119 protein-coding genes, 5 tRNA genes and 1 riboswitch (1 of these 125 cut by a window edge) are annotated in these 110830 nt (G+C 71.4%); of the genes, 98 read left to right on the plus strand and 26 right to left on the minus strand.

What is annotated here, in order from left to right; all coding sequences use genetic code 11:
* Positions 1–198: 198 nt before the first annotated feature.
* Positions 199–900: a DUF8453 domain-containing protein gene (locus NYZ95_RS19065; protein WP_262852931.1), complete on the minus strand. Its 702-nt coding sequence runs from the start codon at positions 898–900 to the stop codon at positions 199–201.
* A gap of 175 nt (positions 901–1075) precedes the next feature.
* Here NYZ95_RS19065 and NYZ95_RS19070 point away from each other — a divergent pair, with 175 nt between their 5' ends.
* On the plus strand, positions 1076–1369 hold the full coding sequence (locus NYZ95_RS19070) for a helix-turn-helix transcriptional regulator (protein WP_262852932.1): 294 nt from the start codon (positions 1076–1078) through the stop codon (positions 1367–1369).
* A complete protein-coding gene (locus NYZ95_RS19075) occupies positions 1359–2594 on the plus strand; it encodes a type II toxin-antitoxin system HipA family toxin (RefSeq protein ID WP_262852933.1) in 1236 nt (411 codons plus the stop codon). Before NYZ95_RS19070 ends, NYZ95_RS19075 begins: the two co-directional genes overlap by 11 nt.
* Positions 2595–2636: 42 nt before the next feature.
* Here the strand turns inward: NYZ95_RS19075 and NYZ95_RS19080 are convergent.
* Positions 2637–3865, minus strand: a protein-coding gene (locus NYZ95_RS19080) for an IS3 family transposase (RefSeq protein ID WP_262852934.1) whose coding sequence is annotated in 2 segments (ribosomal slippage) — positions 2637–3569 and positions 3572–3865 — 1227 coding nt in all. Because the reading frame shifts where the segments join, the coding sequence is not laid out codon by codon here.
* Positions 3866–4014: 149 nt separating this feature from the next.
* Positions 4015–4087, minus strand: a tRNA-Gln gene (locus tag NYZ95_RS19085).
* Positions 4088–4221: 134 nt separating this feature from the next.
* Between NYZ95_RS19085 and NYZ95_RS19090 the strand changes: the two genes are divergently transcribed.
* Genes NYZ95_RS19090 through NYZ95_RS19100 form a run of 3 tightly spaced genes read left to right on the plus strand, consistent with a single transcriptional unit; the run spans position 4222 to position 5380 of the window.
* The gene (locus tag NYZ95_RS19090; protein WP_262852935.1) at positions 4222–4419 is read left to right on the plus strand and encodes a helix-turn-helix domain-containing protein; all 198 of its coding nucleotides are present in this window, start codon (positions 4222–4224) and stop codon (positions 4417–4419) included.
* Between the two features lie 56 nt (positions 4420–4475).
* The gene (locus tag NYZ95_RS19095; RefSeq protein ID WP_262852936.1) at positions 4476–5096 is read left to right on the plus strand and encodes a hypothetical protein; all 621 of its coding nucleotides are present in this window, start codon (positions 4476–4478) and stop codon (positions 5094–5096) included.
* Positions 5093–5380: an immunity protein Imm33 domain-containing protein gene (locus tag NYZ95_RS19100; RefSeq protein WP_262852937.1), complete on the plus strand. Its 288-nt coding sequence runs from the start codon at positions 5093–5095 to the stop codon at positions 5378–5380. Before NYZ95_RS19095 ends, NYZ95_RS19100 begins: the two co-directional genes overlap by 4 nt.
* Positions 5381–5408: 28 nt before the next feature.
* On the opposite strand, the gene NYZ95_RS19105 is transcribed toward NYZ95_RS19100, so the two are convergent.
* The 4 genes from NYZ95_RS19105 to NYZ95_RS19120 form a co-directional block, all read right to left on the minus strand.
* Positions 5409–5828, minus strand: coding sequence for a hypothetical protein (locus NYZ95_RS19105; RefSeq protein ID WP_262852938.1), 420 nt, complete (start codon positions 5826–5828; stop codon positions 5409–5411).
* 354 nt (positions 5829–6182) lie between these two features.
* Positions 6183–6257, minus strand: a tRNA-Val gene (locus tag NYZ95_RS19110).
* A 40-nt stretch (positions 6258–6297) separates the two neighbouring features.
* Positions 6298–6368: transfer RNA gene (locus NYZ95_RS19115), tRNA-Cys, on the minus strand.
* A gap of 43 nt (positions 6369–6411) precedes the next feature.
* Positions 6412–6483, minus strand: a tRNA-Gly gene (locus NYZ95_RS19120).
* A gap of 93 nt (positions 6484–6576) precedes the next feature.
* Here NYZ95_RS19120 and NYZ95_RS19125 point away from each other — a divergent pair.
* On the plus strand, positions 6577–7410 hold the full coding sequence (locus NYZ95_RS19125; RefSeq protein ID WP_262852939.1) for an aminotransferase class IV: 834 nt from the start codon (positions 6577–6579) through the stop codon (positions 7408–7410).
* On the opposite strand, the gene NYZ95_RS19130 is transcribed toward NYZ95_RS19125, so the two are convergent.
* Positions 7352–8023, minus strand: coding sequence for a DUF2238 domain-containing protein (locus NYZ95_RS19130; RefSeq protein ID WP_262852940.1), 672 nt, complete (start codon positions 8021–8023; stop codon positions 7352–7354). The genes NYZ95_RS19125 and NYZ95_RS19130 overlap by 59 nt on opposite strands.
* A 46-nt stretch (positions 8024–8069) precedes the next feature.
* Here NYZ95_RS19130 and NYZ95_RS19135 point away from each other — a divergent pair.
* Together NYZ95_RS19135 and NYZ95_RS19140 are read left to right on the plus strand one after the other, a co-directional pair.
* Positions 8070–8144 (plus strand) — tRNA-Val (locus tag NYZ95_RS19135).
* Between the two features lie 160 nt (positions 8145–8304).
* Positions 8305–8790: a hypothetical protein gene (locus NYZ95_RS19140; protein WP_262852941.1), complete on the plus strand. Its 486-nt coding sequence runs from the start codon at positions 8305–8307 to the stop codon at positions 8788–8790.
* 231 nt (positions 8791–9021) lie between these two features.
* Here the strand turns inward: NYZ95_RS19140 and NYZ95_RS19145 are convergent, their stop codons facing one another.
* The 3 genes from NYZ95_RS19145 to NYZ95_RS19155 are packed head-to-tail and all read right to left on the minus strand — an operon-like array spanning position 9022 to position 12430.
* Positions 9022–9786, minus strand: coding sequence for a DUF4184 family protein (locus NYZ95_RS19145; RefSeq protein WP_262852942.1), 765 nt, complete (start codon positions 9784–9786; stop codon positions 9022–9024).
* Positions 9787–9821: 35 nt separating this feature from the next.
* Positions 9822–11681 (minus strand): ABC transporter permease, encoded by a 1860-nt coding sequence (locus NYZ95_RS19150; protein ID WP_262852943.1) that lies wholly within the window; start codon positions 11679–11681, stop codon positions 9822–9824.
* Positions 11681–12430, minus strand: coding sequence for an ABC transporter ATP-binding protein (locus NYZ95_RS19155; protein ID WP_262852944.1), 750 nt, complete (start codon positions 12428–12430; stop codon positions 11681–11683). The genes NYZ95_RS19150 and NYZ95_RS19155 overlap by 1 nt, the downstream gene beginning before the upstream one ends.
* A gap of 107 nt (positions 12431–12537) precedes the next feature.
* Here NYZ95_RS19155 and NYZ95_RS19160 point away from each other — a divergent pair, with 107 nt between their 5' ends.
* Together NYZ95_RS19160 and NYZ95_RS19165 are read left to right on the plus strand one after the other, a co-directional pair.
* On the plus strand, positions 12538–13812 hold the full coding sequence (locus tag NYZ95_RS19160; protein WP_262852945.1) for a sensor histidine kinase: 1275 nt from the start codon (positions 12538–12540) through the stop codon (positions 13810–13812).
* Positions 13809–14456: a response regulator gene (locus NYZ95_RS19165; RefSeq protein WP_262853045.1), complete on the plus strand. Its 648-nt coding sequence runs from the start codon at positions 13809–13811 to the stop codon at positions 14454–14456. Before NYZ95_RS19160 ends, NYZ95_RS19165 begins: the two co-directional genes overlap by 4 nt.
* Before the next feature lie 10 nt (positions 14457–14466).
* On the opposite strand, the gene NYZ95_RS19170 is transcribed toward NYZ95_RS19165, so the two are convergent.
* From NYZ95_RS19170 to NYZ95_RS19185, 4 genes are read right to left on the minus strand one after another with little or no spacing between them, the layout of a single operon-like run.
* Positions 14467–15207 carry an energy-coupling factor ABC transporter ATP-binding protein gene (locus NYZ95_RS19170; protein WP_262852946.1) on the minus strand — a complete coding sequence of 247 codons (741 nt, stop codon included), beginning with the start codon at positions 15205–15207 and terminating at the stop codon, positions 14467–14469.
* A complete protein-coding gene (cbiQ, locus tag NYZ95_RS19175; protein WP_262852947.1) occupies positions 15204–15878 on the minus strand; it encodes a cobalt ECF transporter T component CbiQ in 675 nt (224 codons plus the stop codon). Before cbiQ ends, NYZ95_RS19170 begins: the two co-directional genes overlap by 4 nt.
* A 9-nt stretch (positions 15879–15887) precedes the next feature.
* Positions 15888–16214, minus strand: coding sequence for a PDGLE domain-containing protein (locus NYZ95_RS19180; RefSeq protein ID WP_262852948.1), 327 nt, complete (start codon positions 16212–16214; stop codon positions 15888–15890).
* Complete coding sequence (locus tag NYZ95_RS19185) at positions 16211–16906, minus strand: energy-coupling factor ABC transporter permease (RefSeq protein WP_262852949.1); 696 nt, start codon at positions 16904–16906, stop codon at positions 16211–16213. The genes NYZ95_RS19180 and NYZ95_RS19185 overlap by 4 nt, the downstream gene beginning before the upstream one ends.
* Before the next feature lie 148 nt (positions 16907–17054).
* Between NYZ95_RS19185 and NYZ95_RS19190 the strand changes: the two genes are divergently transcribed.
* Positions 17055–17591 (plus strand): DUF937 domain-containing protein, encoded by a 537-nt coding sequence (locus NYZ95_RS19190; RefSeq protein WP_262852950.1) that lies wholly within the window; start codon positions 17055–17057, stop codon positions 17589–17591.
* Between the two features lie 45 nt (positions 17592–17636).
* On the opposite strand, the gene NYZ95_RS19195 is transcribed toward NYZ95_RS19190, so the two are convergent.
* Complete coding sequence (locus NYZ95_RS19195) at positions 17637–18119, minus strand: pyridoxamine 5'-phosphate oxidase family protein (protein ID WP_262852951.1); 483 nt, start codon at positions 18117–18119, stop codon at positions 17637–17639.
* 141 nt (positions 18120–18260) lie between these two features.
* Here NYZ95_RS19195 and thrS point away from each other — a divergent pair, with 141 nt between their 5' ends.
* The 20 genes from thrS to NYZ95_RS19295 all read left to right on the plus strand — a co-directional run bounded on the left by thrS (position 18261) and on the right by NYZ95_RS19295 (position 34558).
* A complete protein-coding gene (gene thrS / locus NYZ95_RS19200) occupies positions 18261–20258 on the plus strand; it encodes a threonine--tRNA ligase (RefSeq protein WP_262852952.1) in 1998 nt (665 codons plus the stop codon).
* A complete protein-coding gene (locus NYZ95_RS19205; protein WP_262852953.1) occupies positions 20255–20812 on the plus strand; it encodes an HIT family protein in 558 nt (185 codons plus the stop codon). Before thrS ends, NYZ95_RS19205 begins: the two co-directional genes overlap by 4 nt.
* Positions 20800–21420 (plus strand): phosphatidylinositol phosphate synthase, encoded by a 621-nt coding sequence (pgsA, locus tag NYZ95_RS19210; protein ID WP_262852954.1) that lies wholly within the window; start codon positions 20800–20802, stop codon positions 21418–21420. The genes NYZ95_RS19205 and pgsA overlap by 13 nt, the downstream gene beginning before the upstream one ends.
* On the plus strand, positions 21417–22364 hold the full coding sequence (locus NYZ95_RS19215) for a phosphatidylinositol mannoside acyltransferase (protein WP_262852955.1): 948 nt from the start codon (positions 21417–21419) through the stop codon (positions 22362–22364). The genes pgsA and NYZ95_RS19215 overlap by 4 nt, the downstream gene beginning before the upstream one ends.
* A complete protein-coding gene (locus NYZ95_RS19220; RefSeq protein WP_262852956.1) occupies positions 22361–23473 on the plus strand; it encodes a glycosyltransferase family 4 protein in 1113 nt (370 codons plus the stop codon). The genes NYZ95_RS19215 and NYZ95_RS19220 overlap by 4 nt, the downstream gene beginning before the upstream one ends.
* Positions 23470–24072 (plus strand): hypothetical protein, encoded by a 603-nt coding sequence (locus NYZ95_RS19225; protein ID WP_262852957.1) that lies wholly within the window; start codon positions 23470–23472, stop codon positions 24070–24072. The genes NYZ95_RS19220 and NYZ95_RS19225 overlap by 4 nt, the downstream gene beginning before the upstream one ends.
* A 34-nt stretch (positions 24073–24106) precedes the next feature.
* Entirely contained in the window at positions 24107–25024 is a 918-nt protein-coding gene (gene pdxS / locus NYZ95_RS19230) for a pyridoxal 5'-phosphate synthase lyase subunit PdxS (protein WP_262852958.1), read from the plus strand.
* 4 nt (positions 25025–25028) lie between these two features.
* Positions 25029–25613, plus strand: coding sequence for a DUF6891 domain-containing protein (locus NYZ95_RS19235; RefSeq protein WP_262852959.1), 585 nt, complete (start codon positions 25029–25031; stop codon positions 25611–25613).
* Positions 25610–26215, plus strand: coding sequence for a pyridoxal 5'-phosphate synthase glutaminase subunit PdxT (gene pdxT / locus NYZ95_RS19240; RefSeq protein WP_262852960.1), 606 nt, complete (start codon positions 25610–25612; stop codon positions 26213–26215). The genes NYZ95_RS19235 and pdxT overlap by 4 nt, the downstream gene beginning before the upstream one ends.
* A gap of 73 nt (positions 26216–26288) precedes the next feature.
* Positions 26289–27050: a YebC/PmpR family DNA-binding transcriptional regulator gene (locus NYZ95_RS19245; RefSeq protein WP_262852961.1), complete on the plus strand. Its 762-nt coding sequence runs from the start codon at positions 26289–26291 to the stop codon at positions 27048–27050.
* A gap of 25 nt (positions 27051–27075) precedes the next feature.
* Positions 27076–27510, plus strand: coding sequence for a hypothetical protein (locus tag NYZ95_RS19250; protein ID WP_262852962.1), 435 nt, complete (start codon positions 27076–27078; stop codon positions 27508–27510).
* Positions 27511–27549: 39 nt separating this feature from the next.
* On the plus strand, positions 27550–27900 hold the full coding sequence (locus NYZ95_RS19255; protein ID WP_262852963.1) for a hypothetical protein: 351 nt from the start codon (positions 27550–27552) through the stop codon (positions 27898–27900).
* Between the two features lie 54 nt (positions 27901–27954).
* On the plus strand, positions 27955–28350 hold the full coding sequence (locus NYZ95_RS19260) for a hypothetical protein (RefSeq protein WP_262852964.1): 396 nt from the start codon (positions 27955–27957) through the stop codon (positions 28348–28350).
* Between the two features lie 74 nt (positions 28351–28424).
* A complete protein-coding gene (locus NYZ95_RS19265) occupies positions 28425–28607 on the plus strand; it encodes a CsbD family protein (RefSeq protein WP_308212267.1) in 183 nt (60 codons plus the stop codon).
* A gap of 154 nt (positions 28608–28761) precedes the next feature.
* Positions 28762–29364, plus strand: a complete 603-nt coding sequence (gene ruvC / locus NYZ95_RS19270) for a crossover junction endodeoxyribonuclease RuvC (protein WP_262852965.1) — start codon at positions 28762–28764, stop codon at positions 29362–29364.
* Positions 29361–29987, plus strand: a complete 627-nt coding sequence (gene ruvA / locus NYZ95_RS19275) for a Holliday junction branch migration protein RuvA (RefSeq protein ID WP_262852966.1) — start codon at positions 29361–29363, stop codon at positions 29985–29987. Before ruvC ends, ruvA begins: the two co-directional genes overlap by 4 nt.
* Positions 29984–31087, plus strand: a complete 1104-nt coding sequence (ruvB, locus tag NYZ95_RS19280; RefSeq protein ID WP_262852967.1) for a Holliday junction branch migration DNA helicase RuvB — start codon at positions 29984–29986, stop codon at positions 31085–31087. Before ruvA ends, ruvB begins: the two co-directional genes overlap by 4 nt.
* Positions 31088–31148: 61 nt before the next feature.
* A complete protein-coding gene (gene yajC / locus NYZ95_RS19285) occupies positions 31149–31472 on the plus strand; it encodes a preprotein translocase subunit YajC (RefSeq protein WP_262852968.1) in 324 nt (107 codons plus the stop codon).
* Entirely contained in the window at positions 31472–32011 is a 540-nt protein-coding gene (locus NYZ95_RS19290; RefSeq protein WP_262852969.1) for an adenine phosphoribosyltransferase, read from the plus strand. Before yajC ends, NYZ95_RS19290 begins: the two co-directional genes overlap by 1 nt.
* 204 nt (positions 32012–32215) lie before the next feature.
* Positions 32216–34558 (plus strand): RelA/SpoT family protein, encoded by a 2343-nt coding sequence (locus NYZ95_RS19295; protein WP_279307996.1) that lies wholly within the window; start codon positions 32216–32218, stop codon positions 34556–34558.
* Between the two features lie 79 nt (positions 34559–34637).
* Here NYZ95_RS19295 and NYZ95_RS19300 read toward each other — a convergent pair whose 3' ends face one another.
* A complete protein-coding gene (locus tag NYZ95_RS19300; RefSeq protein ID WP_262852971.1) occupies positions 34638–35552 on the minus strand; it encodes a type IV toxin-antitoxin system AbiEi family antitoxin in 915 nt (304 codons plus the stop codon).
* Positions 35553–35652: 100 nt separating this feature from the next.
* Entirely contained in the window at positions 35653–36897 is a 1245-nt protein-coding gene (locus NYZ95_RS19305) for a DUF349 domain-containing protein (protein ID WP_262852972.1), read from the minus strand.
* Between the two features lie 155 nt (positions 36898–37052).
* Between NYZ95_RS19305 and NYZ95_RS19310 the strand changes: the two genes are divergently transcribed.
* The 11 genes from NYZ95_RS19310 to NYZ95_RS19360 all read left to right on the plus strand — a co-directional run bounded on the left by NYZ95_RS19310 (position 37053) and on the right by NYZ95_RS19360 (position 50244).
* The gene (locus NYZ95_RS19310; RefSeq protein WP_262852973.1) at positions 37053–37763 is read left to right on the plus strand and encodes an MBL fold metallo-hydrolase; all 711 of its coding nucleotides are present in this window, start codon (positions 37053–37055) and stop codon (positions 37761–37763) included.
* 1 nt (position 37764) lies between these two features.
* Positions 37765–39132: a histidine--tRNA ligase gene (gene hisS / locus NYZ95_RS19315; protein WP_262852974.1), complete on the plus strand. Its 1368-nt coding sequence runs from the start codon at positions 37765–37767 to the stop codon at positions 39130–39132.
* Positions 39129–40895 (plus strand): aspartate--tRNA ligase, encoded by a 1767-nt coding sequence (gene aspS, locus NYZ95_RS19320; protein WP_262852975.1) that lies wholly within the window; start codon positions 39129–39131, stop codon positions 40893–40895. Before hisS ends, aspS begins: the two co-directional genes overlap by 4 nt.
* A 133-nt stretch (positions 40896–41028) precedes the next feature.
* Positions 41029–42849: an ABC transporter substrate-binding protein gene (locus tag NYZ95_RS19325; protein ID WP_262852976.1), complete on the plus strand. Its 1821-nt coding sequence runs from the start codon at positions 41029–41031 to the stop codon at positions 42847–42849.
* A 22-nt stretch (positions 42850–42871) separates the two neighbouring features.
* The gene (locus NYZ95_RS19330; RefSeq protein ID WP_262852977.1) at positions 42872–44251 is read left to right on the plus strand and encodes a replication-associated recombination protein A; all 1380 of its coding nucleotides are present in this window, start codon (positions 42872–42874) and stop codon (positions 44249–44251) included.
* A 28-nt stretch (positions 44252–44279) separates the two neighbouring features.
* On the plus strand, positions 44280–44864 hold the full coding sequence (locus NYZ95_RS19335; protein WP_262852978.1) for a hypothetical protein: 585 nt from the start codon (positions 44280–44282) through the stop codon (positions 44862–44864).
* Positions 44861–45148 carry a DUF6167 family protein gene (locus NYZ95_RS19340; RefSeq protein WP_262852979.1) on the plus strand — a complete coding sequence of 96 codons (288 nt, stop codon included), beginning with the start codon at positions 44861–44863 and terminating at the stop codon, positions 45146–45148. The genes NYZ95_RS19335 and NYZ95_RS19340 overlap by 4 nt, the downstream gene beginning before the upstream one ends.
* Positions 45149–45163: 15 nt before the next feature.
* Positions 45164–47830, plus strand: coding sequence for an alanine--tRNA ligase (gene alaS, locus NYZ95_RS19345; protein WP_262852980.1), 2667 nt, complete (start codon positions 45164–45166; stop codon positions 47828–47830).
* A 1-nt stretch (position 47831) separates the two neighbouring features.
* Complete coding sequence (ruvX, locus tag NYZ95_RS19350; protein WP_262852981.1) at positions 47832–48290, plus strand: Holliday junction resolvase RuvX; 459 nt, start codon at positions 47832–47834, stop codon at positions 48288–48290.
* Positions 48287–49420, plus strand: coding sequence for an endolytic transglycosylase MltG (gene mltG / locus NYZ95_RS19355; protein ID WP_262852982.1), 1134 nt, complete (start codon positions 48287–48289; stop codon positions 49418–49420). Before ruvX ends, mltG begins: the two co-directional genes overlap by 4 nt.
* On the plus strand, positions 49420–50244 hold the full coding sequence (locus tag NYZ95_RS19360; protein WP_262852983.1) for a shikimate dehydrogenase: 825 nt from the start codon (positions 49420–49422) through the stop codon (positions 50242–50244). The genes mltG and NYZ95_RS19360 overlap by 1 nt, the downstream gene beginning before the upstream one ends.
* Before the next feature lie 53 nt (positions 50245–50297).
* On the opposite strand, the gene NYZ95_RS19365 is transcribed toward NYZ95_RS19360, so the two are convergent.
* The gene (locus tag NYZ95_RS19365; RefSeq protein WP_262852984.1) at positions 50298–51719 is read right to left on the minus strand and encodes an HNH endonuclease; all 1422 of its coding nucleotides are present in this window, start codon (positions 51717–51719) and stop codon (positions 50298–50300) included.
* A gap of 127 nt (positions 51720–51846) precedes the next feature.
* Here NYZ95_RS19365 and NYZ95_RS19370 point away from each other — a divergent pair, with 127 nt between their 5' ends.
* From NYZ95_RS19370 to nusB, 7 genes are read left to right on the plus strand one after another with little or no spacing between them, the layout of a single operon-like run.
* A complete protein-coding gene (locus NYZ95_RS19370) occupies positions 51847–52605 on the plus strand; it encodes a prepilin peptidase (RefSeq protein ID WP_262852985.1) in 759 nt (252 codons plus the stop codon).
* 55 nt (positions 52606–52660) lie between these two features.
* Positions 52661–53839 (plus strand): chorismate synthase, encoded by a 1179-nt coding sequence (gene aroC, locus NYZ95_RS19375; protein ID WP_262852986.1) that lies wholly within the window; start codon positions 52661–52663, stop codon positions 53837–53839.
* Complete coding sequence (locus NYZ95_RS19380; RefSeq protein WP_262852987.1) at positions 53836–54348, plus strand: shikimate kinase; 513 nt, start codon at positions 53836–53838, stop codon at positions 54346–54348. Before aroC ends, NYZ95_RS19380 begins: the two co-directional genes overlap by 4 nt.
* A 37-nt stretch (positions 54349–54385) precedes the next feature.
* Complete coding sequence (gene aroB, locus NYZ95_RS19385; protein WP_262852988.1) at positions 54386–55480, plus strand: 3-dehydroquinate synthase; 1095 nt, start codon at positions 54386–54388, stop codon at positions 55478–55480.
* A 24-nt stretch (positions 55481–55504) separates the two neighbouring features.
* Positions 55505–56581 carry a M24 family metallopeptidase gene (locus tag NYZ95_RS19390; protein WP_262852989.1) on the plus strand — a complete coding sequence of 359 codons (1077 nt, stop codon included), beginning with the start codon at positions 55505–55507 and terminating at the stop codon, positions 56579–56581.
* On the plus strand, positions 56578–57144 hold the full coding sequence (efp, locus tag NYZ95_RS19395) for an elongation factor P (protein ID WP_262853047.1): 567 nt from the start codon (positions 56578–56580) through the stop codon (positions 57142–57144). Before NYZ95_RS19390 ends, efp begins: the two co-directional genes overlap by 4 nt.
* Positions 57144–57557, plus strand: a complete 414-nt coding sequence (gene nusB / locus NYZ95_RS19400) for a transcription antitermination factor NusB (RefSeq protein ID WP_262852990.1) — start codon at positions 57144–57146, stop codon at positions 57555–57557. Before efp ends, nusB begins: the two co-directional genes overlap by 1 nt.
* A 15-nt stretch (positions 57558–57572) precedes the next feature.
* Here the strand turns inward: nusB and NYZ95_RS19405 are convergent, their stop codons facing one another.
* The gene (locus NYZ95_RS19405) at positions 57573–58211 is read right to left on the minus strand and encodes an SRPBCC family protein (protein ID WP_262852991.1); all 639 of its coding nucleotides are present in this window, start codon (positions 58209–58211) and stop codon (positions 57573–57575) included.
* Positions 58208–58582 (minus strand): ArsR/SmtB family transcription factor, encoded by a 375-nt coding sequence (locus tag NYZ95_RS19410; protein ID WP_262852992.1) that lies wholly within the window; start codon positions 58580–58582, stop codon positions 58208–58210. The genes NYZ95_RS19405 and NYZ95_RS19410 overlap by 4 nt, the downstream gene beginning before the upstream one ends.
* A gap of 170 nt (positions 58583–58752) precedes the next feature.
* Here NYZ95_RS19410 and NYZ95_RS19415 point away from each other — a divergent pair, with 170 nt between their 5' ends.
* The 19 genes from NYZ95_RS19415 to NYZ95_RS19505 all read left to right on the plus strand — a co-directional run bounded on the left by NYZ95_RS19415 (position 58753) and on the right by NYZ95_RS19505 (position 78935).
* Complete coding sequence (locus tag NYZ95_RS19415; RefSeq protein WP_262852993.1) at positions 58753–59400, plus strand: ABC transporter permease; 648 nt, start codon at positions 58753–58755, stop codon at positions 59398–59400.
* The gene (locus tag NYZ95_RS19420; RefSeq protein WP_308212268.1) at positions 59393–60601 is read left to right on the plus strand and encodes an ABC transporter ATP-binding protein; all 1209 of its coding nucleotides are present in this window, start codon (positions 59393–59395) and stop codon (positions 60599–60601) included. The genes NYZ95_RS19415 and NYZ95_RS19420 overlap by 8 nt, the downstream gene beginning before the upstream one ends.
* Positions 60598–61407 carry an ABC transporter permease gene (locus NYZ95_RS19425; protein ID WP_262852994.1) on the plus strand — a complete coding sequence of 270 codons (810 nt, stop codon included), beginning with the start codon at positions 60598–60600 and terminating at the stop codon, positions 61405–61407. The genes NYZ95_RS19420 and NYZ95_RS19425 overlap by 4 nt, the downstream gene beginning before the upstream one ends.
* Positions 61407–62390 (plus strand): glycine betaine ABC transporter substrate-binding protein, encoded by a 984-nt coding sequence (locus tag NYZ95_RS19430; RefSeq protein WP_262852995.1) that lies wholly within the window; start codon positions 61407–61409, stop codon positions 62388–62390. Before NYZ95_RS19425 ends, NYZ95_RS19430 begins: the two co-directional genes overlap by 1 nt.
* Before the next feature lie 95 nt (positions 62391–62485).
* Positions 62486–63049: a bifunctional pyr operon transcriptional regulator/uracil phosphoribosyltransferase PyrR gene (pyrR, locus tag NYZ95_RS19435; RefSeq protein ID WP_262852996.1), complete on the plus strand. Its 564-nt coding sequence runs from the start codon at positions 62486–62488 to the stop codon at positions 63047–63049.
* On the plus strand, positions 63046–64020 hold the full coding sequence (locus tag NYZ95_RS19440; RefSeq protein ID WP_262852997.1) for an aspartate carbamoyltransferase catalytic subunit: 975 nt from the start codon (positions 63046–63048) through the stop codon (positions 64018–64020). The genes pyrR and NYZ95_RS19440 overlap by 4 nt, the downstream gene beginning before the upstream one ends.
* Positions 64017–65318: a dihydroorotase gene (locus NYZ95_RS19445; protein WP_262852998.1), complete on the plus strand. Its 1302-nt coding sequence runs from the start codon at positions 64017–64019 to the stop codon at positions 65316–65318. The genes NYZ95_RS19440 and NYZ95_RS19445 overlap by 4 nt, the downstream gene beginning before the upstream one ends.
* Positions 65315–66484, plus strand: coding sequence for a glutamine-hydrolyzing carbamoyl-phosphate synthase small subunit (carA, locus tag NYZ95_RS19450; protein WP_262852999.1), 1170 nt, complete (start codon positions 65315–65317; stop codon positions 66482–66484). The genes NYZ95_RS19445 and carA overlap by 4 nt, the downstream gene beginning before the upstream one ends.
* Positions 66484–69807 (plus strand): carbamoyl-phosphate synthase large subunit, encoded by a 3324-nt coding sequence (gene carB, locus NYZ95_RS19455; protein WP_262853000.1) that lies wholly within the window; start codon positions 66484–66486, stop codon positions 69805–69807. Before carA ends, carB begins: the two co-directional genes overlap by 1 nt.
* Positions 69804–70649, plus strand: a complete 846-nt coding sequence (locus NYZ95_RS19460; RefSeq protein ID WP_262853001.1) for a dihydroorotate dehydrogenase electron transfer subunit — start codon at positions 69804–69806, stop codon at positions 70647–70649. The genes carB and NYZ95_RS19460 overlap by 4 nt, the downstream gene beginning before the upstream one ends.
* Positions 70646–71602 carry a dihydroorotate dehydrogenase gene (locus NYZ95_RS19465; RefSeq protein WP_262853002.1) on the plus strand — a complete coding sequence of 319 codons (957 nt, stop codon included), beginning with the start codon at positions 70646–70648 and terminating at the stop codon, positions 71600–71602. The genes NYZ95_RS19460 and NYZ95_RS19465 overlap by 4 nt, the downstream gene beginning before the upstream one ends.
* Positions 71595–72410: an orotidine-5'-phosphate decarboxylase gene (pyrF, locus tag NYZ95_RS19470; RefSeq protein ID WP_262853003.1), complete on the plus strand. Its 816-nt coding sequence runs from the start codon at positions 71595–71597 to the stop codon at positions 72408–72410. The genes NYZ95_RS19465 and pyrF overlap by 8 nt, the downstream gene beginning before the upstream one ends.
* Positions 72411–72559: 149 nt before the next feature.
* On the plus strand, positions 72560–72922 hold the full coding sequence (locus NYZ95_RS19475) for a hypothetical protein (RefSeq protein ID WP_262853004.1): 363 nt from the start codon (positions 72560–72562) through the stop codon (positions 72920–72922).
* A 194-nt stretch (positions 72923–73116) separates the two neighbouring features.
* Positions 73117–73437, plus strand: coding sequence for an integration host factor, actinobacterial type (gene mihF / locus NYZ95_RS19480; RefSeq protein WP_262853005.1), 321 nt, complete (start codon positions 73117–73119; stop codon positions 73435–73437).
* Positions 73430–74053 carry a guanylate kinase gene (gene gmk / locus NYZ95_RS19485; RefSeq protein ID WP_262853006.1) on the plus strand — a complete coding sequence of 208 codons (624 nt, stop codon included), beginning with the start codon at positions 73430–73432 and terminating at the stop codon, positions 74051–74053. The genes mihF and gmk overlap by 8 nt, the downstream gene beginning before the upstream one ends.
* A gap of 9 nt (positions 74054–74062) precedes the next feature.
* Entirely contained in the window at positions 74063–74341 is a 279-nt protein-coding gene (gene rpoZ, locus NYZ95_RS19490) for a DNA-directed RNA polymerase subunit omega (RefSeq protein WP_308212269.1), read from the plus strand.
* Between the two features lie 41 nt (positions 74342–74382).
* Positions 74383–75603, plus strand: a complete 1221-nt coding sequence (coaBC, locus tag NYZ95_RS19495; RefSeq protein WP_262853007.1) for a bifunctional phosphopantothenoylcysteine decarboxylase/phosphopantothenate--cysteine ligase CoaBC — start codon at positions 74383–74385, stop codon at positions 75601–75603.
* 62 nt (positions 75604–75665) lie between these two features.
* Positions 75666–76859 carry a methionine adenosyltransferase gene (metK, locus tag NYZ95_RS19500; protein WP_262853008.1) on the plus strand — a complete coding sequence of 398 codons (1194 nt, stop codon included), beginning with the start codon at positions 75666–75668 and terminating at the stop codon, positions 76857–76859.
* A gap of 51 nt (positions 76860–76910) precedes the next feature.
* Positions 76911–78935: a primosomal protein N' gene (locus tag NYZ95_RS19505; RefSeq protein ID WP_262853009.1), complete on the plus strand. Its 2025-nt coding sequence runs from the start codon at positions 76911–76913 to the stop codon at positions 78933–78935.
* Here the strand turns inward: NYZ95_RS19505 and NYZ95_RS19510 are convergent.
* The gene (locus NYZ95_RS19510) at positions 78932–79984 is read right to left on the minus strand and encodes a S66 family peptidase (RefSeq protein ID WP_262853010.1); all 1053 of its coding nucleotides are present in this window, start codon (positions 79982–79984) and stop codon (positions 78932–78934) included. The two genes, NYZ95_RS19505 and NYZ95_RS19510, sit on opposite strands and share 4 nt — an antisense overlap.
* Before the next feature lie 72 nt (positions 79985–80056).
* Here NYZ95_RS19510 and fmt point away from each other — a divergent pair, with 72 nt between their 5' ends.
* The 11 genes from fmt (at position 80057) to NYZ95_RS20520 (ending at position 89215) form a co-directional block, all read left to right on the plus strand.
* Positions 80057–80992, plus strand: coding sequence for a methionyl-tRNA formyltransferase (fmt, locus tag NYZ95_RS19515; protein WP_262853011.1), 936 nt, complete (start codon positions 80057–80059; stop codon positions 80990–80992).
* Complete coding sequence (locus NYZ95_RS19520; protein WP_262853012.1) at positions 80985–82358, plus strand: RsmB/NOP family class I SAM-dependent RNA methyltransferase; 1374 nt, start codon at positions 80985–80987, stop codon at positions 82356–82358. Before fmt ends, NYZ95_RS19520 begins: the two co-directional genes overlap by 8 nt.
* 115 nt (positions 82359–82473) lie before the next feature.
* Complete coding sequence (rpe, locus tag NYZ95_RS19525) at positions 82474–83145, plus strand: ribulose-phosphate 3-epimerase (protein WP_262853013.1); 672 nt, start codon at positions 82474–82476, stop codon at positions 83143–83145.
* A gap of 83 nt (positions 83146–83228) precedes the next feature.
* A riboswitch (FMN riboswitch) is annotated at positions 83229–83357 on the plus strand.
* Between the two features lie 122 nt (positions 83358–83479).
* Positions 83480–84484, plus strand: a complete 1005-nt coding sequence (gene ribD / locus NYZ95_RS19530; protein ID WP_262853049.1) for a bifunctional diaminohydroxyphosphoribosylaminopyrimidine deaminase/5-amino-6-(5-phosphoribosylamino)uracil reductase RibD — start codon at positions 83480–83482, stop codon at positions 84482–84484.
* On the plus strand, positions 84484–85071 hold the full coding sequence (locus NYZ95_RS19535) for a riboflavin synthase (protein WP_262853014.1): 588 nt from the start codon (positions 84484–84486) through the stop codon (positions 85069–85071). Before ribD ends, NYZ95_RS19535 begins: the two co-directional genes overlap by 1 nt.
* A complete protein-coding gene (gene pnuC, locus NYZ95_RS19540; protein WP_262853015.1) occupies positions 85068–85766 on the plus strand; it encodes a nicotinamide riboside transporter PnuC in 699 nt (232 codons plus the stop codon). Before NYZ95_RS19535 ends, pnuC begins: the two co-directional genes overlap by 4 nt.
* The gene (locus tag NYZ95_RS19545) at positions 85763–87040 is read left to right on the plus strand and encodes a bifunctional 3,4-dihydroxy-2-butanone-4-phosphate synthase/GTP cyclohydrolase II (protein WP_262853016.1); all 1278 of its coding nucleotides are present in this window, start codon (positions 85763–85765) and stop codon (positions 87038–87040) included. The genes pnuC and NYZ95_RS19545 overlap by 4 nt, the downstream gene beginning before the upstream one ends.
* Positions 87037–87510, plus strand: a complete 474-nt coding sequence (gene ribH, locus NYZ95_RS19550; RefSeq protein ID WP_262853017.1) for a 6,7-dimethyl-8-ribityllumazine synthase — start codon at positions 87037–87039, stop codon at positions 87508–87510. The genes NYZ95_RS19545 and ribH overlap by 4 nt, the downstream gene beginning before the upstream one ends.
* 6 nt (positions 87511–87516) lie before the next feature.
* Positions 87517–87780: a phosphoribosyl-ATP diphosphatase gene (locus NYZ95_RS19555; RefSeq protein ID WP_262853018.1), complete on the plus strand. Its 264-nt coding sequence runs from the start codon at positions 87517–87519 to the stop codon at positions 87778–87780.
* Positions 87781–87884: 104 nt separating this feature from the next.
* Entirely contained in the window at positions 87885–88730 is an 846-nt protein-coding gene (gene hisG / locus NYZ95_RS19560; protein WP_262853019.1) for an ATP phosphoribosyltransferase, read from the plus strand.
* Positions 88727–89215 carry a PH domain-containing protein gene (locus tag NYZ95_RS20520; RefSeq protein ID WP_262853020.1) on the plus strand — a complete coding sequence of 163 codons (489 nt, stop codon included), beginning with the start codon at positions 88727–88729 and terminating at the stop codon, positions 89213–89215. Before hisG ends, NYZ95_RS20520 begins: the two co-directional genes overlap by 4 nt.
* A 9-nt stretch (positions 89216–89224) precedes the next feature.
* Here the strand turns inward: NYZ95_RS20520 and NYZ95_RS19570 are convergent, their stop codons facing one another.
* Positions 89225–89650: a hypothetical protein gene (locus NYZ95_RS19570; protein ID WP_262853021.1), complete on the minus strand. Its 426-nt coding sequence runs from the start codon at positions 89648–89650 to the stop codon at positions 89225–89227.
* Between the two features lie 120 nt (positions 89651–89770).
* Here NYZ95_RS19570 and NYZ95_RS19575 point away from each other — a divergent pair, with 120 nt between their 5' ends.
* On the plus strand, positions 89771–90244 hold the full coding sequence (locus NYZ95_RS19575; RefSeq protein WP_262853022.1) for an SseB family protein: 474 nt from the start codon (positions 89771–89773) through the stop codon (positions 90242–90244).
* Between the two features lie 19 nt (positions 90245–90263).
* Here the strand turns inward: NYZ95_RS19575 and NYZ95_RS19580 are convergent, their stop codons facing one another.
* Together NYZ95_RS19580 and NYZ95_RS19585 are read right to left on the minus strand one after the other, a co-directional pair.
* Positions 90264–90575 carry a DUF4333 domain-containing protein gene (locus tag NYZ95_RS19580; protein ID WP_262853023.1) on the minus strand — a complete coding sequence of 104 codons (312 nt, stop codon included), beginning with the start codon at positions 90573–90575 and terminating at the stop codon, positions 90264–90266.
* A 46-nt stretch (positions 90576–90621) separates the two neighbouring features.
* The gene (locus NYZ95_RS19585) at positions 90622–91656 is read right to left on the minus strand and encodes a GNAT family N-acetyltransferase (protein WP_262853024.1); all 1035 of its coding nucleotides are present in this window, start codon (positions 91654–91656) and stop codon (positions 90622–90624) included.
* A 236-nt stretch (positions 91657–91892) separates the two neighbouring features.
* Here NYZ95_RS19585 and infC point away from each other — a divergent pair, with 236 nt between their 5' ends.
* The 17 genes from infC (at position 91893) to NYZ95_RS19670 (ending at position 108796) form a co-directional block, all read left to right on the plus strand.
* Positions 91893–92648, plus strand: coding sequence for a translation initiation factor IF-3 (gene infC / locus NYZ95_RS19590; RefSeq protein ID WP_279307998.1), 756 nt, complete (start codon positions 91893–91895; stop codon positions 92646–92648).
* A 1-nt stretch (position 92649) separates the two neighbouring features.
* Positions 92650–92847 carry a large ribosomal subunit protein bL35 gene (locus NYZ95_RS19595; protein WP_167009107.1) on the plus strand — a complete coding sequence of 66 codons (198 nt, stop codon included), beginning with the start codon at positions 92650–92652 and terminating at the stop codon, positions 92845–92847.
* Positions 92848–92903: 56 nt separating this feature from the next.
* Entirely contained in the window at positions 92904–93296 is a 393-nt protein-coding gene (rplT, locus tag NYZ95_RS19600; protein ID WP_262853025.1) for a 50S ribosomal protein L20, read from the plus strand.
* A gap of 32 nt (positions 93297–93328) precedes the next feature.
* Positions 93329–94156 (plus strand): TrmH family RNA methyltransferase, encoded by an 828-nt coding sequence (locus NYZ95_RS19605; RefSeq protein WP_262853026.1) that lies wholly within the window; start codon positions 93329–93331, stop codon positions 94154–94156.
* Between the two features lie 10 nt (positions 94157–94166).
* Entirely contained in the window at positions 94167–95216 is a 1050-nt protein-coding gene (locus tag NYZ95_RS19610; protein WP_262853027.1) for a sensor histidine kinase, read from the plus strand.
* Between the two features lie 67 nt (positions 95217–95283).
* Complete coding sequence (gene pheS / locus NYZ95_RS19615) at positions 95284–96387, plus strand: phenylalanine--tRNA ligase subunit alpha (RefSeq protein WP_262853028.1); 1104 nt, start codon at positions 95284–95286, stop codon at positions 96385–96387.
* On the plus strand, positions 96387–98882 hold the full coding sequence (gene pheT, locus NYZ95_RS19620; RefSeq protein WP_262853029.1) for a phenylalanine--tRNA ligase subunit beta: 2496 nt from the start codon (positions 96387–96389) through the stop codon (positions 98880–98882). Before pheS ends, pheT begins: the two co-directional genes overlap by 1 nt.
* Before the next feature lie 122 nt (positions 98883–99004).
* Entirely contained in the window at positions 99005–100036 is a 1032-nt protein-coding gene (gene argC / locus NYZ95_RS19625) for an N-acetyl-gamma-glutamyl-phosphate reductase (RefSeq protein ID WP_262853030.1), read from the plus strand.
* A complete protein-coding gene (gene argJ / locus NYZ95_RS19630; RefSeq protein ID WP_262853031.1) occupies positions 100033–101184 on the plus strand; it encodes a bifunctional glutamate N-acetyltransferase/amino-acid acetyltransferase ArgJ in 1152 nt (383 codons plus the stop codon). The genes argC and argJ overlap by 4 nt, the downstream gene beginning before the upstream one ends.
* A gap of 107 nt (positions 101185–101291) precedes the next feature.
* Positions 101292–102146 carry an acetylglutamate kinase gene (gene argB, locus NYZ95_RS19635; protein ID WP_262853051.1) on the plus strand — a complete coding sequence of 285 codons (855 nt, stop codon included), beginning with the start codon at positions 101292–101294 and terminating at the stop codon, positions 102144–102146.
* A complete protein-coding gene (locus tag NYZ95_RS19640) occupies positions 102143–103354 on the plus strand; it encodes an acetylornithine transaminase (RefSeq protein ID WP_262853032.1) in 1212 nt (403 codons plus the stop codon). The genes argB and NYZ95_RS19640 overlap by 4 nt, the downstream gene beginning before the upstream one ends.
* Positions 103351–104289: an ornithine carbamoyltransferase gene (gene argF, locus NYZ95_RS19645; protein WP_262853033.1), complete on the plus strand. Its 939-nt coding sequence runs from the start codon at positions 103351–103353 to the stop codon at positions 104287–104289. The genes NYZ95_RS19640 and argF overlap by 4 nt, the downstream gene beginning before the upstream one ends.
* Positions 104286–104834 carry an arginine repressor gene (locus NYZ95_RS19650; RefSeq protein ID WP_262853034.1) on the plus strand — a complete coding sequence of 183 codons (549 nt, stop codon included), beginning with the start codon at positions 104286–104288 and terminating at the stop codon, positions 104832–104834. The genes argF and NYZ95_RS19650 overlap by 4 nt, the downstream gene beginning before the upstream one ends.
* Positions 104831–106036 (plus strand): argininosuccinate synthase, encoded by a 1206-nt coding sequence (locus NYZ95_RS19655; protein ID WP_262853035.1) that lies wholly within the window; start codon positions 104831–104833, stop codon positions 106034–106036. The genes NYZ95_RS19650 and NYZ95_RS19655 overlap by 4 nt, the downstream gene beginning before the upstream one ends.
* 2 nt (positions 106037–106038) lie before the next feature.
* Positions 106039–107454, plus strand: a complete 1416-nt coding sequence (gene argH, locus NYZ95_RS19660) for an argininosuccinate lyase (protein ID WP_262853036.1) — start codon at positions 106039–106041, stop codon at positions 107452–107454.
* Between the two features lie 48 nt (positions 107455–107502).
* Positions 107503–108084: a DNA-3-methyladenine glycosylase gene (locus NYZ95_RS19665; RefSeq protein ID WP_372500526.1), complete on the plus strand. Its 582-nt coding sequence runs from the start codon at positions 107503–107505 to the stop codon at positions 108082–108084.
* Between the two features lie 7 nt (positions 108085–108091).
* A complete protein-coding gene (locus NYZ95_RS19670) occupies positions 108092–108796 on the plus strand; it encodes a DsbA family protein (RefSeq protein ID WP_262853038.1) in 705 nt (234 codons plus the stop codon).
* Between the two features lie 18 nt (positions 108797–108814).
* Here the strand turns inward: NYZ95_RS19670 and NYZ95_RS19675 are convergent, their stop codons facing one another.
* The gene (locus NYZ95_RS19675) at positions 108815–109951 is read right to left on the minus strand and encodes an ROK family transcriptional regulator (protein ID WP_262853039.1); all 1137 of its coding nucleotides are present in this window, start codon (positions 109949–109951) and stop codon (positions 108815–108817) included.
* Between the two features lie 174 nt (positions 109952–110125).
* Between NYZ95_RS19675 and NYZ95_RS19680 the strand changes: the two genes are divergently transcribed.
* On the plus strand, positions 110126–110830 hold the 5' portion of the coding sequence (locus NYZ95_RS19680; protein WP_262853040.1) for a sugar ABC transporter substrate-binding protein. It continues 354 nt past the right edge of the window; the window shows 705 of its 1059 coding nt (coding positions 1–705); its start codon is at positions 110126–110128; its stop codon lies beyond the right edge, outside the window.

Raw genomic sequence — 110830 nt, forward strand, 5'->3', positions numbered from 1 at the left:
GACCCTTCGAGTACTGCGACGACCTCACACCCGTCGAAGCCGAGGCCGCTCACTACGCTCACCACCAGACCCCGACAACGGTCGGAGTCTCAAACTAGAAAGTCTCCGGACACGCCGGGGTGGTTCAATGCGTTACCAGCATCCCGCTGCCGATCGCGACGCCGAGATCGCGCGGCGGCTGTCGGACCTGGTAAACGGCTAACTCGGCTGATCGTCGGCATCCTGGGTGACTTCAGCGTCTGGCGATTCGTTCTCGGCATTCATTTCGTCCCAGTACTCCGCGTCGCGCTTGTCGATCTCCGCCTGGGTAACGGAACTCACCCCGAGGCGACCACGCTGTGTCCACTGCTTCATCGCCTGCTCAATGCCCTTCACGCGTTGGGCGATCTGGTGGAGATCGTCGCGATCGACTGAGGTGTGCTTGAACGGTGCGAGGTCGAGGATGTTCGGCGGATCGTTGTACTTGCGGGTTCCAGCAAGATCCGAGTAGCTGACCGTTACCTCGTAGCGCAGTGGCACGCCGCCATCTGTCGGAAAGAAGTCGGGACCCATCCCGAAGTACACACTGATACGTCGGCCAGGGGCCATCATCGCGATCGGCTCGGAGAACACTGCGAAGCGCTGCGGGTTCAGCCCCTTGGTTGGGCTCTCGAGCGGCCTGTCGAACGCGATGCGCACGTTCGCAGCTGGGGTAGCGCCGATGTTTCGGACACTTACGAGCACGAGCATGCCTCGGAACTCGAAGTCGACGATGACGTATGGCCGGGTCTGATCCTCGCGCACTTGGCGTCCCTGGTGGACCTGAAGCCAGACCAGAAGCCCCGCCACGATCGCGACGACAAGGGCGCCGACTTGGCCGAATGCGCCCCACTCTGCCGCATGCCAGTCCGTTGGGTTCACGCTTTGAAGGTAGCGATCGCCTCCGACACGATGCGCCGTGAGAGGCGACGCCGTGGCGGTCTAGTGGTGTTCTGTACATTATTTCGGCCCTAATGCTATGTTAAGTACAAAGTAAGGAGCATCCATGGCACGGATACGCGTATCACCTCGTCGCGGCGCAGCCGACGCTGCGGTCGTGCTCGGCCAGCAGATCAAGGCTGGACGAATTGCGCGCAAGTGGACGGCGGCTGAGCTGGCCGAGCGCATCGGTGTCGACCGCCGTACTGTCGCCGCGATCGAAGCGGGTGACCCGGGTGTGTCACTCGGCAACGCGTTCAACGCTGCCGACATCCTGGGCGTCCCGCTGTTCGGCGCTGAGGACGGCGCGGAGCTTGCACGTCTACGTCGAGAAGGACGAGACCGCCTGGCGCTGCTGCCCACTCGAGTGGGCAAGCCGAGGAAGAGGACAGAGCCCGACGATGACTTCTGACCCGTACCGGGCACGGCGAGTCTTCGTCTGGACCTGGCTGCCCGATGAATCGGCCCCCGTGGTCGCCGGAGCAGTTGACCGTGTGGGCGCCGACCGTCTGGACTTCACCTACGCGCGGTCCTACCTCGAGAACGAAAAGGCGATCAGCCTCTACGCGCCTGAACTCCCGCTGCACCGGGGTGCCCAGGAACCTTTGGACGGCCTGACGATCGCCGCCTGTCTGAAGGACTCAACGCCCGACTCCTGGGGCGAGCGAGTCATCGGCAACCGCCTAGGCTCGGGCGACACCGAGCTCAGCATCGAGACCTACATGCTGGAGTCTGGCTCCAACCGGCTCGGCGCTATCGACTTCCAGGAAGGGCCTGAGGACTACAGCCCACGAGTGGACACGGCCAGCCTCGAGGAACTGTACGACGCGGCCGAAAAGGTCCTAGCGGGCGAGCCATTGAACCCGGCCATCGGCGACGCCCTGATGAACGGGACCGCGATCGGTGGCGCACACCCGAAGGTTCTGATCAGCGACGACGCAGGCATCGAGCACATCGCGAAACTGTCGGTCTCCACCGACGTGCACCCTTGGATCCGGGCTGAGGCCGTCGGGATCGAACTTGCGAGACTGTGCGGCATCGAGGTGCCCAACTCCCGCGTCATCAAGTCGATGGGCCGGGATGTGTTGCTCGTCGAGCGGTTCGACCGCGTCTCAGGTGGTCTGCGTCGACACGTCGTCTCGGGTCTGACGATGCTTGGTTTCGACGCGCTCCTCGGCGCGCGCTACGGGTCGTACCCCGAGATGCTCGATGTCCTGCGCGAGTTGGGGCGCTCCCCACAGGACATCGGTCGCCGGCTCTTCGAGCGAATCGTTTTCAACATCGCGATCGGCAACAACGACGATCATGCACGCAACCACGCAGCGTTCTGGGATGGCACGGGTCTCGAGCTGACTCCGGCGTTCGACCTGACCCCGCAGCCTCGGTCCACCGACACATCGGCGCAGGCGATGGCGATCGGCCGTGACGGAAGTCGAGCCAGCCAGTTCTCGGTCTGCGTGGCCGCTGCAGCTGACTATGGGCTCTCCCGGCCCGAAGCCAGGCAGATTGTCGAGCGCATTGTCTCGACAATCAAGGACCGCTGGTCGGAAGCTGCCGATGCCGCAGGGCTGAGTGAAGTGGACCGCAACTTGCTGTGGGAGCGGTCGATCCTGAACCGTTCGACCTTCTACAACTGAGCCAGCGACCGGGACTGCTGCACGATCGGGTGACAGGTTGGGTCACGCAGCCTGAGTGGCTAGCGTGGTCATGATGGTCTCGTACTCGACCGGAGTCAGACGGCCCAGGGTGTCCTGTCTTCGGCGGCGGTGGTAGGTCCGCTCGGTCCAGGTCACGATCGCGATCCGGAGCTGTTCGCGTGTGGCCCAGGTTCGGCGGTCGAGGACGTTCTTCTGCAGCAGCGCGAAGAAGGACTCCATGGCGGCGTTGTCGCCGGCCGCGCCGACCCGGCCCATCGAGCCGACCAGCTCGTGGCGGTTGAGGGCGTGGACGAACTTCCTCGACCGGAACTGGCTGCCACGGTCGCTGTGGACGACGCAGCCGGCCACCTGGGCTCCCTCGGCCTGACGTCGTGCGACCGCCGAGGCGAGCGCAGCGACAGCGAGTCGGGACTTCATCCGGTCACTGATCGAGTAGCCCACTATCCGGTTGGAGTAGGCATCCTTGATCGCGCACAGGTAGAGCTTGCCCTCACCGGTGCGGTGCTCGGTGATGTCGGTCAGCCACAGTTCGTTCGCGGCGTTGGCGGTGAACTCGTGCCGGACCCTGCCGTTGTCGTCGACCACGGCACACAGGTCGTCGTGCACCGGCGGGCCGGGGCGTTTGCCGTTCTTGCCGCGCTTGGGTTTGCCGAACGCCGACCACCAGCCGTTGCTCGAGCAGATCCGCCACGCGGTCCGAGCGGCCATCGGCTGGCCGGCCTCGGCTGCTTCGTCGAGGAGGAACCGGTAGTCGAACTCCGGGTCGTCGCGGTGGGCGTCGAACAACGCGTCGGCGCGGTAGGCCTCCTCGACGTCGACGTCGACGTCGGCGTCGGTGACCGGTTCCTTTAGCCAGCGGTAGTACGGCTGGCGAGCGATTTTGAGCACCCGGCACGTCACCGTGACGGGAACACCGTCGGCGGCCAGCTCGCGGACGATCGGGTACATCATTTTCCCGGCAGGTTCGCCTGCGACAGGTAGGCCGCCGCTCGGCGCAGCACCTCGTTCTCCTGCTCCAGCAGCCGGATCCGCTTGCGCGCCTCCCGCAGCTCGGCGTTCTCGCTCGCGGTCGTCCCGGGCTTCACACCGTCCTCGACGTCGGCCGCCTTCAGCCAGTTCGTCAGGCACGACTCGCTGATCCCGAAGTCGGCCTCGATCTGTTTCATGTGGACACCCGGCTCACGGTTGCGGGCGACCCGGACGACGTCGTCGCGGAACTCCTTGGGATACGGCTTCGGCGCAGTGCACATCCTTCCAGCAGCACCTCTCGGCACCATCGATCAGATGTCACCTACCCGTGCAGCAGTCCCTCTTCGTGCGTGGTCGCCGTGCGGAACGCCTTGCCCAGTTGCCCGAGCGCATAACCGTTCGTCATCGTCCACCTGTCAGGTTGTGATTGCCGACGTGGCAGGTTCTGCCCCAGCGCCCTCCGGGGTCCAGAGCCCGGTGCTCTGCTGGTGAGCTACACGTCGATTGCCGTCACCCTAATGGCGAGCCGCCGGAACTCGCTCACGAATTGTGGCTACCGGCGACCACTCACCGGAGAAGTTCGGCCTTGAGGGACAGACGCGGACGAACGGCGTCCGCCGCGACCTCGGAGCCCGCCATGCCTGCCACCCTCACCCGACGCCTCGTCTCGCTCAACGACGCTGCCGACACGCTCGCTGTCTCGACCCGCACGGTGCGGCGCTACATCGCAGACGGCCAGCTCGAAGCGGTCCGCCTCGGTAGCAAGACCTTGCGCATCAAGGCCGACTCGATCGAGCGCTTCATCGACGCGAAGCCGGTCGGCAATTGGCGCTGAGATGGCAATACCCGCTGTCGCCACTCCGCTCGATCGTTGTGCGTCAAGATGTCCGCATGACCGGACGGGCTGGACCAGACGCGGCGGACCCGGTGCGCGCGCAACTACTCCGCGCCTTCCCGTCGACCGCGCGGTCCGATGCCCAGCCGGCCGTCGACCTCGTGCCGTCGGCTGACTACTCACCTGTGGGCCGGATCCACGAGAGCAACAACGCCGAATGGCCCGCCGTCACTTTCAACGGCGAGATGCTCGAGATCCCGGACCGGATCTACAACGACTTTCCGGCGGACGCGATCACGACGCTTGCACCGGCGAGCAGGTCGGCCGCGGGGTGCATCTACACCCGTCACCACGACGGCCACACGCGTCAAGAGGCGCTCCGTCTGGCATTGAGCCACGACGTTGGATGGTGTGCGCCCTTCGTCGTTCAACTCCTCGGCGAGTATGTCGTTGAGATCTGCCTGGACATCGAGCGGTTCCTTACCGACAGTCCCTCGACGCATCCCAACGCGGCCCAGGGACTTCAGCACTTCGCCGAGGCCAACCCAGACTTCATGGCGCTCACCCGAGATCGAGCGGCCAGCTATTGGTCGGAGTACTACCGAGCTGACTTCGCATCCGCGGAGGACTACCCGGCCATCCGTGCACTCCAACGCCTCGAGGGCGGACCGCGATGAGCGCACACGGGATCGTGGGGGTGTCCGAGTCGCTGCTGACCGACAGCTGGGACTGGCCGGTCCACGGACTCCGGCATCCACCTCGGAACGGCACGAGCGGGTGGTACCTGTGGACGGGTGACTACGCAGACGCCGACGACTTCTTCGAGCCGTTGCACGCTGCGCACCTCGGCGAGCGTTGTCCGGAGGTCCTGCAGTACCTCGACCTGGCGCCCGGCTCGCGATTCCTCATCGCGCCGGACTACGAGGACATCTGGACTGACGATTCGCTCCTCGATATCTGACCAGGACATCCTCTCGACCGTCCATCCGTCACACCAGTTCCACGTCGACGATGCTCCAGTGCTTGGCGTTCGAGGCCACCAGGGCCTCGGCGAGCTCGCGCCGGAACAGCGAATTCCTCATCGAGCTCCAGCCGGAGCCGAACCACTCGGGCGACGCGGCGACGTCAGACTCGACGTCATCGAGGGCCGCGGAGAAGATGTGCGCATCCCCCTCCGAAACAGGCAACCACCGCCACGTGCTGCACGTGGGACACCGCGAGCCGACCGAATCGTCGAGCGGATGCTTCACCGGGATGATCGACTTGAGGACCGCCTCGTCGTACCAACGTTTCTGGCTCACTTCAGGCATCAGCTGCTTGAAGCCGGTCGGGCCGGACTTCGGCTTGCACACGTCGCGCATTTCGACCCGGAACTTGTCGGCGACCACCTCAGCGACCGCCGCGCTCACGCACACGACGTCGTACGACCAGTTGGGCATCCACACGTCCGACGTCGGGAACTTGCTGCCTTGGATCACGAGCGATCCGGTCTGCTCGTGGAGCGGCGTTCCGCATCCGCGGCACCAACCGTCTGCGCCGAAGCGTGGCTCGAGCCCCCACGAAGACTCGGGCCAGGGCCACCCGGGCGTGAACTTGGTTGCCAGCGCGACCCACTCAGACACAGGGGCAACCTACTGGAGCTCTCGGTACGACTACGGCCCGAAAACAAGGACAGGAGCGGCCAGATCTGGCCGCTCCTTGTTCCCCGTATGTTCCCGATTTCAGATCCGGATCCGAAAACCCTGCTCTGACCTGCGGAAACGTGGTGGGCGATACTGGGTTTGAACCAGTGACCTCTTCCGTGTCAGGGAAGCGCGCTACCGCTGCGCCAATCGCCCGTGAGTCCGAGGGACTCGTCAGGAGCGTGAAGCCCCATCGAGGTGGAGACGGGATTTGAACCCGTGTAAACGGATTTGCAGTCCGTTGCCTCGCCTCTCGGCCACTCCACCGGACATCTACGATGTCTGAGAAGGGGCCCTGGGACCCACTCCGAGCGGACGACGGGATTCGAACCCGCGACCCTCACCTTGGCAAGGTGATGCTCTACCACTGAGCCACGTCCGCGCTTTCCGGGCTTCCCCGGTGCGAGAGAAACATTAGCGGATGGGGTGAGGGCGTCCAAACGGGGGGTACCCCTCGGCGCGTTAACGTGGCCGCATGCGCGCCTGGATCAACGGAAGAACCCTGCAATCACCGGACGAACCCGCCCTCGGCGTCCTCGATCACGGACTCGTCGTCGGCGACGGGGTCTTCGAGACGGTGAAGGTGGTCGACGGCCAGCCGTTCGCCCTCACGCGGCACCTCGAGCGGCTCGCGCGCTCGGCCGCAGGCCTCGGGATCGGCGAGCCCGACCTCGACCTCGTACGTGAGGGGGTGGCCGCGACGGTCGAGGGCCAGGAGCTGCCCTTCGGGCGCATCCGCATCACGGTGACGTCGGGGCCGGGCCCGCTCGGGTCGCCGCGTGGCGACGAGGGTCAGACGCTCGTCGTCGTCACCGAGCCCGCCGTCCGCCCCGAGCCGACGACGGCGATCGCGACCGTGCCGTGGGTGCGCAACGAGCGCGGTGCGCTGAGCGGCCTCAAGACCACCTCGTACGCGGAGAACGCGCTCATGGTCGAGCACGCGCGACGGCAGGGCGCGTCGGAGGCCGTCATGGCGAACACCGCGGGGATGCTGTGCGAGGGGACCGGCTCGTGCGTGTTCTACGTCCTCGACGGTCAGCTCGTGACGCCGACGCTGGAGTCGGGCTGTCTCGCCGGGGTCACCCGTGCCCTCGTGCTCGAGTGGTGCCGCGATGAGATCGACGTCGTGGAGCGTGACGAGCCAATCGAGGTGCTGCAGCGTGCCGAGGAGGTCTTCCTCGCCGGCACCACCCGCGACGTCCAGGGTGTCCACCGGGTCGACGACCGCGAGCTGCCCGCACCCGGCCCGGTCACGGCGCTGGCAGCGGAGCTGTTCGCGAAGCGGGCGAAGGAGCAGGTCGACCCGTGACGGGTTCCTCGCGCAGGCGGCCGCTCCGTGCGGCGGCGTGCACGAGGAGCGCACCGACGACGGCGCCGAGCGAGCCGAGTGCGAGGTCGCCCAGGGTGTCCGTGTAGGCGGTCTCGAGCTCGGGGGAGTGCCGCACGAACGCCACGTACTCGCCCAGCTCCCAGCCGATCGCCGTCACCGGCCCGAAGGCGAGGGCACGCTCGACGACCGCGCCGAGCGGCGCCTCGCGCCCGAGGGTGAGCACGGCGAAGCCGGCGGTCAGCAGCCCCCAATTCATGAAGTGCATCCAGTCGTCGAACCACCACACGGTGTCGAACAGGTCCAGCCGGTTGCCGAGCGTGTCCGTGAGCCAGGGCAGCGTCACGAGCAGGTCGCCGAGCCACGGGTACGCCCGTCCGCGCGGGCGCCACAGCCACCACCACAGGAGCGGGACGATCGCGGCACCGAGCGGGTACGCGACCGCCCGGAAGCCGACGGCCTTGCCGCGGAGGTTCCCCAGATCGGGGTAGACGACGGCGACCGCGAGGAGCACGACGAGGAGGATCTTCGCCGCGATGTCGAGCGCGGCGACGACACGACGCGACGGTGCGGACCCGGTTTGCGGAGCGGTCATGCGCGTACGCTAGTCTCTGTGACGTCCCGCTGAGACGGGATGCAGCGGGCGATTGGCGCAGTGGTAGCGCGCTTCGTTCACACCGAAGAGGTCACTGGTTCGAACCCAGTATCGCCCACCAGCAAGCACCGCAGGTCAGAGGCCGGTTTCGCGAAAGCGCGACCGGCCTCGTGCCATTTCCGTGCCACCATCGTGCCAGGCCATCCGGAGCTGCCGCGGGCCCTCCTGTCTCTCGGTGAAATCTGGTGCGTTCTGCATCGGACACACCTAGCGTTCGATGGATGGGGTTCCTGCAGCGTCGCGCGTTCAAGGTCGGCCGTCGGTCGGCGTTGTTCACCTGGAGATGGATCGGATTGCCGCGCCCATTCGAGACCGGCCTTACTTTCGAGCACCTGCAGCGCTACGACCCGAGCGGACTTCATGTGGTCGGCGCGCTGCTTCTCACGGATCGGCGTGTCGCGTGGCGGGCAGGTCCGAACGGACAGACCGGGTTTGACCTTGAGCACGGGGAGTACTCGATCGAGCGATTCGCGGGCGAACTTGCTGCCTTCGTGCTCACTTCTGATGCGGATGGCGCATGCGCGATCTTCCAGCCAGCTCATCGCGTTCTTGCGGTCGGCCTCGAAGTCGAATACCTGGCTTCGCTCATCGCGAAGGCCACGGGTTCGCCGTGGGAGTTGCACGACACGTTCGTGGACGTCGGCGGCCAGTCACTTGTCGCCGATCCCTCCCCGCGGTGTGTGGGTGTCCTAATGGACGTGCTCTGAACCGCCCCGGCGTGAGCGGAACTCGGGACACACCAAGCTCTCTGGACACGCCGGGGAGGTTCACTTCAACACTCACCACCGCGCCCACTACGCCACCGGCAGGCAAACCACCGATCACCCGACTGACCAACCTCCCCGGACGTCACAACTAGTCGCATGCGTTGATACTGGTTCGAACCCAGTATCGCCCACCGCAAGCAAGTGCCCCTGACCTGCGAGTCCGCGAGGCTGTCAGCGGCCCACGCCTCGTACCGGCCGCAGCCGTCCACCGACGAGGCGCGCGGCCCACCAGAGGAGTGCGAGCAGCGCCGCCATCGCCACGACGCCCGCGACGCCACCCTTGGTCGCGTCGGTGAGGACGCCCTCGAGCACCTGGCCGGTGCCGAGCTCGTCGGACGCCGCGAGCCACGAGCGGCTGGCGAACCCAGCACCGGCGAGCGCGGCGACAACGCAGGCGACAGCGACTGCGAGCAGCCGTCGCCGTACGAGCGGCTCGCCCCAGGCGACAGCGCGACGCCGACGCCACGCGATCACGAGCAGCACCGCGAGACCCAGCGCCGTGCTCGCGTGCTGCAGCACCCGCGACGCCACCCCGCCGCCCTCGGTCAGCGCGTCCCACGCCAGGTGGGTGAGGATCCCGAGGACGAGCGAGACGGCCACCCAGGCCCCGCGGCGCACGAGCGCCCACGGTGCCCGCTCCACCGCCGTACGCGACCCAGCGCCCGCAACCCAGCGCAGCGGCGGGATCACGAGCAGCCCGCCCACGTAGACGACAAGCGCCAGGGGCAGCGTCACCGAGACGAGCTCCGCGAAGGCGTGCGAGGCGGTCGCGTTGACGTACGGCTCGTACCAGGACTCGGCGGTGACGGGGACCGACGCCGCTCGGAGGAAGTACGGCAGGTCCGGTGCGAGCGACCCCGCGACGAGCGCCAACAGGCTCAGCGGACCCCGCGCCAAGGGAAGGACGGCAACCGGGTGGACGAGGGTGAACGGCACCCGCGAAGCCTAAGGAGTCGATGCGAGAGCTCACGCTAGCGCCTCGCCGAGACGCGTGCGGCGAGCAGCGCGAGGGCAGCGCAGACCCCGGCAGTGGTGACGAGCGGCAACCACGGGACGGTCATCGTCAGGAGTTGGTCGCCCACATCGCGCGTGATCGCCGTCCAGACCAGCCAGCCGACGAGCAGCGTGGTGGCACCGCCGAGGACGAGTCCGGTAGCCGTCGTCAGCCCGGCCTGCCACAGCGCGGTGCTGCGTACCTGCCTCGGAGTCGCCCCGAGCAGCGCGAGCAGGCGCCGCTGGCGGGACCGCTGCGCCGCTCCGATGAGGGTGGCGTTGACGATCGCGATGCCCGCGTAGATCCCGGCTGGGCCGAGGAGGACCAGCAGCGCCACGGTGTTCATCCGTCGCGTCGAGGAGGCGATGTCGTCCATCCACTGGTCCGCCGGAACGGCTGCGTCTGCGGCGACGGCACGCGTCGCCGTCAGTAGCTCGCGATCGCTGACACCAGGCGCCGGGCTCACGAAGAGCACGGACGGTTCGCTCGCGCGGCGGCCTGCGAGATCCGCAGGCACCATCAGGTCACCGTAGAGGTCTGCGGCGTCCGGGACGACGGCGACGACCTTCAACCGGAGCGTCCGTCCTTCGTCGAGCCTGGCGTTCACGTGACCACCGAGGCGGACTCCGGAGTCGAACATCCACGACTCCGACGCCGCGAGCGTACGGCCGCGCAGGTCGTCGAGATCTCCCCGGACGGCACGCAGGCGACGCGACTGTGCGGCGCGCTCCACGTCCACCACGTCGACGTCCTGGGGTCCGGTCTCGTCGAACGAGACCGGGACGGTACGCCGCGCGTCGACCGCCCCGACGGCGGGATCGGCCGCGAGGCGTCGAGCCGCACCCGGATCCGTCACGACCACGGGCGCCGCCAGCTGGGTCGCGTTCAGCGCGTGACTCCAGTCGACGGTGAAGCCCATCGTGACGACCAGCGAGCCGGCGATCGCGGCGATCGCCGTCACCGGGGCGGCCACCGCCGAGGTCGTACGGACAGAGGTGCGCAGCTCGTCCGCGGCCAGCCGGGCGGCCACCGAGCGGCGGGCGAACGGGCGGGCGACCACCCCGGCCAGCCAAGGCACCACCACCGGGCCGAGCGCGGTGAGCGCGACCACCACCAGGAGCGGGAGCAGGATTCCGACGAGCATCGCGGCGACGGGCGGCATACGACCGGACAGAAGGACGACCGCCACTACGGCGGCAACAGCGACCGCTCCGGTGAGGACGGCACCCACACCCGGGCGTCGTCGCTCGAGCGCGGCTTCGCGCAGCGCCGCGACGGGCGCGACTTTCGAGGCACGCTTCGCCGCGCGGCGAGAGCCGAGCAGGGCGACGACGAGCCCCGTCGGAGCAGCGACCGCCCACGGCACCCACACGGGCGGCGCGTCGAGGTGCAGGCTCGTCGCGCCGACCATGCGTACGGCCGTGAGCGTGACCGGACCGAGCGCGGTCGCGAGGAGGCCGCCGACCACCGTCGCGCCGATCGCGACCACGACCGCCTCCCCGAGGAGCAGGCGACGGACCTGTTTCGGGGTGGCGCCGACCAGGCGCAGCAGGCCCAGCTCGCGCTGACGGGTGGCGACCACGAAGCCGAACGTGCTGGCGACGACGAACAGGGCCATGAACAGCGAGATCGCCGACATGAACCCGAACATCGCTGAGAGGTCCTCGAGCTGAGCGCGGGCGGCGTCGTCCGCGCCGGCGCGTCGCGCCGTGGTCTCGACCGAGCCGATCATCGTGACCGTGAGGGCGATCAGCACGATGCCGAACGCCAGGGCGGTGAACGCTCCGGCGTACGCCCTCCACGAGCTGCGTACAGTCTTGCGGCTGAGGGTCAGCATCACCGCTCCAGCTCGCTCATCGTGGCGGCGATGACGCCGGCGTCGGCCTCGTACAGGCGTCCGACCACCAGCCCGTCGGCGAGGAACAGCACCTCGTCGGCGTACGAGGCGGCGAGCGGGTCGTGCGTCACCATCACGACGGTCTGGCCGCTGGCGGCGGCATCGCGCAGCAGGTCGAGCACCGTGCGTCCCGTCGCCCGGTCCAGGGCGCCGGTCGGCTCGTCGGCGAAGAGCACACGGGGCCGGCTGTGCAGGGCGCGCGCGACGGCGACCCGTTGCTGCTGTCCGCCGGAGAGCTCGGCGGGACGTCTGCCGGCGAGGTCGCGGAGACCGACGCGGTCGAGCGCGTCGAGGACCTTCGCACGCTCGATGCGCGCGCCGGCGAGCCGTGCGGGGAGAGCGACGTTGTCGTACGCGGTCAGCGCGTCGAGGAGGTTGTACGACTGGAAGACGAATCCCATCGTCGCGCGGCGCAGCTCGGTGAGGGCCGTCTGGTCGAGCCCGGTCAGTGCGACGCCACCCACGCGGACGTGGCCGGAGCTCGGCGAGTCGAGGCCCGCGGCGAGCTGCAGGAGGGTCGACTTGCCGGACCCGCTCGGCCCCATGATCGCGGTGAAGGTGCCGGTGGGGAACGCGTGGGTGACGCCGCGCAGGGCGCGAACGTCCCCCGACGAGGACCGGTAGCTGCGGGTGACGCCGGCGAGCGCCACGGCAGGCCCGGTCGTCGTCTGGTCGTGGAGGGTGGTCATGGCTCCACCTCATCTGTTCAGGCGCGCGGGCACACGGGCCTGCGCGCCCGTACGAGGTAGCGCGTGCGCTACCTCGTACGGGTCCGGGGCCCTCTAGGGTCGAGTGCGTGAGCCGTCCCGACGCCTGGTCCGCCGTCCGAGGTCGGCCGTCGCGCTTCCTGCGCTCGGCCTGGCCCTGGCGTTCGGTGCTGTACGTGGCCACCACCGTCCCGGTCGGGATCGCCGTCCTCGTCGTGCTGTTCCTCGTCGTGGGGATCGGCCTGCTGACCGTGGTGCTCGTCGTCGGGGTCTTGATCCTCGCGAGGGTCCCCGTGATCGCCCGGGTGGTCGCGGGAGGCGAGCGGCGTCGGCTCGGACTGGTCCGGCGACCGACGCGCGGCGACCGTGTGCCCTGGACGGAGCAGCTCCGGGCGGCCCGCGACCTGCCGGTGGCGTGGAGCGAGGTCGGATACGCGGTGCTCCTGGCCACGGTGCTGCCGGTCGTCGACTTCGTCGCTCTCGTCCTCCTCGTCGTGCCGGCGGTCTTCCTGGTCACCCCGCTGCTCCGAGAGCTGACCGGATCCACGGTGGAGTCGGTCGGCTGGTCCATCGACACTGCGGCGGAGGCGTGGGCGGCGGTGCCGCTCGGTCTGGTCCTGCTCGTGGTCGCCCTCTACCTGCTCACCTGGCTGGCGTGCGGGCAGGCGGCGCTGACGCGGATGCTCCTCGACCCGCCTGAGGAGCGTCTCGCCGAGGCGGTCGCCAGGCTGCGCCGCTCGCGGTCGGGCCTCGTCGACGCCTTCGAGGCGGAGCGGCACCGCATCGAGCGCGACCTGCACGACGGGGTCCAGCAGCGGCTGGTGGCGCTGACCATGACCCTCGGCAGCGCAGAGATGGAGCTCGAAGACCGTGCCGCCAACGGTGGTGGTCCCACGCTCGAGCTGGTGCGGACCGCGCACCGTCAGGCCGAGGACGCGCTGGCCGACCTGCGGGCGACGGTCCGGGGGATCCACCCCCGCGTGCTGACCGAGCGCGGACTCCCCGCGGCGATCAACGAGATCGCGGACCGGTCGCCGGTCCCGGTGTCGGTGAACCTTCGGATCACCGAGCGGCTGCCGCCACCGATCGAGAACGCCGCGTACTTCGTGGTGAGCGAGGCGCTGACCAACATCGCCCGGCACGCCCACGCGAGCCGTGCTCAAGTCGCGGCCTGGGTGGAGGAGGGGGAGCGCAGGCACCTGGTGCTGTCGGTGACCGACGACGGGGTCGGTGGCGCCGACCCGGCCAGGGGGAGCGGCCTGGCAGGCTTGGCCGCGCGGATCGACGCGCTCGACGGCGTGCTCGACGTGACCAGCCCCGTGGGCGGGCCGACCGAGGTGAGGGTGAGGTGCGCGCTGCCATGACGCCGTTGCGGGTGGTGCTCGCCGAGGACGCGGTCCTGCTGCGCGAAGGGCTCGTCGGCATCCTCGAGCGAGCAGGCCACGAGATCGTCGCCGCGGTCGGCGATGCCGACGCCCTCCAGGCCTATGTACGGCGCGAACGCCCCGACGTCGTGATCACCGACGTCCGGATGCCGCCGACCTTCACCGACGAGGGCCTGCGTGCCGCGGTCGCGATCCGCGACGAGCAGCCGGGGGTCGCCGTCATGGTCCTCTCCGCCTACGTCGCCGAGGCGTACGTCGCCGAGCTCCTCGACGGCGACGGCGCCGGCGTGGGGTATCTGCTCAAGGACAGGGTCAGCCACGTCCGCGAGTTCCTCGACAGCCTCTCGCGGGTCGCCGACGGCGGCACGGTCGTCGACCCGGAGGTTGTGCGCCTGCTGCTGCGCCGCCGCCGCGAGGACGGCCCGCTGGCGGCCCTGACCGACCGCGAGCGCGAGGTGCTCGCCCTGATGGCCGAGGGCCGCACGAACGGGTCGATCGCGGAGCGGCTCTTCGTCAGCGAGGCGGCGGTGCGCAAGCACGTCGGTGCGATCTTCGCCAAGCTCCCGCTCGACCCCGCGAGCGACCGGCGGGTCAGCGCCGTCCTCGCCTACCTGCGCGGCTGAGCCGCCGGCGTCACACCGTCCGCGGGTCGAACCCGTACGGCAGCTCGAGCCGGTGCGCCCGCATGAAGTCCTCGTCGGAGAGCAGCTTGCGGGTGTCGCTGTCCGCGGCGACGACGCCGTCGCTGAGCACGACCGCGCGCGGGCACAGCTCGAGGGCGTACGGGAGGTCGTGGGTCACCATCAGGACGGTGACATCGAGCGCCCTCACGATGTCGGCGAGCTCACGGCGTGCCATCGGGTCGAGGTTGGACGAGGGCTCGTCCAGGACCAGGATCTGGGGTTCCATCGCCAGCACGGTCGCGACGGCGACCCGGCGTCGCTGGCCGAACGACAGGTGGTGCGGAGGGCGGTCGGCGTACTCGGCCATGCCGACCTGGTCGAGCGCGTGCAGGACGCGGCGCTCGAGGGCGTCGCCGCGCAGCCCGAGGTTCGCCGGGCCGAACGCCACGTCGTCGCGGACGGTCGCGGAGAAGAGCTGGTCGTCGGGGTCCTGGAAGACGATGCCGACCCGTCGGCGGATCTCGGGGAAGTTCTTCTTCACGACCGGCATCCCGGACACCTCCACCGTCCCGGCGCCGGGGAGCAGGATCCCGTTGAGGTGGAGCACGAGCGTCGTCTTGCCCGCGCCGTTCGGGCCGAGGAGGGCGACCCGTTCGCCGGGGTGGATGTGGAGGTCGACCCCGTACAGGACCTGCCGGCCGTCGGGATAGGCGTAGGCGAGGCCTCGGACGTCGATGACGGGGACGCTCACGACCGCCCCCCGCGTGGGTCGTGGCCCCGCGACAGCATCGCGAGGTGCACGCGTTCACCACGCTCGTACGAGCGGATGAAGAGCGCAGACCCGGTACGGGCGAGCGCGCCCCACTGGCGGAACGAGGTGGCGCGGAACCCTCGCGACTCCCGCGCGACCCGCATCCGGTGCATCTCGTCGGTCACGACGTCGAGGTAGCGGATCATGAACGCCATGATCTGGACCATTTCGTACGGCAGGCGCAGGCGGCGCAGGCCGTCGATGAGGGCGTGGGGCTCGGTGGTCGCCGCGAGGGTCAGGCTCGCGGCGACACCAATCGTGGCCTTGATCAGCAGCGACCCCGCCGCTTCCAGCCCGTGCTGGCTGACCGTCATGCCGAGGAACGTGGTCTGCGGCCCGGTCGCGAGGAACGGCAGGAGCAGGGCGAACACCACGAAGGGGATCTCCACCAGCATCCGCGGCAGCAGGTAGCCGAACGGGACCCGTGACACGACCACCACCCCGAGGAGAATCACCGCGTACACCGCGAACACGGGGTACGCCGTCCCGGGCGTGGCGACGACGACGAGCATGAAGCCCAGCAGCGCGAGCAGCTTGAGGTGGGCAGGTGCGCGGTGGACGGGGGAGTCGGCCGCGAAGTACAGCTTGTGCCCGTGAGGCCGTTGCTCCATCCGAGGGTCTCAGTCGGGCGCGTGGGTGCGGCGTCGTACGACGAGCGCGACGCCTCCGGCGATCACGAGGACCAGGACGGTGCCGGTGATCCCGGCGAGCGCGCCGGAGAGGCGTGGGTTGTCGACACCCTTCGTCGTGTAGTCGGCCATCGGGCTGTCGGCCGACGACTTGTGGTCGTCGGCGGTGTCCAGGAACCCCTTGTCACCGGCGACGTACTCCAGGCCGTCGGGGTGGCTCGAGGCGTAGAAGCTGACGAACCCCGCCAGCACGAGTGCGACCACCAGGCCGACGAGCAGCACCGCGCGCCTCGACGGCGACTTCCGGCGCGCGCTCATGCTGGCTCCTCCTGGGTGGTGTGCAGCTCCAGGGTGCGCGCCCGCATCACCGGTCGCGCCCCGTACACGAGGTCCGGACGCACCGCCAGGACCGCGCTCACGACCAGGCCGGTGATGATCGCCTCGCCGATCCCGATGACGGTGTGCCAGCCGACCATCGCCGTTGCGAGCGAGCCCAGCGGGATCGGCGCCTCGCCGCCCAGCGCGTACAGGCCGGTGAAGGCGAGGGCCGCCGCGGGGACGGACACGAGTGCCGCGACCGCCGCTGCGGGAGCGACGGAGCTCAGCCGTGGAGGAAGCACGGCGCGGACCAGACGGAAGACGAGCCAGCCGACGGCGACCGCGACGATGCCCATGAGCGTGATGTTGGTGCCGAGGGCGGTGATGCCGCCGTCGGCGAACAGTAGGCACTGGACCAGCAGCACGGTGCTGAGGCACAGCACCGCCGTCCACGGACCGACCAGCACCGCCGCGAGGACCCCGCCGAGGAGATGGCCGCTGGTGCCCGCTCCGACGGGGAAGTTGATCATCTGCGTGGCGAAGACGAACGCTGCCACGAGCCCCGCCATCGGGGCGGTCCGCTCGTCCAGCTCGCGGCGCGCGCCGCGCAACGCGATCCCGACGCCTGCGACGGCCACGACGCCGGTCGCGACCGAGGTCGGCGCGTCGAGGAAACCGTCAGGAACGTGCATCTGCCGACAGTAAGTCGGGGGTTGCAGGCCCGCCATTCGGCGCCGCGTCGCAGCGCCCAGCACGTACCCGGCGGTCGGGAGCGTTTTGTGCCACGCTCGTACCGATCCGGCGCCGCGGCGGCGCCGACCGTCTCGGGGGAGTACCCACATGGCACGAATCGAAGACCTCTTTGCACAGATCCCGGTCGATCAGATCGCGGGCATGCTCGGGGTCGACGCGGAGCAGGTTCAGCAGGCAGCAGGAAAGGCCGTGCCGGCCCTCGTCGAGGGGATGCAGGCCAACGCGCAGGACCCGGCGGGCGCCGCCTCGCTCGAGAAGGCCCTGAGCCAGCACGGCGGGGAGCTCGACGGCGACCTCGACGCTGCGAAGATCGACACCGACGACGGCGCCAAGATCGTCAAGAACGTCTTCGGCGACAACGTCGACGGGGTTGCTCAGGCGCTGTCCGGGGGAGCGGGGGCAGGTCTGATCCAGAAGATCCTGCCGATGGTTGCCCCCCTCGTCATGGGCTTCCTGAGCAAGCAGGCGTCCGGCAGCGTCGCCAACAGCGCCGCCCCTCAGGCCGGCGGCCAGGTCGACCTGGGCGGTCTGCTCGGTGGCCTGCTCGGCGGCGGAGGTTCGAGCAACGCCGGCGGCGGTCTCGGAGACCTCCTCGGTGGCCTGCTCGGCGCGGGCAAGCGCTAGCCCACGACGCCGGCGACGGGACCGGCGACGGGCCGTGTCGCACCCTCAGGTGAGGTCGACGCGCTCGTTGTCGGCCCCGTCGTAGGGCTTCCCGGTGATCTTCGCCTTCGCGAAGCTCAGCAGCGAGGCGACCCGACCGCCGGGCGTGTCCCAGTACTCGCCGCCCTCGAGATCCACACGGATCAGGACGACGTTCGGGTCCTCGGGGCCCTCGGGCATCCAGGCCTCCGCGAAGGTGTTCCACAGCTCCTCCAGCTTCGCGCGGTCGTCCACGACCGTGGCGGTGCCCTGGAGCGACACCCAGGTGCTGGGCGAGGAGAACGTGATGCCGACGTGCGGCTGGGCGGTGATGTGGGCGACCTGACGCGAGTCGCGGGCCGTGATGAACCACATCTCGGCGGTCGGCTCTACCTCCTGCCGCGCCATCGGCCGGCTCGTGAGCGTCCCGTCGGCGTCCACGGTCGTGAACATCGCGATCGTGAGGTCGTCCAGCAGGTCGAGGAGCTGCTTCTCGTGACCGTCCGTCATGGCTGTCCTTCCGTCGGTGTCACCTCGCGGTACCCCGGGACCCGGACGGTATGCCGCCGCTGAGGCGAATACGGTGCGCGGCGTGACGGCCGGGGCGGATAGCATCGAGCCGACCTGTCTGGAACGTCCTGAAGGAGCACCGTGTCCGAGCTCAACGTCACCGTCGTCGGTCCCGCACATCGACAGGACCGCACCGTGACGCCCGGCACGAAGGCGTGGGAGCTCTTCGCCGAGGACCCCGACGTCATCGCGGTCAAGGTCGACGGCGCCCTGAAGGATCTCGCGTACGAGCTCGCGCCCGGCGACACCGTCGAGCCGGTCGCGATCTCCTCCAAGGACGGTCGCGACATCCTGCGCCACTCGACGGCGCACGTGATGGCGCAGGCCGTCCAGGAGCTGTTCCCCGAGGCCAAGCTGGGCATCGGCCCGCCGGTCCAGGACGGCTTCTACTACGACTTCGACGTCGCCAAGCCGTTCACCCCCGAGGACCTCGACAAGATCGAGTCCCGCATGCGCAAGATCATCAAGGAGAACCAGCGCTTCTCGCGCCGGCCGATCGACGACGACGAGGCGCGTGTCGAGCTCGCCGACGAGCCGTACAAGCTCGAGCTGATCGGGCTCAAGAGCTCGGCGGGAGCGGGCGACCTCGAGGGCGCAGCGGAGGGTGCGAGCGTCGAGGTCGGCGCGGGCGGCCTCACGATGTACGACAACCTCAACCGCAAGGGCGAGGTCGCCTGGACCGACCTGTGCCGCGGCCCCCACCTGCCGACGACCAAGCGCATCCCGGCGTTCAAGCTGATGCGCAGCGCGGCGGCGTACTGGCGGGGCAGCGAGAAGAACAAGCAGCTCCAGCGCATCTACGGCACCGCCTGGGAGAGCAAGGAGGCGCTCGCCGACTACCTCCACCGTCTGGAGGAGGCGCAGCGTCGCGACCACCGCAAGCTCGGCAACGAGCTGGACCTGTTCTCGTTCCCCGACCTCATCGGCCCGGGCCTGCCCGTGTTCCACCCCAAGGGCGGGGTGATCAAGCGGGAGATGGAGGACTACGTCCGCCAGCGGCACATCGAGGAGGGCTTCTCCTACGTCGGCACCCCGCACATCGCCAAGGAGGACCTGTACTTCACCTCCGGGCACCTGCCGTACTACGGCGAGGGCATGTTCCCCCCGATGGACGTCGACGGCCAGAACTACCGCCTCAAGGCGATGAACTGCCCGATGCACAACCTGATCTACTCCTCGCGCGGGCGCTCGTACCGTGAGCTCCCGCTGCGGCTGTTCGAGTTCGGCACGGTCTATCGCGACGAGAAGTCCGGCGTGCTGCAGGGCCTGACCCGCGTACGGATGATCAGCCAGGACGACTCGCACTCCTACGTCACCGAGGAGGGCGCTGCCGACGAGGTCCGGCATCTGCTCGACTTCATCCTGGGGCTGCTGCGCGACTTCGGGCTCGACGACTACTACATCGAGCTCTCGACGCGCGACGACCAGAACCTCGACAAGTTCATCGGGTCCGACGAGGAGTGGGAGGCCGCGACCAAGGTCCTCCACGACGTCGCGGTCGCCAGCGGTCTCGAGCTCGTGCCCGACCCGGGCGGCGCGGCCTTCTACGGCCCGAAGATCTCGGTCCAGACCCGCGACGCCATCGGCCGTACGTGGCAGATGTCGACCATCCAGTACGACTTCAACCAGCCGAAGCGCTTCGGCCTCGAGTACACCGCCGCCGACGGCTCCCGCAAGCAGCCGGTGATGATCCACTCCGCGAAGTTCGGGTCGATCGAGCGCTTCCTCGGCGTGCTGGTCGAGCACTACGCGGGCGCCTTCCCTCCGTGGCTCGCACCTGTGCAGGTCGTCGCGATCCCGGTCGCCGAGCGGCACGTCGACTACCTGCACGAGGTCGCGGCCAAGCTGCGCTCCCACGGGATCCGCGTCGAGGTCGACGAGGCCGACGAGCGCATGCAGAAGAAGATCCGCACCGCGCAGACGCAGAAGGTGCCCTTCATGCTGATCGCAGGCGACGACGACGTCGAGGCGGGCGCCGTGTCCTTCCGCTACCGCAGCGGCAGCCAGGACAACGGCGTGGACGTGGACGAGGCGATCGCGCGGATCGTCAAGGCCGTCGCCGACCGGGTCCAGGTATGACGGAGGACGGCGGCGCGTCCGGTCCCGATCCCCGAGAGGCGTGGGGTCGCACCGGTGACGGGTTCGAAGGGTTCGACCGCCTCTGGACCCCGCACCGGATGGCCTACATCACCGACGAGAGCCCGCGCGAGGACGGCTGCCCGTTCTGCCGCATGCTCGAGCGGCCGGACGAGGAGACGTTGATCGTCGCCCGCGGCGCGCTCGTCTACGCCGTCCTCAACCTGCACCCGTACAACCCCGGCCACCTCATGGTCGTCACCAACCGGCACGTCGGCGAGCTCGAGGACCTCACCGACGACGAGGCCCACGAGCTGACGGCGATGACGCAAGAGGCGGTGCGGGTCCTCAAACGGGTCAGCGGGCCGGCAGCGTTCAACGTCGGGCTCAACCTCGGTTCGGTCGCCGGCGGCTCGCTGTCGGCGCACCTCCATCAGCACGTCGTCCCACGGTGGAGGGGCGACTCCAACTACATCACCGTCACCGGAGGCACCAAGGTGCTGCCACAGCTGCTGGCCGACACCCGCGACCTCCTCTCGAAGGCATGGGGCGGCTGATGCTCGAACGCTTCCGCGCGACGTGGGCCAAGATCATGAGCCCGATCGCCGACCTGTTCCTCAAGCTCGGGATCAGCCCCGACGTCATCACGTTCGTCGGCACGCTGGGAGTCACCGCCGGTGCGCTCTGGTTCTATCCCCGGGGGGAGTTCTTCCTCGGCACCGTCGTGATCACCCTCTTCGTTTTCTCGGACATGGTCGACGGCCTCATGGCGCGCAAGTCCGGTCGCTCGAGCGCGTGGGGCGCGTTCCTCGACTCCACGCTCGACCGCATCGGCGACGCGGCGGTCTTCGGCGGGCTGGTCCTCTGGTACGCGGGCACCGGGGACGATCTCCTGATGACCGGCGTCGCGCTGTGGTGCCTCGTCGGCGGACAGCTCACCTCGTACGCACGGGCGCGCGCCGAGTCGCTCGGCATGGAGGCCAAGGGCGGGATCGCCGAGCGCTCCGACCGGCTCGTCGCCGTCCTGGCGATGACCGGGCTCTCGGGCATCTTCGACCTGCCGGTGCTGCGGACGATCGTGCTGTGGACGCTCGCGGTGGCCAGCACGATCACCGTCGTGCAGCGGATCCTCATGGTCCGCCGCCAGGCCCTGGCGCAGGCATGACCCGACCGGCCCGTGCTGCACGCTCGGCGCTCGGGACCGCCCGTACGTACGTGGAGGCCGCGGCCTACCGCGCGGGCTGGAACCTCGCCGTCCACGTCCCGCAGCCGGTGGTCGACCGCGCGCTGCGGATGACCGCCGACCAGCTGTACGGCCGTGGCGGCAGCGGCATCGCGCGCCTGCGTTCGAACCTCTCGCGCGCGGTCCCGGACGCCGACGACGCGGCGCTCGATGCCCTGACGCGCGACGCGATGCGCTCGTACCTGCGCTACTGGGGCGAGGTGTTCCGCCTGCCGCGGTTCACGACCGACGCCGCCGCCGTGGACGAGGCGATCGTCGTCGACCACGCCGAGCGCGCGTACGCGATGCGCGACGCCGGGCGCGGGATGATCGCGGCGCTGCCGCACATGGGCAACTGGGACCTCATGGGGGCGTGGGCGTGCGCCCACGGTCTTCCTCTGATGACGGTGATGGAGCGGCTGAAGCCCGAGCGCCTGTACGACGAGTTCGTCGCGTTCCGTGAGCGCATCGGGATGACCGTGCTCCCGCTGACCGGCGGCCCGCCGACCCTGCCGCTGCTCGCGGAGCACCTGCGAGGCGGCGGCTTCGTCTGCCTGCTCGCCGACCGGGACATGTCCCGCAGCGGGATCGCGGTGGACCTCCTCGGCGAGAAGGCGCGGATGCCGGTCGGACCGGCGCTGCTGGCCCAGCAGACGGGGGCCACGCTGTTCGTGGCAACCTCGCGCTACGACGACGAGGTGGGCAAGCTCAGGATGACGGTGCACGAGCCGGTCGCGACGCGTCCGGGCGAGGACGGTCTCGTGGCGATGATGCAGGACGTCGCCGACCTGTTCACCGCCGACATCCGCCGCAGCCCTGCCGACTGGCACATGCTGCAACGCGTCTTCGAGGTGGACCGTCGCCCAGGAGAAGGGGGAGCGCGATGAGGATCGGGATGGTGTGCCCGTACTCGTTCGACGTCCCCGGCGGTGTCCAGAACCACGTCCTGGACCTCACGCGCACGATGAGCGAGCTGGGAGTCGAGGTCTCCGTCCTCGCCCCGGCCGCCGACGACGACGACCTTCCCTCGTACGTGACGCCGGCCGGCCGCGCCGTGCCGGTGCGCTACAACGGCGCCGTCGCGCGCGTCTCCTTCGGGCCGATCGCGATGGCGCGGACACGTCGGTGGCTGCGCGACGGCAACTTCGACGTCCTCCACGTGCACGACCCCGCGACACCGAGCGTGTCGCTGATCGCGCTGAGCCTGGCCAGCGGTGTCTCGATCGCCACGATCCACACGTCGATCGGCCGCTCGCGCGCCCTGGCCGCCACCGAGCCGCTGCTGCGTCCGGCGATGGAGAAGCTGAGCGCCCGCATCACCGTCTCCCGCGAGGCGCAGCGGGTCGTCGCGCAGTACCAGGGCGGTGACTCGGTGATCATCCCCAACGGACTGTTCGTCGACGACTTCGCCAGCACCGAGCGCCGGGCCGCGCAGGACCCGAGCACGGCTCCCTCGCTCCTGTTCCTCGGACGTTTCGAGGAGACCCGCAAGGGCCTTCCCGTCCTGCTGGACGCGCTCCCTACGGTCATCGAGCGGTTCCCCGACCTGCGGCTCGTGGTCGCCGGAGCGGGCGATCCGCGCGCCGGCACCGCGATGGTGCCCGAGCGGCTGCGTCGCAACGTCGAGGTGGTCGGCCGGGTCTCCGACGACGAGCGTGCGCGGCTGCTGTCCGAGGCCGACCTCTACGTCGCCCCCAACACCGGCGGCGAGAGCTTCGGGATCGTCCTGATCGAGGCGATGGCAGCGGGAGCCCCGGTGGTCGCCAGCGACATCAGGGCCTTCGCCGACGTGCTCGAGGACGGGCGTCTCGGCGCGCTGTTCGCCAACGAGGACCCGGTCTCGCTCGCCAAGACCCTCGTCGACGCGCTCGACGACCCCGGTCGCGAGGAGCGCGCGGGGGTGGCACGCGAGGCGGTGCGGCGGTACGACTGGAGTGTGGTGGCCCCGCAGGTCATCAGCGTCTACGAGACGGTGCTCGGAGGAGGCGGCGCATGAGCACGCTGGAGTGGGTCCTCGTCATCGGTGCGGTCGTCGCGGCGATCACCGTCGCCCTGTCGACGACGGCAGGCCGGCTCGACCGGCTGCACATCCGCCTGGCCACCGCTCAGGCGTCGCTCGACCGGCAGCTCCTCGACCGCTCGACGTGCCTGCGCAACGTCGCCACGAGCGGCGTGCTGGACCCCGCGAGCGCCCTGGTCGCGGTCGAGGCCGCCGACGCCGCGCGCGCCGCGATCGGCAAGGTCGACCAAGAGGACCGAGAGACCGCGCTGAGCGAGGTCATGCGGACCGTCTTCGGCGACGCCGATGACGTCGACGCCCTGTGGGCGGCAGCCGACGAGCCGCAGCGGGAGATGCTCGCCGACCTCGGTGACGCCTGCGAGCGGGTCCAGCTCGCCCACCGGTTCCACGACGACCTCGTGGCCCGCACCGAACGGATGCGGCGCAAGCGGATCGTCCGCTGGGCGCGCCTCGCAGGACGCGCCCCCTGGCCGTACCGGATGGACTTCGACGACACCCCGCCCCCGCACCTGGTGGTCAAGGAGCGACCGATCGCCGGATCGGGGTCGGACGCGGCCGCGGCGGACGTACGATGAGGCCCGACCGAGCCGTACGACCGAGGTGAGAACGATGAGCGACAGCCCGCAGACCGTAGGCGAGACCGCCGCGGCGACCGGCACCGCGCGCGTCAAGCGCGGGATGGCCGAGATGCTGAAGGGCGGCGTCATCATGGACGTCGTCGACGCCGCGCAGGCCAAGATCGCCGAGGACGCCGGGGCGGTCGCCGTCATGGCGCTCGAACGGGTCCCGGCCGACATCCGGGCGCAGGGCGGTGTGGCGCGGATGAGCGACCCCGACCTCATCGACGGGATCATCGAGGCCGTCTCGATCCCGGTGATGGCCAAGGCGCGGATCGGGCACTTCGTCGAGGCGCAGGTGCTGCAGTCGCTCGGGGTGGACTACATCGACGAGTCGGAGGTGCTGACGCCCGCCGACTACGCCCACCACATCGACAAGTGGGCGTTCACCGTCCCGTTCGTCTGTGGTGCGACGAACCTCGGTGAGGCCCTGCGCCGCATCACCGAGGGGGCGGCGATGATCCGCTCGAAGGGTGAGGCAGGCACGGGGGACGTCTCGAACGCGACGACCCACATGCGGGCGATGCGCGACGAGATCCGCCGCCTCCAGAACCTTCCGCCCGACGAGCTGTACGTGGCGGCCAAGGAGCTCCAGGCCCCGTACGAGCTGGTGCGCGAGGTCGCCGAGAACGGCAGGCTGCCCGTGGTGCTGTTCACCGCCGGCGGCATCGCGACACCCGCGGACGCGGCGATGATGAGGCAGCTCGGCGCCGAGGGCGTGTTCGTGGGTTCGGGCATCTTCAAATCCGGCAACCCAGCCGAGCGCGCCTCGGCGATCGTGAAGGCGACGACCTTCTACGACGACCCCGACGTCATCGCGAAGGTCTCGCGCGGGCTGGGGGAGGCGATGGTCGGCATCAACGTCGCCGACGTCCCGGAGCCGCACCGCCTCGCTGAGCGCGGTTGGTGAGCACGTGCCCTTCTTCTCCGCTCCGAAGCTGACCGACGCCGAGGCGCTGCGCGGCTACGCCCGCGTCCTCGTACGCGCGGGACTGTCCGGACCGGACGCGTGGGTCCGTGAGGTCGCCGTCGCGGCGCGCGACGACGCCGGGCTCGACGACCCCGAGGGCGAGGCGCGCCGGCTGGTCACCGAGGCTCGCGCGGCACTGCTCGCCGAGGAGTCGACGTGGCCGGAGCGCACGGACTACGACGCTCTCCAGGACGCGCTCGCCGGGCTCGAGGCCGAAGGCGTCGTCGTGCTCCAGGGCGTCGACGACCACTGGGCTGCTGCGGCTGCCCTGCGGGAGGCTGCCGCGCGCGGTGAGGCCGTACGCGGGGTGGTGTGGTTCACGCCCTCCGACGTCTGGCACGCCGTCGACCACGGGATGCTGGAGCTGAACGCGTGGCACCCGGACTCGGCGAACATCGCCGACGGCGACGCGCTCTGCACGCTGGTGCTCGAGGCGCTCGACGCGCAGGGTCTGGCCGCGCACTTCGACGAGGGTCGTGTCGAGGTGCGGGCGTTCTGGCACCGGCGTTCCGGCGGCGTCGAGGCGTGAGCGCCGTGCGTGTCGGCGTCCTCGCCCTGCAGGGGGACGTCCGGGAGCACCTGCGCATGCTGGCCGACAGCGGCGCCGAGCCCTCGACCGTACGACGCGCCGACGAGCTGGAGACGGTCGAGGCGCTCGTCGTCCCCGGCGGCGAGTCGACGACGATCGACAAGCTGTCGCGGGCGTTCGACCTGCGCGAGCCGATCCGCGGACGGATCGCGGCCGGGATGCCGGTGCTCGGTACGTGCGCCGGGATGATCATGCTCGCCGACCGCATCGAGGGCGGCATCGCCGGCCAGCAGACGTTCGGTGGCCTCGACGTGACGGTGCGCCGCAACGCGTTCGGGCGGCAGGTGGACTCGTTCGAGGCCGACCTGCGCGTGGAGGGCCTCGACGCACCGATGCGGGCGGCCTTCATCCGCGCTCCCTGGGTCGAGCGGTACGGGCCGGACGTCGAGGTGCTCGCGAGCGTCGACAGGGGAGAGGCCGGTGTGCACCCGGTGGTCGTACGCCAGGGGCCGCTGCTCGCCGCGTCGTTCCACCCCGAGGTCGGACGGGACGACCGGCTGCACCGCCGGTTCGTCGGGATGTGCCGCGAAGCCTTGCGCTGAGGCAACGATAGGATCGAGGGCGGTCGTCTCCGCGGCCGATTCGCAGTCGTAGACCCGAGAGCAGGTGGATGCCGTGTCAGGCCACTCCAAGTGGGCGACCACCAAGCACAAGAAGGCTGTCATCGACGCCAAGCGCGGCAAGATGTTCGCCAAGCTGATCAAGAACATCGAGGTCGCCGCGCGCACCGGCGGCCCCGACCCCGCCGGCAACCCGACGCTCTACGACGCCATCCAGAAGGCCAAGAAGTCGTCGGTCCCCAACGACAACATCGACCGTGCCGTCAAGCGCGGCGGCGGGCTCGACGGAGCGGGCGTCGACTACACGACGATCATGTACGAGGGCTACGCCCCCGGCGGCGTCGCGCTGCTCATCGAGTGCCTCACGGACAACAAGAACCGCGCGGCCATGGAGGTCCGCACGGCGATGACCCGCAACGGCGGCAACATGGCCGACCCGGGGTCGGTGTCGTACATGTTCTCCCGCAAGGGCGTCGTCATCGTCCCCGCCGAGCAGGAGGGCAAGACGCTCACCGAGGACGACGTCCTCGAGGTGGTCCTCGATGCCGGTGCGGAGGACGTCAACGACCTCGACGGCTCGTTCGAGGTCATCAGCGAGGCCGGCGACGTGGTCGCCGTCCGTACGGCGCTGCAGGACGGCGGGATCGACTACGACTCGGCAGAGTCCTCGTTCGTGCCGTCGATGACCGTCGAGGTCGACGCGGACGTCGCCGGCAAGGTGCTGCGTCTCATCGACGCCCTCGAGGACTGCGACGACGTCCAGAACGTCTTCGCCAACTTCGACGCGTCCGACGAGGTCATGGCGCAGGTCGGCTGACCCGGCTGCGTACGGAGACCCCCGGATGAAGCTCCGCGACGCCGACGGCGTCCGCTGGACCGTCCGCCGGCGTTGGCTGCCGTGGCGCGTCCGCTCGAATGGCCTGCTCGACTACCTCCCGACCGGCGGCGGCTCGTCGTACGCCCCGGACGACCCGATCCTGCTGGTGCTCTGGTTGATCCTGGTCGTCCCGGTCGTGGTGGTGGGGACGATCGTCCTCCTGGTGCTCGGTCTCGAGCTGGCGCTCGTGCTGGTGGTTCTGCCCGCCGTGGTGCTCGCCCGGGCGCTGTTCGTCGGCTGGACCGTCGTGGTGCGGCGCAACGGCACGGTGGTCGGCACGGAGCGGGTGAAGGGCTGGCGGGCCTCGCGCGCCCGGATCCGTGCCGTCGCTGAGGAGCTCCGTCGCCGGCCGCCCACGCGGCTCGTCGACACGACGGGAGATCCGTACCAGCTCGGTTGAGCTCTTCCCGGTTCCTCGTCGCGGTGTCACGATGAGTCGATGGACATCCTGCGCGCAGGAGGCACGTTCTGGCGGATCGCCCGCCGACGGCAGCGCGCGGACCCCGGCGAGCCGTTGCCGTGGATGCCGGAGTTCGCCGGTGGTGCCGCCGGGCCGCCGTCGCCGTCGGAGCTGGGCTGGCGCCCGATCGTCGTGACGTGCGACGGGGTCGTGATGCACGTGGAGCCCGCTCCGGGTCGTCGTGACACGCCCCGGCGGATCCAGGAGATCGCCACGGCGCTGTACGGCCTGCCGTGGGCGGCCAGCACCGCCGACGACCCGCCGCACGCGCCGTACCGGCCCCGGCCGGAGGCGCCCGGGCACACGTTCAACGGCTTCGGCCCGCCCTGACACCCTCAGGTGCAACTCCGTTCTCGGTGGCGGTCGTCTGTGCCAGGATCGGCCATGGACATCCTGCGGCCTGGGGGCACGTTCTGGCGGATCGCTCGTCGGCGTCTTCGTGTGGATCGCGGTGAGCCGGTGCCGTGGATGCCGGAGCTCGGCGGTGGTGTCGCTGCGCCGGCGGCGGCGGGGTCGGAGCTGGGGTGGCGGCCGATCGTGGTGTCGCGGAACGGTGCGGTCGTGCACGTGGAGCGTGCCCCGGCCCGTCGGGAGGTGCCTCGTCGGATCAAGGAGATCGCCACGGCGGTGTACGCGCTGCCGTCGACGGCGAGCACCGCGGACGATCCGTCGCACGCGCCGTACAAGCCTGCTCCCGGCCCCGCGACGACGGGCGGGTGGGGCGTCCCGGGGCAGGCGAACAGCGGAGACCTGCCCGGTGGCGGCGGCGGCAGCGCGTGATCTGCGTCGCGCTCGGTGTAGAACGCCCGGCGGCGGGTACCCGTGGGGTCAAGACGAACCCGAATCTCGAGGAGATGACTGCGATGGGTCTCGACGACAAGCTCAGCAACACGGGCGAAGACCTCAAGGGCAAGGCCAAGGAGGCCACCGGCAAGGCTCGCGGCGATGAGTCGCAGGAGGCCGAGGGCAAGACCGACCAGTCGAAGTCGGATCTGAAGCAGGCCGGCGAGAAGGTCAAGGACGCCTTCAAGAAGTAGTCGTCCGCCCACACCGGCTCGGCCCCTCCGCACGTGTGCGGAGGGGCCGTTCCACGTCTCGGCGCGTCGCCGCCGGAGCCGCTCCGGTCACCGTTAGGGTGTCGAACATGTGTTCGCTGGAGTCTGCCCTGCGGGGTCGCCCGTGACAGCGGCGATGAGAGTGCTCGGCGTCGACCCCGGCCTGACCCGCTGTGGCGTCGGTGTCGTCGAGGGCCGCGTGGGCCGTACGCTGCGGGCGGTCGCGGTCGACGTGATCCGCACCCCGGCCGACGACGACGTGGCGCACCGCCTCCTCGCCATCGAGCGGGGTCTCTCTGCCGCGATCGAGGCCTATCAGCCGGACGTCGTCGCCGTCGAGCGGGTCTTCAGCCAGAACAACGTCTCCACCGTCATGGGCACCGCCCAGGCCAGCGGCATCGCCATGGTCGCCGCCGCCCGCCGGGGCCTGCCGGTGGCGCTCCACACGCCGAGCGAGGTCAAGGCCGCCGTGACCGGCAACGGCCGCGCCGACAAGGCCCAGGTGACCGCAATGGTCACGCGGCTGCTCGGCCTCGAGATCGCGCCGAGGCCCGCCGACGCCGCCGACGCCCTCGCGCTCGCGATCTGCCACGTCTGGCGCGGCACCTCGGTCAACCGGCTCGACGCCGCGCTGGCCGCGGCCCGCAAGTCCCAGGCACCTCAGCGCACCGCCGCAGAGCCGATCCGCTCGCGGATCCCCGGCAGCGTCCCGTCCCCCGACAGAAGGAAGGCCCGATGATCGCCTTCGTCCGTGGCACCGTCGCCTCCACCGCGCTGGACTCCGCTGTCCTCGACGTCGGCGGCGTCGGCATGCTCGTCCAGTGCACGCCGGGCACGCTCGCCGGTCTCCGGCACGGGGAGCAGGCGCAGGTCGCCACGAGCCTGGTCGTCCGCGAGGACTCGATGACGCTGTACGGGTTCAGCGATGACGACGAGCGCGACACCTTCGAGCTCGCCCAGACCGCCAGCGGCGTCGGCCCGAAGGTCGCCCAGGCGATCATCGCCGTCCTCGGCCCGGAGGGGCTGCGTCGCGCCGTCGCCGAGGAAGACCTCAAGTCTCTGACCAAGGTCCCCGGGATCGGCACGAAGGGCGCGCAGCGGATCGTCCTCGAGCTGAAGGACCGCATCGGCGCCGTCCGTACCGTGGCCGCTCCGGCGTCTGCCTCGAGCGCGAGTCCGGCCGAGTCCGACTGGCGGCCCCAGGTGCATGCCGCGCTCGTCGGCCTGGGATGGAGCGCCCGCGAGGCCGAGAACGCCGTCGTCGCCGTCGTCCCGGTCGCCGCCGAACAGCTCGAGAGCGCCGGCGCCGTCGACGTGTCGGCGCTGCTGCGCGCGGCCCTCCGTACGCTCTCGAAGGCATGAGGGAGGAGCACGGGTCCATGGACGACCACGATCTCGACACACGTCACCTGGCGGCCGCCGAGGAGGCCGAGCTCGAGTCACGTCTCGTACGCCCCGACGCCGTGTCCGACGAGCAGGCGTACGAGGCGGCGCTGCGCCCTCGTACCCTCGACGAGCTGATCGGGCAGGAGCGCGTCCGCGAGCAGCTCTCGCTCGTGCTGACCGCGGCCCGCGGACGCGGCCGTACGCCCGACCACGTCCTGCTGTCGGGGCCGCCCGGCCTCGGCAAGACGACCCTCGCGATGATCATCGCCGCCGAGCTCGGGACGTCGCTGCGCCTGACCAGCGGGCCCGCGATCCAGCACGCGGGCGACCTCGCTGCGATCCTCTCCGGCATCAACGAGGGCGACGTCCTGTTCGTCGACGAGATCCACCGCATGTCGCGGCCCGCCGAGGAGCTGCTCTACATGGCGATGGAGGACTTCCGCGTCGACGTCGTGATCGGTAAGGGGCCGGGGGCCACGGCCATCCCGCTCCAGATCCCGCAGTTCACGCTCGTGGGCGCGACCACCCGTGCCGGCCTGCTGCCGGGGCCGTTGCGCGACCGGTTCGGGTTCACCGCCCAGCTGGAGTACTACGAGGCGCACGAGCTCCACCGCATCGTCGAGCGGTCCGCGGCGCTCCTCGGGGTGCAGACCACGCCCAACGGCGGGCTCGAGATCGCGTCACGCTCCCGCGGCACCCCACGGATCGCGAACCGGCTCCTGCGCCGCGTCCGTGACTACGCCGAGGTCCGGGGGAGCGGCGTGGTCGACCTCGAGATCGCCCACCGGGCGCTCGACCTGTACGAGGTGGACCGCATCGGCCTCGACCGGCTCGACCGGGCCGTCCTCGACGCGCTCTGCCGCAGCTTCGCCGGGGGACCGGTCGGTGTCTCGACGCTCGCCGTCGCCGTGGGGGAGGAGCGCGAGACGGTCGAGGAGGTCGCCGAGCCCTTCCTCGTGCGCCAGGGATTCTTGGCTCGTACGCCGCGTGGCCGCGTCGCGACCCCTGCGGCGTGGGAGCACCTCGGGCTCAAGGCGCCGAGCCCGTCGTCAGATCCCACGCTGCCGCTGGACTGAGGACTGCCCGCTAGACTCGCCTCGCACGACGTAGCCCCCATCCACCACGCCTGGAGCCACCGTGAACGACGTTGCAGCCCTGCTGCCGATCATCCTGCTCGTCCTCGTCTTCTACTTCTTCATCATGCGTCCGCAGAGCAAGCGGCGCCGCGAGTTCCTCGACATGCAGCAGAAGGTGCAGGTCGGCTCGCGCGTGATGATCACGAGCGGCATCTTCGGCACCGTCGTGGGGCTCGGTGACGACTCGATGACGCTGTCGATCGCACCCGGCGTCGAGATCGAGGTCCACCGCAACGTCGTCGCCAAGATCATCGACGACTCCTCCACGCCCGCCGTCGAGGAGAGCATCGAGCGCCCCCGCGACGACGAGAACGGCACCGCCTGATGCCTTCGAGCCTCACTGAGGCGCTCGACACCCTGGTCCGTGACATCGCGGACTGGCCCGAGCCGGGCGTCGTGTTCCGCGACGTGACTCCGCTGCTGGCGGATCCGGACGGGCTTCGGCTCACGGTCGAGGGCCTGGCCGGCCTCGGCCATGAGATCGCCGGCGGCCCGATCGACAAGGTCGTCGGCATCGAGGCGCGTGGGTTCATCTTCGGGACCCCCGTCGCCGTCGCCCTCGGGGCGGGTTTCGTCCCCGCACGCAAGGCGGGCAAGCTCCCCTCGGCCACTCACGGCGTCGAGTACGACCTCGAGTACGGCGCCGCGACGGTCGAGATCCACCAGGACGGCCTCGCGCCAGGCGACCGGGTCCTCGTCGTCGACGACGTCCTCGCCACGGGCGGGACGATGGCAGCCGTCGACGAGCTGATCGCCCGTACGGGCGCGAACCCGGTCGCCAACGTGGTCGTCCTCGAGATCGGCGCACTCGGTGGCCGCGCCCGGATGGCCGCCGACCGCTTCGGCGCCCTGCGTACGTACTGACCGTCCTGACCGGTCCGTCTCGGGCCTCCCGGTACCATGCATCGCGTGAGCCCTGAGAGCACGAAGCTGGTCGCGATCGTCGTCGTCATCGCCATGGTCCTCGCCGGCGGGGCGACCGTCTTCTCGATGCTGGTCGGCTAGTCCACCGCTCCTGCGGGACCGCTCCCCGATCCTGGCGGTCGCCCCCTAGGATGGCGGCCTACGATGGAGGCGGAGGTGCCTGTGGCCGAGCGTGCGCGGACCGAGTCAGAGCCTCGCAAGGAGTCCGTCCCGACTCCGGCGAGGGTGCGATCGCGCCTGGCCAGGCTCGGGAGCGGGCGGTCGTCGTCCGACGGCCCCGTGGTGCTGGACCCGCTCTTGCGGATCGTCCGCACCAACCACCCGAAGGCTGACACCGCGGTCATCGTCCGCGCGTACAAGATCGCGGCCAAGATGCACCGCGGCCAGAAGCGCAAGAGCGGCGACCCGTACATCACGCACCCGTTGGCGGTCGCGACCATCCTCGCCGAGCTCGGCATGACGCCGCCCACGATCGTCGCCGCCCTCCTCCACGACACCGTCGAGGACACGCCCTACACGCTCGAGCAGCTCACCAAGGACTTCGGCGCCGAGGTCGCACGCCTGGTCGACGGCGTCACCAAGCTCGACAAGGTCCGCTACGGCGAGAACGCCGAGGCCGAGACGATCCGCAAGATGATCGTCGCGATGAGCCGTGACATCCGGGTCCTCATCATCAAGCTGGCCGACCGGCTCCACAACATGCGCACGCTGCGCTACCTGCGCCAGGACAAGCAGCAGCGCAAGGCCCGCGAGACGATCGAGATCTATGCGCCGCTGGCGCACCGCCTCGGCATGAACACCATCAAGTGGGAGCTCGAGGACCTGTCGTTCGCGACGCTCCACCCGAAGGTCTACGACGAGATCGTGCGCCTGGTCGCCGATCGTGCGCCGTCGCGCGAGGACTTCATGTCCCAGGTGATCACCCAGGTCACCGACGACCTCAAGAACGCCAAGATCAAGGCCAAGGTGACCGGCCGGCCCAAGCACTACTACTCGATCTACCAGAAGATGATCGTCCGCGGCCGCGACTTCGCCGACATCTACGACCTGGTCGGCATCCGTGTGCTCGTCGAGACGGTGTCGGAGTGCTACGGCGTCCTCGGTGTCGTCCACGCCCGCTGGAACCCTGTGCCCGGGCGGTTCAAGGACTACATCGCCATGCCGAAGTTCAACATGTACCAGTCGCTTCACACGACGGTCGTGGGCCCGCAAGGCAAGGCGGTAGAGCTGCAGATCCGCACGCAGCAGATGCACCGTCGCGCCGAGTACGGCGTCGCCGCCCACTGGAAGTACAAGGAGGACGGCGGCAAGGACGGCGGGAAGGGTGCCGCCAAGGGTGGAGCGTCGTTGGGTGCCTCCGGCACGGACGACCTCGCCTGGATCCGCCAGCTCCTGGAGTGGCAGCAGGAGAACGAGGAGTCGCAGGACTTCCTCGAGAGCCTGCGGTTCGACCTGTCCGACCAGGTGTACGTCTACACGCCGCGCGGCGACGTCATCGGGCTCCCGGCCGGGTCGACGCCGATCGACTTCGCGTACGCGGTCCACACCGAGGTCGGGCACACGACGATCGGCGCGCGGGTCAACGGCCGCCTCGTGTCGCTGGAGTCCAAGCTCGAGAACGGCGACTCGGTCGAGGTCTTCACCTCGAAGGCGCCCGGCGCCGGGCCGAGCCGCGACTGGCTCGACTTCGTCAAGAGCCCGCGCGCCCGCAACAAGATCAAGCAGTGGTTCACCAAGGAGCGGCGCGACGAGGCGATCGAGCGCGGCAAGGACGCGCTCACCCGCCAGATGCGCAAGGAGGGGCTGCCGCTGCAGCGCCTCCTCAAGCACGAGACGCTGGCGACGGTCGCGAAGGACCTCCACCTCGCCGACGTGTCCTCGCTGTACGCGGCCGTCGGCGAGGGGCGGGTCAGCCCGCAGAACGTCGTCGAGCGCGTGCTCGCCCTCATGGGCGGCGAGGAGGGTGCGAGCGAAGACCTCGCTGAGGCCGTCGTCGTGCCGGACGAGACGTCGCGCCGCCGCCGGGTCCGCCGCGGCGACGCCGGCGTCCTCGTGAAGGGCATGGACGGGTCCGTGGCGATCAAGCTGGCGCGCTGCTGCACCCCGGTGCCCGGCGACGAGATCATCGGATTCGTCACGCGGGCGCAGGGCGTCTCGGTGCACCGGCGCTCGTGCACCAACGCTGCGAGCCTCCTCAAGGAGGAGGAGCGCCTCGTCGACGTCGAGTGGGCGCCGAGCTCGTCGAGCATGTTCCTGGTCGCGATCCAGGTGGAGGCGCTCGACCGGGCGCGGCTGCTGTCGGATCTCACGCGCGTCCTCTCGGACCAGCACGTCAACATCCTGTCGGCGTCGCTGTCGACCGGCCGCGACCGCGTCGCGAAGTCGACCTTCACCTTCGAGATGGGCGACCCGGCGCACCTCGGCCATGTGCTCAAGGCCGTCCGGACCGTCGAGGGCGTCTTCGACGTCTACCGCGTCAACCAGTAACGCTCGCGAGAGACTTCCGGGACCCTCGCGAGAGACCTCCCGCACCCTCGCGAGAGACTTCCGGGACCCTCGCGAGCGATCACCAGAAGCGCGGCTCGGGCTCGATCCCGATGAGCTCGCCTATGCGCAGCTCGAACGCGGGATCGGTACCGAAGATGGTCTCGCGGTCGCCGTTCGCCCACCTCCATCCCCACAGCCGGGAGAGGAGTGCGCGACGCAGCTCGTCGTGCTCGGCATCGGCCGCCATCGTGTGGAACTCTCGCCCGTCGTACTCCGACGCGACCAGCAGGTGGGGGTACGCGAGGTCGAGGTAGCGGAACGACCCATCAGGCATCCGTACGGGGTGCTGCGCCGTCGGGCGTGGGAAGCCCGCGTCGAGGAGCCGAAGCCGCTGCCAGCTCTCGCCCGCCGACTGTGCCAAGGGTTCGATCAGGTGCGCCAGCGACCGTGCCTGGACGATCCCGGGAAAGCCCTTGAGCCTGCCGACTGCCTCGACGACCTCGGGAACCTCGACGAGGCCGGCATGCGCCATCCCGTCGGCGGCTGCCAGAGCGTACGGACGCCACAGCTTGCGGAGCAGGTCGGTGGTCGTACGCAGAGGAGTCGTGACGGCGATGCCGTCGACCTCCATGACGTCGCCGGGCGGGAGGATCGCCTGTCGGCAGTCGACTCCCTCGATCTCGGATCGGGTGGTGCCGTGCGGGACGACGAAGGTGGGCGAGAGGCGGTGTCGTTCGCTCGGCTTGAAGGTGTCGACGTGGAACAGCCATGCGGCGAGGCTGTCGCACACGACCGCCTCGCGTGGTGCGACGAGCTGTGCTGCTTCCAGGCGGAAGGCACGCGTGTCGGCGACGTTGACGTCGGCGTACACATACGTGAGGACCTCGCGCACTCGCTTCTCGTCGAGCGCGCGAGCCAGCTCTCGAGGCGTCAGACCTACGTCGTGGGCGTCGCGGCGGAGGAAAGGGCGTCCGTCGTTGATGAGCTCGGCCATGCGTCCATGGAAGCGACATCGACGGGTCGCGCGCTGATGTTGTCCACAGGCCCGGGGGCCCAAACCTCTCGCGAGGGGGCCCGGGGTCTCTCGCGAGCGGTCAGGTGAGGTCTTGGGCGGACTTGCGGGCCTGGTCGAGCCAGGCCTGTCGCGCCTCCAACGACTCCTGCAGCTCCTTGACCTTGCGGTCGTTGCCGACGTCGCGGGCCGCGGCGACCTGCGCCTCGAGGTCGGCGACCGCCTTCTCGAGCTTGCTCACCGTGTCGTCGACCCGGGCGCGGGTCTCCGGGTTGGAGCGTCGCCACTCGTCGTCGGCGGCCGCGGAGATCGCCTTCTCGACGGCGCGCAGCCTCCCCTCGAGCTCCTTGATCTGGTTGCGCGGGACCTTGCCGGCCGCCTCCCAGCGGTCGGTGATGTCGCGCCACGCCGCGCGCGCGGCGTCGAGATCCTTGATCGGGACCAGCGCCTCGGCCTCCGCGAGGATCTGCAGCTTGACCTCGGCGTTGGCGGCGTACTCGGCGTCGAGCGCGGCGTTCGCCTCGTCACGGGCACCGAAGAACCTGTCCTGCGCTCCCCGGAACTTCTTCCAGAGGCGGTCGTCGATGCCGCGCGGTGCAGGCCCGGCTGCCTTCCACTGCGCCATCAGGTCGCGGAACCTGCCCGCGGTCGGCCCCCAGTCGGTCGAGTCGGCGAGCGCCTCGGCCTCGACGACCAGCCTCTCCTTGACCTTCTGGGCCTGGCCGCGCTTCTCGTTCTGCTCGGCGAAGTGCGCCTTGCGTCGGCGCGTGTACGCGGTGCGGGCGGTGGAGAAGCGGTGCCAGAGCTCGTCGTCGACCGTCTTGTCGAGCCGCGGGAGCGACTTCCACTGCTCGAGCATCTCGCGCAGCCGGTCGGCACCGTTGCGCCAGTCGTCCGACGCGGCGATCTGCTCGGCGGTACGAGCGATCTCCTCCTTGCGGACGGCGGCCTCGGCGGCGCGCTCGGCGCGCTGTGCCTTGCGGCGCTCGCGCTGGGTCTCGATGATCGGCCCGAGCGCATCGAGCCGGTCGATCAGCGCGTCGAGGTCGCCGACAGCGGCGGCGTTCTCGACGGCGTCGCGGACCTGCGTCACCGCTCGGCGGGCGTCGTCGGGGGAGAGGCTGTCGGAGGCGATGCGCTTCTCGAGGAGCTCGACCTCGACCGCCAGACCGTCGTAGCGGCGGGTGAAGAGTGCCATGGCCTCAGCCGGGTCACCGTCAGGCCACTGACCGACGACGCGCTCGCCTTCGCGCGTGCGGACGTAGACCGTCCCCTGGTCGTCGATGCGGCCCCAGGCCTCAGCAGGGTTCGAGGGAATCTCGCTCACGTCTCCACCTTGTCGGTTGTGTCGGGCACAGTCTAGAAGCACATCGGGCCGAGGGCGTCGAAGTCCGGACGATGGTCGCGTACGGGTACGGGGTCGGGCGGCCGCAGGCCTGAGCGATTCGCAGCCGCTTCGGCCGCTCGCGTACGCTGTCCCGTGTGCTGATCGCCGCTTTTCCCGCTGGCCCGCTGGCGGCCAACTGCTACTTCGTGGGGCGCGGACCCGGTGCCGAGTGCGTGATCGTCGATCCCGGCATGGACTCGCTCACGGGCATCCGCAACGTCGTCACCGAGCAGAACCTCACCCCGGTCGCTGTGCTGGTCACCCACGGCCACTTCGACCACATGTGGCAGGCGGCCGACGTCGCCGCGGAGTACGACGTGCCCGTGTGGATCCACCCTGCCGACCGGCATCTCCTCGCCGACCCGATGGCCGCGATCTCGAACGAGTCGGCGTCGATGCTGCGCGCCCAGTTCGGGCTGCAGGACGTGCCCGAGTTCCGTGAGCCGGCCGACGTCCGCGACGCCACCGACGGCACCGTGATCGAGGCCGCCGGACTGCGCTTCACCGTCGACCACGTCCCGGGACACACACCGGGGACGGTGGTGTACCGCGTCGACTACACCGGAGAGGAGCCGATCTCGCAGGTGGCGTTCACCGGTGACTTCCTGTTCGCCGGCTCCATCGGTCGTACGGACCTGGTCGGGGGAGACATGGACGAGATGGCCGCGAGCCTGCGGGCGTTCATGCAGCTGCCGGACGACGTCGCGGTGCTCCCCGGGCACGGCGGCCAGTCGTCGGTCGGACGCGAGCGTGCGACCAACCCCTTCGTCGCGCAGTACGCGGCCGCCGGCGGAGAGGACGCCTGACGTGGCACGTCCGACTCCGCTGTCCGGGTTCCCGGAGTTCCTGCCCGCCGACCGCTTCGCCGAGCAGCACGTGCTCGACCACCTGCGGCGCATCTTCGAGCTGCACGGCTTCGCTCCGGTCGAGACCCGCGCGGTCGAGACGATGGACCAGCTCCTGCGCAAGGGCGAGATCGACAAGGAGGTCTACGTCCTGCGGCGCCTCCAGGCCGCCGAGGGCGAGGGCGACGCCGGGATGGGTCTGCACTACGACCTCACGGTGCCGTTCGCCCGCTACGTCCTGGAGAACGCCGGCAAGCTCGACTTCCCGTTCCGGCGCTACCAGATCCAGAAGGTCTGGCGCGGCGAGCGCCCCCAGGAGGGTCGGTTCCGCGAGTTCACGCAGGCCGACATCGACGTCGTCGCCAAGGACGCGCTGCCGTTCCACTTCGACGTCGAGATCGCGACGGTGATGGCCGAGGCGCTCTCGGGCCTGCCGGTGCCGCCGCTGCGGATCCAGGTCAACAACCGCAAGCTGCTCGAGGGGTTCTACCGCGGACTCGGGGTCGCCGACACCGCGGCGGTCATGCGGGCCATGGACAAGATCGACAAGCTGTCCGAGGAGGCGCTGCGCGAGCTGCTGGCCAAGGAAGGCCTCGACGCCGACCAGGCCTCGAAGTGCCTCGCGCTCGCAGCGATCCGTACGAGCGACTCGTCGTTCGCCGGCGAGGTCCGCGCGATCGGGGTGAGCGACCCGCTGCTCGATGAGGGAATCGAGGAGCTCGCGGCGCTCGTCGACGCGCTCGGGGAGGTCAGGCTGGACGGCGTGAGCGTCACCGCCGACCTGCGGATCGCGCGCGGGCTCGACTACTACACCGGCACGGTCTTCGAGACCGAGCTCGAGGGCTTCGAGCACCTCGGGTCGATCTGCTCCGGCGGCCGGTACGAGAAGCTCGCCGACGACGGCCGCAACGTCTATCCCGGCGTGGGCATCTCGCTCGGCGTGACCCGCCTGCTGGTCCCGCTGGTCTCGCGCGGACACCTCACGACGTCGCGCTCGGTGCCGTCGGCCGTCCTCGTGGCACTCGTCGACGAGGAGTCGCGCCCGCAGAGCAACGCGATCGCCGGGCGCCTGCGTGCGCGTGGCATCCCCGCCGAGGTCGCCGCGGCGCCGCAGAAGTTCGGTAAGCAGATCCGCTACGCCGAGCGGCGCGGCATCCCGTACGTCTGGTTCCCCGCCGTCGGCGACACCGGTGAGCAGGTCAAGGACATCCGCAGCGGCGAGCAGGCCGACGCCGACGCCGACACCTGGACCCCGCCGGCCGAGGACCTCCGTCCCGCCGTCGTCACCACCTTCGACACCCCATTCGAGACCCGAGGAGCAACATCGTGATCCGCACCCACGACGCAGGCAGCCTGCGCGCCACCGACGCCGGGACCCGCGTCACGCTGGCCGGCTGGGTGGCGCGACGCCGCGACCACGGCGGGGTGGCGTTCCTCGACCTGCGCGACGCCTCGGGTGTCGCCCAGGTGGTCATCCGCGACGAGGAGGTCGCCCGCCCGCTGCGCAGCGAGTTCTGCCTCAAGGTCGTCGGCACCGTCGAGCGCCGACCCGAGGGCAACGAGAACCCGAACCTGCCGTCGGGCGAGATCGAGGTGATCGCCGACACCGTGGAGGTGCTCAGCGAGTCGGCCCCGCTGCCGTTCCCGGTCGAGGAGTTCCACGCCAGCCCGGTCAGCGAGGAGGTGCGTCTGAAGTACCGCTACCTCGATCTGCGCCGCGCCGAGATGGCCAAGAACCTGCGTACGCGTGCCGCGGTCACCCGGATCATCCGCGAGGTGATGGCCGAGCGCGGCTTCCTGGAGTTCGAGACGCCGAACCTGACGGCGTCGACGCCGGAGGGCGCACGTGACTTCCTCGTGCCCGCGCGCACGCGCCCCGGCACCTGGTACGCGCTCCCGCAGTCGCCGCAGCTGTTCAAGCAGCTGCTGATGGTCGCCGGGATGGAGCGCTACTACCAGATCGCGCGCTGCTTCCGCGACGAGGACAGCCGCGCCGACCGCCAGCCGGAGTTCACCCAGCTCGACATCGAGATGAGCTTCCTGGACGAGGAGGACGTCTACGCCCTCACCGAGGAGATCCTCGTCCGGATCTGGCGCGAGATCCTCGGGTACGAGATCCCCGTCCCGATCCCGCGGATGTCGTTCCGCGAGGCCGTAGAGCGCTTCGGCATCGACCGCCCGGACATGCGCTTCGGGTGCGAGCTGGTGGACTTCACCGACTACTTCAAGGACACGCCCTTCCGCGTCTTCGCGCCGAAGGGCCGCCACTGGCACGTCGGTGCGGTCGTGATGCCCGGTGGCGCCGACCAGCCCCGTCGCACGCTCGACGCCTGGCAGGAGTTCGCGAGGGCGCGCGGTGCGAAGGGGCTCGCGTACGTGCTGGTGCAGGAGGACGGGACGCTCGGCGGCCCGGTCGCGAAGAACCTGTCCGACGCCGAGCGCGAGGGCCTCGTCGCCCACGCCGGCGCGAAGCCGGGCGACTGCATCTTCTTCGCCGCCGACCAGTACAACGACGCGAAGGCGCTGCTCGCGGCGGTCCGCGTGGAGATCGGGGAGCGCTGCGGCCTGATCGACCACGACCGGTGGGAGTTCCTCTGGGTCAACGACGCGCCGATGTTCGAGTTCGTCGGTGACGACACGCACGACGCGTGGACGTCGATCCACCACCCGTTCACCGCGCCGGCGCCCGAGTACGCCGACACGTTCGACTCCGACCCCGGCGCCGCGCTCAGCCAGGCGTACGACATCACGCTCAACGGCAACGAGCTGGGCGGCGGGTCGATCCGTATCCACCGCTCGGAGATGCAGGAGCGCGTCTTCGAGGTCCTCGGGCTGACCGAGGAGCAGGCGCAGGGCCAGTTCGGGTGGCTGCTCGAGGCGTTCCAGTACGGCCCGCCGCCGCACGGCGGCATCGCCCTCGGCATCGACCGGGTGGTGGCGCTGCTGACCGGCGCGGACACGATCCGCGACGTGATCGCCTTCCCGAAGACGGCGTCGGGCGCCGACCCGCTGACCGGTGCGCCGACGCCGATCACGGCGGCCCAGCGCAAGGAGGCGGGGATCGACGCCCCGCCGCCGGGGAGCGCCGAGTAGCGGCAACCCTCTTGGTGGCGACCATGCGGCGGATCGTTATCGTCGCGTGGTCGCGACCTGTCAGCCCCCTCGCCTAGGCTCCTGTGAGCGCCCCGCGGTCCTCGTCCGGGGGGTGAGCGACGAGGAGGTCAGGGTGGGACGCCGGCTCGGGCGCGTGCTCGCGCTGTGCGGTGTGGCGGCGCTCGTCGTCAGCTGCACCGTCGGTGACGACGCTGGGTCGTCACCGACGACGGCGACCAGGCTTGACCACGTCGCGGCCGGGCGCGAGGGCAGCGCACGCAACCCCGACGCGCAGGCCCCGGCACCGGAGGTCGACGGAGCCACACGCGGCGGCACGCTCACGGTCCTCAGCGCGCAGGTCCCGGAGACGTTGGACCCGGCGCGCTCGTCGTTCACCGACACCCGGGCGATCCTGTCGGGCCTCGTCACACGCTCGCTGACGCAGTTCGCCCGCGACCCCGACACGGGGCGGATGGTGCTCGTCCCCGACCTCGCCACGGACCTCGGCACACCCAACGACGACAACACCGCGTGGACCTTCACCCTGAGGGCCGGCGTGACGTTCGAGGACGGGGTGCCGGTGACCGCGGGCGACGTGGCGTACGGCGTCAAGCGCGCCTTCGCCACCACCGAGCTGCCGGGGGCGCCCGCGTACCTCCGGACGTTCTTCCTCGACGGAGACCGCTACCGCGGCCCGTACGCGACGAAGGCCGAGCTGCGCGGTCGCGAGGGCTACGAGCCGCAGTGGTACGCCGGCGACGACTTCCGCGCGATCGAGGTGCGGGGCCGCACGATCACGTTCCGCATGCGCCGCCCGTTCGCCGACATGCCCTACCTCGCGTCGTTCCCGCAGTTCGCCCCGGTGCCGCGCCGCGCCGACACGGACCCGGGAGCGTACGGCTCCCGCCCGGTCGCCACCGGCCCCTACAAGGTGTCGAGGCTGCGCGACCGTACGACGCTCACGCTGGTCCGCAACCCCCGCTGGGACCCGGCGACCGATCCGGCGCGCCACCAGTACGCCGACGGGTGGACGTTCCTGTGGGGCCAGGACCCCGACCGCATCGACGGTCTGCTGGTCGACGACGCCGGCGACGCGCAGCACGCCCTCTCGTACGACTCCGTCTCGGCGCAGACGCTGCAGCGGATGCGCGACGACGCGCCGGAGCGGCTCGTCGCGTCCGGGACCCCGTGCACCTACCTCTGGTACCTCGACACGCGCAGGATCTCCGACCGGCGGGTCCGTCAGGCGATCGGCTGGGCCTATCCGTACGACGCCGCCTGGAAGGCGGGGCGCGAGGCGGTGGGGACGACACGGCTCCCCGGCACCACGCTGCTGCCACCGGGGACCGCCGGGCGCCGTGCGTACGACGCGCTCGGCAACCGAGGCCGGCGCACCGACCCGCAACGCGCCCGTGCGCTGCTCAGAGAAGCGGGTGAGGTGGGGTTCGCGGTGCGCTGGTACTACGCGAGCGACCTCCCGGAGAAGGTGGCGATCAAGGACGCCGTCGTGACGGCGCTGCGGCGGGCGGGATTCGAGCCGCAGCCGATCGCGACCACCGCGAAGCAGATCCGGGCGATGCAGCTCGACCCCGACGGCCCGCACAACGTCGTCGACTCGGGGTGGTGCTCCGACTGGCCCACCGGGTCGTCGTGGTTCCCTGCCCAGTGGTCGGGCGACATCGTCGACGACCCAGCCCGGCCCAACCCCGCGATGCTGGTCGCGCGCGACGTCGACGTCGCCATCGACAAGATCCTCGACACGCTCAGCGGCGCCGAGGCGGCGCGTGCGTGGGGCGCTCTCGACGAGCGGATCGGACGCAAGCACTACCCGGCGGTCGTTCTTGGCCATGGGGGAGTCGTGCTCGCGCACGGCAGCCGCGTCGGAGGCATGGCGGTCAACCAGCTGCTCGGCATGCCCGTCTTCGCCGACATGTACGTCGACCAGAGCGGGTGACCCGGCCGCGTAGGCTGGGCAGGTGGATTCCGACGGGCTCTTCGACGTCCCCGACGTCGCCCCTGCGCCTTCGGGAGGCGGCAGCCTGACCGATGCGGCACACCGGGCGGCACCCCTGGCCGTCCGGATGCGCCCGCGTACCCTCGACGAGCTGGTGGGTCAGGAGGCGCTGCTGCGCGCCGGCTCGCCCCTGCGGCGGATGGTCCACGGCGACCAGTCGATGTCGCTGATCCTCTGGGGGCCGCCCGGGACCGGCAAGACGACCCTCGCCTCGCTGGTCAGCCAGCAGACCAACCGGCGGTTCGTCGAGGTGTCGGCGGTCTCGGCCGGTGTGAAGGAGGTGCGCGAGACGCTGGCCTCCGCGCGCCGGATGCTCGCGCAGGGCGGTCGGGAGACGGTCCTGTTCGTCGACGAGGTGCACCGCTTCTCCAAGGCGCAGCAGGACGCCCTGCTGCCGGGCGTGGAGAACCGCTGGGTCTCGCTGATCGCCGCCACCACCGAGAACCCCCACTTCTCCGTGATCTCGCCGCTGCTGTCACGGTCGCTGCTGCTCACGCTGGAGCCCCTCAGCGACGACGACGTCGCCACCCTCGTCGAGCGCGCGGTGACCGACGAGCGCGGTCTGGCGGGTGCGGTCGTCCTCGAGGACGAGGCCCGCGACCACCTCGTACGCCTGGCCGGTGGCGACGCGCGGCGTGCCCTGACCTACCTGGAGGCCGCGGCGGGCGCCGCGCAGGCGCAGGACCGCGAGCGCATCACCGTGGACGACGCGGCCAACGCCGTCGACAGGGCGGCGGTCCGTTACGACCGCCAGGGCGACCAGCACTACGACGTCACCAGCGCGCTCATCAAGTCGATCCGAGGCTCTGACGTGGACGCCGCGCTCCACTACCTGGCGCGGATGGTCGAGGCAGGGGAGGACCCCAAGTTCCTCGCGCGTCGCCTGATGATCTCCGCGAGCGAGGACATCGGCCTCGCCGACCCGACGGCCCTGCAGACGGCGGTCGCCGGAGCGCAGGCCGTCCAGATGATCGGGTTCCCCGAGGCGGCGCTCACGCTCTCTCAGGTCGTGATCACGCTCGCGCTGGCGCCGAAGTCGAACGCCGCGTACAAGGCGATCGCGGCGGCCACCGCCGACGTCCGCGCGGGGAAGGCCGGCGCGGTGCCGCCCGCGCTGCGCGACGCCCACTACGCCGGTGCCAAGAAGCTCGGGCACGGCCACGACTACAAGTACGCCCACGACGACCCGCGCGGTGTCGTCGGACAGCAGTACGCGCCGGACGAGATCGACGGCGCGGAGTACTACCGGCCGACGGGCCGCGGCGCCGAGGCGGCGTACGCCGAGCGGGTCGCGCGGCTGCGCGAGATCCTCCGCGACCACGGGGAGCGCTCGGGTGACTGACCCGGACCCGGTCGGTAGGGTCGGCCCCATGCCGATCGAGACCTGGGTGACCGTCGTGGCCTGCGTCGCGGCTGCCGTCGCCACGGTGACCGCGCTGATCGCCTTACGGACGCTGCGCCAGCTGCGCGCCGAGGTGCGGGGGGCGAGGGGTCTCGATACGCCCCCGCCCAGCGGCTCGGGCTACTCGACCAGCGGAGAGGGCGGCTCGGGCTCCTCGACCAGCGATGAGCGGGCGGAGGAGCCGGAGGTGGTCTCGGCGGAGGTCGTCTACGCCCCGACGCCGCTCCCGCAGGCCCGCCAGGTCCTGCCGCACGAGCGTGCGGTGGTCACGCAGGAGGGCACGGTGATCGTCCTTCCTTCGGAGCAGCAGGTGGTGGCGGCTACCATGGGACGTCCGCTGGTCCGTGGCGCAGTGCTGAGTCACGGGCTGATGCACGCGCTACGACCAGAGAGCCGGGACCGGATTCGAGGGATCGTCCGCCGCGAGTTCCGCCGTCGTCGCAAGATCCGCCGGCGTGCTGCGCGTCAGGCGGCCCGTGCGGCGTCGATGTCTCCGGAGGTCACGTCGTGGCCCGGCACCCCGACGACACCCGAGCAGGAGGGCACACGATGAAGGGCCGCGTTCTGTGGTTCGTCGCGGGCACCACCGCCGGGGTGTACGGGACCTTCAAGGCGAAGCGCCTGGCCGACCGGTTCACGCCCACGGGGATCGTCGACCAGGTCGCCGCCTGGCAGGTCGGCCTCCAGGCCTTCACCGAAGAGGTTCGCGCCGGCATGAGCGTGCGCGAGGCCGAGGTCGCCGAGCATCTCGGCCTGCCACCCGAGGCGCTCGCCCGCGCTCTTCCCGCATCGCGTCATCCTGACGCCTCGCGTCAGCTTCCCCCGCACCACGAGTAAGGACTGCTTCTCTCCATGGACACAGCGGAGATCCGCCGCCGGTTTCTCGAGCACTTCGAGTCGAACGGCCACACGGTGGTGCCGTCGGCATCGCTGCTCCTGGACGACCCCAACCTGCTCTTCGTGAACGCGGGCATGGTGCCGTTCAAGCCCTACTTCCTCGGGCAGGAGACGCCGCCGTACAAGCGGGCCACCAGCGTCCAGAAGTGTGTGCGCACCCAGGACATCGAAGAGGTCGGCAAGACGACCCGCCACGGCACGTTCTTCCAGATGAACGGCAACTTCTCGTTCGGCGACTACTTCAAGGAAGGCGCCATCGAGCTGGCATGGAAGCTGGTGACGGGCTCCGTCGCCGACGGTGGACTGGGCTTCGACCCCGACAAGGTGTGGGTCACGGTGCTGCCGACCGACATCGAGGCGCGCAACGCGTGGAAGTCGATCGCGGGGCTGCCCGACGAGCGGATCCAGGACCGCGGGCTCGAGGACAACTACTGGCACATGGGTGTCCCGGGCCCCGGCGGCCCGTGCTCGGAGATCTACATCGACCGCGGCCCGCAGTACGGGCCCGACGGTGGCCCGGTGGTCGACGAGGACCGCTTCCTCGAGATCTGGAACCTCGTGTTCATGCAGGAGGAGCTCAGCCAGGTCCGCAGCAAGGCCGACTTCGACGTTCTCGCGCCGCTGCCGAGCAAGAACATCGACACCGGCATGGGCCTCGAGCGCGTCGCGTACCTGCTGCAGGGCAAGCAGAACATGTACGAGATCGACCAGGTCTTCCCGGTCATCGAGAAGGCGTCCGCCCTCTCGGGCAAGCGCTACGGCGCCGTGCACGAGGACGACGTCCGCTTCCGCGTCATCGCCGACCACGTGCGCAGCGGCCTGATGCTCATCGGCGACGGCGTCACGCCCGGCAACGAGGGCCGCGGGTACGTGCTGCGTCGGCTCCTGCGCCGCGCCGTGCGGTCGATGCGTCTGCTGGGCTACGAGGACCCGGCCCTGCCGGAGCTGCTGCCGGTGAGCCGTGACGAGATGTCGCGCTCGTACCCGGAGATCGCCTCGGACTTCGCCCGCATCTCGCAGGTCGCGTACGCCGAGGAGGAGACGTTCCGCCAGACCCTCGCCAAGGGCACCCAGATCTTCGACCTGGCGGCCGACTCCGCCAAGTCGCAGGGCGCCACGGTCCTCACGGGCGACAAAGCCTTCCAGCTCCACGACACGTACGGCTTCCCGATCGACCTCACGCTCGAGATGGCCGCTGAGCAGGGCCTGGCCGTCGACGAGCAGGGCTTCCGTGCGCTGATGGCCGAGCAGCGTGCCCGCGCGAAGGCGGACGCGAAGTCCAAGAAGGGACGCCACGCCGACACCTCGATCTACCGCGACGCGCTCGACACGTACGGGCCGACCGAGTGGCTGGCCTACGAGCGGCTCAGCACGGAGTCGCAGGTGCGGTCGCTGATCCAGGAGTCCGGGCGGACGCCGGCGGTGGGGGAGTCCCAGATCGCCGAGGTCGTCCTCGACCGCACCCCGTTCTACGCCGAGTCCGGCGGGCAGAACGCCGATGCCGGTGTCCTCGTGTGGGACGGCGGCCGGGCCGAGGTGCTCGACGTCCAGCGTCCGGTGCGTGGCCTCGTCGTGCACCAGGTCCGCGTCCTCGAGGGCGAGCTGACCGAGGGGGCGGCGCTGCAGGCCGACGTCGACCCGCAGTGGCGTGTCGGTGCGTGCCAGGCGCACTCGGGCACCCACGTCGTGCACGCGGCGCTGCGCGAGGTGCTCGGCCCGACTGCGCTGCAGAGCGGCTCGTACAACCGTCCCGGCTACCTGCGTCTGGACTTCGGCTGGTCGAGCGCGTTGACGCCTGAGCAGCTGCGCGACGTCGAGCACGCCGCGAACGTCGCCCTGCGGGAGGACCTCCAGGTCACCGCCGCGGTGATGCCGCTGGAGCGGGCCAAAGAGCTCGGCGCTCTCGCGCTGTTCGGGGAGACCTACGGCGAGGACGTCCGCGTGGTGGAGATCGGCGGTCCCTGGTCGCGCGAGCTCTGCGGCGGCACGCACGTGTCGCGCTCCTCGCAGATCGGGACGGTCGTGCTCACGTCCGACAGCTCGGTCGGCGCCGGCAACCGGCGTGTCGAGGCCGTGGTCGGCCTCGAGGGCTTCGCCTACCTCGCCCGCGAGCGCGACCTCGTCGCTCAGGTCTCCGACCTGCTCAAGGTGACGCGCGACGACGTGCCGGGTCGGGTCGCCGACCTGGTCGGCCGTCTGCGCACCGCCGAGAAGGAGATGGAGAAGCTGCGCGCCGAGGCGCTGCTGTCATCGGCGGGCGACCTCGCTGCAGGAGCGGACGACGTGGACGGTGTCGCCTACGTCGGGCACGTCGCGGAGGGGCTCGGCGCCAAGGAGGTCCGTACGCTCGCCCTCGACGTGCGCGGACGGCTCGACGGGTCGCGCCCGGCCGTCGTGACGGTCGTCGGCACCGCCGACGGCAAGGCGGCCTGCGTGGTCGCCGTCAACGAGGCAGGCCGGTCCGCAGGCCTGGCGGCAGGCGAGCTGATCAGGCCGGCGATGGAGTCGCTGGGTGGTCGCGGCGGCGGCAAGGCCGACGTCGCGCAGGGCGGTGGCTCGGAGGTCGCGGCCGCTCCGCAGGCGGTCGAGGCGGTCCGTCGCGCGCTCCACGGTGCGGCCTGACATGCGGCACGGGGTCCGCATCGGCGTCGATGTCGGCGACGTGCGGATCGGCGTCAGCGCCAGCGACCCCTCGGGGATCCTGGCGACGCCGGTGGAGACCGTGACGGCGGGCCCGGACTCGATCCGCGACATTCTGGTCATCGCGAATGATCGTCAAGCCGTCGAAATTGTGGTTGGCTTGCCACGGTCGCTCTCGGGGGGCATGGGGCCGGCCGCTCGCAAGGTGCGGGCGTACGCCGAGCAGCTGGCTGCAGCCTCCGCTCCGACGCCCGTCAGGCTCGTGGACGAGAGGATGTCGACCGTGACCGCACAGCAGAGCCTGCGTCAGGCCGGGCGCAAGGCCAAGCAGCAGCGCGCCGTCGTCGACCAGGCGGCCGCCGTCGTGATCCTCCAGTCGGCCCTCGACGTGGAGCGGACCAGCGGACGCGTCCCTGGCGAGCTCGTCGAGGCGGCTCGATGAGCGACATCGGACTCATGCCGGAGCGTGATCGTCGACCCGCGGGCCACCGGGCGGCGCGACGCGCGAAGAAGGAGCGTCGCGGTCCCGGCTGCTTCTTCCTCTTGCTGATCGTCGCGGCCGTCTGCGTCGCGGGCTACCTCGGCGCGTCGAAGCTTGTCGGACTCGCGGGGGACTTCTTCGGCGGTCCCGAGGACTACCCGGGGCCCGGCACCGGCAGCGTCGTCATCGAGGTGCGCCAGGGCGACACGGTGGCGGCGATGGGCCGCGAGCTCAAGGCGAAGGACGTGGTCGCGAGCGTCGACGCGTTCCTCGACGCGGCCGCCGGCGCGCCGGAGATGAACCAGGTGCAGCCCGGCTTCTACCAGCTCCGCAAGCAGATGCAGGCCTCGCAGGCGGTCCAGGCGCTGGTCGACCCCGCCAGCCGCGTGGACGCCTCGATCGGCGTCCCCGAAGGCGCGCGCGTAGACCAGGTCGTGGGCCAGATCGCGAAGAAGACCGAGTTCACCAAGAAGGAGATCAACGCCGCGCTGAAGGACCCCGAGCTGGGGCTCCCCGCCGCGGCCGAAGGGAACCCGGAAGGCTACCTGTACCCGGCGACGTACATGGTCGGTCCTGACGCCACGCCGCTGTCGCTCCTCCAGGAGATGGTCAGCAAGGCGGTCGCCCTCGAGAACGATCTGAACCTCGAGGCCCGCGCGAAGGCCCTCGGCATCTCCGCGCACGACGCGATCGTGGTCGCGAGCATCGTGCAGGCGGAGGCGGGCACGGCCGACTACGACAAGGTCGCGCGGGTGATCTACAACCGGCTCGACGACGGCATGGCGCTCCAGATGGACTCCACCATCCACTACGTGAGCGGCAAGGACGGCAGCGTCTGGACGAGTGCGGAGTCGCGCGAGATCGACTCGCCGTACAACACGTACAAGTACCCCGGACTGCCGCCGAGCCCGATCGGCAACCCTGGTGAGGAGGCGCTCGAGGCTGCGCTCAATCCTGCGGACGGCGCGTGGCTGTACTTCACGCTCGTCGACGCAGAGTCGGGCGAGACGAAGTTCGCCGAGAGCTACAGCGAGCACCAGCAGAACGTGGAGGAGCTGCGTCAGAACTGCCGTGAGCAAGGGGGGTGCTGATGCCGCGCTGCGCGGTCCTCGGCAGTCCCATCGCTCACTCGCTGTCACCGGTCATGCACCGGACGGCGTACGAGGTGCTCGGGCTGCACGACTGGACCTACGACGCGTTCGACGTGGACGAGGACGGGATCGGCACCTTCCTCGCCGGGCTGGACGAGCAGTGGCGTGGCCTCTCGCTCACGATGCCGCTCAAGCGTGCGGTCCTCCCGTACCTCGACACGGTCGAGCCCGCCGCGCGTGAGGTCGGCGGCGTCAACACGGTGATCGTCGACGTCGAGGGCCGGCACGGCTTCAACACCGACGTGCCGGGCGGCATCGCCGCGCTGCGCGAACGCGGGGTCGACGAGGTCGAGGACGCGGTGGTGATCGGCGCCGGGGCGACCGCCGAGGCGATGATCGCCGCGTTGCGTCACCTGGGCCTCCGCCGGGTGACCCTGGCGGTACGCGCGCTGGACCGTGCCGCCGAGCTTGCCTCACGCCTGGAGGCCCCCGGCGGTGACGTCGCCCCGCTCGCCGTGGAGGTCACCGGGATCGGGCCCGACCTGCCGCGGTCGACCGAGGTCGTCGTCTCGACCGTGCCGGCCGCCGCGGTCGCGCCGTACGCACAAGGCCTCGCAACTCGGTGCGACGCGGTGTTCGACGTGATCTACGACCCGTGGCCGACGCCGCTGGCGCGCGCTGCGCAGGCCGAGGCCGTGCCCGTCGCGTCCGGTCTCGACCTGCTCGCGCACCAGGCCGCCGCGCAGGTCCGGCTGATGACCGGACGCGAGGTCGCCGCCTCGGTGCTGCGCGACGCGGCACTCGGCGCACTCACGAGACACTGACGCACGCCACAGATCGGGCGCATGCCGAGGGCGCCGAGCAAGGTCGTCGGTCGTCAGGCAGCGCGGAGCAGCTCGGCAAGGCTCCGCTCGATGGCCGACCCCGTGTCCTCCTGCGGTGCCTCCACCCTGCGTGACGAGGTCGGTGGTCGCTGCTCTTGGTCACGAGTCGGAACGCCGAGCGGCTCGCGGCGGCGCGTCGCGTACGTGTGACCCGTCGGCGTCCGCCACCGCACAGCTCGTGCGAGCGCCTCGTCCGCGGGTCCCTCGCCGTCGACCGGAGTGACGCGCCACCCGGGCCCTTCTTTGGCGAGGTTGTCCGCCTGGCACACGCCTTGCGCGTTCTGCGGGGTGCTCGGGCCGCCGCGCGCGTAGGGCACCGCGTGGTCGACGTCGCGGATGCGGCAGTCGCACCAGGGTCGTTGGCACTGCCCGTCGACAGTGCGGACGAGCCGCCGTACGGCAGCGTTGAAACGGCGCGCTCGCGGGTCCGAGCCGGTGAGGCGCTCGCCGTCCGGTGCGGTGAAGAAGCGACGGACCCAGGCAGCGTCGGAGGCGGCGAGCCGGCGGGCCAGCTCGGCGGGGATCGGCCCGTAACCGGCCAACGTCGCGGGCGCGGTATCGGCAGACAAGAGCGACTCGGGCCGCATCACGACGCCGATCTCTGCCCGCACCGCGCTCGTCCCGTCCGCGCTGACGCGTTCACCGGTCAGTGCCTCGATCGCGAGATCGGCTACGAGCTGACGGATCGTACGAGGGTCGCCGTCGGCGCGACGTGCGCTCGCCTGGTCGTCGAGGCGCCGGAACGCCGAGGCGACCTGCTCGGCCGGACCGTAGACCGTCAGCGACGCCATCGCGTCGAGCTCGGGGGAGAAGGTGACCGAGCGGTCCTCGCGTGCTCGTACCGTGCGCTCGTACGCGGCGTGCGGGTCGGCCGCCATGACGAGCCGACGTGCTTCTTTGGCCGCTTGACGCGGGGACAGCTCGGTGAGCGAGGCGGCGATCTCGGCGTCGACGCGCCCGCGGTCGTCGACGGACGCGTAGGTCGTCTCCCGACAGACGGCGCCGGCAACCGCCTGCGAGATCGTGCCGGCACGGAGCAGGGCGTGCGTCTGCGGGTGCAGCTCGAGTGCCTGGGCGAGCGCGTACGTCCGCTCCCCGGCAGGTGTGGACACCTGACGAGCGAGGGCGATCTCGGTGAACAACGAGCGGGTGATTGTCGTCTCGTCGGCGGTCGCCATCGCGCGGCGACGACGGGAGTCGAGCGCGAGCACCGCGTCGGCCTGAATCCCCTGGGCGATGCGCACCGTCTCCTCACACACCGCGACGACGTCGATCTCGGCAGCGCCCAGCGCGGCGTCGTACGCGTGGTGTCGTGCGTTACGAGAGCGTGCAGACTCGACCGCACCGAGCACTCTCTCCACGAGCGCGTCGAGCAGGCGTCCGGAGGCTTCTCCAGCGGGGGTGGCGTCGAACATGTGTACGACGCTATCGCCTCGTGCCGACACCCTGCGGCGATCAGGACGCGCCCTCCACAGGCGCGCCGACCGCGTCCGCCTGGGGACAACTCCTCCTGCCTGGAGCCCGCCCGGCTATCGTTCCAGCGTGCCCGAGCCCGCCGTCGCCGCTCTCCTGGCCGCTGCCGTCGCAGCGCTCGGAGCGCTGCTCGCGCCCCGGGTCGTCGCGCGTCTCCCCGAGCCTGAGCCGGTGGCGCCGGACGAGACGGCCGCGGACGAGAAAGGCGAGAGCGCAGTGCCGGAGCATCCGGTCACCACGCGTCCGGTCAAGATCCCGTACGCCGAGCTCGCGGACCGCCCGCACTTGGCTCTCTGGCTCGCGGGGGCGTCGGCCGTCCTGGCAGGTGCCCTCGGCTGGCAGCTCGGCCTCGACCCGGCCCTCCCGCTCTGGGTCGCGTTCGTCGTGCTCGGCGTGACCCTCTCGTACGTCGACTGGCACACGCGGCTGCTGCCGAAGCGCCTCGTGCTCCCCGCCTATCCCGCTGCGGTCGTCCTCGCGCTCCTTGCCGCGGCCCTGGCCGCGGACACGGCGGTCCTCGCACGCGCAGGGGTCGGCTGGGTGGCCGTCGGGGGCCTGTACCTCCTGCTGTGGCTGATCGCCCCCCGGGGGATCGGGTACGGCGACGTCCGCCTCTCCGGCCTGCTCGGCCTCTGCCTCGGTGCGCTCGGCTGGGCCGAGCTGGTCGTCGGCGGGTACGCAGGCTTCGTCCTGGGTGCTGTCGGGGGGCTCGCGCTCGGCGCGCTCGGGGTGGTCGACCGCAAGGCGTTCCCGTTCGGTCCGTTCATGATGCTCGGCGCCTGGGCGGGTGCGGTGTGGGGCAGCACACTCCTGCGTGCGTGGGGCTGATCCGCGCTGCGAGACCGTGACGGGACGCCGAGGCACGCATGACAGACTTGGCCCCATGCTTCGTTGGTTGACGGCCGGTGAGTCCCACGGTCCTGCACTGGTCGCTGTGGTCGAGGGGATGCCTGCGGGTGTCGCCGTGACGAGCGCGACGATCTCCGACGCGCTGGCGCGACGCCGGCTCGGGTACGGACGTGGGGCCCGGATGAACTTCGAGGCCGACGAGCTCGAGATCGTCGGCGGCATCCGCCACGGCCTCACCCTCGGGAGCCCGATCGCCCTGCGGATCGCCAACAGCGAGTGGCCGAAGTGGGACAAGGTCATGTCGGCCGACCCCGTCGACCCCGACGAGCTCCAGGGGATCGCCCGCAACGCGCCGCTGACCCGGCCGCGGCCCGGGCACGCCGACTTGGTCGGCATGCAGAAGTACGGCTTCGACGAGGCGCGGCCGATCCTCGAGCGTGCGAGCGCCCGCGAGACCGCCGCGCGGGTGGCGCTCGGCGCGGTCGCCGCCGCGTTCCTCGAGCAGGCCTGCGGGGCGAGCATCGTCAGTCACGTCGTGGAGTTCGGCTCCGTGAAGGCACCGGCGGGTCTCGTCCCGACCGCCGCCGACGTCGAGCGGCTGGACGCCGACCCGGTCCGCACGCTCGACCCCGCGACCTCGGCGGCGATGGTCGCCGAGGTCGACGCCGCCCGCAAGGACGGGGACACCCTCGGCGGCGTCGTCGAGGTCGTCGTCCACGGGCTCCCGCCGGGTCTGGGCAGCCACGTCCACTGGGACCGTCGGCTCGACGCCCGCCTCGCGGCCGCGCTCATGGGCATCCAGGCGATCAAGGGAGTCGAGCTCGGTGACGGGTTCGAGCTCGCCCGTACGCGTGGCTCGCTCGCCCACGACGAGATCGTCGGCACCGACGACGGCATCCGCCGTGCCACCGGTCGCTCGGGAGGCACCGAGGGCGGCATGTCGACCGGCGAGGTGCTGCGGGTGCGCGCCGCGATGAAGCCGATCGCGACCGTCCCCCGCGCCTTGCGCACCGTCGACGTCCGGACCGGAGCGCCGGCGCAGGCGCACCACCAGCGCTCCGACGTGGCCGCGGTCCCGGCCGCCGGCATCGTCGCCGAGGCGATGGTCGCCCTCACCCTCGCCGACGTGCTGCTCGAGAAGTTCGGCGGCGACTCGGTCACCGAGACCGCCCGCAACGTGGCCTCGTACCTCGCGGCCCTGGCGCCCGCGTGAGCACGGAGGTGCGCCCGGTCGTCGTCCTCGTCGGTCCGCCCGGCGCCGGCAAGTCCACGGTGGCCGCGCTGCTCGCCGAGGCGCTCGGCGTCGCCGCGCGCGACACCGACAGCGACATCGAGGCCGCGGCCGGGACGACGATCGCCGACCTCTTCGTGACCGAGGGGGAGGAGCGGTTCCGCGAGATCGAGGTGGAGGCCGTGCGCGACGCGCTCGCCGAGCACCGTGGCGTGCTGGCGCTCGGGGGTGGCGCCGTCATGCGCGAGGAGACGCAGCGCGCGCTCGAGGACCAGGTCGTCGTCTTCCTGGATGTCGGTCTCGCCGACGCCGCGGCACGCGTCGGTCTCGGTTCGTCCCGTCCGCTGCTCCTGGGGAACGTACGCTCGCAGATGAAGACCCTGCTCGACGCGCGCCGTCCCGTGTACGAGTCCGTCGCGACGCACGTCGTCCGCACGGACGGACGCACTCCCGAGGACGTCGCAGAGGAGATCTTGCGACTGCTCGCCTGAGCAGCACCGACCGTCCGCACGATCGAGGAGACCGCCCGTGGCCGAACACACCCGCATCCACGTCGCCACCGACGCCCCGTACGACGTGGTGGTCGGCACCGGACTCAGCGCCGAGCTCCCGGGTCTGCTGCCCGAGTCCGCGGAGCGGGTCGCGGTGATCCACCCGGCGTCGATGCGCGCGCTCGGCGAGGCCATCCGTGCGTCGTTGGCGGCCTCCGGCGTCGAGGGGCACGCCATCGAGATCCCCGACGGCGAGGCGGCCAAGACCAGCGACGTCGCGGCGTTCTGCTGGTCGGTGCTGGGACGCGCGGGCTTCACGCGCTCCGACGCGATCATCGGGGTCGGCGGGGGAGCGGCGACCGACCTGGCCGGCTTCGTCGCGGCGACGTGGCTGCGCGGCGTCGAGCACGTCCTCATCCCGACCACGGTGCTCGGCATGGTCGACGCTGCGGTCGGCGGCAAGACCGCCATCGACACGGTCGAGGGCAAGAACCTCGTGGGGGCCTTCCACGAGCCGGCTGGCGTGCTCTGCGACCTCGCCCTCCTCACGACGCTGCCGCTGAACGAGGTCCGCTCGGGCCTCGCGGAGGTCGTCAAGTGCGGGTTCATCGCGGACCCGGTCATCCTCGAGCGAGTCGAGGCAGAGCCCGCGGCCGTGCTCGACGTCCGCAGCGACGTGCTGCGCGAGGTCATCGAGCGCGGCATCCAGGTCAAGGCGGGCGTCGTCGCGACGGACCTCAACGAGACCGGTGCCGACGGCACGATCGGGCGCGAGGCGCTCAACTACGGGCACACGCTGGGCCACGCGATCGAGCGGTACGAGGCGTACACGCTGCGGCACGGCGCCGCGGTCGCGATCGGCATGGTCTATGCCGCCGAGCTCGCCCGCCTCGACGGGCGGATCGACGCGGCTCTCGTGCAGCGCCACCGCGACGTGCTCGGCATGGTCGGGCTGCCGACCGGCTACCGCCCGGGAGTCTGGGACGAGCTGCTGGCCGGCATGCGCGTGGACAAGAAGGCGCGCGGGTCCCAGCTGCGGTTCGTGGTGCTCGACGCGCTCGCCGAGCCGACGATCTACGCAGGTCCGGATCCCGCGCTGCTGACGGCCGCGTACGCGGAGATCTCGGGCTAGTCCGCTCCCACGTAGGGTGGCCGCATGCCTACCGAGCACGTCGCACGCCGTGGACGGCTGGCCGCGATCCTGCGCGAGCGTGGTCTCGCGGCGGCCGTCGTCACCGATCTGGTCAACGTCCGCTACCTGACCGGCTTCACCGGCTCGAACGGGGCGGTGCGGGTGAGCGAGGACGGCTCGGCGGTCCTGGCGACCGACGGGCGCTACCGCGACCAGGCTGCCGAGGAGGCGCCGGACGTGGAGGTGGTCGTCGACCGCGACCTGCTCGGCGCGCTCAGCAAGGAGACCGGGGGAGCGCAGCGTGTCGGGGTGGAGACCCACGCGCTCACCGTCGACGACTACGACGAGGCGCGTGAGCGCTTCGGCGAGGTCGAGCTCGTCTCGTTGGGGCGCGCCGTCGAGCAGCTGCGCGTGGTGAAGGACGAGGAGGAGCTCGACGCGCTGCGGCGCGCCTGCGACATCTCGGTCCAGGCGCTCGACGAGGTTCTCGCCGGGCCGCTCCTCGGGCGTACCGAGCGCGAGATCGCCCGCGACCTCGAGTGGACGATGTATGCGAAGGGGGCGGAGGCGATCGGGTTCGAGACGATCGTCGCCTCCGGCCCGAACACCGCGATCCCGCACCACGACCCGACGAACCGCCCGGTGGGCCGCGACGAGCTGTTGAAGATCGACTTCGGCGCCCGTGTCGACGGCTACCACGCCGACTGCACGCGCACCGTCGTCGTCGGCCGGGCCGACGCCTGGCAGCGCGAGATCTACGAGGCGGTGCGGGTGGCCCAGCAGGCCGGTGTCGACGCGTGCCGCGAGGGAGCGCCCGTCGCTGACGTGGACGCCCTCGTCCGTCAGGTCCTCGCCGACGCGGGGTGGCTGGAGGCGTTCACGACCGGTCTCGGTCACGGGGTCGGTCTGCGCATCCACGAGGACCCGTTCCTGAGCGCGAAGGCGCCCGCTAGACTGGAACGTCGCACAGCCCTGACGATGGAGCCTGGCATCTACGTGGCCGGTCGCGGTGGCGTGCGCATCGAAGACACCCTCGTCGTGACCGACGGCGCTCCCGAGCTGCTCACGGTCGCGACCAAAGACCTCCTGGAGCTCGCCTGATGGCAACGACGAACGACCTGAAGAACGGCATGGTGCTCAACCTCGACGGGCAGCTGTGGTCCGTCGTGTGGTTCCAGCACCACAAGCCCGGCAAGGGCGGGGCCGTCGTCCGCACCAAGCTCAAGAGCGTGCTCTCGGGCAAGGTCGTCGACCGGACCTTCAACGCCGACGTCAAGGTCGACGTGGCCTCGGTCGACAAGCGCACGATGCAGTTCCTCTACCACGACGGCACCTCGTACGTGTTCATGGACACCGCGACGTACGACCAGTACGAGCTCCCGGAGAGCGTCGTCGGTGACGCGTCGGGCTTCCTCCTCGACAACCAGGAGGCCGTCGTCGCGATGCACGAGGGCAACCCGCTCTACATCGAGCTCCCGGCGTCGGTCGAGCTGACCATCGAGTACACCGAGCCCGGCCTGCAGGGTGACCGTTCCTCGGGCGGCACCAAGCCCGCCAAGCTCGAGACCGGTCGCGAGATCCAGGTCCCGCTGTTCATCACGACCGGCGAGAAGGTCAAGGTCGACACCCGCGACGGCTCCTACCTGGGCCGCGTCAGCTCCTGATGGCCGGTTCACGCACGAAGGCCCGCAAGCGCGCGCTCGACGTCCTGTTCGAGAGCGAGCTGCAGAGCCGTGCGGTCGGGGCGACCCTCGACCGGAGGGTCGCTGCCGCCGACCCCCCGGTCAACCCGTACACGATCGAGCTCGTCGAGGGCGTGCGCGAGCACGGGGCCCGCATCGACGCACTGATCGCGGAGTACGCCGAGGGCTGGACCCTCGAGCGGATGCCCGCGGTGGACCGCAACCTGCTGCGGATCGGCGCGTACGAGGTGCTCTACCGCGACGACGTCCCCGACCCGGTCGCGGTCTCGGAGGCCGCGAACCTCGCCGCCGAGCTGTCGACCGACGACTCGCCGACGTTCGTCCGCGGGCTCCTCACCCGCCTGGTCGAGGTCAAGCCGACGCTGTCGGTCTGAGCCCGGCGACGACGGTCAGCCGAGCGGCGGCACGTAGAACGCGGTCGTCGCCGTGACCTTGGCGGTGACGTCCTCGGGCGTCGCGCCGGTCGCGGCGAGGGCCTCGCCCCACGCGTCGCTGCTCGCGGTCATGCACGCGCGGACGTCGGGGTCCTTGTCCATCTGCTCGGGCGAGCCGATCGGGATGCCGTTGAGGTTCGCCCAGAGGCCCAGCAGGGCGAGGTCCCAGCCGACCCCGGTGGCGCCAGGCCCGAACTGGTCCCACATCTCGGGCGGGACCACGGCCGTGTGCTCGAGGTCGAGGCGGGTGGTCTTCTCGTCGACGGGCTCGAGCCGTACCTCGACCAGCGAGGTGTCCTCGGGTGTCGGCTCGCCCATCACCCAGGTGACGACCAGACGGCGAGGGGAGTCGCACACGCGGATCTCGCCGCCGGCGTTGCCCTCGAGCTGGTACGTGCCGCCGAGGCGGAGGTCTCCGCTGATCGGCAGGAACCACCGCGGGATGCGCTCGGGGTTCGTCACCGCATCCCATACGTCCTCGACGGGGGCGTCGTACGTCCGCGACAGCGCGACCACCTTCGCCTCGCCCGCAGGCAGGGTGCCGTCGGCGACCTTGCGGCGCACCGCGGTGATCTCGTCGAGCATGTCCTTCATGAGCTTCTCCTCGTGTCGTCGGTGCTGCCGTTGTTGTGCGTACGGTCGCGGGCGGCGCGGGCGCCCCTGGCGAGCTCGGTGCCGAGCGCGTCGAGGCGGTTCTCCCAGAACCGCCGCAGCTGTGCGGACCAGTCGTCGATCTCGTCGAGCGGGCCGGGGTCGAGCGCGTACAGGCGACGCGTGCCGTCTGGACGTACCGTCGCGAACCCGCTCTCGCGGAGCACGCGCAGGTGCTGCGAGACAGCCGGCTGGCTGATCGCGAACTCCTCGCCGACCAGCGCCGCGATCTCGCCCGAGGACTTCTCACCGCGCGCGAGATGCTCCAGGATGCGTCGCCGGACGGGGTCTCCCAGGATGTCGAAAGCGCCCACACCTCAGTATTGAAGCGCTCGCTTATATAAGTCAAGGCTGAAGGTCGAGCGGTCGCGCGGCGCGCCGAGGAGGCCGGTGCGACGTACGTTAGTGTCACGGGCGGCGCCACCGTCGAAGCGGCGCTACCGGGTGAATTCTTCTGTGTGGGTGAGTGCGCGAGGAGTGCGGTGTGAGTCTGTGGGAGTACGTCCAGGACCGCTGGTCCCTCCTCTCCTTCCAGAGCTACCAGCACCTCAGCCTGGTCGTGCAGTCGCTCCTGATCGCGACTGTCGTCGCCCTCGCGCTGGCGTGCCTGGCGTACCGCTCGCAGCGTGTGAGCGAGCTCGCGCTGTCGGTCAGCTCCGTGGGGCTGACGCTGCCGTCGTTCGCCCTCTTCGGGATCCTCATCGCCTTCATCCCCAACGGCATCGTGATCTCGGTGGCCGCGCTCGCGTTCTACGGGACGCTGCCGATCCTGCGCAACGCGGTGGTCGGGCTCTCGCGCGTCGACCCCGGCCTCGTCGAGTCGGCGCGCGGCATGGGCATGAGCCGGACGGCCACGCTGGTGCGGCTGGAGATCCCGCTCGCGTGGCCGGTGATCGTCACCGGTGTACGCATCTCGGCCCAGATGCTCATGGGCATCGCCGCCATCGCCGCGTACGCCTCCGGACCGGGCCTCGGCTCCTTCATCTTCTCCGGGCTGTCGCGCATCGGAGGCGCGAACGCCACCAACTCCGCCTGGGCCGGGACGCTCGCCATCGTCGTCCTGGCGATCGGGCTCGACCTCGTCCTGAACCTGCTGGGGCGCCTGACCACCTCGAGGGGTATCCGTGTCTGACACCCGACCGACCACGTCCGACGTGACCGCGGCGCCCGACGCCCACGAGGTGCGCGGTCAGCGCATCGTGCTCGAAGGCGTCACCAAGCGCTACCCGGGTCAGGAGACGCCCGCCGTCGACGACGTGTCGCTGGAGATCCCGGCCGGCGAGATCGTCATGTTCGTCGGCCCGTCCGGCTGCGGCAAGACGACCATGCTCAAGATGATCAACCGTCTCATCGAGCCCACCTCGGGGCGCATCCTGATCGGCGACGACGAGGTCACCCACCGCGACCCCGACGAGCTGCGCCGCCACGTCGGGTACGTCATCCAGGGCGCGGGTCTGTTCCCGCACCTCACGGTCGCCAAGAACATCGCCCTCGTGCCGGGCCTGCTCGGCTGGGACAAGGAGCGCACCGCCGAACGGGTGCGCGAGATGCTCGACATCGTCAACCTCGACCCCGACGAGTACGCCGACCGCTATCCCCGCGAGCTCTCGGGCGGCCAGCAGCAGCGGGTCGGGGTCGCGCGCGCCCTCGCCGCGGACCCGCCGGTCCTCCTCATGGACGAGCCGTTCGGTGCGGTCGACCCGCTCACCCGCCAGCGTCTCCAGGACGAGCTGCTCCGGCTCCAGGAAGAGCTGCGCAAGACCATCGTCTTCGTCACCCACGACTTCGACGAGGCGGTCAAGCTCGGCGACCGGATCGCGATCCTCGAGGTCGGGTCACGGGTCGCCCAGTACGACACGCCGGAGGCGATCCTGGCCGAGCCGGCGAACGACTTCGTCGCAGGCTTCATCGGTCACGGCGCCGCCCTCAAGCAGCTCACCCTCACGCGCGTGCGCGACGTCGACCTGCACGAGGCGGCCGTGGCCCACGTCGGCGACGACCCGGCGACGGCGATCGCGGCGGCCGAGGCGCTGGGCCGCGAGCACGTGATCGTCCTCGACCGCGCCGACCGCCCGCTGCGCTGGCTGTCGCTGCGTGAGCTGAACCGTCCAGGGGCGCTGTCGACGGTGTCGCGCGACGACGACCTGGAGGCGGTCACGCTCGGCTCGACCCTCAACGACGCGCTCGACTCGATGCTCACCTCCTCGCACGGCGTGGTCGTCGTGACCGGGCGTCGTGGCCGGTACGAGGGCGTGGTGCGGATCGAGACCGTGATGGGCGCGATGCAGGCGCTGCACACCGGCGCCCATGCCAGCGGGAGGGCCGTCCGATGAGCGCGAGCACCGCCGCGACCCCGACCGTCCGCGAGGGCCTCGAGGAGGTCGCCGAGGAACGCGCTCTCCTCGACGCCGACGACCAGCGCGGCCGGGCACGGCTCATCACCCAGTTCGCCGCCTGCCTCGGTGCGTTCCTCGTCCTCATCGTCTACATCTTGGTCGCCGACCTCACCTCGGTCGAGTCTCGTCTGCTCAGCGTCGAGACGCTGCTGCGGCTGTCGTGGGAGCACCTTCTGCTGTCGGTCGCGGCGGCGGTCGTCGTCGTGCTCGTCGCGGTCCCGCTGGGCGTCCTCCTCACCCGTGGTCCGCTGCGGCGGTTCGCGACCCCGATCATCGCCGTCGCCGGTTTCGGCCAGGCGGCGCCGGCGATCGGCCTGATCGTGCTGGCGGCCCTCTACCTCGGCACCGGCAAGGGCCCGTTCCTCCTCGCGCTCGCGATCTACGGCATCCTGCCCGTCCTGGCCAACGTCGTGACCGGCATCCACGGCGTGGACCCGAAGGTCGTCGAGGCCGCGCGCGGGATGGGCATGTCGGCCTTCGGCACCCTCGTGCGCGTCGAGATGCCTCTCGCGACGCCGGTGATCATGACCGGGGTCCGGACCGCGCTCGTCCTCATGACCGGCACCGCGGCGCTCGGCGGGTTCGTCGATGCCGGGGGACTGGGGCCGCTGATCAACACCGGCATCAAGCTCGGCCTCGACTCCGTGCTCGTCGTCGGTGCGGTCGCGATCGCCGCGCTGGCGCTGTTCATCGACGGGGGAGCGCGTCTGATCGAGCGGGCCGCCACTCCGAAGGGACTCTGATGCCACGCCTCGGCCGCCGTACCCGCGCCCTCGTCGTCCTCGCCGCGTCCGCGCTCTGTGCCGGGCTGGCTGGCTGCGGGCTGCAGAGCAGCAACGCCTACATCGCCCCGGCCGAGCCGGGAGCGGTCGAGAAGTACGACTCGCTCGAGGGCGTGGAGATCACCGTCGGGTCGAAGGACTTCACCGAGCAGCTCGTCCTGGGCAACATGTACGCCACGCTGCTGCAGACGGCCGGCGCCACCGTCACCAACCGCTCCAACATCGCCGGCAGCGTGGGCGTCCGCAACGCCCTGCTCAACCGCACGGTCGACGTCTCGCCGGAGTACACCGGCACCGGGTGGATCAGCTACCTCGGCAACACCACGCCGATCGAGGGCGAGGAGGAGCAGTGGCAGGCCGTCCACGACGCCGACCTCGCCAACGGGCTGACGTGGCTGCCGCCGACGGCGGTCAACAACACCTACGGCTTCGCGATGGGCCCGAAGGCGACGGCCCGGCTCGGCATCACCAAGCTGTCGCAGATCAAGGACCTCCCGGTGAAGGACCGGACCTTCTGCGTCGAGGACGAGTTCTTCAGCCGCGACGACGGCTTCCAGCCGATGCTCGAGACGTACGGGCTGAAGTACGGCACGAGCGTCCCGGCCGGCAACGTCAAGAAGATGGACACCGGCGTCATCTACGACGCGACCGCCCGCGGGACCTGCAACTTCGGCGAGGTCTTCACGACCGACGGGCGCATCCTCGCCCTCGACCTCACGGTGCTCGAGGACAACAAGCACTTCTTCCCGCTCTACAACCTCGCGCCGGTGGTCCAGACCGAGCTGCTCGAGGCGCACCCCGAGGTCGGCGAGGTCCTCGACCAGCTGCGCCCGCTGCTCACCAACGAGGTGATGCTCGAGCTGAACGCGCAGGTGGACGTCGAGGGCGGCGAGCCCGCCCTGGTCGCCCGCGACTGGCTGCGCGAGGTCGGTCTCGTCAGCTAGGTCGACCCAGGGAGACCACCGTCACACGTGTAGGCTGATCCGGACAAAGACATCCTTTAACCACCGTCCCGTGAGGCGGAGAAGGAGGTCAGCCGGTGTCTGCGCACACCTCTGATTCGACCGTCGTCCTCGATTCTGGCGACATCTCCCGCGCGTTGACGCGCATCACCCACGAGATCATCGAGAAGAACCGCGGCGCCGCCCAGGTCGTCGTGCTCGGGATCCCGACCCGCGGTGTCGAGCTCGGCCGCAGGGTCGCCGAACGGATGGGCGAGGTCGCCGGCCACCCTGTCCCGTACGGGTCGCTCGACATCACGATGTACCGCGACGACCTGCGGATGAAGCCCGCCCGCGCCCTGGAGAAGACCGACATCCCGGTCGACCTCGACGACCGCGTCGTCGTCCTCGTGGACGACGTGCTGTTCTCCGGCCGGACCATCCGGGCCGCCCTCGACGCGCTCAACGACCTCGGCCGCCCGCGCGCCGTGCAGCTGGCCGTCCTCGTCGACCGCGGCCACCGCGAGCTCCCGATCCGGGCGGATTTCGTCGGCAAGAACCTCCCCACCTCGCTCGCCGAGCAGGTCAAGGTCGCCGTCACCGGGCTCGACGACCGCGACGAGGTGCGGATCGTCTCCGCACCGAAGGGGGCCGGCGCGTGAGGCACCTTCTCTCCACCGGCGACCTGACCCGCGACGAGGCCGTCCTGCTCCTCGACACCGCCGAGGAGATGCGCTCGGTCGCCGAGCGCCCGATCAAGAAGCTCCCCACGCTGCGGGGCCGCACGGTCGTCAACCTCTTCTTCGAGGACTCGACCCGCACCCGCATCTCGTTCGAGGCCGCGGCCAAGCGGCTGTCGGCCGACGTCATCAACTTCGCCGCCAAGGGGTCGAGCGTCTCCAAGGGCGAGAGCCTCAAGGACACCGCGCTGACGCTGCAGGCGATGGGCGCCGACGCGGTCGTCATCCGGCACGGCGCCTCCGGTGCCCCCGCGCGCCTGGCCGCCGCGGGCTGGATCGACTCCGCGATCCTCAACGCGGGCGACGGCTCCCACGAGCACCCGACGCAGGCGCTGCTGGACGCGTTCACGATGCGCCGGCACCTCGCGCCCGGCCAGCACGGGCTGGACGGTCGCCGCGTCGCGATCGTCGGTGACGTCCTCCACAGCCGGGTCGCCCGTTCCAACGCCCTGCTGCTCAGCACGCTCGGCGCCGAGGTCACGCTGGTCGCACCACCGACGCTCATGCCGTACGGCGTCGACTCGTGGCCGGTCGAGACCTCCTACGACCTCGACCCGGTGCTGCCCAAGGCCGACGCCGTGATGATGCTGCGGGTGCAGCGCGAGCGGATGAACGCCGCGTACTTCCCGAGCGCCCGCGAGTACAGCCGCCGCTACGGCCTCGACGGCAAGCGCATGGCCAAGCTGCCCGAGCACGCGATCGTCATGCACCCCGGCCCGATGAACCGCGGCATGGAGATCACCGCCGACGTCGCCGACTCGACCCGCTCGGTGATCGTCGAGCAGGTCACCAACGGCGTGGCGGTCCGGATGGCCGCGCTCTACCTCCTGCTGAGCGGCGCACGCGACGCCGCATCCGAGAACACCTCCGACACGACAGAAGGGCAGGCATGACCGCCTACGTCATCCGCAACGCGCACGTCCTCGGCACGCAGGTGGCCGACCTGCGGATCGTCGACGGGGTGATCACCGACATCGGCGCCGACCTCGACACCACCGACGCCGAGGTCGTCGACGCGACCGACCTGGTCGCGCTGCCCGGCCTCGTCGACCTCCACACGCACCTGCGTGAGCCCGGCCGCGAGGATGCCGAGACGGTCGAGACCGGCACGCGCTCCGCGGCGGCCGGCGGCTTCACGCTCGTCCACGCGATGGCCAACACCGACCCCGTCGCCGACACCGCCGGCGTCGTCGAGCAGGTGTGGCGCCTCGGCCGCGAGCACGGCTACTGCGACGTCGCCCCGGTCGGCGCCGTCACCGTCGGCCTCGGCGGCGAGCAGCTCGCCGAGCTCGGCGCGATGGCCGACTCCGCCGCCCGCGTGCGCGTCTTCTCCGACGACGGCAAGTGCGTCTCCGACGCGGTGCTCATGCGCCGCGCCCTCGAGTACGTGAAGGCGTTCGACGGCGTCATCGCCCAGCACGCCCAGGAGCCCCGCCTCACCGAGGGCGCCCAGATGAACGAGGGCGAGCTCTCCGGCGTCCTCGGACTCACCGGCTGGCCCGCGGTCGCCGAGGAGGCGATCATCGCCCGCGACGTCCTCCTCGCCGAGCACGTCGGGTCGCGCCTGCACGTGTGCCACCTGTCCACCCGCGGCTCGGTCGAGATCGTGCGCTGGGCGAAGTCGCGCGGCATCGACGTCACCGCCGAGGTCACGCCGCACCACCTGTTGCTGACCGACGAGCTCGCCGCGTCGTACGACCCGATCTACAAGGTCAACCCGCCGCTGCGCACCGCCGACGACGTCGCGGCGCTGCGCGAGGCGCTCGCCGAGGGAGTCATCGACATCGTCGCCACCGACCACGCCCCGCACCCCAGCGAGGACAAGGACTGCGAGTGGGCCGCGGCCGCCTTCGGGATGACCGGCCTGGAGACCGCGCTGTCGGTCGTGCAGCAGACCATGGTCGACACCGGCCTGCTGGACTGGGCCGGCGTCGCCGAGCGGATGTCGGCCAAGCCGGCCGAGATCGGGCGGGTCGCCGGGCACGGTCGTCCACTGGCCGTCGGCGAGCCCGCGAACATCGTTCTCTACGACCCGCGGTCCACGCGCGTCGTCCGACCCGAGGAGGCCGTCTCGCGCTCCCGCAACACCCCGTACGCCGGCCGCGAGCTCCCCGGACGGGTCGTCGCGACGTTCCTGCGCGGCAGGCCGACCGTCCTCGACGGCGTCGTCGTCGAGGAGGTGGCCGCATGAGCCGCACCCCCGCGATCCTCGTGCTCGAGGACGGACGCACCTTCCACGGCGAGTCGTACGGCGCGCTCGGCGAGACGGTCGGAGAGGCCGTGTTCTCCACCGGCATGACCGGCTACCAGGAGACGCTCACCGACCCGTCGTACCGGCGCCAGGTCGTCGTCATGACCGCCCCGCACGTCGGCAACACAGGCATCAACACCGAGGACCCGGAGTCGAGCCGCATCTGGGTCGCCGGGTACGTCGTGCGCGACCCCGCCCGCGTCGCCAGCAGCTGGCGGGCGACCCGCACGCTCGAGGAGGACCTCGCCGAGCAGGGGATCGTCGGCATCAGCGGCGTCGACACGCGCGCGCTGACCCGTCACCTGCGCGAGCGCGGCGCCATGCGTGTCGGGATCAGCTCGGTGTCGACCGACGCCGAGGCGCTCCTGGCGACGGTCAAGTCCGCGCCGTCGATGTCCGGCGCCGATCTCGCGGGCGAGGTCACGACCGCTGAGCCGTACGTGGTGCCGGCGCAGGGCGACAAGCGCCTCACCGTCGCCGCCGTCGACCTCGGCATCAAGGCCATGACGCCGCAGCGGATGGCCGAGCGCGGCATCGAGGTGCACGTGCTGCCCGCCGACGCGACGCTCGAGCAGGTCCGGGCGACCGGGGCCGACGGCGTGTTCTTCTCCAACGGCCCCGGAGACCCGGCGGCCACGACGGACGCGGTCGCGCTGCTCCAGGACGTGCTGCGCGACGGCACGCCGTTCTTCGGGATCTGCTTCGGCAACCAGATGCTGGGCCGCGCGCTCGGCCTGGAGACGTACAAGCTCAAGTACGGCCACCGGGGCATCAACCAGCCCGTCATGGACCGGACGACGAGCAAGGTCGAGATCACTGCGCACAACCACGGGTTCGCCGTGGCGTGGCCGGGTGACCTCGACGCGCCGCACGAGACCCCGTACGGGCAGGCGAGCGTGAGCCACGTCTGCCTCAACGACGACGTCGTCGAGGGCCTGGAGGTCCACGACGCCGACGGCGAGCTGCTGGCCTTCAGCGTGCAGTACCACCCGGAGGCCGCGGCGGGACCGCACGACGCCGAGTACCTGTTCGACCGGTTCGCCGACCTCATGCGGGCCCGACGCGGCGAGACCACCGAAGCCACGACCGAAGGGACGGTGCGCTGATGCCCCGCCGCGACGACATCTCCTCCGTCCTGGTCATCGGGTCCGGCCCGATCGTCATCGGACAGGCCTGCGAGTTCGACTACTCCGGCACCCAGGCGTGCCGCGTGCTGCGCTCCGAGGGCCTGCGCGTCGTCCTCGTCAACTCCAACCCGGCGACGATCATGACCGACCCGGAGTTCGCCGACGCCACGTACGTCGAGCCGATCACGCCCGAGTTCGTCGAGCGCGTGATCGCGCAGGAGCGCCCGGACGCGCTTCTGGCGACCCTCGGCGGCCAGACCGCGCTCAACACCGCCATGGCGCTCGACGCCAACGGCGTGCTCGAGAAGTACGGCGTCGAGCTGATCGGCGCATCGGTCGAGGCCATCGAGAAGGGCGAGAACCGCGAGTCCTTCAAGGCCATCGTCGAGGGCCTTCCGGAGGCCTGGGGGGCCGAGGTCGCCCGCTCGTCGATCTGCCACTCGATGGACGACTGCCTGGCCGCGGTCGAGGATCTCGGCTACCCGGTGGTGGTGCGTCCCTCGTACACGATGGGCGGCGTCGGCTCCGGCATCGCGCGCGACGAGGAGGAGCTGCACCGCATCGCCGGTGCGGGTCTGGCCGCCAGCCCGACCACCGAGGTGCTCCTGGAGGAGTCGATCCTCGGCTGGAAGGAGTACGAGCTGGAGGTGATGCGCGACAAGGCCGACAACGTCGTCATCGTCTGCTCGATCGAGAACCTCGACCCGATGGGCGTCCACACGGGTGACTCCATCACCGTCGCGCCCGCGATGACGCTCACCGACCGCGAGTACCAGCGGCTGCGCGACATCGCGATCGGCGTCATCCGCGAGGTCGGCGTCGACACCGGTGGCTGCAACATCCAGTTCGCGGTGAACCCCGAGAACGGGCGCATCGTCGTGATCGAGATGAACCCGCGCGTCTCCCGCTCCAGCGCGCTGGCCTCGAAGGCGACCGGCTTCCCGATCGCCAAGATCGCCGCCAAGCTCGCGATCGGCTACACCCTCGACGAGATCCCCAACGACATCACGCGCGAGACGCCGGCGAGCTTCGAGCCGACGCTCGACTACGTCGTCGTCAAGGTGCCGCGGTTCGCGTTCGAGAAGTTCCCGTCCGCCGACGAGCGGCTCACGACCCACATGAAGTCGGTGGGCGAGGCGATGGCGATCGGGCGCAACTTCACGGAGGCGCTCCAGAAGGCCCTGCGGTCGCTCGAGCGCCCGCAGGCGGCCTTCGACTGGCACCGCGAGTGGGTCGACCTCGACAAGGACGCGCTGCTGGCCGAGATCGCCGTGCCTCACGACGGCCGCCTCAAGAAGGTCATGGACGCGATGCGCGCCGGTGCGACCCTCGACGAGCTCTTCGAGGCCACCAAGATCGACCCGTGGTTCCTCGACCAGCTCGCGCTGATCAACGAGATCGCCGCGGAGGTCACCGCTGCCGACGAGCTGACGCCGGCGCTGCTGCGCAAGGCCAAGCGGCACGGCTTCTCCGACGAGCAGCTCGGCAAGATCCGCGGCATGAGCGCCGACGTCGTACGCGGGGTCCGGCACGCGCTGGGGATCCGCCCGGTCTACAAGACGGTCGACACCTGTGCGGCCGAGTTCGCCGCGCGGACCCCGTACCACTACTCCTCGTACGACGAGGAGACCGAGGTCGAGCCGCGCGAGAAGCCGGCGGTGCTGATCCTCGGCTCGGGCCCGAACCGGATCGGCCAGGGCATCGAGTTCGACTACTCGTGCGTGCACGCCTCCCTGGCGCTCTCAGAGGCGGGCTACGAGACCGTCATGGTCAACTGCAACCCGGAGACCGTCTCGACGGACTACGACACCTCGGACCGCCTCTACTTCGAGCCGCTGACGCTCGAGGACGTGCTCGAGGTCATCCACGCCGAGCGGCAGGCCGGCCCGGTCGTCGGCGTCGTCGTGCAGCTCGGTGGTCAGACGCCGCTCGGCCTGGCCGCCGCGCTGGAGCGCGAGGGCGTCCCGATCGTCGGCACGTCGCCGGCCGCGATCGACCTCGCCGAGCACCGCGGCGCCTTCGGGCAGGTGCTCGCCGACGCGGGTCTGCCCGCGCCCAAGCACGGCACCGCGATCTCGTTCCCCGGCGCGAAGAAGGTCGCCGACGAGATCGGCTACCCGGTCCTGGTCCGCCCGTCGTACGTGCTGGGCGGCCGCGGCATGGAGATCGTGTACGACGAGGCATCGCTGGCCGACTACATCGAGCGGGCCACCGAGATCTCGCCGGAGCACCCGGTGCTCGTCGACCGCTTCCTCGACGACGCGGTCGAGATCGACGTCGACGCGCTGTACGACGGCACCGACCTCTACCTCGGCGGCGTGATGGAGCACATCGAGGAGGCCGGCATCCACTCCGGCGACTCGTCGTGCGCGCTGCCCCCGATCACGCTCGGCGCGGAGGACCTGGACAAGATCCGCGCGTCGACCCGCGCGATCGCCGACGGCGTCGGAGTGCGCGGCCTGATCAACATCCAGTTCGCGCTGAGCTCCGACGTCCTCTACGTGCTCGAGGCCAACCCGCGCGCCTCGCGGACGGTGCCGTTCGTCTCGAAGGCGACCGGCGTCCCGCTCGCGAAGGCGGCGGCCCGTCTCATGCTCGGCGAGTCGATCGCCGACCTGCGCGCCGCGGGCGTCCTCCCGGCGACCGGTGACGGCGGCGACCTCGGACCGCACGCGCCGATCGCGGTCAAGGAGGCCGTGATGCCCTTCAACCGGTTCCGCACCCTCGAGGGCAAGACGGTCGACACCCTCCTCGGTCCCGAGATGCGTTCGACCGGTGAGGTCATGGGCATCGACGCGCAGTTCGGCACGGCGTTCGCCAAGGCGCAGGCCGGCGCGCAGGAAGGGCTGCCGACGTCGGGCAAGGTCTTCGTGTCGGTCGCCAACCGCGACAAGCGGCACATGATCTTCCCGGTCAAGCGGCTCGCCGACCTCGGCTTCGAGATCGTCGCCACCGCCGGCACGGCGGAGGTGCTGCGCCGCAACGGCGTCGAGGCGACGGTCGTGCGCAAGCTCAGCGAGGTGCCGGACGCCGGGGCGTCGCGGCTCAACGAGCTGATCTCGTCCGGCGAGGTCGGCCTCGTGATCAACACGCCGCACGGCTCGACCTCGGGAGGCAGCCCGCGCGTCGACGGGTACGAGATCCGGACCGCCGCGATCAGCGCCGGCGTCCCGTGCATCACCACCGTCCAAGGACTGGCCGCGGCGGTGCAGGGCATCGAGGCGGCCCGCGAGGGCGGCGTCGGGGTCCGGTCGCTGCAGTCCTGGGCAGAGGCCGTACGGACGGGGGCGGGCGCCGAGTGAGCGCGACACAGGTCCGCGGGGCCGTCGTCTCCCGTACACCGGTCGGTGACTACCACCACCTGGTGATCGCGGCCGAGGGCATCGCCGAGAGCGCCCGGCCCGGGCACTTCGTGGCCCTGGCCGTCGGCGGAGCCGACAGCGGCATGCTGCTGCGACGCGCCTTCTCGATCTACCGCACGTCCACGACCGGCCGTCACGGCGAGACCGTCGAGATCGTCTTCGCGGCGCACGGCAAGGGCACGCGCTGGATGGCCGACCTCGCGCCCGGCGACCCGATCGACGTCGTCGGCCCGGTGGGCCGCCCGTTCGCCCTGCCCAAGGAGCCCGTGTCCTGCGTGCTCGTCGGCGGCGGCTACGGCTCGGCGCCGATGTTCGCGCTCGCGAGCGCGCTTCGCGACCGCGGGTGCGCGGCCCACCTGGTCCTCGGCGCCGCGACGACGCCGCGGCTCTTCGGCGTGCTGGAGGCCAACAAGGTCGCCACGAGCGTCCACGTGACCACAGAGGACGGGTCGACCGGCACCCGCGGACGCGTCACCGACGTCCTGCCGGCGCTCGTCGACGACACCGACGCCGCCGTGGTGTACGCCTGCGGTCCGATGGGGATGCTCCGTGCGGTGTCCGACGTCGCGGAGGAGAACGGTGCCTGGAGCCAGTGCGCCGTCGAGGAGTCGATGGCCTGCGGGATCGGCGTCTGCATGACGTGCGTCCTGCCCGTGGAGGGGGAGGACGGCATCGTCAGGATGGTGCGCAGCTGCGTCGAGGGCCCGGTCTTCCGCGGCGACCGGGTGCGCTGGGACGCGGTCGGGACGATCCCGCCGGGGACGTTGGGAGGACCGCGATGACCGCCGTACGTGGGGCCGCGATCGCGGCCGCCGAGGTCGACCTCGGCGTCGACCTGTGCGGCCTCGCGCTGCCCAACCCGGTGATGACCGCGTCGGGGTGCGCGGCTGCCGGTCGTGAGCTCGACCAGTTCTTCGACGTCGCCGCCCTCGGCGCGATCGTCACGAAGTCGATCATGCTCAACCCCCGCTCGGGCCGCCCGACCCCGCGGATGGTCGAGACGCCGTCCGGGATGCTCAACTCGATCGGCCTCCAGGGCCCCGGGATCGACGCGTTCCTCGCGCGCGACCTCCCGTGGCTGGTCCAGCGCGGGGCCCGTGCGGTCGTGTCGATCGCGGGGGAGAAGCCCGCCGACTACGTCGAGCTGGCCCGCCGCGTGGGGCAGGCCCCCGGCGTCGCCGCCATCGAGGTCAACATCTCCTGCCCGAACGTCGAGAACCGCGGCATGGTCTTCGCGTGCGACCCCGAGTCGTCGTACCGGGTGATGGAGGAGGTCCGTCCTCACATCCCGCGCGACATCCCGGTGTTCGCCAAGCTCACGCCCGACGTCACCGACATCGCCTCGATCGCCGGTGCTGTGGCCGAGGCGGGGGCCGACGGCGTCACGGTGATCAACACGCTCCTCGGCCTCGCGATGGACCCCGACACGCTCAAGCCGCGTCTGGGCGGCGTGACCGGGGGGCTGAGCGGACCCGCCGTACGCCCGGTGGCCGTGCGCGCGGTCTGGCAGATCCGCAAGGCGCTGCCGGACCTCCCGATCATCGGGGTCGGCGGCATCCGTACCGGGTTCGACGCGCTCGAGTTCGTGCTCGCGGGCGCCGATGCGGTGCAGGTCGGCACCGTCATCTTCCACGACCCCTCGGCGCCGATGCGGATCGTCGGCGAGCTGCGCGACGAGCTCGCGCAGCGGGGGATCAAGACGCTCGACGAGGTGAGAGGGACAGCGCATGACTGAGGCCTTCGGAACGCGGCTGAGTGCCGCTGTCGCACGGTACGGGCCGCTGTGCGTCGGGATCGACCCGCACGCCTCGCTCCTGGCCTCGTGGGGCCTGCCCGACGACGTGTCGGGGCTGGAGCGCTTCGCCGCGACGAGCGTCGAGGCGCTGGCGGGACAGGTCGCGGTCGTCAAGCCGCAGTCGGCGTTCTTCGAGCGGCACGGAGCCGCCGGCGTCGCCGTCCTGGAGCGCACGATCCGCGACGCCCGCGACGCGGGTCTGCTCGTGCTCCTCGACGTCAAGCGCGGTGACATCGGCTCGACCGCGCAGGCGTACGCCGACGCGTACCTGGACGCCGCCTCGCCGATGCAGGCCGACGCCGTCACGGTCAGCCCGTACCTCGGGTTCGGCTCGCTCGAGCCGTTCCTCACCAGCGCCGAGCGCAACGGTGGAGGCGTGTTCGTGCTCGCCCTCACCTCCAACCCGGAGGGGCCGGAGGTGCAGCACGCACGCGTGGGGGAGAGGTCGGTGGCGGGCGTGATGCTCGACCACCTGCGGGCGCGCAACGCCGACGCCTCCCCGCAGGGCTCGTACGGTGCCGTGGTCGGAGCGACCGTCGGGGAGCTCGAGGAGGACGTGGCGATCAACGGACCACTGCTGGTGCCGGGGTTCGGCGCCCAGGGCGGCACGGTGGAGGACCTGCGGCGCCTCTTCGGGCACGTGTGGGACCACGTCGTCCCCGCGAGCTCTCGGGGGGTCCTGGCGGCCGGTCCCGACGTGCGTGCGCTGCGCGCGGCGGCCGCCGCGACAGCTGACCAGCTGCGCTGAGGTGTCGAGGGGTCGAGACTGAGCCGGACTGCCGCTAAGGTGGCAGACGCCCTGCGGCGACGTCCCGGTCCCGGTCGCCGCTCCGGTCCGTCACCTGGACCCACGACACCCCGGGCCGCGTCTGGTGGCCCGATGACAAGGAGCAACTCATGCGCCGACTCACGTTCGCCTTCGCGAGCGCCACGCTCGCCCTGGCCGCGCTGACCGGGTGCGGCGGCGACGGTGGCGACGACACCGCCGCCTACTGCGACGAGGTCGAGACCGCCGGCAAGAAGCTCAGCGACACCACGTCCCCGGCCGACCTCGACAAGGTCATGGGCAACCTCAAGAAGGTGCGCGACTCGGCGCCCGAGTCCGTCAAGGACGACTGGGGGACGCTGGTCGACGCCTACGAGTCGGCGCAGAAGGGCGACGTCGCGAAGCTCGACCAGGACGCCCTCCAGAAGGCGGGCGAAGCCATCGACAAGCAGGTCAAGAAGGACTGCGACCTCGACCTCGACAACATCTCGTGACCCGAACGGCCCCGTCTCTCACCGGTCGGGGCCGTGACGCGATTCTCATCGACGGGCCCGCGCGGGCGGGGTGCGGGCTAGCCGTTTAGGCTGTCCCGCGGCTCGGCGCAGCACGGTGCGACTTCCTGTTGCCGCTGCGCAGACGCCCTCGCTAAGTTCACTCCCATCGACCAACCCGTACGAGGTGACCCACGTTGGCTCTTCCTCCGCTCACCCCTGAGCAGCGCCAGGCGGCGCTGGAGAAGGCGGCGGCCGCGCGCCGTGAGCGCGCCGAGATCAAGAACCGTCTCAAGCACTCCGGTGCGTCGCTTTCCGAGGTCCTGGAGGAGGGCCAGACCAACGAGGTGGTCGGCAAGATGAAGGTCTACGACCTCCTTCAGTCCATGCCGGGACTCGGCAAGGTCCGGGCGCGCCAGCTCATGGAGCGGATCGGGATCGCCGACTCGCGCCGCGTGCGGGGCCTGGGCGTCAAGCAGATCGCGGCGCTGGAGCAAGAGTTCGCCAACCGTGGCTGACGAGACGACGTCACGAGCCGCCGGGCACGCCCGGCGGCTCGTCGTCCTCGCCGGACCCACCGCCGTCGGCAAGGGCACCGTCGCGGCCCGTGTACGCGCGGAGCACCCGGAGATCTGGATCTCCGTGTCCGCCACGACCCGCGCTCCGCGCCCCGGAGAGGTCGACGGCGTCCACTACCACTTCGTGTCTGCGGAGGAGTTCGACCGGCTGGTCGACGACGGGCAGATGCTCGAGTGGGCCGTCGTCCACGGGAGCAACCGGTACGGCACGCCCCGCGGTCCGGTCGAGGAGCACCTCGCCGCCGGCGTCCCCGCCCTGCTCGAGATCGACCTGCAGGGTGCGCGCCAGGTACGCGAGGCGATGCCCGAGGCGCTGTTCGTCTTCCTCAAGCCGCCCTCGTGGGACGAGCTCGTCAGCCGGCTCGTCGGCCGCGGCACCGAGGACGAGGCGGAGCGCGAGCGTCGTCTGGCCACCGCCCGCGTCGAGCTCGCCGCGGAGGACGAGTTCGACGTCACGATCGTGAACGCCGACGTGGGCCACGCGTGCGACGAGTTGGTAGCATTGATCGAGAATCCGCCCGACTCCGTTCGGGCATCATCCACGACTTCTCTGTGAGGCCACGACGTGTCCGGCACCCAGGCTGCCCCCGAGGGCATCACCTTCCCGCCCATCGACGACCTGCTGACCAAGGTCGACTCCAAGTACGAGCTGGTGCTCGTCAGCGCCAAGCGTGCCCGCCAGATCAACGCCTACTACTCCCAGCTGGGCGAGGGTCTGCTCGAGTACGTCGGCCCGCTCCTCGACACCCACGTCCAGGAGAAGCCGCTCTCGATCTCGCTGCGTGAGATCAACGAGGGTCTGCTCCAGACCGAGACCGTGGAGCCCGACGCCGAGCAGGAGTGAACCTCCTCCACCCGGACACCGACGACAGTGAGCGCCCTCCTATGAGCAGTGTCGTGCTGGGTGTCGGCGGCGGGATCGCGGCGTACAAGGCCGCCGAGATCCTCCGCCGTCTCAGCGAGTCCGGCCACCGCGTGACGGTGGTCCCGACCGCGGCAGCGCTCAAGTTCGTCGGCGCGCCGACCTGGGAGGCGCTGTCCGGCCGCCCCGTGAGCACGGACGTCTTCACCTCCGTGCCCGAGGTCCCGCACGTCTCCATCGGTCAGGCGGCCGATCTCGTCGTCGTCGCCCCGGCCACCGCCGACCTCCTCGCGAAGGCCGCGCACGGCCTCGCCGACGACCTCCTCACCAACACCCTGCTCACGGCGCGCTGCCCCGTGGTGATGGCGCCCGCGATGCACACCGAGATGTGGGAGCACCCCGCGACGCAGGCCAACGTCGCGACGCTGCGGTCGCGCGGCGTCGTCGTGATCGAGCCCGCCGTCGGCCGGCTGACCGGCAAGGACTCCGGCAAGGGCCGTCTGCCGGACCCCGCCGACATCGTCGACGCCGCGATGGCGGTCCTCGAGCGCGGCGCGCACGGGGGCGCCGACCTCGCCGACGTACGACTCCTGGTCAGCGCCGGCGGCACCCGCGAGTACCTCGATCCCGTCCGCTACCTCGGCAACCGCTCGTCGGGCCGGCAAGGTGTCGCGGTGGCGCAGGCGGCGGCCAGCAGGGGAGCGAAGGTGACGCTCGTGGCGGCCAACGTCGCGATCCCGGTCCCCGCCGGCATCGACGTGGTCCGTGTCGAGACGACTGTCGAGCTGCACGACGCGATGCTGGAGCGCTCGGCGGCGGCCGACGTCGTCGTGATGGCCGCGGCGCCGGCCGACTTCCGTCCGGCGAGCACCGCTCGGACGAAGATCAAGAAGAACGACGCAGGCGCGGTCCCGGACGTCACGCTCGTCCAGAACCCCGACATCCTGCGCGACCTCGTGCAGCGGCGCGGCGACGCGGCGGCGCCGCTGATCGTCGGGTTCGCGGCCGAGACCGGCGACGACGAGGGCGGCGTGCTCGACCACGCGCGCGCCAAGCTGGCCCGCAAGGGCACCGACTACCTCGTGGTCAACGACGTCAGCGAGGGCAAGGCCTTCGACCGCGCCGAGAACGAGGTCGTGATCCTCGGCAGCGACGGCAGCGCGGTCGAGATCCCGTACGGCCCGAAGATCGCCGTCGCCCACGCCATCTGTGACACCATCGCCCGCCGGATGGACAAAGGCTGACCCGGGCCCTCGTGCGGTATAGGCTGGATCGACTGTCCCACCGGCCGCTGAAAGGACACCCTGTGAGCCGTCTGTTCACTTCCGAGTCCGTGACCGAGGGTCACCCGGACAAGATCGCCGACCAGATCAGCGACAGCGTGCTCGACGCCCTCCTCGCGCAGGATCCCGAGGCGCGCGTCGCCTGCGAGACCTTCGTGACCACCGGTCTGGTGCTCGTCGGCGGTGAGGTGACCACCAAGGCGTACGCCGACATCGCACGGATCGCGCGCGACCGGATCCTCTCCATCGGCTACGACTCCTCCACCAAGGGGTTCGACGGCGCGTCCTGCGGAGTGCAGGTCACCATCGGTCAGCAGTCGCCCGACATCGCTCAGGGTGTCGACCAGGCCTACGAGGAGCGTGCCGAGGGCTCGGCCGACCCGCTCGACAACCAGGGCGCCGGCGACCAGGGCCTGATGTTCGGCTTCGCGAGCGACGAGACGCCCGAGCTCATGCCGCTGCCCATCACGATCGCCCACCGCCTCGCCGAGCGGCTGACGGAGGTCCGCAAGGACGGCACGGTCCCGTACCTGCGCCCGGACGGCAAGACGCAGGTCACCATCGAGTATGACGACGACAACAACCCGGTGCGGGTCGACACCGTGGTCCTCTCCACCCAGCACGCCGCCGACATCGACCTCGAGGCGATGCTCGCGCCCGACATCAAGAAGCACGTCGTCGACGCCGTCCTCGACGGCTTCACGATCGACCACTCCGACTACCGGCTCCTGGTGAACCCGACGGGCCGGTTCGAGATCGGCGGCCCGATGGGTGACGCGGGTCTGACCGGACGCAAGATCATCGTCGACACCTACGGCGGGTACGCCCGGCACGGCGGCGGCGCCTTCTCCGGCAAGGACCCGAGCAAGGTCGACCGCTCGGCGGCGTACGCGATGCGCTGGGTCGCCAAGAACATCGTGGCCGCAGGGCTCGCCCGCAAGGTCGAGGTGCAGGTCGCGTACGCCATCGGCAAGGCGCACCCGGTCGGGTTCTACCTCGACACGTTCGGTACGGAGACGGTGCCGATCAACAAGATCCGCACCGCGGTCCTCGAGGTCTTCGACCTTCGTCCGGCGGCCATCGTGCGCGACCTCGACCTCAAGCGTCCGATCTACGCCAAGACCGCCGCGTACGGCCACTTCGGTCGCGAGCTCCCCGAGTTCACCTGGGAGGCGACCGACCGTGCCGACGCCCTCCGGGCCGCGATCGGAGCCTGACCTGGGGACGACCACGGGCAGGCCGTCCGCCCGGCTTGGTAGAACAGCCTGGTGACCGACGCACCCGATGACGCACAGCCGGCGCTGGTGGGGGAGCCTCCCCGACCAGCGCCTGCTGCGTCTGGGGGCAGGTTCGCCGGTGCCGCCGACGAGCTCCCCGTCGCCCGCGTCGCGGCCGACGTGAGCCTCGCCCACCTCGACCGCCCCTTCGACTACCTCGTCCCCGCCGCGATGGACGACGAGGTCGTGTCGGGATGCCGCGTGTCCGTGAGGTTCGCCGGCGCGGCCGTCACCGGCTACGTCCTCGAGCGCACGGCCACGACCGAGCACCAGGGCCGGCTGGCCAGGATCTCGCGCGTCATGTCGTCCGAGGTCGTGCTGCGTCCCGACGTCGCGCGGCTGTGCCGCGCGGTCGCCGACCGCTACGCGGGCGTCTTCGCCGACGTCGTCCGGCTCGCGGTCCCGCCACGGCACGCCCGTACGGAGAAGCGCGCGTCGGCGGCGCCCGTCTCCGACCCGCTGGGTGCTCCGCCCGACGACGCGTGGGAGGCCTACGACGGCGGACGCGAGCTCGTCGCGACGCTGGGCGAGGGCGGCTCGCCGCGCGCCGTCTGGAACGCCGTGCCCGGCGGCTCGCCCGCCCGGGCGCTGGCCCAGGCGGCCGACGCGACGCTGAGGTCGGGCCGTGGCGTCGTCGTCTGCCTTCCCGACGTGTCCGACGTCGAGCGCGCCGATGCGGTCTTCACCGAGGTGCTCGGCAAGGGCCGCCACGTCGTCCTCACCGCCGACCTCGGTCCGTCCGCCCGCTACGCGGCGTTCCTTGCGCTGGCCCGCGGCCACGTCCGCGCGGTCGTCGGCACGCGCGCGGCTGCCTTCGCCCCCGTGCACGACCTGGGTCTGGTGGCGATCTGGGACGACGGGGACGATCTCTTCGCCGAGCCTCGCGCGCCGTACCCGCACGCGCGCGAGGTGCTCCTCATGCGCGCGTGGGACACCGGGTGCGGCGTGCTCGTCGGTGGGTACGCCCGCACGGCGGAGGCGGAGCAGCTCGTCACGTCCGGCTGGTGCACCCCTGTCACCGCCTCGGTCGCGCGCCGACGCGAGGCATGGGCGCGCATCGTCGTCGACGAGGGCGTCGGGGCCGACGCGGGGTCCCGGCTGCCGGCCTCGGCCTTCCGCGCCGTCCGCGCCGCCCTCGGGGAAGGGCCGGTGCTCGTGCAGGTGCCCCGCACCGGCTACCGCGCTGCGCTCGCCTGCCAGGACTGCCGCACCCCGGCCCGGTGCCCGCACTGCTCCGGGCCGCTCGCGCAGGAGCGGGCAGACGCCGACCCTCAGTGCCGGTGGTGCGGCCGGACCGTCGAGGGCTGGGCCTGCCCGTCGTGCGGGAGTCCGCGCCTGCGGGCCCCGGTCATGGGGGAGCGGCGGACCGCCGAGGAGCTGGGACGCGCGTTCCCCGGCACGCTCGTCCGTACCTCGGCGTCCGGGTCCGTCGTGCGGACCGTGCCGGAGACGCCCGCGCTCGTCGTCGCGACGCCCGGCGCGGAGCCCCACGCCGAGGGAGGCTACGCGGCTGCCGTCCTGCTCGACACGTGGGTATCCCTGTCACGACCCGACCTGCGGACCGACGAGGAGTCGCTGCGCCGCTGGCTCAACGCCGCCGCGCTCGTCCGGGGGAGCCGCGACGGCGGCCGTGTCGTCGCCGTCGGCGACCCCGGCGTGGCGGTCCTCCAGGCGCTGGTGCGCGCCGACCCGGCCGGCCATGCCGCGCGCGAGCTGGAGGCACGGCTCGACGCACGGCTGCCACCCGCCATACGGCTCGCGACAGTCGAGGGAGAGCTCTCCGCCCTGCGTGCCCTCGCCGAGGGGCCGTGGCCGCAGCCCGCCCAGGTCCTCGGCCCGGTCGAGCGGCGTCCGGCCGGCGACGGCGAGGAAGAACCATGGGGTCGCCTCATCGTCGCGGTGCCCCGGACGCAGGGCGCGGTGCTGGCGCGTGCCCTCCAGCTGGCGCAGGCCGCCCGTTCGGTGCACAAGCTCCGTCCGTACCGGATCGCCGTCGACCCGCAGTCGCTGAGCTAGTCGTACGACGCGAGCACGCGGCGCTGCTCGCCGTCGACGGTGACCTCGCCGCCGTACGGGACGATCCACTGCGGGCGCGTGTGGCCGAACGGGACGCCGACGACGACCACCGCGTCGGGGTTGTACGCGGCGACCGTCGCCACGACCGCCTCCCGCTGCTCCTCGCGCCGGCGTCGACGCTCGTCGGCCGACGCCCGGTGCTCGAGGTCGGACGTGGGTGGGCGAGCGGCGACGACCGCGTCGACCGCGGACAGCAGCCCGCGCTCACCCATCGAGCGCAGGATGCGGCCGACCTCCTGCGCCGAGGGCAGCTCCTCCGAGGTCTCGACCAGCAGGACGCCGCCCGCGAGCGACTCGGGAGCAAGAGGGAAGCGGTCCGCGGTCAGGATCCACTGCAGCACCTCCAGGCAGCCACCCCACGTACGGCCGCGCACGCGGCGCGGGGGCCCGTGCCACGTCCACGGCTCGGTGACCTCCCGCTCGCCGTACGACGTGAGCGCGGCGGGATCGTCCCACGGACGGCCGGTGTCCTCGGACTCTCCGGGCTCGGTGAGCTCGAGCGTCCCGCCGACGAAGAGTGCGGCGCGCAGGGACGCGGCGTGGAGGGCGTCGACACCGGGCCCGGGGCCGAGGTGGACCTGCGTCGAGCCGCCGTAGAACCCGGCGACGCCGTGGACCCACAGCCAGTTGAGCAGATTCGTGTTGTCGCTGTAGCCCAGGAACGGCTTCGGGTCGGCGCGGACGAGCGCAGGGTCGAGGTGGCGGACCACCGTGATCTGGTCGTCACCGCCGATGGTCGCGAGCACGGCCCGGATCTCGGGGTCAGCGAAAGCGGCGTTGAGGTCGGCCGCCCGCGCCTCGGGGGAGGCGTCGGCCCGCGTCGTCGGGTACTCGACGGGCTCGAGACCCGTCAGCGTCCGCAGGCGTGCCAGGGCCTGCTCGTGGATCGCCGGGAAGTGCGCAGGTGCCGCCCAGGACGGCGAGACCACCGCCACCTTGTCGCCGGGACGGGCTTTCGGCGGGTGGACGATCCGGTGCGTCGGCTCCATCTGCGTACCTCACCACCGCCGTCGCGCAGACGCGAGCGGATTTCGCCGTGGAGCGGCCCCTAGGCTGGGTGCGTGAGACTCGTCTTCGCCGGAACCCCCGAGGTCGCCCTGCCCTCCCTCGACGCGCTCGTCGCCAGCGACCACGAGGTCGTGGCGGTCGTGACCCGTCCGGACGCTCGCGCCGGGCGTGGCCGTACCCTCCGCCCGTCCCCGGTCGCCGAGAGGGCGCTCGAGCTCGGCATCGAGGTCCTGCGCCCGCCGAGGCCGAGCGACCCGGACTTCGTCGCACGCCTGAAGGAGATCGCTCCGGACTGCGCCCCGGTCGTCGCGTATGGCGGGCTCGTCCCCGCCGATGTCCTGGCGATCCCGCGACTCGGATGGATCAACCTCCACTTCTCGGTGCTCCCCGCGTGGCGTGGCGCCGCACCCGTCCAGCACGCCCTCATCGCCGGCGACGAGGTCACCGGCGCGTCGGTCTTCTCGCTGGTGCCCGAGCTCGACGCCGGTCCCGTGTACGGGCTGCTCACCGAGCGGATCCGCCCCGAGGACACCGCCGGCACGCTCCTGGCACGGCTCGCCGACGTCGGCTCCGGACTGCTGGTTGACGTGGTCGACCATCTCGCGCTCGGTGACATCGACGCGCGTCCGCAGCCCGAAGAGGGCCTGTCGTACGCGCCGAAGCTCACCACCGAGGACGCGCAGATCGACTGGCAGGCACCGGCGTTCGCCGTCGACCGACGGATCCGCGGCTGCACTCCGGCCCCCGGCGCATGGACGACGTACGAGGGAGAGCGCCTCAAGGTGGGCCCCGTCACCGTCCTCGACGGCGGCCCGGCGGACGCGGCGCTCGCGCCGGGTGAGCTCGCGGTCACCAAGTCCGAGGTGCGGGTCGGGACGGGCACCTCAGACGTGCTCCTCGGTGAGGTGCAGGCGCACGGCAAGAAGCCGATGGCCGCCGCCGACTGGGCCCGCGGCGTCCGTCCTGAGGCAGGGACGCGCCTTGGCTGAGCGACGCAACCGACCCCAGACGCGCCAGCGCGTCGACGTGACGCGCCGCGTGGCGTGGGAGGTGCTGCGGGCGGTCGAGGAGCAGGACGCCTACGTCAACCTGCTCCTGCCCGGGCTGCTGCGCGAGAACGGCATCACGGGTCGAGACGCTGCCTTCACCACCGAGCTCACGCACGGCACGATCCGGCGCTCGCGCACGTACGACGCCATCCTCGACAGCCTCGCGCCCAAGGGCATCGACGCTGCGGTCCGCGACGTGCTGCGGCTCGGTGCCCACCAGCTCCTCGCGATGCGCGTCCCGAGCCACGCCGCGGTCTCGACGAGCGTCGACCTGACGCGCGCCGTGATCGGGCACCGCCCGGCGTCGTTCGTCAACGCCGTCCTGCGCAAGGTGGACGGACGTGACCTCGACGCGTGGCTGCAGGTGCTCGCTCCGGGCGCGTCGGTCGATCCCGTGGGGCACCTGGCGCTGGTGCACGCGCACCCGCGCTGGGTCGTGGAGGCGATGAGGGACGCGCTGGGAGACGACGCCGAGGCCGGCGAGCTCGGCGCGCTGCTCGAGGCCGACAACGCCGCGCCGCAGGTCACGCTCGTCGCGCGCCCCGGCCTGGCCGCACCGGACGACCTCGACGGGCTGGCGGGGGAGCCCGGGCAGTGGTCCCCGTACGCGTTCCGCCTCGACGGTGGCGACCCCGGCGCGGTGCCCGCCGTGCGTGCGGGACGGGTCGGTGTCCAGGACGAGGGCTCGCAGCTCGTCGCGATCGCCGCGGCCGCGGTGCCCGTGGACGGGCCGGACGCGCGTTGGCTCGACCTGTGCGCCGGTCCCGGTGGCAAGGCGGCGCTGCTCGGTGCCCTCGGCGCGGAGCGGGGGGCGAGGCTGCTCGCGAACGAGGTCGCGCCGCACCGTGCCGAGCTCGTCCGCTCGTCCGTGCGGCTGCTGGACAACACCGAGGTCTGCGTCCACGACGGGCGCACGCTGGAGACCGGCGAGGCGTACGACCGGGTCCTGGTCGACGCGCCGTGCACCGGGCTGGGAGCCCTGCGGCGCCGCCCGGAGGCGCGGTGGCGTCGGCAGCCCGGCGACGTCGACGGCTTGGTGGCCCTGCAGCGCGAGCTGCTCGAGCACGCCCTCGACCTGACGCGTGCCGGGGGAGTGGTCACGTACGCGACCTGCTCGCCGCACCTGGCCGAGACCCGTGGCGTGGTCGAGGCGGTGGTCGCGGGCCGCGACGACGTGGAGGTGCTCGACGCGACGACCGCGCTGCCGGGCGTCCCGCACCTCGAGCGCTCCGCCCCATACGTGCAGCTGTGGCCGCACCTGCACGGCACGGACGCGATGTTCGTCGCCACCCTGCGCCGCACCTGACCGCGAGTCGCCCCGCGCCCGCCCGTGAGTCGTGAGCCTCTCGCGGCAGGGCGGGGAGTCTCTCGCGAGCGGAGCACCTGAACGGGTGGGCGGGGGAGCCGACTAGCCTGGCGGCATGGGCCTGCGCATCTCCCCGAGCATCCTGTCCGCCGACTTCGCCAACCTCGAGCGCGAGGTGGGCCGCATCGACAACGCCGACTGGCTCCACGTCGACGTCATGGACAACCACTTCGTCCCGAACCTCACGCTCGGCCTTCCGGTCCTCGAGGCCATCGGCAAGGTCACCGACACGCCGATCGACGCGCACCTCATGATCGAGGACCCGGACCGCTGGGCACCGTCGTACGCGGAGGCGGGGGCACGCAGCGTCACGTTCCACGTCGAGGCGGCAGCCGCACCCGTACGGCTCGCCCGCGAGCTGCGGACGCTCGGCGCGCGGGCGTCGATGGCGCTCAAGCCCGCGACGGCCATCGAGCCGTACGAGGACCTTCTCCCCGAGCTCGACATGGTGCTGCTGATGACGGTCGAGCCCGGGTTCGGCGGGCAGGCGTTCCTCGACATCATGCTCCCGAAGATCCGGCGGACGCGGGCGTTGATCGACAAGCACGGCGGCGACATCTGGCTCCAGGTGGACGGGGGCGTCTCCGCCGCCACGATCGAGCGGTGCGCCGAGGCTGGCGCCGACACCTTCGTCGCCGGGTCCGCGGTCTTCGGGGCGGACGACCCCGCCGCGATGGTCGACCAGCTCCGCGAGCAGGCCGCGAGCGCGACCCACCGTCACGCCTGACCCACCCTCGTGGCTTCCGTCACACCGTGCACGAAAGGGCTGTGCGGGCGGGAGCCTTGCTCGTAGACTCCTACGGAGAGCATTGCGTGCTCCGGGGTCGGTGCAATTCCGAGCCGGCGGTGACAGTCCGCGACCCAGAAGCCCTCGGGTGACTGGTTGACCTGGTGGAACTCCAGGACCGACGGTGAAAGTCCGGATGGGAGGATCACGCAGCCCCTCGTGTCGTCGGGCCCGTACGGGTCCGGGCGGGACGAGGTGTCTTCTCGTTGCCCCGGAGCCCGCGTCGTGAACGACGAGAGGGCAGACGGTGGCCGATCACCACGAGCAGGCGGCGATGCGCCGCGCTCTCGACGCCGCCCGCGAGGCGACCGAGAACGCGCTGCCCAACCCGCGCGTCGGCTGCGTCCTCCTCGCCCCGGACGGCTCCGAGATCGCCGTCGGCGCCCACCGCGGCGCCGGGACCCCGCACGCGGAGGTCGACGCCCTGACCCGGGCCGGTGAGCGCGCCCGCGGCGCGACTGCGGTCGTCACGCTCGAGCCGTGCAACCACACCGGTCGGACCGGTCCGTGCTCGGAGGCGCTGGTCGCCGCCGGCGTGGCGCGCGTCGTCTACGCGCAGGACGACCCGAACCCTGTCGCGGCCGGGGGCGCCGACCGTCTGCGTGCCGCCGGTGTCGACGTCGTGAACGGGATGCTGGCCGCCGAGGCCGAGGCGCTCAACGTCGCGTGGACGCACGCCGTCCGCACCGGCCGCCCGTACGTGACGTGGAAGCTCGCCGCCACGCTCGACGGCCGCAGCGCCGCCGCCGACGGGACCAGCCAGTGGATCACCGGCCCCGACGCCCGACTCGACGTGCAGCGCCTCCGGGCACGCTGCGACGCGATCCTCGTCGGGACCGGCACCGTCGTCGCGGACGACCCGCGGCTGACGCTGCGCGACGACGAGGACGCCCCGCTCCCGTACGCGCGGCAGCCGTTGAGGGCCGTGATGGGGGAGCGCACGATCCCGGCCGACGCGCGCGTCCGCGACGCCGACGCGCCGTTCCTCCACCTGCCGACGCGTGACGTGGACGCCGCTCTTGCCACGTTGGCCCAGCGCGAGGTCCGCCACGTCTGGCTCGAGGGAGGGCCGCGCCTGGCGGGCGCCTTCCTCGGCGCCGGCCGCGTCGACGAGGTCGTCGCGTACGTGGCCCCGACCCTGCTGGGCGCCGGCACGGCGGCCCTCAGCGGCTCCGGCATCGGCACCCTCGCCGACGCCGTCCGGCTCGACCTCACCGACGTGACGCGGATCGGCCCCGACCTCCGCCTCACCGCCCATCCACGAAAGGACGTCCTCTGATGTTCACCGGAATCGTCGAGGAGCTCGGCGAGGTCGCCGCGATCGAGGAGCAGGACGACGCGATCCGCCTGACCGTGCGCGGTCCGCTGGTGGTCTCCGACGCCTCGCACGGCGACTCGATCGCCGTCAACGGCTGCTGCCTCACCGTGACCGAGCACGACGCGCAGACGTTCACCGTCGACGTGATGCGGGAGTCGCTGGACAAGACCTCGCTCGGTGCGCTGGCGGTCGGCGACCCGGTCAACCTCGAGCGCGCCATGCCCGCCGACGGGCGATTCGGCGGGCACATCGTCCAGGGGCACGTGGACGGGACCGGCACGATCGCGTCGCGGACAGCGAGCGAGAACTGGGAGGTCGTCGAGATCGGCTTCCCCGCCGAGCTCGGGCGCTACCTCGTCCCGAAGGGCTCGATCACGGTCGACGGGACGTCGCTGACCGTCGTGGACGTCGGCGACGAGACGTTCACCGTCTCGCTGATCCCGACCACGCTGGCCGCGACGACGCTGGGGACCAAGCAGCCCGGCGACGCCGTCAACCTGGAGGTGGACGTGCTGGCGAAGTACGTCGAGAAGATGGTGCGCCGATGAGCCTCCTGACCTCGCTCTACGACGCGCACCTCACGATCGGCGGGCACCCGATCGCGTGGCGCGAGATCGTCGGCAACCTCTTCGGGCTCGCCTCGGCGGTCGGGGGGATGCGGCGCCGCGTGTGGGCGTGGCCGGTCGGCATCGTGGGCAACGTCCTGCTCTTCACGGTCTTCCTGGGCACCGCGCTCGGCGGGCACGGGGCGCCGCTGTTCGGGCAGGCCGCGCGCCAGGTGTTCTTCGTGGCGGTCGCCGTCTACGGCTGGTACCGGTGGCGCCAAGCCCGTACGGGCGCGGACGCGCCTGCGATCGTCCCCCGGTGGGCGACCGGCCGCGAGCGGATGGTCCTCCTGGCCGGCGCCGCGATCGGCGTCGTCTTCTGCGCCTGGCTGTTCACGCAGATCGGGGCCGGTTGGCCGGCCCCGGGCTGGTACTACGTGGCCGACGCATGGATCTTCGTCGGCTCGATCCTCGCGACGTTCGCGATGGCGCGAGGGTGGGTCGACTTCTGGCTCGTGTGGATCGCCGTCGACCTCGTCGGCATCCCCGAGCTCCTCTACTTCCAGTACTACCCGTCGGCGGTGCTCTACGCGGTCTACGCGGGCTTCGTCGTCTGGGGACTCGTGGTGTGGCTGCGCGCCGCGCGTGACGAGGCTCCACGGGTCGACGAACCTCGAGCGAAGGCGGTGGGCGTGTGAACACGACGACAGAGGCGTACGCAGAGCTCGACGCGATCAGGCTCGACCCGGTCGAGCGCGCGATCGAGGACATCCGTGCCGGCAAGGCGGTCGTCGTCGTCGACGACCCGGGCCGTGAGAACGAGGGCGACCTCATCTTCGCCGCGAGCAAGGCGACGCCGGAGCTGATGGGCCTGATGGTCCGCTACTCCAGCGGCTACGTCTGCGCGCCGGTGACAGGGGAGATCCTCGACAGGCTCGGCATCGCCCTGATGACGCCGCACAACCGTGACCGCCTCAAGACGGCGTACACGATCTCGGTCGACGCCCGCGACGGCGTGACCACCGGGATCTCCGCCGCCGACCGCGCGAGGACGGTGCGCGTGCTCGCCGACTCGGCGACCGAGCCGTTCGAGCTGGTCCAGCCTGGCCACATCCTGCCGCTGCGGGCCAAGCCGGGCGGTGTCCTCGCCCGTCCGGGGCACACCGAGGCGGCGGTCGACCTGACCCGGCTGGCCGGGCTCACGCCCGCGGGTGTGATCGGCGAGCTGATCAACGACGACGGCAGCCTGATGCGCGCGCCTCGGCTGCGCGAGTTCGCCGACGAGCACGGCCTCGCGATGATCTCGATCGAGGACCTCATCACGTACCGGCGCCGCCACGAGACCCAGATGGCGCGCGAGGTCGAGACCAGGCTGCCGACGGAGTTCGGCACGTTCACCGCGTACGGCTACCGCAACGTGGTCGACGGCAACGAGCAGGTCGCGCTGGTGCTCGGCGACCTGGGTGACGGCTCGGACGTCCTGGTCCGCGTGCACTCCGAGTGCCTGACCGGCGACGTCCTGGGGTCCCAGCGCTGCGACTGCGGCCCGCAGCTCCAGGCGTCGATGGCCGCCGTCACCGAGCACGGCTCCGGAGTGATCGTCTACCTCCGCGGCCACGAGGGGCGCGGGATCGGGCTGCTCGCCAAGCTGCAGGCGTACGCGCTGCAGGACGGCGGGCAGGACACCGTCGACGCGAACCTCGCCCTCGGGCTGCCGATCGACGCACGCCACTACGCCGACGGCGCCCAGATCCTGCGCGACCTCGGGGTGACGTCGGTCCGGATGCTGACGAACAACCCCGACAAGGTCGCCGCGATGGAGCAGTACGGCATCGCCGTCACCGAACGCGTCCCGTTGGCGATCGCGCCGACCGACGACAACCTGCGGTACCTGCAGACCAAGGCGGAGCGGATGGGCCACCACCTCCCCGACCTGGTCGCGATCGAGAACGAGAAGGAGAGCACACGATGAGCGGAGCCGGATCCCCCGACCTGGCGGGCACCGACGCGAGCGGCCTGCGGGTCGCGATCGTCGCGTCGTCCTGGCACACCGTCGTCATGGACGGGCTCGTCGCCGGTGCGACCGAGGCACTCGCCGAGATGGGAGCATCCGAGCCCACCCTCGTACGTGTGCCCGGCTCGTTCGAGCTGCCGCCGGTCGTCGCGGCGTACGCACGCGCGGGGTACGACGCCGTGGTGGCGCTCGGCGTCGTGATCCGCGGCGGCACCCCGCACTTCGAGTACGTCTGCCACGCCGCGACCGACGGGCTGTCGCGCGTCGCGCTCGAGACCGGCGTCCCAGTCGGGTTCGGCCTCCTGACGTGCGACGACGAGGCGCAGGCGCTCGACCGGGCGGGGCTTCCCGACAGCCGCGAGGACAAGGGCCGGGAGGCGGCGCAGGCAGCCGTCGCGACGGCGCGCGTGCTGGCCTCGGTACGCTAGGTCGCGATGAAGACCTTCGATTCGCTCTTCGCCGAGCTCAGCTCCAAGGCGGCCGACCGTCCCGAGGGCTCGCGCACGGTCGCCGAGCTCGACGGCGGCGTGCACACGATCGGCAAGAAGCTGGTCGAGGAGGCCGCCGAGTCGTGGATGGCCGCCGAGCACGAGTCCGCCGAGCGGGCGGCCGAGGAGCTCAGCCAGCTGCTCTACCACGTGCAGGTGATGATGCTGGCCAAGGGACTGACGCTGGACGACGTGTACGCGCATCTGTGACGGTCAGGCGTACGCCTTCCGTCCCGCCTGCCCGTGCCTCCGCCTCCAGCCGACGACCGGGCCGCCGAGCCCGGCGCGTACCCAGACCGACCGGGAAGACCGTCATGCTGAAAGTCGCCGTACCCAACAAGGGCTCTCTCGCGGAGTCCGCTGCGCAGCTGCTCGCCGAGGCCGGATACCGCCAGCGCCGCAGCAGCCGTGACCTCGTCACCGTCGACGCCGACAACGACGTCGAGTTCTTCTACCTCCGCCCGCGCGACATCGCGATCTACGTGGGGGAGGGCACCCTCGACGTCGGGATCACCGGTCGCGACCTGCTGCTCGACTCGCGGGCCGCTGCCGACGAGCTGATGTCGCTGGGCTTCGGCGCCTCGAGCTTCCACTTCGCCGCCCCGGTCGGCGCCCTCGGCGATGTCGCCGAGATCGCCGGGCGCACGGTCGCCACCTCGTACCCCGGTGTGGTCCGTTCCTGGCTGGCCGAGCGCGGGATCGACGCGAAGGTCGTCCGCCTCGACGGTGCGGTCGAGTCGTCGGTCCGCCTCGGTGTCGCCGACGTGATCGCCGACGTCGTCGAGACCGGGTCCACGCTGCGGCAGGCGGGCCTGGAGGTCGTGGGAGAGCCGATCCTCTCCTCGGAGGCCGTCGTCATCGTCCCCGAGGCACGACCGGCGCCCGCGGGACTCGACGTCTTCGAGCGCAGGCTGCGTGGGGTCCTGGTCGCGCGCAGCTACGTGATGATGGACTACGACATCCGCGTCGAGCAGGTGGAGGCCGCCGTCGCGCTCACCCCGGGGATCGAGTCGCCGACGGTGTCGCCCCTTCATCGCGAAGGGTGGGTCGCGGTCCGGTCGATGGTGCCGCGCGACGCCGCCCAGAAGGTCATGGACGAGCTCTGGGCGCTCGGTGCCCGCGGCACCCTGGTCACCGACATCCTGGCGTGCCGGCTGTGAGCGGCGACGAGAGACCGGCGCCCACAGGCGGCCGTCGCGTCTTCCGCCCCGTCGGGCCGAAGATCGTCGGCATCGTCGCCGGCGTGTGCCTGTGGGTGCTGTTCTTCGCGATCGCGCTGACGCTGCCGCCGGAGGTGCGCGCCGGGTTCACCGGGCTCCAGACCGGCACGCTCGTCCTCTTCCTGCTGTTCGCCGACGCCGTCTTCTGGGGCATCGGACGCAGCCGAGTGGTCGCCGACGACGACGGCCTGCACGTCCGCAACGGCTTCCGGACGCACCATCTCGCGTGGACCGAGATCCTCGATGTCGCGTACGCCCAGGGAGCGCCGTGGCCGTCGGTGGCCACGCGCGACGACCGGCGCATCATGATGCTGGGCATCCCGTCGTCGGACGGGCCGAAGGCACGCGACGCGGTCTGGTACCTCCGCGAGCGCATCCTCGAGGCGGGCGGCCCCCGGCGACCGAAGGGTGACGACGAGGCCTGACCCGGGGGTCTACTCGATCCCGTGACGGCGCAGGATGTCCTCGATCTCAGCGAGGTCGTCGTCCTTGGCCGGCTTCGCGCCGCGGCTGCCGACCGCGGGCTTGCGGGCGGAGGGCTCGGCAGCGCGGGGCGCGGCCCGGTCGCGCATGCGCGACCCGACGACGATCAGGACGACGGCCACGACCGCGACGCCGAGGCCGAGCCACACGCTCGGGCGGAAGACGAACCCGGCGGCCCAGTCCGCGATCGCCGAGCCGATCCGTACGACCAGCCGCAACCCGCCGGCCAGCCAGAGCGCCCACGGCACCAGCGCCCAGCCGGTCCGGCGCACGGCCGCCGCGCGGTCCCCGGCCCTCCAGGCCCGCCACGCGAAGAAGCCGGCGAGGGCGGACAGGACCGCGGCCCAGGGAAGCAGCGTGATGGCGTCGGTGCTCATCCCCCCAGTCTGCCTCATTCCCACCCCCAGCCCACCCGTGGCGAGAGACTCCGAGACCTCCCGCGAGAGACTCCGAGACCTCCCGCGAGAGACTGCGCACCCGCGGGTTAGCGTGGAGCAGTGGCATCCCTCGCAGAACCCGCGTTCCCGGGCGACGACGGCTCGGTCGATCCGCAGCTGTCAGCCGCGCTGAGCGCCTACGACGCAGACGGAGCGCTGGCGCCCGTCCTGGTCGCCCTCGGCCGCGCACGCGTCCTCGTCCCCGTCGTGGCCGTACGCGGTGAGACCGCGGTCGGCTCCGACAAGGAGGCGGACATGGCGACCGTCATGATGACCGGTGCCGACGGTCGCCAGGGGCTCCTGGCGTTCAGCTCGCTGGAGACCCTGCAGCGGTGGCGTCCCGACGCGCGGCCCGTCCCGGTCTGGGCGCGCGAGGCGGCGAGCGCCGCGCTCGGTGAGGGGGCGACCGCCCTGCTGCTCGACCTCGCCGGACCGGTACGCGCGGTGGTCGAGACCGAGGACCTCCAGCACCTCGCCGCGGGGGACGAGCTCGTCGCGGTCGGCGCCAGCTGGGCCTGGACGAGCCCGGCGTAGTCGAGCGATCGCTCGCGGGTCAGTCGTCGGCGGGTTCGCGGAGCGCCCGCGTCACCTTCCACTCGATCTTCTCGTCCTCGCGGACGGCGATGTCGACCGTCCCGGAGACCCCGGTGGACAGGGTGAGCCGGCACGTCGCGGTCACCCCCGGCTCGCGCTTGAGGTTGTCCGGACACGTCACGGACTCGACGGACGAGCCCTCGACCTGCCGCTCGTAGCCGGTCTTGATCCGCTCCTCGACCTCTACGGTGTCGATCGGATCGCTGCCGCAGGCGGACACGAGGGCGGCTGCCGCGCAGCACGCCGCCGCCGCTCGTACGGAGATGCTCAACGCTGCTCCTCGGTTCGGTCCCGGACGGGTCGAGACGCCGGGCAGCCTAACAAAGCGTCACGTCGACCGTGACCCGGACCGTCGCGTCGACACGCGTGATGCGGGCGAGGAATCCCGCGCGTCCCACCGTCTTGAGGAGCGCGTCGTTGCCGGGCTGGGTGACGAGGACGACCTCCTCGGCGCCGCACGCGCGGGCGAGGCGCGCCCCCCTCCGTACGAGGGCGGTCCCGATGCCCTTGCGCTGCCAGGCGTCCTCGACGATCACGCCGAGCTCCCACGTCCCGGGCGTCTCCTCGTCGGTGGGGACGACCATCGCGTGACCGACGAGCCTCGCGCCGACCTCCGCGACCAGGGCGCTCCCGCCGACCGGGGCGACGAGCCGACGCGCCATCCGGCGGTGGATCACCCCGGTCATCGGGGCGTGGTAGCGGCGGTAGAGCGTCTCCTCGCCGCACCGCGTGTGCATGTCGGCGACTGCGCTGGTGTCGTCGGCCGTGGTGGCGCGGATCTGCGGGGTCACCGCCGGAGCGCGGACCGTACCGCGGCCCTGACGCGAGGCTGGGGCGCGGTCGGGGAGGGGAAGCCGGGTGCGCGCGGGCTGCGGGGAGACGACCGCGGTCACGAGCTCGTGGAGAGCGTGGGCGCGGGCGCGCTCCACCGGCGTGAACGCCACCGCGCGGGCGACCGTGTGGTCGTCGAGCACGATCGTGTCGTGACCGGCGTAGTCGGCGACGTCCGGGGGATCGGTCTCGAGCAGCCCCACGAGCTCCTCGGCGATCGAGGTCGTCCCGCGCACGACGCGGGCAGCCGCCTGGAGGTAGCCGGTGGGGGCGTCGCGCAGCGAGCGGGCGGTGCACCGGGTCACGGCCACGTGCTCGCCGCCCGCCTCGGCGACCAGGTCGCGGACGGCGACCTCGGTCCATCCTCCGGCGACGCTCACGACGAGCTCGTCGGTGACCCCGTCGTGCGACGGAAAGACCTGCAGGCTCAAGATGTTGATGCCGCCCTCCCCGCACGAGCGGGCCAGGCTGGCGAGGACGCCGGGCCTGTCCTTGATCGTGGTGCGGACGCGGAAGAGCATGGGACCAGCCTCGCGACCGCGCGTTAAGGCGCCGCATCGGGAACGTTGCCAGGCGATTTCGGTCCGGTGCGGTCGTCTGCTACGGTTGACCGTCGAAGTGGAGTCCACTCCCACCTGGGCGGTCCTGGATCGTCGGGTCACTCGCCGCGAGGCGCCCCTCAGGGGTCGTCCCGTGGGGAGCAAGTGTCGTACGGCACGGGATCCTGGTGGCCTTCGCTTCGAAGCGAAGGCCATTCTTGTTTGACGAGACTCGTTTCCAGGTGGTCGTCGCGCGACGACGCACCGGTACGAACCCAGGAGGACCCATCACCACAGAGCTTCGCGTCAACGACCGCATCCGCGCCAACGAGGTCCGGCTCGTCGGTCCCAACGGCGAGCAGGTCGGCATCGTCCGACTCGAGGATGCGCTGCGGCTCGCTCAAGAGTCCGATCTCGACCTGGTCGAGGTCGCTCCGACGGCCCGTCCGCCTGTCTGCCGCCTCATGGACTACGGCAAGTTCAAGTACGAGGCTGCGCAGAAGGCCCGTGAGTCCCGACGCAACCAGACGAACACGATCATCAAAGAGATGAAGCTGCGTCCGAAGATCGACCAGCACGACTACGACACCAAGAAGGGTCACGTCGAGCGGTTCCTCCGGCAGGGCGACAAGGTCAAGATCACGATCATGTTCCGTGGTCGTGAGCAGAGCCGCCCTGAGCTCGGCTTCCGCCTCCTCCAGCGTCTCGCGGGCGACATCGAGGAGCTCGGCTTCATCGAGGCGGCGCCCCGCCAGGACGGCCGCAACATGACGATGGTCGTGGCCCCGCACAAGAAGAAGTCAGAAGCACGCGTGGAGGCCAAGGAGGCCAAGGACCGCAAGGCTGCCGAGCGGGCAGCCGAGCGCGACGCCGACGCCGCCTACGAGAAGGCCCAGCGCGATGCAGTCGAGCAGGTCGCGGCCAAGAAGCCGCGCAAGCGCTCGGAGAACATCGACCCAGACATGGAGGCATGAGATGCCGAAGATGAAGCGCAACTCGGGCATGAAGAAGCGCGTCAAGGTGACCGGCACCGGCAAGCTCGTGCACAAGCACGGCCGTCGTCGTACGCACATGATGCAGAAGCAGAACACCGCGCGTACGCGCCTCGAGAGCGGCGACCAGCCGATCGCCAAGGCTGACGTCCCCCGCGTGAAGCGGATGCTCGGGCTCTGAGCCCTCATCCCCACGCCGTACGCCGCACCCGAGACACACCGAACGAGGAGTAACCCATGGCACGCGTGAAGCGTTCCGTCAACGCAGCGAAGAAGCGTCGCGAGACGCTGGAGCGCGCATCCGGCTACCGCGGACAGCGCTCGCGTCTCTACCGCAAGGCCAAGGAGCAGGTCACCCACTCGCTGGTCTACAGCTACCGTGACCGCCGGGCGAAGAAGGGCGACTTCCGTCGTCTCTGGATCACCCGCATCAACGCGGCGGTGCGTCAGCACGACCTGACGTACAACCGCTTCATCCAGGGCCTGCGTCTGGCCGGTGTCGAGGTCGACCGCAAGATCCTCGCCGACCTCGCGATCACCGACCCGACCGCGTTCGCTGCGCTGGTCGAGACCGCCAAGGCGAGCCTGCCGGACGACGTCAACAAGCCGAAGTCGGACGCCGCGGCCTGACGGGCCGCGTCTCCGCGCTTCGCACCACGCACGTGGCGAGTCCCGAGCACGTCCTCACCCCCCGTACGGGGCGGGTGCGGGCTGCCCGGAGGCTCGCCACGCGGCGTTTCCGGGAGAAGGAACGGGCCTTCCTCGCCGAGGGGCCCCAAGCGGTACGCGAGGCTCTTCGCGCGGCCGGTGAGGGCACCGGCTCGGTCCATGACGTCTACGCCACGGAGGCGGTGACGGCGCGCTATCGCGACCTCGCCGAGGCGGGCGGCGCCCGCTGGCACGTCGTGGACGACGAGGTCGTCGCCGCGATCAGCGAGACCGTCTCCCCACAGGGCGTCGTCGCCGTGTGCGACTACCTGGACGTGCCGCTGGAGGCGGCGCTGGCACGCCGGCCACAGCTGGTCGCGGTGTGCGCCGACGTCCGCGACCCCGGCAACGCCGGGACGGTGATCCGGTGCGCGGACGCCGCGGGCGCCGACGCCGTGGTCCTGGTCGGCGACTCCGTCGACCCGTACAACCCCAAGGCCGTCCGCGCGAGCGTCGGCAGCCTCTTCCACCTCGACGTGGTGGTCGCGCGCGACACCGCCGCCGCCCTCGGCGCGCTCCGCGAGGGCGGGCTGCGCGTCCTCGCCGCCGACGGCGAGGCCGACCTCGACCTGCCGGAGGCCGAGCGCACCGGTCTGCTCGACGGCCCGACCGCCTGGCTCTTCGGCAACGAGGCCTGGGGGCTGCCCGCCGAGACCCGGGCCCTCGCCGACACGGTCGTGGCCGTCCCGATCTACGGGCGGGCCGAGAGCCTCAACCTCGCGACCGCCGCGGCCGTGTGCTTGTACGCCTCCGCCCGCGTGACCCACGACCGGCGAGCCTGAGGAGTCCGACGTGATCGACGTGGACCTCCTGCCCGACGGGATCGTCATCGCCGATGCCGAAGGGCTCGTCACCCGGGTGAACCGCGCCGCGTCGCGGATCCTGCGCCGTCGGCCCGACGAGCTGATCGGCTCGCACGTCGCGACCGCCCTCCCGCTCGACGACCTCGCGGGCAACTCGTGGTTCGCGTGCCTGCGCCCGTACGACGGGCTGGCGACTCGTACGCGGCTGTCCGAGGGCAGCTGGCACACCCCTGACGGTGTCGAGCTGCTGGTGACGGCGACCCTGGTGCGCGAGGCGCCGCTCGAGCCGGTCAAGCAGCTTGTCGTGTCGCTGCGGACGGCCAAGGCGCGCGCCCACCGCGACCGCGTCCGGTCCGACCTGGTGGCGACCGTCGCGCACGAGCTGCGCTCCCCGCTCACCGGCGTCAAGGGGTTCACCGCGACCCTGCTCAACAACTGGGACCGCTTCTCCGACGAGCAGCGCCAGCTCATGCTCGAGACGGTCGACTCCGACGCCGACCGGCTGTCGCGGCTCATCACCGACCTCCTCGACGCCGCGCGCATCGACTCCGGCCGGCTCACGCTGCGCCCGCAGCCGCTCGACCTCGTCGAGGCGACGCAGCGGGTCCTCGAGAACATCTCCGCCGGCAGCGGGCTCTCTCTCGACGTCACCGCCGAAGAGGACCTGCCCCGGGTCTGGGTCGACGCCGACCGGTACGCGCAGGTCGTCACCAACCTGGTCGAGAACGCCCAGCGGCACGGCATGGGGGTGCGCGAGATCGTGCTGCGGCGCCCGACGCGCTTCCCCGACGGGGTCGCGCTCGAGGTGTTCGACTTCGGCCCGGGTATCCCCGAGGAGATCCGCACGCGCGTCTTCACCAGGTTCTGGCGCTCCGGGGACAGGGGCGGGACCGGCCTCGGCCTGTACGTCGTCAAGGGCGTCGTGGACGCGCACGGCGGCGAGATCGAGGTGTGCGACGGCGACCGTGGCGGCGCCTGCGTCGGGGTGTGGTTTCCGGAGAACCTCCCCGAGGTGCTGCGCGAGATACCGCGCCCGTAACCCGTTCGACAACCTCCCTAGACTGGACTGTGCTCGGCGTTGCGGCCGCGCCCGAAGAAAGGTGACCATGTCCGGACCCAACAGCGACTACGACCCGGTCGAGGTCTCGCCGCTGCACGCCGAAGAGGTCGAGGCGATGCGCGATGCGGCACTGGCCGCGATCGGCGCCGCAGACTCCCTCGAGTCGCTCAAGCAGGTGAGGATCGAGCACGCGGGCGACCGCTCGCCGCTGGCCCTGGCCAACCGCGAGATCGGCGCGCTCCCGCCGCAGGCGCGCAAGGACGCCGGCATGCGTGTCGGCCAGGCCCGCAAGGCCGTCGCCGAGGCGATCGCCGAGCGCACCGCGGTGCTCGAGGTCGAGGCCGAGGCCCGCATGCTCGCCGACGAGACCGTCGACGTGACGCTGCCGACCGACCGTGAGCCCGTCGGCGCCCGGCACCCCCTGACGACCATCCAGGAGCGGGTCGCCGACATCTTCGTGGCGATGGGCTGGGAGGTCGCCGAGGGTCCCGAGGCCGAGGCCGAGTGGCTCAACTTCGACGCGCTCAACCTGGGTCCGGACCACCCGGCGCGCACGATGCAGGACACCTTCTGGGTCGCTCCCGAGAAGGCCGCGATGGTGCTGCGCACCCACACCTCCCCGGTGCAGGCGCGCACGATGCTCACCCGCAAGCCGCCGATCTACGTGATCGCTCCCGGCCGCGTCTTCCGTACCGACGAGCTCGACGCCACCCACTCGCCGGTCTTCCACCAGGTGGAGGGCCTCGCGATCGACGAGGGCCTGTCGATGGCCCACCTCAAGGGCACGCTCGACCACTTCGCGCAGGCGATCTACGGCGAGGGCATGACGACGCGCTTCCGCCCGTCGTACTTCCCCTTCACCGAGCCGAGCGCTGAGATGGACCTGCTCTGCTACGTCTGCCACAACGATCCCGCGAAGGTCGCGGAGTGCCGCACCTGCCGCGGCGAGGGATGGGTCGAGTGGGGCGGCTGCGGTGTGGTGAACCCGCGCGTCCTCGTCGCCAACGGCGTCGACCCCGAGCGCTACTCGGGCTTCGCCTTCGGCATCGGGCTCGACCGTACGATCACCGGCCGGTACGACATCGCCGACCTGCGTGACCTGTTCGACGGTGACATCCGTTTCACCGAGCCGTTCGGAGTGGAGATCTGATGCGCGTCCCCGTGTCGTGGCTGCGCGACTACGTCGACCTGCCCGCCGACCTGACCACCGCCGAGCTGGCGGACCGTCTCACCATGCTCGACCTCAAGCTCGAGGAGATCGACACCGTCGGTGCCGAGCTCAGCGGCCCGATCGTCGTCGGCCGCGTGCTGTCGGCCGAGCCGGAGCCGCAGAAGAACGGCAAGACCATCAACTGGTGCTCGGTGGACGTGGGGCCCGCTCACAACGCCGAGGGCAACGAGCCGCGCGGCATCGTCTGCGGCGCCCACAACTTCGGGCCCGGCGACCTCGTCGTCGTCGCGCTGCCCGGCTCGGTCCTGCCCGGTCCCTTCCCGATCAGCTCGCGCAAGACGTACGGGCACGTCTCCGACGGCATGATCTGTTCGGGCGCCGAGCTCGGGACCGCTGGCGACCGGGACGGCATCATCGTGCTCCCCGCGGGCTCGGCCGAGGTCGGGGACGACGCGATCGCGCTGCTCGGCCTGCGCGACGACGTCCTGGACCTCGAGGTCAACCCCGACCGTGCGTACGCACTGTCGCTGCGCGGCGTGGCCCGCGACGCGGCCATCGGCTACGACGTCGCCTACCGCGACCCGGCCGACCTCACCCTGACCTCCGACGGCTCCGGGGACTACCCGGTCGTCGTCGAGGATCCCGTGGCGTGCCCGGTCTTCGTCACCCGGACCGTCACCGGCTTCGACCCCACGGCTCCCACGCCGCGCTGGATGTCGCGCCGTCTCGAGCTCATGGGGATGCGCCCGATCTCGCTGGCCGTCGACGTCACGAACTACGTGATGCTCGAGCTGGGCCAGCCGATCCACGGGTACGACCGCAACGCGCTGCGCGGCCCGATCACCGTGCGCCGAGGGCGTCCTGGCGAGAAGATCACGACCCTCGACGACGTCGTCCGGGACGTCACGCCCGAGGACCTCCTCATCACCGACGAGTCCGGGCCGATCGGCCTGGCCGGCGTGATGGGTGGCCAGACGACCGAGCTCGGTCCGAACACCACCGACATCGTCATCGAGGCCGCGCACTTCGACGCGCCGACGATCGCGCGGACGGCGCGGATCCAGAAGCTCTCGAGCGAGGCGTCGCGGCGCTTCGAGCGCGGCGTCGACACGGCGCTCCCGCCGTACGCGGCCCAGCGCGTCGCCGACCTTCTCGTCGCCCTCGGCGGCGGCGAGATCGCGCCCGGCGCCACGGTGGTGGGCGGACCGCCCGCCCAGCCGCAGGTCACGCTCGCCGACGACCTGCCGGCGCGCATCTCCGGTGTCGACATCGCGCCCGCCACGGCGGTCGTCGCCCTGACTGCGAACGGCTGCGGCGTCGAGCACGACGGCGGCACGCTCGTCGTGACGCCGCCGACGTGGCGTCCCGACCTCACCGACCCGTACGACATGGTCGAGGAGGTGCTGCGCTACGTCGGGTACGACAAGGTGCCCTCGCTGCTGCCGCATGCGCCCGTGGGGCGTGGTCTCACCCCGGAGCAGCGGCTGCGCCGTCGCATCGGGCAGGTGATGGCCGGCGCGGGCTATGTGGAGGTCAAGACCTTCCCGTTCGCCGGGCCCGCCGACTTCGACAAGCTCGGGCTGGACGACAGCGACCCGCGTCGCGACCAGGTGCTCCTCGAGAACCCGCTGTCCGCAGAGGAGCCCGGGCTCACCACGACCCTCATGACCGGGGCGATGAAGGCGCTCGCGCTCAACGTCGGGCGCGGCCACGACGACGTCGCACTCTTCGAGACCGGTCGGGTGTTCCTGCCCAAGCCCGAGGTGACCGAGGCGCCGATCTACGGCGTCGACAGCGCGCCCAGCAACGAGGAGTACGCCGCGTTCGACGCCGCGCTGCCCGAGCAGCCGCAGCACCTGGTGCTGGTGGCGACCGGACGTCGCGAGCGCGCCGGCTGGTGGGGTGAGGGGCGCCGCGTCCAGTGGGGCGACGCCATCGAGGCCGTACGCCGCGTCGGCAAGGCCGTCCACGTCCCGATCCACGTGGCCGCCGGCGAGATCCCGGCACCCTGGCACCCCGGCCGTACGGCGGTGCTCTCCATCGGGGGAGTGGTGGTCGGCTACGCCGGCGAGCTGCATCCTCGAGTCTGTCGGACGTACGGCGTCCCCGCCCGTACGGTCGCGGCCGAGATCGACCTCGATGCCGTGATCGCCGCAGCGCCCGTGCTCGGGCCGCGTCCCTCGTTCTCGGCCTACCCCGTCGCCAAGGAGGACGTCGCGCTCGTCGTCGCGTCCGACGTCGCCAGCGCCGACGTGGCCGCGGCGCTCGTGGAGGGCGGCGGTGAGCTCGTCGAGTCGGTGCGCCTGTTCGACGTCTACACCGGCGAGCAGGTGCCCGAAGGACACAAGTCGCTGGCGTTCGCGCTGCGGATGCGGGCAAGCGACCGCACGCTGACCGAGGCCGAGACGGCCGAGGTCCGCGAGGCCGCCGTCGCCCGCGCCGCGGCCCTCACGGGCGCCGTCCAGCGCACCTGACCCCTCCCCGTCCGCGTGGTGAAAGCAACCTGACCGACTGGCGCGCCAGATTCGGTCAGGTTGCTTTCGTCTCGGGGGAACCCCCTTTGCAAGGTCTTGCAGGTGTCTGCAAGACTGTGCACATGACATCGATCTCGGTCGCCATCGCCGGTGCGAGCGGCTACGTCGGCGGGGAGCTCCTGCGGACGCTGCTGGCGCACCCCGACGTCGGTCTCGGGGCGCTCACGGCCGCGTCGAGCGCCGGGAGCACGTTGGGGGAGCACCACCCGCACCTCACGCCGCTGGCCGAGCGCGTCCTCGAGCCGACCGACGCCGAGCACCTCGCCGGTCACGACGTGGTCTTCCTGGCGCTCCCGCACGGGGCGTCGGCCGAGGTCGCCGCCTCGCTCGGCCCGGACGTCCTCGTCATCGACTGCGGAGCGGACTTCCGGCTCAGCAGCGCCGACGACTGGACGGCGTTCTACGGGGGAGAGCACGCCGGCACCTGGCCGTACGGGCTGCCGGAGCTCCCCGGTCAGCGTGAGCGGCTGGCGGGCAGCAAGCGCGTCGCCGTCCCAGGGTGCTTCCCCACGGTCTCCACCCTGACGATCATGCCGGCGGTCCGCGACGGTCTCGTCGGGGCCGACGTCAACGTCGTCGCCCCGACCGGTACGTCGGGTGCGGGCAAGAGCCTCAAGCCGTCGTTCCTCGCGTCGGAGGTGATGGGCCAGGCCAGCGCGTACGGCGTGGGCGGCGTGCACCGTCACACCCCGGAGATCGAGCAGAATCTGCGCGCCTGCGGGGCCGACGCGCCGCGCGTGTCGTTCACGCCCGTCCTGGCTCCGATGGCCCGGGGCATCCTCGCGGTCGTGTCGGCCCCCGTCACCGAAGGCGTCACGGTCGCCGACGTCCGCGCCTCGTACGAGAAAGCGTACGCGGACGAGCCGTTCGTGCACGTCCTGCCCGAGGGCCGGTGGCCGCAGACGCAGTCGGTGCTCGGCGCGACCATGGTCCACCTGCAGGCGACCGTGGACGAGCGGGCGGAGCGGCTCGTCGCGATCGGCGCCATGGACAACCTCGCCAAGGGCACGGCGGGCGGCGCCGTCCAGTCGATGAACCTCGCCCTCGGACTTCCCGAGACCACCGGACTGAGCACGATCGGAGTTGCCCCGTGAGCGTGACCGCACCCCAGGGCTTCCGGGCAGCAGGCGTGCCCGCGGGCCTCAAGTCGAGCGGTGACCCCGACGTCGCCGTCGTCGTCAACGACGGGCCGGTTGACAGCGCCGCCGCCGTCTTCACCTCGAACCGTTGCAAGGCGAACCCCGTGCTGTGGAGCGAGCAGGCGATCCAGACCGGCAAGGCGCGCGCGGTGGTCGTCAACTCCGGCGGTGCGAACTGCTACACGGGTCCTGAAGGGTTCGCGACGACGCACCACACCGCCGAGCTCGCTGCCGAGCTGCTCGGCCTGGCGCCGATCGAGGTCCAGGTGGCCTCGACCGGGCTGATCGGGCTCCTCAACGACCGTGAGACCCTCCTCGCCGGAGTCCGCGCGGCGGTCTCCGGCCTGGACGCCGACGGGGGACCGGACGCGGCGCGGGCGATCATGACCACCGACTCCCGACCCAAGCAGGGCGTCGTGGAGGGCGCCGGGTACGTGATCGGGGCGATGGCCAAGGGCGCCGGCATGCTCGCGCCGTCGCTCGCGACGATGATCGTCGTCCTCACGACCGACGCGCTGCTGACGCCGGAGCAGTGCGACGAGGTCCTGCGGCGCGCGACCTCGCGCAGCTTCGACCGGCTCGACTCCGACGGCTGCCAGTCGACCAACGACACCGTCCTGCTCATGGCCAGCGGGGCGTCTGGCGTCGAGCCCGACGTCGAGGAGTTCGCGGGGCAGCTCGAGGAGCTGTGCCGCGACCTGGCGCTGCAGCTGCTCTCCGACGCCGAGGGTGCCGACCACGACATCGCGATCGAGGTGCGCGGCGCCGCCGAGGAGGCCGACGCGCTCGAGGTCGGCCGTGCGGTGTCGCGCAGCGCGCTCTTCAAGACCGCGATCTACGGCCGCGACCCCAACTGGGGACGCATCCTCGCCTCGGTGGGCACCACCCAGGCGGCGTTCGACCCCGCGGACCTCGACGTCGCGATCAACGGCGTGTGGGTCTGCAAGCAGTCGGGCCCCGGGGAGCCTCGTGACCTCGTCGACCTCGAGCCGCGCGCGGTCACGGTGACCATCGACCTCAAGGCGGGGGACGCCTCCGCGACGATCTGGACGAACGACCTCACGCAGGCCTACGTCCACGAGAACTCGGCGTACAGCTCATGACCGACACCCGCACCGACCCCGACACCTCCACCGCAGTCGACGTCCCGGCGCACTGGAAGCGCAAGACGGAGAAGGCCGCGATCCTCGCCGACGCCCTGCCGTGGCTGATGAAGTACCACGGCAAGGTCATCGTCGTGAAGTACGGCGGCAACGCCATGGTCGACGACGAGCTCAAGAAGGCGTTCGCCGAGGACATCATGTTCCTCCGGTACGCCGGCTTCCGGCCGGTCGTCGTCCACGGCGGCGGTCCGCAGATCTCTTCCATGCTCGACCGGCTCGACATCGCCTCGGAGTTCCGCGGAGGCCTGCGGGTCACGACGCCGGAGGCGATGGACGTCGTCCGGATGGTGCTGGTCGGCCAGGTCGGACGCGAGCTCGTCGGCCTGCTCAACGCACACGGCCCTGTGGCGGTCGGGCTGTCGGGGGAGGACGCCGGCCTGTTCACCGCGGTGCCGACCCGCGCGGTCGTCGACGGTGAGGAGGTCGACCTCGGCCTCGTGGGCGAGGTCAGCGAGGTCCGCCCCGAGGCGGTGCTGGACCTCATCGAGGCCGGCCGCGTCCCGGTCGTCTCGTCGGTCGCCCCCGACGCCGACGGCCAGGTCCACAACGTCAACGCCGACACGGCCGCCGCTGCGCTCGCGGTCGCGCTGGGCGCCGAGAAGCTGCTCGTCCTCACCGACGTCGAGGGCCTCTACCGCGACTGGCCGGACAGCGACGACGTCATCGGCGAGATCGGCGTCGACGCGCTGGACGCGCTGATGCCGAGCCTCGCCTCCGGCATGGTCCCGAAGATGGGCGCCTGCCTGAAGGCCGTACGCGGTGGCGTGCCGCGTGCGACGGTCGTGGACGGCCGCGAGCCGCACGCGGTGCTGCTGGAGATCTTCACCGACGAGGGCGTCGGGACCCAGGTGCTGCCCGAGGCGGAGACGAAGATCCGGACGGCCCTGAGGAGGCTGGCATGAGCACGACGTCGCCCGAGACGACGACGCAGCAGGAGTGGCTCGGACGCTACTCGGCGTCGCTGATGAACACGTTCGGCACGCCGCAGCGCGTGCTCGTACGCGGTGAGGGCGCCTACGTATGGGACGCCGACGGCAACCGCTACCTGGACCTGCTGGCCGGCATCGCCGTCAACGCGCTCGGCCACGCTCACCCTGCCGTGCTCAAGGCCGTCAGCGAGCAGCTCGGCACGCTGGGACACGTCTCGAACCTCTTCACCACCGAGCAGCAGGTCACGCTCGCCGAGCGCCTGCTCGGGCTGCTCGGGGCGGAGGGCAAGGTCTTCTTCGCCAACTCCGGCACCGAGGCCAACGAGGCCGCGCTCAAGCTCACCCGGCGCACCGGCCGGACCCGCTTGGTGGCAGCTACCGGCAGCTTCCACGGGCGCACCATGGGCGCCCTCGCGCTGACGAGCAAGGAGGCGTACCGCGCCCCGTTCGAGCCGCTGCCGGGCGAGGTCACGTTCGTGCCGTACGGGGACCCCGACGCGCTGCGGGCCGCCGTCGACGAGACGGTGGCGGCCGTCGTGCTCGAGCCGATCCAGGGCGAGGCCGGTGCGGTCGAGCCTGGGCCCGGCTACCTCGTGGCGGCGCGCGAGGTCACTGCAGCGCACGGCGCGCTGCTGTGGCTGGACGAGATCCAGACCGGCATCGGCCGGACGGGCGCGTGGTTCGCCCACACCGCAGCCGGTGTCGTGCCCGACGTCGTCACCCTCGCCAAGGGCCTGGGCGGCGGACTCCCGATCGGCGCCTGCCTCGCCGTCGGCGCGGCGGCCGACCTGCTGCAGCCGGGCAACCACGGCACCACCTTCGGAGGCAACCCCGTCGCGGCCGCTGCCGCGCACGCGGTGCTGGACACCATCGAGGCCGAGGGCCTGCTCGAGCGCGCGACCGTCACAGGGGAGCGGTTGCGCGCCGGTCTGGCCGACCACCCGTTCGTCACCGACACCTCGGGGGCGGGGCTTCTCGTCGGTGTCGGGCTGGCCGAGGCGGTGGCACCGCAGGTCCAGCAGGAAGTCCTCGCGCGCGGCGTGGTCATCAACGCGGCGGCACCCGACCGGCTGCGGCTGGTCCCGCCGCTGATCCTCACCGAGGACCAGGCCGACGCCGCCGTGGCGGTCGTCCGGGCGGTGCTCGACACGTACGCGACCGGACAGGAGACCGACGCATGAGGCACTTCCTTCGTGACGACGACCTCTCGCCCGCCGAGCAGGCGGAGATCCTCGACCTCGCCGACGCGCTGAAGAAGAGCCCGTACGCCGAGCGTCCGCTGGAGGGCCCGCAGACCGTCGCGGTGATCTTCGACAAGGCGTCGACGCGCACCCGTGTGTCGTTCGCCGTGGGCGTCGCGGCGCTCGGCGGGAGCCCGCTGGTCCTCGATGCCGGGACGAGCCAGATGGGCCGCGGCGAGACCGTCGCCGACACGACGCGCGTCCTCGAGCGGATGGCCTCGGCGATCGTCTGGCGGACGTTCGCGCAGTCCGGGCTGGAGGAGATGGCCGCGGTGAGCACCGTGCCCGTCGTCAACGCGCTGAGCGACGACTTCCACCCGTGCCAGCTCCTCGCCGACCTGCAGACCGTCCGTGAGCACAAGGGCCGGCTCGCCGGCCTCACGCTGACCTACCTCGGCGACGGCGCCAACAACATGGCCCACTCGTACCTCCTCGCCGGCGCGACCGCGGGCATGCACGTCCGGGTCGCCGCGCCCGAGCAGTACGCGCCGCGGGCCGACGTGATGGCCGACGCGGCCCGGATCGCCGAGTCCACGGGCGGGTCGGTCGCGTTCCTCACCGACGCCGCCGACGCGGCCCGGGGAGCAGACGTCCTCGCGACCGACACCTGGGTCTCGATGGGGCAGGAGGAGGAGAAGGCCGAGCGGATCGCCACCTTCGGCGACTACGCCGTCACGACCGAGCTCCTCGGCCTGGCCGCCACCGATGCGATCGTGCTCCACTGCCTGCCGGCCTACCGCGAGCTGGAGATCGCCTCCGACGTGATCGACGGCCCGCAGAGCGTGGTCTGGGACGAGGCCGAGAACCGCCTCCACGCCCAGAAGGCGTTGCTCGTCTGGCTGCTGCGGCAGGCCGGGCACGAGGACGCACCGTGACCACGATCCCGGGGACCAAGGCAGCGCGGCAGCGGCGGATCATCGAGCTGCTCGGCACCGAGGTGGTGCGGTCGCAGACCGACCTCGCCGACCTGCTCGCCGCCGATGGGCTGCACGTCACACCGTCGACGCTGTCGCGCGACCTCGTCGAGCTCGACGCCGTGCGGGTGCGCCATCCTGGAGGTGGGCTCGTGTACGCAGTGCCGAGCGAGGGCGGCGACCGGACTCCGCGCCCGGCCGTGGAGGCCGTCTCCGCACAGGCGCGGCTCGCGCGGCTCTGCAACGAGCTGCTGGTGTCGGCAGAGGGGTCGGCCAACCTGGTCGTGCTCCGAACCCCGCCCGGTGCGGCGCAGTTCTTCGCCTCGGCGATCGACCACGCGGCACTGGGCACCCTTCTCGGCACGATCGCGGGGGACGACACCGTGCTGGTCATCTGCAAGGACCCCATCGGCGGGCCCGGCGTCGCGGACGAGTTCCGGGCCCTCGCCACCTCCGAGACCGCGAGGCTCTCGGAGACCAAGCACACGAACAAGGAGACATCATGACCGATCGGGTCGTACTCGCGTACTCAGGCGGCCTGGACACCTCGGTGGCCATCGGCTGGCTCGGCCAGGAGACCGGGGCGGAGGTCATCGCCGTGGCCGTCGACGTCGGCCAGGGCGGCGAGGACATGGACGTCGTCCGCAAGCGCGCGCTCGAGTGCGGGGCGGTGGAGTCGATCGTCGTCGACGCCAAGGACGAGTTCGCCGAGGACTACTGCCTGCCGGCGGTGAAGGCCAACGCGCTGTACCAGGACCGCTACCCGCTGGTGTCGGCGCTGTCGCGCCCGCTCATCGTCAAGCACCTCGTCGAGGCGGCGACCTACCACGGCGCCACCACGATCTCGCACGGCTGCACAGGCAAGGGCAACGACCAGGTCCGCTTCGAGGTCGGCGCGAAGGCGCTCGCCCCCGAGCTCAAGGTCATCGCGCCGGTCCGCGACTACGCCTGGACGCGCGAGAAGGCGATCGCGTACGCCGAGGAGCACAACCTCCCCATCGACGTCACGAAGAAGTCGCCGTACTCGATCGACCAGAACGTCTGGGGTCGCGCCGTCGAGACCGGCTTCCTCGAGGACATCTGGAACGGGCCGATCGAGGACCTCTACTCCTACACCTCCGACCCCGCGCAGCCGCGTGAGGCCGACGAGGTCGTCATCGCGTTCGAGGCGGGGGCGCCGGTCGCGATCGACGGCAAGCCCGTCACGATGCTGCAGGCGATCCAGCAGCTCAACCAGCGCGCGGGCGCGCAGGGGATCGGGCGCATCGACATGGTCGAGGACCGCCTCGTCGGCATCAAGAGCCGCGAGATCTACGAGGCGCCCGGGGCGATGGCGCTGATCGCCGCGCACATGGAGCTCGAGAACGTCACCGTCGAGCGCGAGCTGGCCCGCTTCAAGCGCGGGGTCGACCAGCGCTGGGGCGAGCTGGCGTACGACGGCCTGTGGTTCTCGCCGCTCAAGCGCACGCTCGACGCCTTCGTGAACACCTCGCAGGAGGCGGTGACCGGTGAGGTGCGGATGACGCTGCACGCCGGCAAGGCCACGGTCACCGGACGTCGCTCGGCGACGAGCCTGTACGACTTCAACCTCGCGACGTACGACGAGGGCGACACGTTCGACCAGAGCATGGCGAAGGGCTTCATCGAGATCTTCGGCATGTCGAGCACGCTCGCGAACAAGCGCGACCAGTCCCTGGCGGGGGAGTGAGCGTGGCCGGCGAGCAGCCTGAGGAGACGACCGCGGAGCGGACGGCGCTGTGGGGCGGACGATTCGCGTCCGGACCGTCGCCGGAGCTCGAGGCGCTGTCGCGCTCGACCCACTTCGACTGGCGTCTTGCGCCGTACGACCTCGCAGGGTCACGGGCGCACGCCCGCGTCCTGCACCGTGCGGGCCTCCTGACGGAGGACGATCTCACTGCGCTGCTCGTCGGCATCGACGCGCTGGAGGCCGACGTGGCCTCCGGTGCGTTCACCCCGGACCCCGGGGACGAGGACGTCCACACCGCGCTCGAGCGTGGCCTCGTGGAGCGTCTCGGGCCCGAGCTCGGGGGCCGGCTCCGTGCCGGGCGCTCGCGCAACGACCAGATCGCGACGCTGGGGCGCACCTACCTGCGTGACCACGCGGCCGAGATCGGTCGTCTGCTGCGTGGCCTGGTCGCCGCGCTGGCCGACCAGGCGGAGAAGCACCTGGGTGTCCCGATGCCAGGCCGCACGCACCTCCAGCACGCCCAGCCGGTCCTCCTCAGTCATCACCTGCTGGCTCATGCCTGGCCGCTCGTGCGCGACCTGGACCGGCTCGCCGACTGGGATGCCCGGGTGGCGGCGGAGTCCCCGTACGGTTCCGGCGCACTGGCAGGGTCCTCGCTGGGGCTCGACCCCGAGGCGGTCGCGTCCGACCTCGGGTTCACCGGCTCCGCCCCGAACTCGATCGACGGCACCGCCTCGCGCGACTACGTGGCCGAGTTCGCGTTCGTCACGGCGATGATCGGCGTGGACGTGTCGCGCCTCGCCGAGGAGATCATCGTCTGGAACACCAAGGAGTTCGGGTTCGTCACGCTCGACGACGGCTTCTCTACCGGCTCCAGCATCATGCCGCAGAAGAAGAACCCTGACATCGCCGAGCTCGCGCGCGGCAAGTCGGGGCGCCTGATCGGCAACCTCACCGGACTCATGGCCACGCTCAAGGCGCTCCCGCTGGCCTACAACCGCGACCTGCAGGAGGACAAGGAGCCGGTCTTCGACTCCGTCGACACGCTCGAGGTCCTCCTCCCGGCGTTCACCGGGATGATCGCCACCCTCACGTTCGACACCGAGCGGATGGCTGCGCTCGCACCGCAGGGCTTCGCGCTCGCGACCGACATCGCCGAGTGGCTCGTACGCCAGGGTGTCCCGTTCCGGGACGCGCACGAGATCTCCGGCGCCTGCGTCCGGGTCGCGGAAGGTCAGGACAAGGAGCTGTGGGACCTGACCGACGACGAGCTGGCCACGGTCTCGGCGCACCTCACCCCTGCCGTACGCGAGGTGCTGAGCGTCGAGGGCTCGATCGGGTCGCGCGACGCCCGGGGCGGTACCGCGCCGGCACGGGTCGCCGAGCAGCTCGCCGAGCTCCGCGCGCGTCTGGTGTGAGCTCGACGAGCCGGTCTCGCGGCGAGCCGGACCGTCAGGCACACTCGCGTGGTGACGGACGACATCGAGAGCCAGGCACGCCGCCTGCTCGGAGCCACGCTCACCCACGGCGACGTCACCGTACGGATCACCGAGGTGGAGGCGTACGGAGGGACGTCGGACCCGGCCTCGCACGCCTTCCGGGGTCCGACGCCGCGCAGCGCGATCATGTTCGGGCCGCCCGACGTGCTGTACGTCTACTTCTCGTACGGCATGCACTGCTGCGCCAACGTCGTCGTCGGCGAGGAGGGGGACGCGTCGGCGGTCCTGCTGCGGGCGGGGGAGGTGGTCGAGGGTGTCGAGGTCGCCCGAGCACGTCGGGGCGGCGTGCCGGACGTGCGCCTCGCCCGCGGCCCGGCCAACCTCGCGCAGGCGCTCGGTCTCACGCTCGCGCACAACGGCTCCTCTCTCGCCGGGCCGGAGCTCGTCCTGCGGCGTGCTGCACAGGCCCCCGAGGAGGTCAGCACCGGACCTCGGGTCGGGGTCTCGCAGGCAGCCGACGTCCCGTGGCGGTTCTGGCTGACCGGTGACCCGACGGTCTCGGCGTACCGCCGCAGTCCGCGCGCAGCGGCGCCGAGGCCTCTGGGATGATTCCGGGATGCGGCGTGACCCCCTCGTGCGAGTCCTGACGGTCGTCTTGTGCCTGTTCCTGGTCAGCGCGTGCGGTCGCGCGGCGGACCTCGCGACCGGCGGGACCTGGGGAGGCAGCGCCACGGACGTCCCCGGCCTGACCGCCGACGGGGGAGTGGTGGTGTCCGCCGACGACCTCGACCCTGACGGCTCGTCGGCTGCCGACGCCTCCGACGCTGCGGAGGTGGTCGTCTACGTCGAGCCGCTGTGCCCGCACTGCAAGGCCTTCGACGCCGCGCACGGGGTGATGCTGCAGGAGCTCCTGGAGGACGGCCGGATCACCGTCGAGTACCGCCTGGTCTCGTTCCTCGACAACGCGCGCACGCAGCGCTCGTCGGCGCGGGCGGTCAACGCCGCGCTGTGCGCGGCCACCGGAGGCGGCCCGTCGGGGTACGCCGCGTACGTCCGGGCGCTGCTCGAGAACCAGCCGGCCGACGGCGTCCTGAGCGACGAGACCCTGGTCGCCCTCGGCGAGGACGCGGGCGCAGGCGACTCGATCGCGTCCTGCGTCCGCGGCGAGGCCCACGCCGACCTCGTCGCCTCGCTCTCCGAAGCCGCATTGGGCAAGATCAGCGCGACCCCGACGGTGCTGGTGGACGGGCGCGCGCTCGAGGGCGTGCCGTCGGTGGCCGAGCTCAACGCCGCGCTCGGCCTCGGCGCCCACACCGTCTGAGCCCGAGGGGCCGGCGGCTCAGCGGGGGAGCGAGACGGCGTCGAGCGCGAGCAGCAGCGCGCCCTTGACCACGCCCTGGTCACCGAGCGTGGAGAGCGACACCTCGACCGCGCCGCGCAGACCGTCCACGGCGTGACGGCGCAGTCCGTCACGGATCCCGTCGACGACGATCTCGCAGGCCAGGTCGCCTCCGACGACGATCCTGCCGGGGCTCAGGAGGTTCGCGACGATCGCCGAGCCCTGCCCGAGCGCGCGCCCGGCGTCCTCGAGGAGCCGTCGCGCACCGGCGTCGCCGTTCTCCGCGAGCTCCACCAGGTCCGGGACCGTGAGTCCGGGGAGCCGGCCGGCGAGCTGCTCGACGAGTCCGGTCCCTCCCGCGTACGCCTCGAGGCAGCCGCGGCTCCCGCACCGGCACAGGGGACCCGACTCGTCGAGGGTGACGTGCCCGAGCTCGCCGGCCGTGCCGAGACCGCCGCGGTAGACCCGGCCGTCGAGGACGAGGCCGCAGCCGATCCCGGAGGACACCTTGAGGTAGGCGAGCGTCGTCACCTCGGGGCGCGTGCGGAGCTCGGCCAGCGCGCCGAGGTTGGCGTCATTGTCGACGACCGCGGGGACGCCGAACGCCTCCGCCGCCACCTCGCACGCCGTCACTCCTACCCAGCCGGGCAGGATCGAGCCGGCCGTGATGCGGCCGTCGCTGCTGATGGGAGCGGGCAGGCCGACCCCCGCGGCATGGACGCGCTTGGCCTCCTCGCCGATCTCGTCGAGGAGCTCGCCGAGCATCTGCGAGGCCAGCGCGAGCCCGTCGGCGTACGCGTGGTCGTTGTCGAGCGGGCACTGGCGGGAGGTGATGATCCGCCCCGCCAGGTCACCGAGCGCCACCTGGAGGTGGGAGTGGCCGAAGTCGAACCCGGCCACGAGTCCGGCGTCGCGTGAGATACGGACGGTCGAGCCGCGCCGCCCGACCGTGCCTGTCGTCTCGACGAGGCCGATGGCGACGAGGTGGCGGACGATGTTGGACACCGTGGCGGGCGCCAGTGCGGTCTCTCGTGCGATCTGTGCCTGGCTCAGCTCGTCGACCGCGCGCAGCGCCGCCACGACGCGCTCGAGGTTGGCAGAGCGCAGCGCAGAAGGCGAGCCGTACGCAGGGGGCATGGGCCTAAACCTAGTCGGCTGCCATGAATCGTCAAGGGATGAACATTTCAGTTGAAGGTTGCGGTTTTGCAACGCTCTTTCGTTCACGACTTGACGATTTAGGGCTGACGAACGAAGACTTGCCGCGACAGGCGCGGCCGTGTGTGCCACGTCACAAACTCCTGGGGAGGAACAGTGAACAAGTTTGCGCGCACCGCTGTAGGGGCGGCTGCGGCTGCGATTCTCGCGGCCGCACTGGGCGCTTGCGGCGGAGACGACGACGGCGACGGTGGCAGCAGCGACAGCAAGACCATCGCGCTCCTGCTTCCTGAGACCAAGACCACCCGGTACGAGGCGTTCGACAAGCCGCTCTTCGAGAAGAAGGTCGCCGAGCTCTGCGACGACTGCAAGGTCAACTACCTCAACGCCGACCAGGACGCCGCCAAGCAGCAGCAGCAGGCGGAGTCCGCCATCACCGACGGCGCCGCCGTGATGGTCCTCGACCCCGTCGACAGCGAGGCCGCCGTCGGCATCGTCCAGTCGGCGCAGTCCTCCGACGTCCCGGTCATCGCGTACGACCGGTTCATCAAGGGCGCGGACTACTACATGTCCTTCGACAACGAGCGGGTCGGCCAGCTCCAGGGCGAGGCTCTCGTGGAGGCCACCGGCGGCGAGGGGGACATCCTCATGCTCAACGGCGCTCCCACCGACCCCAACGCCGCGCAGTTCAAGAAGGGCGCGCACAGCGCCATCGACGCCAGCGGGCTCAACGTCGTGGCCGAGTTCGACAACCCGGACTGGAGCCCCGACAACGCGCAGAAGTTCGTCACGTCCCAGCTCAACAACGTCGACGCGGCCTCGCTCGCCGGCGTGTACGCCGCCAACGACGGCCAGGCCGGT

It is taken from the genome of Mumia quercus (genome assembly GCF_025506335.1).
Classification (GTDB): domain Bacteria; phylum Actinomycetota; class Actinomycetes; order Propionibacteriales; family Nocardioidaceae; genus Mumia; species Mumia quercus.

Coding starts and splice junctions, on each gene's coding strand:
- NYZ95_RS19075 (WP_262852933.1), top strand. CDS start 1,359: ATGACTTCTGACCCGTACCGGGCACGGCGAGTCTTCGTCTGGACCTGG.
- NYZ95_RS19090 (WP_262852935.1), top strand. CDS start 4,222: ATGCCTGCCACCCTCACCCGACGCCTCGTCTCGCTCAACGACGCTGCC.
- NYZ95_RS19095 (WP_262852936.1), top strand. CDS start 4,476: ATGACCGGACGGGCTGGACCAGACGCGGCGGACCCGGTGCGCGCGCAA.
- NYZ95_RS19100 (WP_262852937.1), top strand. CDS start 5,093: ATGAGCGCACACGGGATCGTGGGGGTGTCCGAGTCGCTGCTGACCGAC.
- NYZ95_RS19125 (WP_262852939.1), top strand. CDS start 6,577: ATGCGCGCCTGGATCAACGGAAGAACCCTGCAATCACCGGACGAACCC.
- NYZ95_RS19130 (WP_262852940.1), bottom strand. CDS start 8,023: ATGACCGCTCCGCAAACCGGGTCCGCACCGTCGCGTCGTGTCGTCGCC.
- NYZ95_RS19140 (WP_262852941.1), top strand. CDS start 8,305: ATGGGGTTCCTGCAGCGTCGCGCGTTCAAGGTCGGCCGTCGGTCGGCG.
- NYZ95_RS19150 (WP_262852943.1), bottom strand. CDS start 11,681: ATGCTGACCCTCAGCCGCAAGACTGTACGCAGCTCGTGGAGGGCGTAC.
- NYZ95_RS19155 (WP_262852944.1), bottom strand. CDS start 12,430: ATGACCACCCTCCACGACCAGACGACGACCGGGCCTGCCGTGGCGCTC.
- NYZ95_RS19165 (WP_262853045.1), top strand. CDS start 13,809: ATGACGCCGTTGCGGGTGGTGCTCGCCGAGGACGCGGTCCTGCTGCGC.
- cbiQ (WP_262852947.1), bottom strand. CDS start 15,878: ATGGAGCAACGGCCTCACGGGCACAAGCTGTACTTCGCGGCCGACTCC.
- NYZ95_RS19180 (WP_262852948.1), bottom strand. CDS start 16,214: ATGAGCGCGCGCCGGAAGTCGCCGTCGAGGCGCGCGGTGCTGCTCGTC.
- NYZ95_RS19185 (WP_262852949.1), bottom strand. CDS start 16,906: ATGCACGTTCCTGACGGTTTCCTCGACGCGCCGACCTCGGTCGCGACC.
- NYZ95_RS19190 (WP_262852950.1), top strand. CDS start 17,055: ATGGCACGAATCGAAGACCTCTTTGCACAGATCCCGGTCGATCAGATC.
- NYZ95_RS19195 (WP_262852951.1), bottom strand. CDS start 18,119: ATGACGGACGGTCACGAGAAGCAGCTCCTCGACCTGCTGGACGACCTC.
- NYZ95_RS19205 (WP_262852953.1), top strand. CDS start 20,255: ATGACGGAGGACGGCGGCGCGTCCGGTCCCGATCCCCGAGAGGCGTGG.
- pgsA (WP_262852954.1), top strand. CDS start 20,800: ATGGGGCGGCTGATGCTCGAACGCTTCCGCGCGACGTGGGCCAAGATC.
- NYZ95_RS19215 (WP_262852955.1), top strand. CDS start 21,417: ATGACCCGACCGGCCCGTGCTGCACGCTCGGCGCTCGGGACCGCCCGT.
- NYZ95_RS19220 (WP_262852956.1), top strand. CDS start 22,361: ATGAGGATCGGGATGGTGTGCCCGTACTCGTTCGACGTCCCCGGCGGT.
- NYZ95_RS19225 (WP_262852957.1), top strand. CDS start 23,470: ATGAGCACGCTGGAGTGGGTCCTCGTCATCGGTGCGGTCGTCGCGGCG.
- pdxS (WP_262852958.1), top strand. CDS start 24,107: ATGAGCGACAGCCCGCAGACCGTAGGCGAGACCGCCGCGGCGACCGGC.
- NYZ95_RS19250 (WP_262852962.1), top strand. CDS start 27,076: ATGAAGCTCCGCGACGCCGACGGCGTCCGCTGGACCGTCCGCCGGCGT.
- NYZ95_RS19255 (WP_262852963.1), top strand. CDS start 27,550: ATGGACATCCTGCGCGCAGGAGGCACGTTCTGGCGGATCGCCCGCCGA.
- NYZ95_RS19260 (WP_262852964.1), top strand. CDS start 27,955: ATGGACATCCTGCGGCCTGGGGGCACGTTCTGGCGGATCGCTCGTCGG.
- NYZ95_RS19265 (WP_308212267.1), top strand. CDS start 28,425: ATGACTGCGATGGGTCTCGACGACAAGCTCAGCAACACGGGCGAAGAC.
- ruvC (WP_262852965.1), top strand. CDS start 28,762: ATGAGAGTGCTCGGCGTCGACCCCGGCCTGACCCGCTGTGGCGTCGGT.
- ruvA (WP_262852966.1), top strand. CDS start 29,361: ATGATCGCCTTCGTCCGTGGCACCGTCGCCTCCACCGCGCTGGACTCC.
- ruvB (WP_262852967.1), top strand. CDS start 29,984: ATGAGGGAGGAGCACGGGTCCATGGACGACCACGATCTCGACACACGT.
- NYZ95_RS19290 (WP_262852969.1), top strand. CDS start 31,472: ATGCCTTCGAGCCTCACTGAGGCGCTCGACACCCTGGTCCGTGACATC.
- NYZ95_RS19295 (WP_279307996.1), top strand. CDS start 32,216: ATGGAGGCGGAGGTGCCTGTGGCCGAGCGTGCGCGGACCGAGTCAGAG.
- NYZ95_RS19300 (WP_262852971.1), bottom strand. CDS start 35,552: ATGGCCGAGCTCATCAACGACGGACGCCCTTTCCTCCGCCGCGACGCC.
- NYZ95_RS19335 (WP_262852978.1), top strand. CDS start 44,280: ATGCCGATCGAGACCTGGGTGACCGTCGTGGCCTGCGTCGCGGCTGCC.
- NYZ95_RS19340 (WP_262852979.1), top strand. CDS start 44,861: ATGAAGGGCCGCGTTCTGTGGTTCGTCGCGGGCACCACCGCCGGGGTG.
- alaS (WP_262852980.1), top strand. CDS start 45,164: ATGGACACAGCGGAGATCCGCCGCCGGTTTCTCGAGCACTTCGAGTCG.
- ruvX (WP_262852981.1), top strand. CDS start 47,832: ATGCGGCACGGGGTCCGCATCGGCGTCGATGTCGGCGACGTGCGGATC.
- mltG (WP_262852982.1), top strand. CDS start 48,287: ATGAGCGACATCGGACTCATGCCGGAGCGTGATCGTCGACCCGCGGGC.
- NYZ95_RS19360 (WP_262852983.1), top strand. CDS start 49,420: ATGCCGCGCTGCGCGGTCCTCGGCAGTCCCATCGCTCACTCGCTGTCA.
- NYZ95_RS19365 (WP_262852984.1), bottom strand. CDS start 51,719: ATGTTCGACGCCACCCCCGCTGGAGAAGCCTCCGGACGCCTGCTCGAC.
- aroC (WP_262852986.1), top strand. CDS start 52,661: ATGCTTCGTTGGTTGACGGCCGGTGAGTCCCACGGTCCTGCACTGGTC.
- NYZ95_RS19390 (WP_262852989.1), top strand. CDS start 55,505: ATGCCTACCGAGCACGTCGCACGCCGTGGACGGCTGGCCGCGATCCTG.
- nusB (WP_262852990.1), top strand. CDS start 57,144: ATGGCCGGTTCACGCACGAAGGCCCGCAAGCGCGCGCTCGACGTCCTG.
- NYZ95_RS19405 (WP_262852991.1), bottom strand. CDS start 58,211: ATGAAGGACATGCTCGACGAGATCACCGCGGTGCGCCGCAAGGTCGCC.
- NYZ95_RS19425 (WP_262852994.1), top strand. CDS start 60,598: ATGAGCGCGAGCACCGCCGCGACCCCGACCGTCCGCGAGGGCCTCGAG.
- NYZ95_RS19430 (WP_262852995.1), top strand. CDS start 61,407: ATGCCACGCCTCGGCCGCCGTACCCGCGCCCTCGTCGTCCTCGCCGCG.
- NYZ95_RS19445 (WP_262852998.1), top strand. CDS start 64,017: ATGACCGCCTACGTCATCCGCAACGCGCACGTCCTCGGCACGCAGGTG.
- carA (WP_262852999.1), top strand. CDS start 65,315: ATGAGCCGCACCCCCGCGATCCTCGTGCTCGAGGACGGACGCACCTTC.
- carB (WP_262853000.1), top strand. CDS start 66,484: ATGCCCCGCCGCGACGACATCTCCTCCGTCCTGGTCATCGGGTCCGGC.
- NYZ95_RS19465 (WP_262853002.1), top strand. CDS start 70,646: ATGACCGCCGTACGTGGGGCCGCGATCGCGGCCGCCGAGGTCGACCTC.
- pyrF (WP_262853003.1), top strand. CDS start 71,595: ATGACTGAGGCCTTCGGAACGCGGCTGAGTGCCGCTGTCGCACGGTAC.
- NYZ95_RS19475 (WP_262853004.1), top strand. CDS start 72,560: ATGCGCCGACTCACGTTCGCCTTCGCGAGCGCCACGCTCGCCCTGGCC.
- coaBC (WP_262853007.1), top strand. CDS start 74,383: ATGAGCAGTGTCGTGCTGGGTGTCGGCGGCGGGATCGCGGCGTACAAG.
- NYZ95_RS19510 (WP_262853010.1), bottom strand. CDS start 79,984: ATGGAGCCGACGCACCGGATCGTCCACCCGCCGAAAGCCCGTCCCGGC.
- rpe (WP_262853013.1), top strand. CDS start 82,474: ATGGGCCTGCGCATCTCCCCGAGCATCCTGTCCGCCGACTTCGCCAAC.
- ribD (WP_262853049.1), top strand. CDS start 83,480: ATGCGCCGCGCTCTCGACGCCGCCCGCGAGGCGACCGAGAACGCGCTG.
- NYZ95_RS19535 (WP_262853014.1), top strand. CDS start 84,484: ATGTTCACCGGAATCGTCGAGGAGCTCGGCGAGGTCGCCGCGATCGAG.
- pnuC (WP_262853015.1), top strand. CDS start 85,068: ATGAGCCTCCTGACCTCGCTCTACGACGCGCACCTCACGATCGGCGGG.
- ribH (WP_262853017.1), top strand. CDS start 87,037: ATGAGCGGAGCCGGATCCCCCGACCTGGCGGGCACCGACGCGAGCGGC.
- NYZ95_RS19555 (WP_262853018.1), top strand. CDS start 87,517: ATGAAGACCTTCGATTCGCTCTTCGCCGAGCTCAGCTCCAAGGCGGCC.
- hisG (WP_262853019.1), top strand. CDS start 87,885: ATGCTGAAAGTCGCCGTACCCAACAAGGGCTCTCTCGCGGAGTCCGCT.
- NYZ95_RS19570 (WP_262853021.1), bottom strand. CDS start 89,650: ATGAGCACCGACGCCATCACGCTGCTTCCCTGGGCCGCGGTCCTGTCC.
- NYZ95_RS19585 (WP_262853024.1), bottom strand. CDS start 91,656: ATGCTCTTCCGCGTCCGCACCACGATCAAGGACAGGCCCGGCGTCCTC.
- NYZ95_RS19595 (WP_167009107.1), top strand. CDS start 92,650: ATGCCGAAGATGAAGCGCAACTCGGGCATGAAGAAGCGCGTCAAGGTG.
- rplT (WP_262853025.1), top strand. CDS start 92,904: ATGGCACGCGTGAAGCGTTCCGTCAACGCAGCGAAGAAGCGTCGCGAG.
- pheS (WP_262853028.1), top strand. CDS start 95,284: ATGTCCGGACCCAACAGCGACTACGACCCGGTCGAGGTCTCGCCGCTG.
- pheT (WP_262853029.1), top strand. CDS start 96,387: ATGCGCGTCCCCGTGTCGTGGCTGCGCGACTACGTCGACCTGCCCGCC.
- argC (WP_262853030.1), top strand. CDS start 99,005: ATGACATCGATCTCGGTCGCCATCGCCGGTGCGAGCGGCTACGTCGGC.
- argB (WP_262853051.1), top strand. CDS start 101,292: ATGAAGTACCACGGCAAGGTCATCGTCGTGAAGTACGGCGGCAACGCC.
- NYZ95_RS19640 (WP_262853032.1), top strand. CDS start 102,143: ATGAGCACGACGTCGCCCGAGACGACGACGCAGCAGGAGTGGCTCGGA.
- argF (WP_262853033.1), top strand. CDS start 103,351: ATGAGGCACTTCCTTCGTGACGACGACCTCTCGCCCGCCGAGCAGGCG.
- NYZ95_RS19655 (WP_262853035.1), top strand. CDS start 104,831: ATGACCGATCGGGTCGTACTCGCGTACTCAGGCGGCCTGGACACCTCG.
- NYZ95_RS19670 (WP_262853038.1), top strand. CDS start 108,092: ATGCGGCGTGACCCCCTCGTGCGAGTCCTGACGGTCGTCTTGTGCCTG.
- NYZ95_RS19675 (WP_262853039.1), bottom strand. CDS start 109,951: ATGCCCCCTGCGTACGGCTCGCCTTCTGCGCTGCGCTCTGCCAACCTC.